Consider the following 115,343-nt stretch of genomic DNA (forward strand, 5'->3'; position numbering starts at 1 on the left):
ATTTCGATGTATTCCGTAATTTTATTGAATGCGGCTTGGTCAATAACCGTTGCCATGAAGTTGCTGAAATCTGTTGGGTCTCCAACTGTTAAAGCATTTGTTAACTCTTCTACACGGTTCACCACTTGGTCATATACATCTTCTACGATGACAGCACGAGAACATGCTGAACATTTTTGACCAGAGAAACCAAATGCTGATTTCACGATCGATTGTGCAGCTAATTCAAGATCTGCTTCTTTATCGACAACGATTGTATCTTTACCGCCCATTTCAGCGATTACGCGTTTGATCCAAATTTGACCATCATTTAGGACAGAGGCACGTTGGTTAATACGTAAGCCAACATCACGTGAACCTGTGAAGCTGATGAAACGAGTTTTTGGATGATCAACTAAATAATCGCCCACTTCAGCACCAGAACCTGGTACAAAGTTTACAGCTCCTGCTGGAAGACCTGCTTCTTCTAATACTTCGATAAATTTATATGCCACTACTGGTGTTGTAGAAGCTGGTTTTAGTAATACTGTATTACCTGTTACTAAAGCAGCTACTGTTGTACCAGCCATGATTGCAAATGGGAAGTTCCAAGGTGAGATGACGATACCAATTCCTAGTGGAATATAGTCATAACGGTTGTATTCACCTGGACGGCTTTCTACTGGTTGGCCATTTTTAATACGTAGCATTTGACGACCATAGTATTCTAAGAAGTCGATTGCTTCTGCTGTATCCGCATCAGCCTCAGCCCATGGTTTCCCTGCTTCTTTTGTTAATAATGCTGAGAATTCGTGTTTACGACGACGAATAATAGCGGCTGCTTTGAAAAGAACATCAGCACGAATAGCTGGATCAACTTTTTTCCAAGTTTTGAATGTTTCATCTGCTGCTTGCATCGCTTTTTCAGCTAAATCTTTGCTCGCTTTTGACACACGGCCAATAACTTCTGTTTTCTTTGCAGGGTTATACGAAACGATTTTATCTTCAGTTGTAATACGCTCACCACCGATAATAAGTGGGTAGTCTTGACCTAAATAACCTTCAACTTTTTTTATAGCTTCTACATAAGCATTGTAGTTTGCCTCTTGTGAAAAATCTGTGAATGGTTCGTGTTTGTATGGAATCATATCTGTTTCCTCCCCTGGATAAAGGGTGCCAAATGATTATGCACCTTTAAAGATTTTGTTAATTATATAATGCAATATAATTTGGCATTAATCAACTCAAATTTTAAAACTTTTTTAATTTTTGCATCTGTTTTTCGTATTGGTGTTAGAATAAGCTTAATGGAATACAGGAGGACAAGATGGATAATAATGTACTACTAAGTATTTATAAATACGTCATTGAAAAAGGTGATATGGGAATTTGCGTTGTCGATACTGAAGGCAAGTTGCTCATATACAATAAAAAAATGCGAGAACTGGAGGGCGTAAATGAGGACGAATATGAGGAGAGGCGAGCGATAGAAATCATTGATTTCGAAATCGAAAAGAGCGATATCTTTAAAGTCCTAAGTTCTGAAACGCCAGTTCTACACGTCAAAAAAACGTATTGGAATAAAAAAAATCAAGAAGTGACCTACATAAGCAATATTTATCCGTTGCACTATGAGGGTGTGTTAATAGGGGCTGTGGAATTCGCGCGAGATATTACGCAGCTTGAATATATGATGTATCAGCCATTAAGGAGATATGGTGCACCGCTAACATTTGATATTATTACGGCTGTTTCCGCAGTCATGAAGGATGTCATCGAAAAGGCAAAAATTGTTGCATTGAGCAGAATGCCTGTTGTGTTAATTGGGGAATCAGGCACCGGTATCGATATGGTTGCTGAGGGTATTCATCATGATCTAAAGGTGCAAAATGATATGTTTATCGCTCTAATTTGCCGCCGAGATGAGCAAACAGTGTTGAATCAATTTGAAAAATACATTGTTGAAAAAGAGAGAATTACTTTTTTTGCTGAACGCATCGAATATTTATCACTCGAAGCCCAAGAAAAGATTGTCGAGCTTTTCAACAATCATCCAAATCATCAGCATGTTTTAATTGCTAGTGTTGGCAAAGACCCTATAGATTTAATTCAAAAGCAGGAGCTGTCTAAAAAACTTTACCGCTTATTTTCTGGAATCACGATTTATGTACCACCTTTACGTGAAAGAAAAGAAGATATGATGCCATTTATTGATGATTACTTCAAAAGACATCGGGAGAGCTTTGGTTCAACAATCCAAGGTCTTTCGGAAGAAGTGCAAGAGACGTTTTTGAAATATGATTGGCCAGGAAATTTAAAGGAATTAGAAGTACTACTGGATGAGATCACCTCGCTAATTACCAACGAAACTATCGTTGAATCCCATATGCTACCAGTTCATTTTAAATGGAAAATCCAAAGCACCTGTGAGGAAGCTGAAAATGAAGTATCAACAAGTGATTTGTTTGTCATTAAAAATCAACAAGATATTCGACCATTAGATGTCTACATGAAAGAGGTGGAGGAATATTATATTTCGAAGGCTCTAGATTTTCACCAAGGTAATATTTCTAAAACCGCAGCTGCATTAGGAATACGTCGACAAAGTTTACAATATCGCGTAAAAAACTTTAGGCTCAATAAAAAAAGCGAAAACATTGATTAACAATGTTTTCGCTTTTTTGGATAGCTTGGGTAAAGTGACAGATACAATACCAAAACTGATGGAGAGCACTATCAAATTACTGGGTATTCACTAGCCTCAACTATTATTTTCCTTTTTTTGAAAGGCGACCAAGGGCGAATGCTGCTGCGCCTAAGCCAATTGCTAGGTTTGTTTTTTTGTTAAACACTTGCTTTGTCACAAGTGCTACATTTTGTGGGCGTTCTGCTAAACGGCGCATAAAGTAACCGTACCAGTCGTTACCAAATGGTAGATATGTGCAGAAATTATAGCCTTCACGTGCAAGATCTAACTGCATTTCTTTACGGAAACCATATAGCATTTGGAATTCAAATTTTTCGTTTGGAACGTTATGTTGTTTTACGAATTGCTTCACATGATTAATCACATTATGATCATGTGTAGCGATAGAAGTAAATTTACCATGTAGTAAATGATGTTCAATGAGCTTCAGATAGTTACGGTCGATATCACCTTTTGATTGGTAGGCTACACTTTCTGGTTCTTTGTAGGCACCTTTTACAATACGTAAACGGAAGTTTTTGTACTTTTCAATATTTTCTTCTGACTCGAAGAAGTAAGCTTGAATAACTGTCCCCACATTATCAAATTCTTTGTGTAATTCCTCTAGTAATTCAAAAGAGCTGTGTAAACGCTCGTAATTTTCCATATCGAAGTTCACGAAAATATTGTATTGATGGGCAAGCTCTACGATTTCTTTTAAGTTTTCATAGCAAAATGCGTAATCAATGTCTAAACCTAATTGGGAAGGTTTAAGTGAAATATGAGCATCTAGTTGCTCATCGTGAATAGCTTGAACAACAGCTAAAATATTATTTTTTGCAGCAGTCGCCTCTGATTTCTCATAAACGAACTCTCCCAGATTGTCGACTGTACAAGAAATATTAGCTTTGTTTAATTCTCTAATAGATTGCACAACTTCTGGTAAGCTAGTGCCTGCCACAACACTTTGAGCACCCATCTTTAGACCATATTTTTGTGCAGCGCTATTTAATATTTTGTTCTCTGATAAGTAAATGAAAAAATCACGTAGTACCATTTATATGCCTCCAAAATTGAAAATTTTAAATTCTTGGCGATTATAACACTTTTTTCGAAAAGGAAAATGGTACGATTTTTAGAAAAAAATTTTTTGCGCGGAAGACTGAGGGGGTAAACTATTGGCACGATTGACTTTTCAAATTTTGAAATAGTCATAAAAAATATTTTTTCAAAAAAAAGGACTTTTCAAAATAGTAGTTTTGTTTTATGTTAAAATTTTTGTCTTAAAACAGAAGTAGAAGGAGTTTTTTAATATAATTTTAGCAAGTTATTGGATGATGGAGTGTATGTTTAGAGCAATCCAAAAGAGAAAAGAAACAAGTGGAATGCCTCCTTTGAAAATATATTGAAATAACTTTATAGAGTGAGTATTTGTAGTTTTTTGGTAATTAGTTATAAAATATACACTTTTTTAGTGTGATCATAAATCTATCATTTATAGTAAATATTTAGAAGGTGTATTATAATACAATGGAGTATAATCATGAATAAAATATGTACTTGTTATGGAAATTTAGTTACTTTTGATTAAGAATAGTGTGTCTATTAATGATGCTAAGGGATTAGGGCGACTATAAACTAAGATAAGGTGGAAAGTATGGCAAGGGGTAGAAAATTTAATTCGAATGGGGAACGAAGCAAACAACTATTACTTGAAAAAGCGATAGAGCTATTTTCAGATAAAGGATATCACCATACAAAAATTAGTGATATTGTGAAGGCTGCTAATGTAACACAGCCTACATTTTATTTATACTTTAAAAGCAAGGATGCGCTTTATAATGATTTGAATATACAATTTCAGAATGGTTTTTTTGAAGTGATGAATAGTAAATCCTCTGATAGTGTGGTGAATGGATTAGAAGCATTTATTTCGATTTTAGAACAAAAACTGTCAAATTTATTTTTCTATATAATCGAAAATCCAAAGCTATCAAAAATTGGATTTATAGAATCTAAGCAGGCTTTTTTAGTAAAATCTCAGTTAACGCAACAATTGATCCATCTTATTTATCTTCATGATTGTGACAAGGACCTACAACGTTATCGTGTGGATATTAAAATTTTAATAGATTCTTTAGTTGGATCGATGGAGAGACTGATATTAACCAATCTACTAGAGCAAAAAAGATTGCCTGCCGAACTAGCGAACGATATTGTACAATTATATTTTTGGAAAACCGAAGAAATAAAACAAAAATCATCTCATCAATCGTAATGTAGATCGATGAGATGATTTTTCTTAATTTTCAAACTTAATATGCTGATAATAACCTTTTTGTACTTTGCTTTGCTTATTCGGATGAATGAGTAGCATATATTCCTGATTGAGCGATAAAGGACTTGTTGGGGTAACAATTAATGTTTGCCCTTCGATTTTAGTAGTTGCTACTACTTCGTCTGATCCTAAAGCAATAAGCTGAATATGCCCCTTATCAACTTGTGAAATAAGTGTTGATGGTAGTTTCACCGTTAATTTTTCTGTTTGAATGGCAGCTTGCCCATTTAAAAGCTTTTTATATTTAGGATATTGCTCCTTAATGGCATCAAAATGTGCCTGGAAAATAGGAGCTGATGTTGTTTGAATATTAGGCTTGACACCTACTTCATGAATAGTCTGCTGCGCAGGTCCTGTAAATTTGCCTACAGTTAATTTTAAGTAACTTCCATCATGGAGCATATAAAACCCTTGCATAGCACCTTTTCCGTAAGTTGTTTCACCGTATAAAATAGCGGACTTCTGATCTTTTAGTGATGCAGAAAGCATTTCAGAGGCACTAGCGCTATAACGATTGACTAAAATACGTGTATTAACTGGAAATTTAGTATTTTGCTTAACAGCTGGTATTGTATAAGAGGCATGTGCTTCCTCTAATAGATAAGCAATTTTTGCTGATGGAAATAGCCCCGTAAGTTCTTCCGCTGTTGTAACATAACCGCCACCATTATTTTGTAAATCTAAGATAAACGATTTGGCACCGCGCTTTTTTAAGTCAATCAGCGCTTTTTTGACAAGCTGAGCACCATCTTCTGAAAATGAAGCAAGTGAAATATAGCCAACATGTCCAAACAATAATTCAGATTGTACATTTGGTAATGTAAATTTTTTTCGTGTAATGGTTTTCGTAGTCGTCGTTTCATTCTTATGTTTAAGTGTCACTTTCACCTGACTACCTTCATGCCCCGTTAAGAGAGAAGAGGTTTCCTGTGTGGAACGGCCAATAATAGATTCATCATTTACAGCAATGATGATATCTCCAGCCTGTAAACCTGCATCAAATGCTCCACTGCCTTCAATTACTTGTAAAATATGAATACCATCCTCGTGTTCTTCAATAACAACACCTATGCCGATGGTCGATAGATTGATGCTATTCATATAATCCTCGAATTCTTGTTTTGTAAAATAGGTGGAGTAAGGATCTAGCATATCAATAATTTCTGCGATGGATGTGGCCTTCTCTAAGTTTCCATTGATCGTCCCTACATACGTATTCTGAATTATTTCCTTTATTTCTCTTACTAACGATTGATCCTGACTAGATGCCAGAGTAGACGTTAACGGTAGGAGAAAGAAGCCTAGTATAAATACGAATGACCATATTAATTTTTTCATTGGACACCTCTTTTCTAGCACTCAAAGTAGGAATGCATAGTCCTTCTAGATAGTGGATGGATACATTTTACAGTTGAGTATCTAGTTTTTATTATACATGAACGATAGAAATAGTGGATGAATTTAATAATAGAAAAAGAATCTGCTAGCCTTGTATAGCAAGCAGATTCTCGTTGAAGATGTCATGTCCATTAGGCTGAGGCTTGGTTATTCTTAAGCTTGTGAATAATAAAACCGATGAATGCGCCGACAATGGCAGGTACAAGCCAACCTAAGTTTTGGTCATACAATGGCAATGCTTGAAGAATATTTTCATAAGAAGTGATTTCAACTTTCATTTGTTTTAAGCCATCATATAGGCTGACAAGGAAAGTAGGGATTAACGCTAAAATGTAAACAATTTGTCCACCTTTAAAGAAATGATCCGCTAATGATAGTACCATCAATACCATTGCTATTGGATAGATGATTAACAGCACAGGCAGAGAGGCATTAATAATTGTTGAAAGTCCCACATTCGTAATAGCTGTACTAAAAATAGTAAATACGATTAAGAATGTTTTGTAGGATATTTTTGGGAATAACTTATGGAAAAATTGTGCGTTGGCAGTTAGTAAACCAACAGCTGTTGAAATACAAGCTAGTAGAATAGTCGCAGACAAAATAATACTTCCTAGACTTCCAAAAAGTACTTCAGCTGATTTTGCAATAATATCTCCACCATTAGCAGAAGTACCAATGGCAGTAATACTTGTATTACCGATATGACCAAGTGAGATATAGACAAAAGATAAACCAATGGCTGCAACAACACCAGCAAATATAGTTGTATTCACTTGCTTTTTTTTATCCTTCATTCCCATATCGCGTAATGCTTGTAAAATAACGATACCGAAAACAAGTGCGCTCAGAACATCCATTGTTAAGTAACCTTGAACAAATCCTTCAGCAAATGGGGAGCTAATATAGTTTCCTGCTGCTTCCCCTGGCTCTCCCATTGGAGAAATAAAGCTTTTGACTGCTAGCAATAAAATGACAAGAAGCAGGGCAGGGGTTAATATTTTTCCTACACGATCGACAAGCTTCGAAGGGTTAATGGATAAATAAAGAATTAAGGTGAAAAACAAAATAGATGTAATGAAAAGCGGTGCCCAATGGTCCTTCATAACTTCTGGAAGGAAAGGGGCAATGCCAATTTCATAGGACACTGATCCAGTTCGTGGTACGGCAAAGAATGGTCCAATTGCTAGATAGACAATAGAGGTAAAGAGTATACCAAAAGCGGGACTAACACGATTGGCGAGCAGTTGTAAATCGCCTCCTGCTTTGGCGACAGCTACGATAGCTAATAGTGGTAAACCGACACCTGTTATAAGGAAACCAATCATAGCTACTGTGATATTTTCACCTGCCTGCTGACCTAATAACGGTGGAAAAATAATATTCCCAGCACCCAAGAATAAGGCAAATAGTAGTAATCCTACTGCTAAATTTCCTTTGATGAAATGCATGATGTTTTTCATAAGTATAAAAACTCCTTTAAGATTGAAAAGCTAAAACTTTCTAAAAATTTTAAATACAGATGTGTATGTTATCATAGGAACCAAAATCTTGCAATGAATATATTATTGTAATATAGTCGGATTTCGTCGTTTTCTATAAGTTTGATAAAATGTTTGAAAAATAGTCAGTATTTCCGATTTTTCATACTATAATTATCTAGTATGATAGACACACAAGGAAATATTCTAGCACGAACGGAGGCACTTTGGTATGCAAAAAACAAAAAAATGGAGAATTCTTGTTTTAAGCACTTTAGCAACTTCATTTTTAACTCTACAAACTGCAGAGGCTGCAACATATACTGTACAAAAAGGCGATACATTATCTAAAATCGCCCAAAATCATCAAGTAACGATTGCAGATATTATGAAATGGAATAATCTATCGAAAGATACGATTTATGTAGCTCAACAGCTTGACATTCAAAAGCAATCAACGAGTGATAGTAAAAAGCCTTCAGTCCCATCAACATCCTCAAAGCCAACAACTACTTCTCATACGGTAGCGAAAGGTGACACATTATCGAAAATTGCTAAGCAATATAATGTGACAATTAAGGATATTATGAATTGGAATAAGCTTGAGAAAGACACAATTTACATTGGACAAGTGTTAAAAATGTCTCCAGGCGCAGTCATTCCCGAGGGCGATTCGATACATAATAATGTGACATCAGATGCGGGTACACCATCAAAGGTAACATCAAATGATCCTACAACTAATGGACAAGCTATTTATAAGAAAACAGTAGAAGTAGCCCATACACTGGTAGGTACACCATATTTATATGGAGGAAATACTCCGGTTGGCCTTGACTGCAGTGGCTTTATTTTCTATGCCTTTAATCAGGGCGGTTTAAAAATAGGCAGAGCAAGTAGTGAAGGGTATTTTAATGGCAATACAACATCTGTACAAAATCCAGTGCCTGGCGATTTAGTATTCTTCGAGAACACGTATAAAGAAGGCATTTCTCATATGGGAATTTATCTTGGTGATAATAAATTTGTCCATGCGGGTACTGATGGAGTAGAAATATCAGATGTTACGTATCCATACTGGTCTTCTAAACTAGTAGCCTATAAACGATTTGATAGTGTGAAATAAAAACAAGCGATTTCTGCTAAGGCGGAAATCGCTTGTTTAGTGAATAATTGAAAAGCCCCTCTTTTTAGAGAGAGGGGCTTTTTGTTATTGTGTTACACGTGCTGTCCAACGAGAAAGATCAGCATCTTCTGCGTCAACAAGATCTGCTGGGAAGATAAATGTCCACGGCTTTGTTGAGTTCGGTTGAACAGTTAAAATTGGATCCATTTTAAAAGAACCCTTTGCAATTTGCTTACCTGTTGAATCAATAATTTCTAAAGGTAATTGCTCTAGATTGATCGCTTTATTGTGACCATTGCGGATAAAGATGGATACGTTTAGATTACCGTTGTCAGCTAGTTTTGCCTGTAAGCCTGTAAAGTTTACCTCAGTCTCACCTAGCTCTGGTAATGTTTTAACGATTTTCTCAAGCTCTTCTTTTTGAGCTGCTGGTAATTGCTTTTCCCATGATGGGTCAAGCTCTAATTGGTGACCACGAAGAGATATAAGGTTAAAGGCAATTTTCCAGCCATCTTCAGGAACTTCGTCTACTTTAATGGTAGATTTTTCGAATTCAAATACCCATGGACGAGCACTTTCTGCTGGAATTGTTCCTAATGCTTTAAAATCGAATTTTTTAGATGCTATAAGCTCTTCATCTTTATCTAAAATGAAAAGTTCAATTTCACCTAGCTCAATTGCTTGTGGTAAGGAAGAGCGGAAAAATGCACGAACGAGCCATTTGCCAGCACGAGCCTCTTCAATACTAATAGAAGATAGTGATAATTGATTCGGTTTCAATGGTTCTAGCTCATTAGCAAGGAAGTTAAAGATATATTTTTGCTCCTGTGGCACATCCCATTCTGGATGAAAGGACAGTTTTGTTACAACATCACGGTTATCACCTTTCTTTGCTGTAGCATTTCCTAGCAGGTCTTTAGAGTCAATCGTATTTTCTTGACCTACCTTGTCCGATTTTTTAAAAAATGAAAATAAACCCATTATTGTTCCTCCTGTTGTGCCTCAACTGTTTTCATGAAGCCTGTAATTTCTATTATAATAGAACGACGTAGTTCTTGGAAATTTTTACCGAATAACTCAAGTCCTTCTCGTTGGTAAATTCGCATTGGGTCTTCTTGCTGATAATGACGTAAGCCGATCCCTTCTTTTAAATGGGTCATTGCCTCTAAATGTCTTACCCAGCCACTATCGATATAGCTAAGCATAATTTGTGGCAGAACCTCTATGACTCTTTCATTTTCCGCAAATTTCTCCATATGATCGAGTAGCTCTTGTTCAGAAGGCTGAATATCAGCTAAAATTTGTTTTACTTTACCTACCTCGCGATCGATTGTAACAGGTGTGATAAATAGGGAGTTAAGCGCATGCTCCATTCGATCATAATCCCATTCCATTGTGGATACATCCTCCGGTGCAGCGTCTAGCACAGCGAAATCAATTGTTTCATGGAGCATTTTTTTCAGCTCGCCCATTAAGTCTCCACCAGCTAAAATTTTGTCTCGTAGTCCGTAAAGTACAGTACGTTGATCATTAATAACATCGTCTAACTTTAGGTTATACTCACGCATGCCATATTGAGATCCTTCGACTATGCGCTGTGTACGGTCTATTAGCTCTTGAACCTCTTTATTTTGAATAATGCCTTGTTCATCAACGACCATTTTGGCAGAGAATTTTTCAACTTCTTCTTTTGCGTAGCGTCTGAACATATCATCTTCAATAGAGAGAATGAAGCAGCTTTCGCCTATGTCACCTTGACGACCAGAACGGCCACGAAGTTGATTATCTACACGGCGACTTTCATGCTTTTCGGTACCAATGACATATAAACCACCAAGTTCGTGAACATCGTCGCCTAGCACGATATCCGTACCTCGGCCAGCCATATTTGTCGCTACAGTAATACGACCTTTTTGACCTGCCTGTGAAATAAGCTCAACCTCTTGCTCAACGGTTTTGGCATTCAGTAATTGGAATGATAATTTTTCTTTTTTCAGGTAGTCTGCCACTGTTTCAGACTGTAAGATGGATGTTGTACCAATTAAAATAGGCTGACCTTTATCGTGGCGCTTTTTAGTTTCAGCTGCCACATACTTATATTTTGCCTCTTGTGTGCTAAAAATAATATCAGGCTGATCGACACGTTGACGTGGACGATTTGTTGGAATTTGTATAACTTCCATGCCATATACTTCTCGAATTTCTTTTTCCTGTGTTTTCGCTGTACCCGTCATCCCAGAAAGCTTCGGATACATACGGAAATAGTTCTGAATGGTAATCTGTGCTTGTGATTTATTTTCATCCGTAATCGTGACGCCTTCTTTGGCTTCAATTGCTTGATGTAAACCGTCAGAAAGTGAACGACCTTCTAAAATACGGCCAGTAAACATATCGACAAGCTCGATTTTATCATCTTTGACAATGTAATCTACATCACGTTTAAACATGACATGAGCTCGTACCGCTTGGATGACATAATGGAAAAGTGTTTGATGTTCTAAATCATACAGATTTTCAACATTGAAAGCAGCCTCAATCTTTTCAATACCTTTATCTGTTAGGGAAGTAGCTTTTGTTTCATCATCGAAATCATAATCTTCATCTTTTTTGAAACGTTTAGCTAACATAGCAGCGATGCGATGTAATTCATCATTTGAAGGCATTTTACCAGCGATAATTAGTGGTGTTTTAGCTTCATCGATTAATACACTATCCACTTCATCAATAATGGCGAAATGATAGGGACGCTGTACTTTATCTGCTAAGCTATAGGACATATTATCTCGTAAATAGTCGAAACCAAATTCAGTACCAACACCATATGTAATATCTGCATTATAGGCTTCTTTTTTCTCAGCAGCTTCCATCATCGGAATATTTAAACCAACAGTTAGGCCAAGGAAACGATGGATTTGACCAACAAGCTCAAAGTCACGTTTTGCAAGGTAATCATTGACAGTAATGACATGCACGCCTTTACCTTCTAATGCACGTACATAAGAGGGAAGAGATGCAACTAATGTTTTACCTTCACCTGTAGGCATTTCAGCAATATTACCTTCTGTTAACACTAGACCACCGATAAGCTGCACATCAAAATGACGCATTCCTAATACACGCTTTGAGGCTTCGCGTACAACAGCAAATGCGTCTGGGATGATCGATGTAATAGGCTCACCTTGTTCTAATTGATTTTTGAAAATAAAAGTCATTTCTCGTAATTCAGCATCTGACTTATCAACATACTTTTCTTCAAGATTATTAATTTGATCTACTATTTTGTAGTAGCGTTTTAATTGACGAGCACTCGTTTGCTCTTTGTTACTTTTGAAAATTGAGAACATGAAATATACGCTCCTTTAATGTTGTCTAAATGCTAGACACACCATTATTCTATCAAATTTTACTTATGGTGACTACAATTGACTATATAGGAATCTATTAATGCTAAAATGTACAAAATATTTGTGAAATCGTGGAAAATGTTTAGAAAAAGTATATTTCAATGCTTGTTCGTGCTATAATCAATTTGGATTTCAATGTAGATTATTTTTTTGAGGAGGAGAGACATGATTTACGTGTCTTTAATAGCAGCATTCGTTGCATCCATTTTGTTAACTCCATTAGTGAAACGTTTAGCGTTTAGAATAGGTGCAGTGGATGCACCAAACTATCGAAAAGTACATGCTCGAATTATGCCAAGACTTGGTGGTTTGGCTATTTTCCTTGCATTTATAATTGGTGTAACGATTTTATATTCGTATTTAATTCATACTAAAAATGGCAATAGCGATTATTTAATAGCGATTATTATTGGGGCTTGTATTATAGTTGCAACAGGCGTTGTTGATGATATGCGTGAGATTTCTGCTAAAGCAAAAATGGTCGGTCAGCTAGGAGCTGCACTCATTATTGTTTTTGTAGGTGGCATTCAAATCGATATGGTAAACTTACCGTTTTTAGGAACATTAGATTTTGGTTTACTAAGTATTCCATTAACAATCATTTGGATTGTCGGGATAACCAATGCAGTAAACTTAATTGATGGCTTAGATGGTCTAGCGGCGGGTGTTTCCACGATAGCGCTGATTACATTAGCAGTCATGGCATTTATTATGAGTAATATGTTTGTTTTAGCGATAGCAGCCATTTTAGCTGTAGCTTCACTTGGCTTTTTATTTTATAACTTCCACCCAGCCAAAATCTTTATGGGTGATACAGGAGCACTATTCCTTGGATTTATGATTTCTGTGCTAGCGCTACTTGGTTTTAAAAATGTAACGTTCGTTTCTTTAATCATCCCAATTATTATTCTTGGTGTACCGATTTCTGATACGTTCTTTGCAATTGTTCGTCGTGTCCGTATGAAGAAGAAATGGTCTGATCCAGATAAATCCCACTTACATCATCGATTACTGGATATGGGCTTCACACATCGTCAAACGGTACTTCTTATTTATGGAATTGCCGTGATGTTTGGGCTAGCGGCTATAATTTTCTCAATGGCAAAAGTATGGGGAGCAATTTTACTTGTCGCAGTCATCCTAACAGCCGTTGAAATATTTGTAGAAATTATCGGGCTTGCCGGTAAAAACTACAAACCATTGTTGAATTTTGTACGAAGCTTTAGTAAATAGAGCTTTGTTACATACTAAAGACTAAAGACACACTCAAAAAAGTTGAGTTTGTCTTTAGTCTTTTTTTGATTTTCACTACGGCGGATTTAGGTCGAACTGCACTCATTTCATTCAACCTAGAATTTCGACTTTGAGCATGGCAGGAAGCTATGAGACGATGGTTGAAGTTGATAGTTGATAAGGGAGTCATATAAATGAGACGAGGGAACTAAATCGTTGATTAGTAATGCATATGCTTATTATGGAGGTAAGCTGGTTGTTATCACTAACTGAGAGTTGTTTAAAGTAGCGCATTAAAGGGAAAAGAAGCTGCAACAATAAATCTGCTCGTATGGTCATTATGGTGTATGGAAAAGAGAAGAAGAGCTATACTAAAAATGGCCTTGGCTAGAAGTAAAAAAAGACCATAGACAAAATTTTGTCTATGATCTGAAAGGTCTTATTGTTATACGAACTGATTATTCGACAACTGAATTTTCATCGCTAGCAGCACTATCAGTTCCAGTATTGTTGCTACCACTAGATGTTAGGCTTGATGATTCTTCATTTCGGCCAAGATGGTTTTTAAATATTTCCTTTGTTTCTTCCACAGAATCCTGATTTAGCTGGTAATAATAAATACCAGTAGACATATCATCTGTACCTTCCAAATTTAAAGTGTCGATACGTGGAGCGCCTTTTGATAAGTATGACAAGAAGGACTTCATTTCAGTAAATGTCATATCTGTTTTCATATTATCACCAAGTGCTTTAATTACATCATCATACTTTGTGATGGAACCAACAGATGCTACTTTTTTAATAATAGCTGAAAGAATTTCCTGTTGACGTTTACCACGTTCGATATCGCTATCTTGTTTACGTGTTCTTGCAAGGGCCAGTGCCTCACTACCATTTAAATGCTGTAGTCCTGGCTGTAAGTTGATTGTAAACTTATCAAATTCGTCTAATTCGTGTAGGGCATACGGTACTTCTGCCTCAACACCACCTAAAGCATCGACAACATCAATGAAGGCATTGAAGTTCATACGTACATAGTAGTCGATTGGGATATCGAATAATTGTTCTACTGTTTCAATAGTAGTAAGGGTTCCACCCATCGCGTGAGCATGAGTGATTTTATCTTTATAACCGACCTTAGGAATATAAACGTAAGAATCACGAGGGATACTTAACATTTTAATGGTATGTGTTTTATTATTTAACGTTGCTAAAATAAGTGCATCCGAACGTGAATGATCAGAACCTTGTCCACGATTATCACTATCATCGACTCCGACAAATAAAATAGAAACATTATCATGTACCGGTTCTACTTTTTCCTCACGGAGCTTAGAAACTTCCCGACCTTCTAATACTTCATGGGCTGAGTTTGCCGCATGCTCTACCTGTTTTGTAAGGTAAACACCATAAGCAGTAACACAAATCACTAAGCTAGCAACTAGGAGTAGTGTAACTTTTATAATTAAGGAAGCTTTAGAAGATCTCTTTTTGAACTTATTAATAGATCTTTTTTTCATATTGGATATATTCTCCTCTTATTATTGGGAATAATAATGCGATAAAGCTAAATTTTATTCAATTACTAAAGAAGTAAACGTGTGGTCCATAAAAATAGCCTAACAAAAAAATTATACTATGCATATTTAGTTTCGACAATTAAAACTATTTATTTGACAATAAATTCTATAAATTGAGCATCTTCGAATGTGATGGATGCTTGTCCATTCGTAATTTCTGTCATCCAGCTTCGGAACTGTTCCTCTTCTTCTTTTAGCACAGAAACGATGATTTCGACACCCTCTAAATAACGGATGTCCTCCAACGAATAGGACGAACCTCTTACTTCGTTTTCTACTTTCCCAAGCCATGTGTAATCAATGGCAACCTTCATAAAATGATGGAGCTTGCGTTCAACTACTTGCGCGGCAATAAGACCTTCTGTTGTTGCTTTTCCGTATGCACGTATAAGACCGCCACCGCCGAGTTTAATGCCTCCAAAATAGCGAGTCACAACGACGACCGTATCTTTTAGGCCTTGTTTTTTTAAGACCTCTAACATAGGGACGCCAGCCGTACCGCTAGGTTCCCCGTCATCATTCGCTTTTTGAATGTTATCATGTTCGCCGATTATATAGGCTGAGCAATTATGTGTTGCGTTGTGATGCATTTTTTTTATACGATCTATAAAAGAAATTGCATCCTCTTCCGTTTCTGCACGTTCTATATAAGTGAGAAAGCGGGATTTAGAAATAACAATTTCGCTTTCACCATATCCTTTTACTGTTAAATAGTTTTCTCTCATCCGTATCAATCTCCTTTTAACTAGAGTTCTATTCTATAATTTTCGTAAAGAAAAAGCATTAAATTTTAGCATGGTAATGCTATAATAGGTGTAGACTATGGAATATAAGAATTTGGTCTATTAAAATAGTAAGTAATCATAAGACATTAGACTGGGGAGTATAGTATGTTTTCAAATGATACCTTCGATTTAAAGTCGCTTGATGACATTTTTAATCGAATGTTAGATACAATCATGAGCTCGAAGGATGATATCTTTATTATAAGCGAACAAAGCCGTAGAAGCTTTGAAGATATGCAAAAAGAGCTAGAAATTGTTCGAAAACAAATATCAATTGTAATTGATGAAGGCGATGCATTGGAAAAAAGTACGCAGCTTGCTAAACAAAGACTTGTCTTAGTAAGTAAAGCTTTTGATAATTATACCGAAGAACAAGTTAGAGAAGCATATGAAACTGCACATGATTTTCAAGTAAAGCTCTCCGTTATTAGAACGCAAGAAAAACAGCTACGCGATAAAAGAGATGATCTAGAGAGAAGATTAAGAGGATTACTCGATACGATTGAACGTGCTGATCATATTGTCAATCAGGTAAATGTCGTTTTGAATTACTTAACTTCAGATTTAAAAAATGTTGGTTTAGCGCTTGAACAAGCAAAAATGAAGCAAGATTTTGGGATACGTATTATTGCAGCTCAAGAAGAGGAGCGTAAGCGTTTGTCCAGAGAGATTCATGATGGACCTGCTCAAATGCTTGCAAATGTACTAATGCGCACTGATTTAATAGATAGAACGTATCGTGAAAAAGGCATAGAAAATGCATTAGCAGAAATTGCTGATTTAAAGAAAACGGTGCGAAACGCATTATCTGAGGTGCGACGTATTATTTATGATCTACGACCAATGGCACTTGATGATTTGGGAATTATTCCGACATTAAAGAAGTATTTATCAACAGTCACTGAATATAATCCAGGTGTCGACATTCATTTCCAATCGAGAAGTACAGAAAAACGTATACCTTCCAATTATGAAGTATCCATTTTTCGACTCGTGCAAGAGTGCGTAACAAATGCCATGAAGCATGGAAAATGTAAAGACATTTGGGTCAAGCTTGAATGGTTAAAAGATGCTGTTAATATCGTTGTTAAAGATGATGGTATAGGCTTTGACCAACAAGTAGTGAAAGACCATTCCTTTGGGATTTTAGGAATGAAAGAACGAATTGAAATTTTAAATGGTACAATTACTATTACTAGTGAAATCAACCGAGGTACAACGGTGTTATTTAAAATTCCGTTAGAAGTAAAGTAACTGTTGCAGAAATTTAGGGGGTAAAGACAAATGACAAAGATTATTATTGTAGACGATCACCAGCTATTCCGCGAAGGAGTAAAACGTATTTTAGATTTTGAAGATACGTTTGACGTAGTAGCAGAAGGTGATGATGGTACTGATGTGGTAACGTTATACGCTGAAAACGAACCAGATGTAGTACTGATGGATATTAACATGCCAGGAAAAAATGGCGTAGAAGCAACATCAGAGTTAATTAATGAATTTCCTGATGCGAAGGTCATTATGCTGTCCATCCATGATGATGAAACATATGTGACACATGCATTAAAATCAGGCGCTCTTGGCTATATGCTAAAAGAAATGGATGCAGATGAAATCGTGGAGGCTATTAAAGTTGTTGCAAACGGTGGATCTTACTTACATCCAAAAGTAACAAAAAATTTAGTGGCAGAGTTCAAGAGACTTTCAGAACACGAAAATAAAGGTAACTTCCACCAAACGGAAATTCGCCGTCCATTCCATTTACTAACAAAACGTGAATGTGAAGTATTACAGCTATTAACAGATGGTCAATCAAACCGTACAATTGGTGAGACACTGTTTATCTCTGAAAAAACAGTTAAAAACCATGTATCAAGCATCTTACAAAAAATGAATGTGAATGACCGTACACAAGCCGTTGTAACAGCCATTAAAAATGGTTGGGTTGAAGTACGATAATGATTAAAACTGTTTTTAAAAGCTACTTTGTATAGAAGTAGTTTTTAAAACAGTTTTTTATTGTTTTTTAGTAACTATTTGAATGGCCTATTAAAGATATTGGATCGCCTTTCACAAATTTGTAACATTGCTCTTTCGTCCTGTTAGTAGGTATTAAATATGGAAATTGTCAGATCATGCAACATTTTACTGCCGAATACGTCATAAGGAAGATGTAGCACCTAAATGTTGAAAAAGCACAACAAAATTCCTACGACAGCATTTATATGCTACAATATGCGCGGGAGGTTTTGTGATGTTAAAGAAAAGTTTTCTAGCAGTTTTAATTTTATTTGTATTCACTTTAACTGCATGTGGTAATAAAGAAGAGAAGATTAGTGATGACGATCGAGAAAAGGTAATAGAGGATGGTACCGTTGGCTTTGAGATGATGGGCGGTAATGTAGAAAAAGCAGAAAACGTACCAGCAGCAGATGAAAAAGCTATTTTAGCTTCTTTCGATGAATATATTGCAGCCCTAAATGCGGAGGAAATCGACCGCTATATGAAAACGATTTCGAAAAATCCAAAGGGTTTTAAATACGATGAAGAAAAAACATATGCAACAGAAGTGTTCGATCAATTTGATATAAAGCGTGATGTCGAAAATGTAACGATTGCCAAATACGAGTCAGAAGAAGCTCAAGTATTTGCCAACATGAAAATGCATTCTCTTCAACTCGAAACAAATGTCGAGCATGAAAGCGCAGGACGACAGGTAACGGTCTTTGTCAAAGAAGATGATGATTGGAAAGTAACAAGCGTCTTTTATATTGGCGATGACTCACAGTCAAGTACAGGCAATTAAGAGGAGCGATCTTCATTCAACATAGAATTGAGTGAAGATACGCCTACTATACATAGGAAATGAATGTGAAATGGAGGCTAGTTAGCTACTAGCTCATTGTCGAATGACCAAAACGTAAAATATACGTTCGTCCTTCATCACATTCATTTCTTTTTGTTTTCATTCTAAATCTGTGAGAAACCCAACAACAATTGCACCAAGATGAAATAGATTGTAAACTATGAAACATAGGAGAGTGGACATAGATGAGGACGGCAATCGTAACAGATAGTACTGCATATAATACAGCTGAGGAACGTGCACGCTTAAACATCCATATGATACCTTTAAGTGTTAATATTTCAGGCCAATTATTTGCAGAAGAAGTAGATATCACAGCATCTGAATTTTATGATAAGGTGCGTGGTGCCAAAGAATTCCCCAAAACAACACAGCCTCCAATCGGAGAATTTGTCGCTCTTTTCGATGAGCTAGCAAAGGATTACGATGAGGTTATTTCTATCCATTTATCGAGTGGAATTAGTGGAACATACCAAGGTGCAGTACAGGCAGGTGAAATGGTGGAAGGTATTGATGTGTATGCCTTTGACAGTGAAATATCCTGTGCTGTTCAAGGCTTTTACGTTTTAAGAGCAGCTGAAATGGCGAAAGAGGGCTATTCAGCCAAAGAAATACTTGCAGCATTGGCGGACATGCAGCAGTATATTCGTGCTTACTTCATTGTAGACGACTTAGCACATTTACAACGTGGTGGGCGTTTGTCTTCTGCGGCAGCCTTAATCGGTGGCCTTTTACAAGTGAAACCTGTCCTTCATTTTGTGGACAAGGTAATTGTTCCTTTCGAAAAAATCCGAACACGTAAAAAAGCTTTAAAGCGTGCGGAGGAACTGCTAGCAGAGGATGCTAAAAAATATGATGCCATGGATGCTGTGGTCATTCACGGCAATTGCCCAGCAGAAGCGCAAGAATGGCTAGAACAATTAGCCGCAACGTACACAAACGTCAACTTTAAATTAAGCTATTTTGGTCCTGTTATTGGTACTCATTTAGGAGAAGGATCAATGGGCTTAGGTTGGACCAAAAAATAAATGTAACCGATGAAAGTCTCTACGTAACAGTAGAGGCTTTTTTCTATGAAGGGAGAGATTATCTTGAGATATAAAGGTTGGCTGTTACCACCAGCGTTAAGAGATTTTCATGAGGGCCGTATTTGGTTAAAGCATCATTCTCCATTTTTAACTATAGATACAGATCGAGCAATTAAGCAAAATTACTTCCGTATAATAGAAGGAATTGAATTGACGCCCATCACCAAATGCAATCGTTGCCATAATATAGACCCACATTTATTCACGATATTCGATTGTTCAAAATGTCAGCAGCAATGTATATATTGTCGACATTGTATTCGAATGGGCAGGGTGAGTAGCTGTACGCAGTTGATGATATGGACAGGCCCTCGAGTAATTAAAATGAGAAAGCATATATTAAAGTGGGGAGGGCAGTTGACTAAGCTCCAACAACAGGCTGCAAGCGAGATGCTAGCAAGTGTACAAGCAAAACGCTCCCATCTTATTCATGCTGTATGAGTAGCATGTAATGAAGACGGAATAAAAATGTTAAATAATCCATTCAAAAATTATATCGTTAGGTTCTATCACAATTCGATCTAATACTTTTTCAACTAAAGCCCTCTTTTCAATAAAATCCATTGTTTCAAATTTAGTAAGGTATTTTTTGACGTCTTTTATTTCAATGTTAATCGCTTCATTTTGGGCTTCTGAATTTTTCTTGAGTAATATATCCTCTTTTTCTTTCTTACGTTTCTCAAGCCTTGTATTTAGGGTTTCCTTATCTAATTCTCCATCTTCATATAAATCGAGTAGGCGCACGATTTTCTCATCAATTTTTTTAAGTGCTAATTCATAATTAGTTTTTCTTTTACTACTAACTGTTTTAGTTTGCCGATTTTCTATTAAAATATCTAAATTCTTTAAGAAAAGATCTTCCAATGTATCGTTTTTAACTATTTGATTCATACACTTTTGTTCATACTCGCTAGGGTAACGCCTTGCTCTACACAAATACGATCTTACATAATATTTACCCTTTATTTTATTTTCCAATCTATAACTATAAGTTTTAAAATTCTCACCACAACATCCACAATAGATGAAGCCGCTAAACAAACTCTCTTTTGCTTTCCCAGCATTAGCGCCCTTAGGGTGACGTGCTAGTAAGGCTTGTACTCTATCAAATTGTTCACTTGAAATTATTGAATCATGTATTCCTTCGAAGTATTCATCTCTATATTTAACTTCTCCAAGGTATAAACGATTACTTAGAATTTGACGAATTGTTGTAAACCGTCTTCCAGAGTAACCCTCTTCTTTTAAAGCATGCTGAATTTTTGTTATAGAATGATATTGCTCATACAAATCAAAAATTCTACGTACTTTTTCAGATTGTATTTCATCTATAACAAGTATATTATTTCCGTTTCCGTCGCTACCCTTCTTATAACCAGTGGGCATGTGATTACCACTTACTAAACGATAGCCTGCCTCAATACGTTTTTTAATACCACTCTGCATACGTTCTGTAATGGTAGCTCGTTCGAGTTCTGCAAAAACAGCTAATATTCCTATCATAGCCATTCCAAAAGCTGTTGTTGTATCTAATGTTTCTGAAACACTCACAAAGGCTACATCGTTCAATAAAAAGTGGTCTTGAATTAATGTCATTGTATCTCTTTGTGATCTTGAAAGTCTGTCTAATCGATAAACCATTACCACATCAAATTCACTTAATCGAGATAATAAATTTTGTAGTTCGGGTCTTTCCATATTTGCTCCACTATATGCTGCATCACTGAAATATTCAGTGACTTCCCATCCTTTCGATTTACACATAGCCTCCATTCTTTCTAATTGAATTTCAATACTATAATTTCCATCTTGTGTGTGAGTACTATATCTACTGTATAATGCGACCCTTTTTTTCTTTTCCATAAATTCTCCCTCATTTTTATATTTAAAAAAGAGTAGCAAGTAAGCCACTCTTATGTCTATTTATAAAAAATTAAAGTGAAACTTTGAAACTAAATGCCTTTCCAATAATACGTGCCGGATTATTTTGGTTAACTATGTATGGCTCATGTTTTGGATTGTCTGGCATTAACAATATTGTATCTCCCTGTTTTTTAACACGTTTAAGAGTTGCTTCAGTATCTCCATTTACTAATACAGCTGCTATTTCTCCGTTCTCAACTTCACTTTGTTCTCTAATTAACACTAAAGCTCCATTTGGGATTGTAGGTTCCATTGAGTCACCTTTTGCTTTTAAAGCGAAAATTTCTCCAGCTGGTAATGAATCAATTGGTTCATAAACATAATCTTCAATATTTTGTTCAGCTAAAATAGGTTCTCCACATGCAATTTCTCCAAGTACAGGTACCTTAATGAATTGGGAACTGTAAGGCATGATATTAGTTGCACGTTTTTCAGTTAAATCAGATCTTTTTATTCCAAAATAATCTGCCATTAATTGAATTTTATCAGGACGAGGATATGTTTCAGCTTTCATCCAATTAGAAACTGTAGTCTCTGGAAAATTCAAATCTCTAGCCATATCAGTTTGGTTGATACCTTTTCTCTTTAAAAAATATTGTAAGTTATTAACTAGGGTCTTTTTCATATCGAGTAAATCATCTTTTACCATGTTTTATCTCCTCCGTTAAATATATTCTACCGAAAATCGGTAGTTAAGTAAATAGAAAAATACCTATAAAAAGTACTTTTTTTTATATTTATAATTGACAATACGGTTTAACGGTATTATATTGGAATCAAGCGAAGTGACAGGAGGTGACAAAATGATTCAGATTTCATTAGAAGCAGCTCGTGTTAACGCAGAGTTAAAACAGGAAGTTGCTGCGAAAAAGCTTGGTATTACTGCAAAAACCCTTAGTAATTACGAACGCGGTATTACAGCTATACCTGGTCATGTTTTGAAAAAAGCTTCTAAATTATACAAAGTTCCCGAAGATTTAATTAGACTTCCACAAGTAGATGACGGGGATTTTAATGACGAAGATTTTTTTTTAATCGCTAGTACCGTTTAACGGTATTGTGGATAAGTAACAATTTTTATGATTGGAGTGATAAATATATGTTGAAAATAGTCATTCCGTATTTGGAAATTGGCGGAGAAAGAATTCCAACACCTGTCGGCTTGTCAGAATTACTCGAGTCGACATGGTCTTTGGATGCTGACAGAGAAAGAGTCAACAAAACTGCTAGCCAATATGATTTTATTCATTACAAAAATGAAAAAGGTCGATGGGTTACAAGATGTAAAAAGAAAGTGGGTGAACAAATTGAAAACAACACCACAACAATGGCTAGCAATGTCGGATGAGGTTAAACAGGCTGAATTGAATAAGCGAGCGAGAGGAGTTAAATAACGTGTCTGTCTTAATAAATAAGGTACCAAAGCAAACATGCTTTGCGTGTGGATGGGGCATTGACCATAAACAAACATTTAAGATTGAATTCACATCCAGCGACACTTCACAATCTGTCTTTTTATGTGACAAGCATTTGATCATCTTAGGTAATGAAATTTCACGTCAAGGATTGGAAGGGGAATCAAATGAAAATCAAACCAGTTCCAGTCGCACTGATCGCAAAAGCAATGGCCAAGGCTGTTGCAATTCGTAATAAGTAGCTCTATCAAACTATTTGGAGGTTGGGAGAATGAAAGCAGTAATTAACATCAAAGGTACAAAATTATCAGTGGTTGGTCTTAACATCCATGAGGACCAAATTACAAGTGTACAAGTTGTGGATGGAGAAGGCAAAGTAGCAACTCATTATGATAGCAAACATGCATCTTATGTTCCGGAAGGGGCAAGTGTAGTGAATCTGAAAGAAGTCCTTGAATTTCCTGATGCTAATAAAGAGATTGTGGAGGACCTAAACCAACTGCTTATTGATTCTAGGGACCACTTAAAAGACTTAGGAAATCAAATCATTCAAGAAGTGTTGGTCCATGATGGACTACCTTTTGGTGACAGCGCACTTCCTAATCTAGTGAAAGAGTACAAGGAACATAGGGATTACATTGATGGTGTTGCATCAGCCCTAGAGGTTGTGAAACGTGACAACTATGAATAAACAGTTGAAACGCAAAGCAGTCATTGAACAGCTGCAGAAGTTCGGCATTAACGACATTGAAGGACAACCGTTAGAAGATGAATTGTATACAACGTTACTAAAAACATTGGCACTAAAACGTGCTAAAAACTAGGAGGTAATTTCAAATGAAATCAACAGGTATGGTTAGAAAAATTGATGAGTTAGGACGTGTGGTTATTCCAAAAGAGTTAAGACGAACTTTAGGAATTGATAATCAAGATCCATTAGAAATCTTCATTGATGGTGACAAGGTAATTTTAAAGAAGTACAAGCCTAATATGGCATGCGCTGTTACTGGTGAGGTATCTGACGATAATCTGGTTCTACTAGGTGGCAAATTGGTTCTGAGTCTAGAAGGTGCGAAAAAGCTAATAAATGAAATTGAGTTGAAGTAGGTGATTCTATGCGTATAGGCAACACACACGCTGATGTATACGATAGAGAATCTGATTACTGGCAAGACATCGAGGATGCACAGAATGCCCAAATTGAGGCACAAAAAAACTCGTCAAAGGGTGCAACCAATGGCGAGCTAAATAAATTATATGACACTGGTAGTGTACCACAGGAGGATGCGAAATGACAAAGTTTAATGTTGGGGATAAAGTTCAAATTTTAGATGCTAGCAAAATTTCATATGCAATTAAAGGTGGATTTAAAACTGGTGAAGTTTATCCAGTAACACAAATTAACAATTCGGGTCGTCCAGTAATTGAAAGTAAAACAGACCATCTTGGATTTTATGAACACGAATTAAAATACATCCAAAAAGTATCTGATAAACCAACTAAAAACCAACGTATCACAGCATTAGAAAATGAAGTAGCTGAATTAAAACTAATCGTCCATGAATTACGTGGCAAGAAATCAATTGAGCCATCCACAACTAATACTGTGGAGGACATCATCGAATTTGAAGGGCAACAATATCGCAAGGTTGATCGTCAGGCTCGTGAAGGCGATGTGGTTATGTTTACTGTTAGTAACATTCATTACCGAAGTAAGAAATCGTATAAAGTGATTGAGAATGTAAAATTCACAGATGAAAACGGACAGGTAATTCATGTTTATAACGAACATAAACGTACACCTGAAAATGTTGACGTCTACGAACTAATAGAAGGTGGATTGAATCCTCAAATTCCAATAGTAGATGAAACGATTGAACCACTAACACCAAATCAACAACGCGCTGCAATTATTGAGAAGGCGAAGAAGTTTATTGAAAATGTGAGTTCTCAGCAATCTTCTTGGACTGTTAATGAAATGGGCAACGAAACTTACAGACAAAGATGCACAGTTAATGAATTTATTATTAACAGTGAAAAACGAACAGTGGTTGTATTAGTAAAAGGTGAAGATTCGGGAAAGATTTTTGAAAAAGGTATCGCAAAATGCAATCCAATTGACGTATTCAACGAACACATTGGAAAAGCCATTGCACTAGGACGAGCGCTTGGTCTAGATGTGAGTGAGTTTGAACAGGCTGTGCAGCCAACGGAATTTGCGGTTGGACAGGTTGTTGAAGCAAACTATGAAGATCCTGTATGGGCGCCATTTACAATATCAGAACTTAACAATAAATATAACGAAGGCTTGAAGTTATGGGATTCAACTGATGGTTGTTTTATCTCAGCTGATAAAGCAAAAATCATCAACGACACTAAGACTAATTACGAGGAGGGTTAATTAATGGCTACCCTTTATGAATTACGTGGATCCTTTGCCCAAATCCAACAAATGATTGAGGATGGACAAGAAGGTTTAGAGGATACATTAGATTCTATTACCGATGCTGTGGAAGAAAAGCTTGAAGCTTATGCAATGGTTATTAAAAACATTGAGTCAGATGTGGAAGGCATTAAGTCAGAGGAAAAACGATTAGCTGAACGCAGAAAAATCATGGAGAACGGTATTACTCGAATGAAACAAGCGATTGCTGAAACATTACAAGGCAGTGGTCAAGACAAAGTGAAAACAGAAAAATTCACATTCAGTTTCCGTAAATCATCTAAGGTTGAAGTTTCAGATATTGATAGCCTTCCACAACAATATGTAAAGGTGGAACGTACTATCAGTCGTTCTGAATTAGCTAAAGCACTAAAAGCAGGAGAGCAAATCGAAGGTGCTCAATTAATTGAAAATCAATCGTTAAGTATTCGATAGGGGGATTAACTTGGAAACTTTAGATTCTTTATTATTCAAATTACACATTATGTTTTTGGCGGAATATGATCATGAAAACCTATTCGCTAAAACTAAGGAAGAGCATAAGACAGATGCTGAAAATTTATCAATCAGTGATAGAGTCGAACTTATTGAATCTGCTGGGAAAAAGGAACATGAAGAGTTCGAAGAAGGTGGTAGATGGTCGAATTACAAAACACAAATTTATCACTTCTATCATGATAAAAAAATAATATATGTACGAATAACACGTGAAGTGCCAGCAACTGAATCGCAGGATGGTGGAGATTTTGAACCACCTAGTATTGATATTGTCGAAAAGAAAAAAGTTGAAAAATTCATTTACGAATAAGGAGGAAAAACACTTGAAAAAATTACTCAATCAAAAAGAACAACATATCGCATTCACACGTGAAGGGGCAGAAGAAATCGTATTAGCAGCCAAAGAAAACGATGCGTTGATTATGAATAAAATCAGTGAAAAACATAATAAAAACGGTCAATATTTCTTGGTTGATTTAACGTACCAATACGATACACCAAAAGATGCTATGGAAGGCAAGCCGAAAGATGATGCACCAGATGGCCAAATGAACATCGATGAAGTTCATGAGGGTGTTCCATATACAGTCGATCAAGATGGCAGTGTAACAATGGGAAATGCTGACGATGACTTGCCAGAATTCGAAGATCCATTCGCAGATGTAGAGGCAAAAGAAGAAGTCGCTGATGAGAACGTGCCATTTTAATAGTAAAGGAGTGTAGAAGGCATGCAAGTAGCAAATGCAATACGTGAGAAACAAAAAGCCTTAATTGGACTTGTTGGTCCATCAGGTAGTGGTAAATCGTTGTCGGCCTTGCTTCTAGCTTATGGGATTGTAAAAGAGGCATATCCTGAATTACCTGATGAAGAGTTGTGGAATAAAATTGGTGCTGCTGATACGGAGCATAAACGCTTACTCAATTATGTTGGACAGACTCATGGCCACATCACAATTGGTTCTTTCAAATATATCAATTTTGAACCACCTTTTAATACGGATCGATACAACATGGCGATTAAATTGCTAATGCAACAAGGTGTAGAGGTAATTATTGTGGACAGCCTTTCGCATCAATGGCAGGGCGAAGGTGGAGTAGTTGAAACCCATGGAGGAATGCAAGGTAACTCGTTTCAAAACTGGGGTAAGCTTGCTCCTGAATCTAGTAAGTTAGTAAAAGGTTTAACAACTGCTGCAGTCCACATGATTACTACTTTACGAGTTAAAAGTGATTATGTAATTGAGTTAGTCGATGGTAAGAACGTACCTAAAAAGGTGGGTATGAAGCCAGTTCAAAAAGATGATATGGAATATGAGTTTGATACTGTATTTTCAATCGGAATGGATCACATGGCCAGAGTAAGTAAGGACATCACGAATTTGTTTGAAGGTGATGAGTTTACTATCACACCTGACATTGGTTCAAAACTTTATCGCTACCTTGAATTAGGTATTGATGTACAAGCAGAGGAACGTGCTAGACGAGAACAGGAAGAGGCTAATCGTTTGAGCAATATAGCTAAGATTCGCGAGTTGTCTTCCACAGATGAAGAAGCAGCAAAAATTGTTTCCGATGCTGAATTTAAGTCAAATATGCAATTAGAAAAAATGCCAAAGCGTTACGTGGAAACATTAATCGAAAAATTAGGAGGAAAATTAAATGTTCAAAATTAATCATGAAGAAGCAAAAGGTGGATTTGAATTAATCGCTAAAGGTGATTACGAAGTTACGGTCCATAATTATGAATTAAAGAAAGCTGAATCAACAGGCAATAACCGTATTGTTGTAGATTATGAAATTCGCAGTGATGTTAACCAGCCACATCAAGGCCAAAAAATCTTATTTGACAACTTCACAGTAACGGAAAAAGCTATGTGGCGTTTACAAGCAATCTCAAAAGCAGCACATTTCCCGGATGGTATGGATTTCAAATCGTACAAAGAGTGGGCAGACACATTAGTCGGCAAGCATTTAGTTGTAACAGTTGGACACCGTGAACATAATGGCAAGACATATCCAGAAGTAACTGGATTTAAAGAATCAACAGCAGGCGCGCCGCAAGGCAGTGGTCCAATTGAAATTTCTGATGATGAAGTACCATTCTGATATAAATAAAACTTAATAGAGAGGTCTGTTTTAGGCGGACTTCTCTTTTTTATACCCAAAAACAGCGAAAAAGGTGGTTTAAATGGCAAAAAGAGAGAAAAGAAAGGTCACTCAATCGGCTGCTAATGCAATGCAAGAATTAGAAAAATGGATGGGCGTTGATATAGAACGTTCTGAGAAAGTTTTAATAGTAGCAGAATTGTTAGCTAATGGTTATGAGGTCGTACCAACTCCTGAGGAACAATTAAAAGACTATTACAAAGGATTAGATGTGATTGGTACACAAGGTGATCATTTAATTGCAGAAGGTATTCAAGATGCATTACGTATTCTAGGCATCAAAATAAAAGGCATCAACGAATGAGGGTGGCACCATGAAAGTAATCCCATACAACTTTAACGAAATTCCTGCTGAACTTCGCAATATGCCGAACTGGATATTGTGGAAAGCAGAACAAAAGGATAACGGTAAAATTACTAAAATTCCATATCAAATTGACGGTAATGAAGCTCGTTCAAACGATGCGCGTACATGGTCAACATTTCCGACTGCAGTTAAGTTTTACACCCAAACAGATGTAGATGGTATTGGCTTCGTTTTTAGTCGCCGTGATAATTTCGTGGGGATTGATATAGATGGATGTGTAACTTATCGTTCTGATGATGAGAAACGGGAAAACCCAATCATCAATGAATTCGGTAAAGAAATTATCGACTTATTCGATAGCTATACAGAATTTAGTGTAAGCGGAACAGGTATTCACATCATTGTCAAAGGTAGTCTTTCACAATCAGTATGTGGAACAGGTCGTAAAAATAGCAAACTAGGATTAGAGGTTTATCAATACGGTCGCTTCTTTACAATGACTGGTAATCGTGAAAATTCAAATGACATATTTGATCGCACAGATGAATTAGACGAGCTCCTTGAAAAATACTTCGATGATAGCGATATTCAAGGTCGCATTCGTTTGCAAGATTATGAGAAAGACGAAATTAAATTATCGAACGAGGCTCTTTGGGAGAAGATGTTCCGTAGCAAGTCGGGTGATGAAATACGCTCTATGTTTAATGGCCATTTGATTAATGATGACCATTCCTCAACAGATTTAGCGTTATGTAATCATTTAGCTTTTTGGACAGGTCGAAGTGCCACACGAATGGATAATATGTTCCGAGAAACATCATTAATGCGTGATAAATGGGACAGAGTGCATCATACGGACACAGGCGAGACGTATGGTGAACGTACAATTTCAATGGCTATTTCTTCTACTACAACAACAATATTGGACCATAAGCATGAAGCAGAGTACGCCGAATTTTCTTTTGACTTTCACAGTAATGAAGCAGTTGAAGAGGATAAGCCGGAATTACCAAAGAAGAAGTTTCGATTAACTGAACTTGGTAACGCTGAACGCATTGCCTACGAATATGGCCACGCTATCCGGTATGTATCAGAAATCGGCTGGATGATTTGGGATGGTAAGCGTTGGCGTGTTGATACAAAACGAGAAATTGAACGCATTTGCAACAAGGTTTTACGTGGTATGTCTAAATCAGAAGACGAAGCAGAACAAAAGTGGTCACGTATGTGCGAACGCAGAAACATTCGAATGAACAGCATAAAAGATTTAATGCCATTAGTTCCAGGTGAACGTTTAGAATTTGACCGTCAAAAATATTTATTCAACGTATTGAATGGCACCATTGATTTGAAGACGGGAGCATTACTACAGCATGATCGCGAATTAAAATTAACCAAACTTGCAAACGTCGAATTTGTGGAAGGTGCTGAATGTCCAACGTGGTTATCATTCCTAGATCAAATCTTTCAAGGTGACAAAGAGCTTATCGAATATATGCAACGATTAATTGGCTACAGCTTAACAGGGGAAATCAGCGAACAAAGCATGGTGTTTTTAATTGGTGGCGGATCTAATGGTAAATCGACATTTATTAATACAATAAAGGATTTGATGGGCGAATATGGCAAACAGGCAAAGTCAGATACGTTTATCAAGAAAAAAGAAACAGGAGCAAATAACGACATCGCCCGATTAGTGGGAGCTCGTTTCGTTTCTGCTATCGAGTCTGAAGATGGTGAACAACTATCTGAAGCATTTGTAAAGCAAATTACGGGTGGAGAGCCAGTGTTGGCCCGATTCTTGCGTCAGGAATACTTTGAGTTTATTCCAGAGTTTAAAGTGTTTTTCACAACAAATCATAAGCCAGTAATCAAAGGTGTAGATGAAGGGATTTGGCGCCGCGTTAAATTAGTTCCGTTCAATCTTCAACTTCCAAAAGAAAAGCGTGATCTAAAACTTTCGGAAAAGCTTTCCCTTGAAATGTCAGGCATATTGAATTGGGCTATCGATGGGTGCTCGAAGTGGCAGAAGGATGGGCTGCAGGAGCCAGTGGTAGTGAAACGAGCAACAGGCGATTACAAAGATGACATGGATATCCTTGGTCCATTTTTGTATGAACGTTGCTTTGTTGGACCGAGCCAGCAAATCACCGCCAAAGAACTTTACGAAGTGTATTCAAATTGGTGTTATGCGAATGGTGAGTTCGCTTTAAAAAATCGTGCCTTTTATCGAGCGCTGGAAACAAAGGGCTTTAAAAAGGAACGTGGGAATGGAAATAAATTCTATATAAAAGGTGTTACTTTACAGGAGCGAAAAGTTAACGAAATTCAAGAAAAGTTACCGATTTCAGATGAAAATGAGGACAAAAATTCAAAAAGTAACAAATTCGTGATTCGTTAGAAATTCAGTCGTACCAAGGTGTTAAAGTACTTATATTTATATATTTATTATTTTTGTTATTTATTTTATATATAAACAAAAAAATAAAAAATATAAAAAGTATTCTATTAGGAGCGTTAATACTCGAAATAGGTAACACTTTGTAACACATTGAATGTAAAGCCTTGCGGCTGTAAGGCTCATAACGTGTTACTTTTTGAAAAACACCCCGAAAAAGGGGTGGAATTAAGTAATTTTCGCTAACAGATGACGATTTTTTAGTAACTCTTTTTTGAAGGGTTGTGTAAATAAATGGTTTTATATGTTTTATCTCAGATTTGGAAATTCGGTGGCATTATCGAACGTTTACCAGATGGACAACTTGAATTGAAGAATCACGAAAAGATACCCGGTGAAGTTTTAAAGGCTGCCGAACCAATTTTCAATGAAATCGACTCATACCTAAAATCTGTGGAAGGCATGAAAGGCGCAGATATAACTTTGTGGAAAATGATCGTTGCATTATGTGGTTGGCAAAAAAATGAATCGATTAGCAATTTCTTAAACAATGATGAAGTTGCATTAAATTTGTTTTGTGATTACCAGGCAAAGTTGGCGGTCAATGGTTGGAAGGAAATCTATGTTGATTGGCGCCAGTATGAAAATGATGAATCAAATGAGTTGAAACAAAAAATATATGAACGAGCTATTTTATACGCTAATCAAAATAAGTGATTTACAGCCCTTCTAAGACGTTTTAGAAGACGGATGATAAATATATCCAACTTTAAAACAGAACGTTTGTACGATTCTTTAAATAAGCAAAAACGAGGAGGTTAAGAGAATGATAATGATTACATTTGTTAATTCACAAAATAAAACTATCAAAAGAGTTTTCGAACGAACTTTCAATGAGGGTGATTCAACGGTTGGTGTAGTTGGTAAATGCGACTGTTATAAAAATTCTTGCGATTGTGTGACGCTGAGTAAGATTCCACAAGAATGGATTTGTAAAATCGAAGAAGTACATGTCATTGAAGGTGACCCCCAATGATTCACTATAAATACACAGATAAAGAGATTGATAGCATATTAAAAACATTAACAATCGTTATTGATACGCGAGAACAGGTCAATGACCATATTTTGCATTATTTACGAAAACACGAAATCCCATTTATTAACCGAGCAATTAAAACAGGTGATTATGCTGCAATGATTCCGGCGAATGAAGAACTTGGTATCAAGCGCGATATTTGGCTATCTAGTCGAATTGAACGCAAAGCACATATGGATGAAATCACTGGCAACTTGCAAAAAGATACGAAAACGGCTTTTGAAAATGAATTGATACGTGCGAAGGATATTCCTTTCACTCTTTTATGCGAAGATCCTGATGGCTACGGGAAAATGATACGTGGTGAATATCGAAGTCAGTACAAACCATTATCTTTACTAGGGATGCTTAATAGTTTCAAATATCGTTACAACTTTGAAATTGTATATTTGGATAAAAAATATAGTGGCAATTTTATTTATTACCACTTTTATTATCAAGCAAAGGACTTATTGAAAAATGGGGTGTTCTAATTAATCATGAACATGCGCAATGGGATTCCTATTGTTCATCGGTGAAGAAGTCAAAACAGCCACAGGGTAGATTGTGGAAGTCCATACCCAGTCCATTTACAAAATATATCGAGTTATTCATGACAGTGGATGGATGTGAAGTCAGTATTATCATGCCTTACGATTTCGAATGGATTCAACAGTACTTAAACGAAGGCTGGATTGAGAGAGGAGTGTGGGTTATATGAAGAAGTCCGAAATACAACAAAAGGGTAACGAAATATTGAAGAAAATTGATGCGCTGCAGTCGAAATGTAATTGTTTTTCAGCCGAAGAAACTTCTAACTGTTCGAATTGTAAGGAAATAGCTGAATATGGTCAGAAGTTGCTTAGTTTATCTAATAAACGATTAACTGTTTTCGGTACTGATGTAAAACCTAAAAATCGTAAACCAGATGTAACTCTTGTGATTACGAAAACCCAATACCATGAATATAAAAAGCAAAAGAAAAAAGATAAAGAAATAGCCGCCATTTTTAATGTTAGTGCTTCAACATTGAGTAAATGGAAACGGAAGAACCATATTGCAAGATAGAAACAATATGTGCAGCAAGGAGAAAAAACATGAAAACTATCGCATGGTTTAGTGGTGGTGTAAGTAGTTTCATTTCAATTTATTTAATGAAGGATGAAATTGACGAAATTTACTATTTAGATGTTAAAGAACAACATCCAGATACGTACAGATTTATGGCAGATTGCGAGAAAGCGATTGGACGTAAATTCACGATACTAAAAAACGAAAAAACACATAGCGCTGTGGAGATTATACGTAAACGTAGATATATCAATGGGCCATCTGGTGCACCATGTACGAGTGAATTAAAGCGCAAGGTAAGGCAGCGATGGGAGAAAACACAAGACGATTTATTACGCTATGTATGGGGATATGACAGTGAGGAAAAACATCGAGCTGAACGACTATTGCTTACTACACCAGAACATGAACATGTATTTCCTTTGATTGATGCCATGCTTACAAAAGATGAAGTACATGGTTTGCTAGAACGATTGGGAATTAAACGGCCTTTAATGTATGAGTTAGGATTCCGTAATAACAATTGTGTTGGCTGCGTCAAAGGTGGTATGGGTTATTGGAATATGATTCGCAAACACTTTCCAGCACGTTTTAAAGAAATGGCTGCACTAGAAAGAGAAATAGGTGCTACTTGTATTAAAGGCATTTATTTAGACGAATTAGAGCCAGATCGTGGACGCATTGAAGATGAAGTAATGGGTGAGTGTGGCATATTGTGCGAAATCGCTTATGCCAATGTAATCGAGTAATTACGAAGAAATAAACAAACAAGGTAGGTGCTGCACATGTATGAATGGTTGCGGGATTACCAACGAATTGAAGACGATATTGCCTATCTTGAATTTAATCTCGAACAATCACAGAGGGAATTGAAGCGCTGGGTAGAAGGGGATTTAGTAGGTGTTAAATTAACTGCTGAATCAGATGGAGCCAAGCTTGAAGAACGTATTGAGCGAATTAAAAGCGAATTACAGATTAAAGAAAAAGAACGAGAAAACTTCATTAAGCTCATAAGTAAATTTAAAGGATTGGACCATAAAATCCTAAGATTAAAGTATGTGGACGGCCTAACACTTGAAGACATCGCAGAGGAATTAAACTATAGTGCCAGCTACATATATAAGAAACATGCTGAAATAGCTAAAATGATTCGATTTGCACATGAGATAAAACTTTCACTTTACTGACACCAAGTTATCTGAATAGAATCTATTGAAAAACCGTTATATGATGGTAATGTCAAAAAGCGCACGGAAATGCGTTAACAAAATAACAACTACAAAATAAACACGTTCGCTTGTACGTGTATGTCGGAAACAAGTAATGTGGAAATTAAAATCTCTCTTACTTTTTATATGGAAAACTGTAAAATCTTGTAGTAATATAGTATATTGTGTTTAACAGTTTTTAAGTAAGGGGGATTTCGCATGAAAACAATTAAACTAGTAATATTTATACTAAGTTTATTTTTAATTAATTATGTAGGCGGAATGCCAACTGATTTAAAAAATTTATTTATAACACATACAATTTTCTTTACCCCTTATTTTTTAGAACTGCATCAATTATTGCGTATAAAATTTGATCGTTTAGTGTATTTTATTATCAGAGGTGTTTACGGATATGGGGTATTCACAATGGTGTGCAACATTTTGGGGATTTTCGGAATAATAAAAATGAATGTTGAAACAAAAAAACTTCATTTTAACGAGGAATATTGGTTGCCATTTCCCCTAGAAATTGGGTATGATAATTTCATACTCATCGCAACGATTGCTTATGTGTTTGCATTCGTTTCAACAATTATGTTCAGTCATATGGTCGGCCTTCAAAAGAATGCTGATAAAGTTAATGTTACCCCAAGTTCCAAAGAACAAGAGGCTGTATGAAAGGGTGAGGGATATGATTTTACTGGAAAATGTAATGATAGCAGTACTTGTGGCATTTTTACTTTTTTTACTTTTCAATTTTGTAAACGTTTATTCGTTTTGTAAAGATGTTATAACAGCTACCGTACTTTCTATAAATCTTCTCTATTTATTCCTAGTCATGCCATTCAAAGGTGTAAATGATATTCATAGGAATCGACATCGTGTAATGAAGACTATAAAAAAAGACCCAGAGATATCGGTACAAGACAGAGAAGTTATGAGAAAGATTTTAGACAGTAAGATAAAAATCTTTATTTTACTTTACAAAAACGGAGCATTTTCTTATAACGAACTGGTTTTAACTTTGGCTAGATGGTATCTAGATAAACCGTTCAAACTACGTGTTGCTCTTAAGATTAGATACAAAGTGAAAGACGCTTATGAGCAAGCTTATGTTACAAGCTTACAGCAAGAATTAAAAGAAGCTGTTTATGCTTAGGAAAATTATAAGTCATACCTTAAATAGGTATGGCTTTTTATAATTCCTTATATATTACTTATAATGACAATACGTTCCATTTATCCTATGATATAGGAAGATGGGAGGTGTCATGTTATATGAAAACTGTATTCCTTAGAAGATTCATGACTAGAAATTTTATATCTAGTGATAATCAAAGAAATTACGAGGTAGAGTTAAAATTAGATTTACAACAAGATGTAATCTTTAATAAAGAGGATAAAATAAAACATCATGCAATAGATGAAGAATATGTTGTAATTAATGAAATCAGATACAACTTAGATGAAAATATAAGGGAAGTATTGTTAAGTGCTAAAGGAGTAAAAGCGCGAACACAAGAGGAATTTTTATCCGAGGTACAACCTTATGAAGAAAAGGGTTGGTATAAGTAAATTACAGGTCACTCATTAAATTGAGTGGCTTTTTATTATGCCATTAAGTCCGATGGATGTATCAAATGGACTTTGCAAGTAGGACTAGGAATTGTGGAGGGCGAATAAATGACAATCTTTATATCACTATTATCTGCTTCATTAGGGTTATGCATTGGGATAATTGGCACCACTATATTTTACACAGTAGGATTACGCAAGGTTAGAAATGAATACAACTTTGTTAAGAAAGAGGGATGAACAATGGGAAGCGTTAGAGGAATCACAATTGAATTAGGATTCGATGACAAATCTAAATTAAAGCTACGAGCAATAGCCAAGCATGTTTGTGCATTTGCTAATAAGTTGGATGCGATTGTTGCAATGAATGATGATGAACCAACACAATTAGAAGGCAGCAACTAACTTCATGCAAGAATACAAATCACTCGAACAAAAGCGTAAGTTCTATGACAGCGGTGACTGGAAACATATTCGTTCTGAAGTAAAGAAACGCGACAACAATGAGTGTCAGGAATGCAAACGTAATGGTCTTGTTCGAATCGATGACGCTAACGAATTAAACAACGATGGCACACGAAAGAAGATACAACTCGTAGTCCATCACATTAAAGAACTAGAAGATCATCCTGACTTAGCACTCGACATAAACAATCTCGAAACACTTTGCGTTGATTGCCATAACCGCATACATGGTCGAGTATTCAGTAAACCAAACAAATGGCGAGATGATGAGAAATGGTAATCCCCCCCCGGGTAAAAGGTTTTGGGATTTTCTGAAACCTGGGCACCGGTGATGGGGTGTTCTGTCCAGATTTTTAAAGGTTATTATTTCCACGCGAGAGGGGGGAGGGGGTTAGGTTATGAATTTAGAAAATTTGAAGGTCCAGCTGATGAGTAGGATTGATACAAACGATTTACTCGAAGTGAAGAAAGTTGAGCGATATATCGAACTACTCAAACTTGATAAGCAATGTGATGAAGTACTCGAAAGAGATGGCTCAACTATTATTATAGAAAATGGTAAGCAACGTTTCATCAAGAGTCATCCAGCAATGACGGATAAAACGAAAATAAATACTCAATTAATTGCTTTGGAAAAATCATTTAACTTTGTAGATGAAGGGCTGCCCCCTGCTGCATCATCTGTGGAAGGCAAAAGCAAAGAAGAGTATTCGGAAGATGATTTAATTTGATTAGCAATAAGTATGTGGACGAATACATTCAACTTTATGAATCTGGACAAATCAAACTGAATAACGAACGGATCATGTTGATTGAATATTTGCGAGAGCATGTATTGAGTCGAGATGATTTATTTTTTGATGACGATATGATTGAAAAATGTATCCGATTCGGTGAAAAGTGGTATTTCCCCTTGCAGCCGTTTCAGAAGTTTTTAATCGCATTCGTCTTTTTATTTTTCAAAAAGAATGCCCGTGTATTTTACCGAAAGCATTTATGGATGCTTGGTCGTGGTGGTGGTAAGAATGGTTTGATTTCAGTTGTAACTCATTTCTTAATTGGACCGCATCACGGGATTAGAGAGTACAATGTTTCGATTGTTGCTAACAGCGAAGAACAAGCTAAGACTTCATTTGATGAAACCTACAATGTCATTGGTCGAAACAGCATATTAAAATCAATGTTCTATCGAACAAAAGAAAAGATTACGAGTAATAAAACGGACTCGATTTTAAAGTTTCGTACTTCCAATGGTGAAACAAAAGATGGTTTGCGTGATGGTGCCGTGGTATTCGATGAGATCCACCAATTTGAAAGTAATAAGGATGTTAGAGTCCACATTTCGGGGCTTGGTAAGAAGAAAAATCCACGTGAGTTTTACATCGGTACAGATGGTTATGTTCGTGATGGTTTCTTAGACAAGCAAAAAGAAAAAGCAATGAAGGTTTTAAGTGGTGAAGCTCGGCCAAATGCATTGTTCCCTTTCATTTGTAAGTTAGATGATGAAAAGGAAGTTGATGAAATTGAATGCTGGGAAAAGGCCAATCCAATGCTTTGTCACCCACGCAGTGATTACGCTCAAGGGTTATTCGATACGATTTTTGAAGAGTACGAGGACTTAGAAGACGATCCAACAAACCGTGAAGAGTTTATGACCAAGCGTATGAACTGCCCTGTGACCGATTTAGAGCGTTCTGTAGCTAAGTGGGAAGAAATACTAGCAACTAATCGAGAGATGCCGGATTTGCGTGGCAGAGAGGCTATAGGGGCAATCGATTTTGCTAGTATACGCGACTTCGCAGCATGCGGTTTGTTATTCCGTGAGAATGGTGATTACGTTTGGAAAACTCATTCTTATGCTCGTAAAGAATTTGTAGACAAATATTATAGTTATTCTAAAAAGCAAGATGCTGAAATGGCCGGAAAGCGTAAATTTGCACCTATTCGAGAATGGGAAGAGCAAGGCTTGCTATCAGTTGTGGAGGGCGAAACAATTGACCCGAAATTGGTTGTTGCATGGTTTGTTGAAATGCGAAATTACTACGAGATCAAAAAGGTAATAGGTGATAATTTCCGGATGGAAGTTTTAAAACCTTTGTTTGAAGCAGAAGGATTTGAAGTTGAGATTATTCGAAATCCAAGGGCCATCCACAGTTTACTGGCTCCACGAATAGAGCTTGCTTTTGCCAATCGTCAAATTATATTTGGGGACAATCCTCTAATGCGTTGGTATACAAACAATGTGCTAGTTGTCATCAAAAAAGATGGCAACAAAGAGTATCAGAAGAAGGAGCCTATAAGAAGAAAAACTGATGGCTTCCAAGCGTTTGTACATGCCATATATCGAGCTGATGAAGTGGCCGAAACGGATATAGGTAGCTCATTGGATGCACTTAACGCATTGAATTTCTAGAGAGGGGGTGAAAGCATGGGATGGTTACAGGATGTACTCAATAAAAATAAAGAAATTGGCATGATGTTTGATGAATTTGATTTCTTTGGTATTGAAACAAGCCAACGAGCTTATTTAAAAAAGATAGCTTTAGAAACCTGCATTAACTTTATTGGCAGGACTATTTCACAATCCGATTTTCGGTTTATGAAGGATGGTAAACGACAATTAGATGATTGGCATTATTTACTTAATATAAGGCCTAATACAGATCAAAGTGCTTCAGACTTCTGGCAAGATTTTGTTTATAAATTGCTTCATGAAAATGAAGTGTTGGTTATTCTAACTGACAATAATGATTTATTAATAGCAGATAGCTTTGATCGAATTGAGTATGCAATTTATCCAGACATTTTTAAAAGCGTGACAGTAAAGGATTACACATTCCAACGATCATTTAATATGGATGAAGTTATTCATATTACCTACAACAATGAAAAGCTAACAAAATTCATGAATGGCATGTTTGAAGATTATACAAACCTATTTAGCCGCATGATTGAAACCAATATGTTCGCAAATCAAATTCGTGCAACTGCTGAAATGGATTCCACTCAAAAACTTGATGATGAAAACAGAGGTAAGATGCAAGAATTCATAAATAAATTATTTGGTGCCTTTCGTAAAAATGCATTTGCAATTGTTCCAAAGTTAAAAGGATTCAACTACGAAGAGATTGCTGATGGTACCAATGGCGGTAAATCTGTAGAGGAACTAGCCAAGCTCAAACGTGATTTGATTGATGATGTGGCAAACATTTTAGGTATTCCTACATCATTGGTGCATGGTGATATGGCTGAGTTCGATACAGCAATCAAAGCATACATCAAGTTTTGCATAGCTCCATTAGTTAAGAAAATACAGGATGAACTTAATGCAAAATTAATTAATAAAAATGATTTTCTAAGTGGCTCCAAAATAGAGGTTAAGGGTGTTACAGAGACGAGTGTTATTGAAAACTCTGAAGCTGTAGATAAATTAGTTGCTTCTGGAGCATTTACAAGAAATGAGGTGCGCGAATTGTTTGGTGCTGAACGTTCTGATAATCCAGAGCTTAATGAGTTTGTTATTACAAAGAATTATCAATCTGCTGATTCCGTTGAAGGAGGTGAGAATAAAGAATGAGATTTTTACGTTTTAAAAATGAACAGTACAAAGATCAGTTAAAGAAAATTCCTCACAATTTTGCTGTGTCACACGATGAGGAAAAGGGAGAATCAACTTTAACTGTGTATGGCGTTATTGGTGATTCATGGTGGGATGATTCTACATCTGCAAATGATGTTGATAAAGCCATTGCACTAGCTGGCTCAAATGATTTAGTGATTCATTTAAATAGTCCAGGCGGGGATGCCTTTGATGGTATTGCAATTTACAATCGTTTAATGAATCATAAATCAAAACACGGAGCCAAGGTAACCATTCATGTTGATGGTTGGGCATGTTCAGCTGCATCTGTAATTGCGATGGCAGCAGATGAATTAATCATGGGTATTGGTGCTATGTTAATGATTCATGAAGCGAGTAACATCGTTTGGGGTACTAAATCGGAGATGCGAAAAGAAGCTGATCTATTAGAGAAGCTTGAAGATGGCATTATCGATGCATACATGACCAAAGCAAATGTTGAACGTGATGAAATTAGACGAATGGTTGATGAAGAAACTTGGTTTAGTGGAAGTGAAGCATTGGGAATAGGCTTTGCCACTTCTACTGCTTCATCTGTGGAAGACAAAGATGACGAAGTTACTCAATTAAAGGCTCAAATGAATGCAATGCAAAACGAATTAAATCAATACAAAAGTAAACAATCAGAACCGAAAGTACCTGTTAATAAAAAACACGGTGCTTTTTTTGATTTCAATAATAGGGGGAATAAATAATGACAATGAAACTTAAAGGTACATTAGAAAACTTTGAAGCAAAAAAACAAAACTATATGAATTTAGTGAAAGCAGAAGATACAACACCTGAACAATTATCAAATGCTTTCGATGAGATGTTTACAGCACTACAAGGTGATTTAACAGACAAAATCACAACAGATGCACGTAATGAAGCACACGATGCTCAAATTTTAGCTGCACGAGGTCAAAATGTTTTAACATCTGAAGAACGCAAATTCTTCAATGCCGTTGTACTAGAAGGCGGATTTAAAGAAGATACAATCTTACCAATTACAACACAAGAACGTGTATTTGAAGACTTAGTTACAGAACATCCATTGCTTACTGTAATTGGTTTGCAAGATTTAGGAGCAATTACACGTTTTATTTATTCTGATCCAACTAAAACATATGCATGGGGAGCTTTATTTGGAGAAATTAAAGGTCAAGTTAACACAGCGTTCCGCGAAGAACAGATTGGCCAATTAAAACTAACAGCTTTTGCAGCTATTCCAAAAGATATGTTAGAGCTTGGACCTGAATATGTTGAACGTTATGTACGAGAATTATTAGTAGAATCATATTCTGTAGGTTTAGAGTACGGTTTAGTTAATGGCCGTGGTCCAGCACAAAACGAACCAATTGGTTTAATGAAAAATGTTGATTCTTCCACAGGTGCAGTTACTGATAAAACTTCTTCAGGTACTTTAACATTTGCACCATCTGAATTCGGGCAGGTTGTAGCTGGGGAATTGCATGATGTAATCAAAGCGTTATCTAAAGATGCAAAAGACAAGTCACGTAAAGTGTTAAATAAAATTGTAATGTTAGTGAATCCAATCGATGCAATCTCTGTTCAAGCTCGAAATACAATTCAAACATCTAACGGCCAATGGGTAACAGCTTTACCATACAACATTCAAGTTGTTGAATCTGAAGAAATCCCAGAGAAGAAAGCACTATTCTTTGTAAAAGGTGCTTACTTAGCTGCAATTGCTGGTGGCTACAAATTAAACAAGTTTGATCAAACTTTAGCCATTGAAGATGCAATGCTTTATACAATTAAACAATTTGCAAATGGTAAGCCAAAAGACAACAAAACAGCTTTACTTTATGACTTAGATATTCAATTCAATACATCAGTGCCGACTCCTTAATTTTAGGGAGTCTGTACTTTTAGGAGGGATTAAATGACTCACAAAGTAGTTAGTCGATTCAAGGAAACTAGACATGATGGCCATATCTATGAGGTCGGTGATAATTATCCTGTGGAGGGCAAGAAAGCGACTAAAGCACGACTGGATGAATTATCGACTACAAAGAATAAATATCAAAAAATCTTCATTGAGGAAATCACAGAAACTCCTAAAGATAAGGAGTGATGAATGTGGATGTTATTACACAAGAAATCGTAGATGAATTCAAACTTCGAATGCGTTTAAGTGATGATGAAGACGACAATTTGAAGCGTATCTTAAAAGCGTCTCACGATGATCTACAACGCATTTGCGGTGATTATGATATAAACACTCATGAAGTCTTTAAAGAGCTTGTATTCGAGCGTTCTCGCTATGTTTATAACGATGCGCTTGAATATTTCCACACTAATTTTTTGACGCAGCTTAACAATTTGAATATTGCTAAGGCACTTGAAAGTAGTGAAGTTGATGAAACAGTTTAAGTACAACGAAAATAATCATTCTGGCTTGTACCGTCATCGTATTTCAATCTGTAAAAGAATTTTAACTAAAGATGCATTATTACAAGAAATCGAAACGTTTGAGGACTATGGACGCTATTGGGCCATGATCAAAACGCTAAAAGGTAGCGAAATAATGGGGGCCGGAAGAGAGCAAACGAAGGTAGAAAAACGTTTTGTAATTAAGTATGCAAAATCATTAGATGAATTTATTAATACTGAGAATACTTCTTTCGTAATAGTGCAAAACGAAATTGTTTACGATGTTAAGAGTGCTATCAACGATGATGATATGAATATTACTATCACAATCGTTGCAGAAGGGCGGTCATAGCATGGCTATCAATATAAACGATCTTGCTGCTGAAATACACCGTACTCTAGCAAACTATGCTCATGGTGTTGGGGAAGATATAGAGAAGGTTGCTGAGAAAGTAGCAAAAAAAGGTGCACAGCAACTAAAAGCTCGTTCTCCAGTTGGAGCGAGACATCGTTATGCAAAAGGTTGGCGAGCTAAAAAGATAGGCAAACAATGGGTCGTCCACAATACTGAATATCAACTTACTCATTTACTTGAAAAAGGGCATGCGAAGGTTGGTGGTGGCCGTGTGCCAGCAAAAGTGCATATTGCACCTGTCGAAGAGGAAATGATTACTGAATTTATACAAGGTGTTGAGGGGGCGATCAGAGGATGACGTTACCTGAACTAGGTCAACAGTTAAAAGCACTTGGCTATCCAGTCGCTTACTCACATTTTAAATCAGCACAGGAACCTCCCTTCATCTGTTACTTAGTTGTGGACGGTGATACATTTAGTGCTGACAATAAAGTATTATCAAAAATCACTTATGTTGATATTGAACTTTATGTAAACATTAAAGATTTAGCTGCAGAAAAGAAAATAGAAGATATGCTAAATGAAAACGAACTCCCTTGGTCTTACGATGAACTATTCATCAGAGACGAGGGAGTTTTCAAATGCACATATTCAATTATTTTAATTAATTAGGAGGTCATTTAGATGGCAGAAAACAAAGTGCGTTTTGGTTTAAAGAACGTTCATTATGCAGTTGCTACTGAAGCAGCTGATGGAAAATTAACTTTTGGTACACCGGAGAGATATCCTGGAGCAGTTTCATTAAGTTTAGAACCACGCGGGGAAACATCAGAATTCTACGCTGATGACCGTGTATATTATGCAACTACAGTAAATAACGGTTACGAAGGCACATATGAAGCTGCTGAACTACCATTGAAATTCCGTACAGATGTATTGGGTGATCAGTTAGACGAAACATCAGGGATTCTGACAGAAACAACTAACTCGAAGCCAAAAACAATTGCCTTGATGTTTGAGTTTGATGGAGATGTGAAAGCAACGCGCCATGTATTGTACAACGTCACTGTTAGTCGCCCTGGTACTTCAAGTGAGACGAAAACAGAGACTACGGAACCTACTACACAAGAATTATCGTTCATTGCTGCACCAACTATAGATGGAGTAGTTAAACGATCTACGACAGGTACAACAACGCCTGCAGTATATGATGCTTGGTATACAAATGTATTTGAACCAACAGAAGTACCAACACCTTAATAATTGAACTGTGGAGGGCAAATAGATGGAAATCACATTAACGATTGATGATCAATCAGTTAAATTTAAATCAAGTGGCGCTGTTCCTAAACGATACAAGATGCAATTTGGCCGAGATTTTTTTAAGGATCTTATTGGCATGGGTATTGTAAATAAAGATTACAGCGATTTACATGAAAACGATCAGTTAGAAGCTATCAAACAAATCGACTTTGATATGTTCTATGATATTGCTTGGACACTGGCTAAAACAGCAGATGAGAAAATTCCTGATCCAATGACTTGGTTAGATTCCTTTGAGACATTCCCAATTGTGGACATTGTAGCTGAACTACAAGATATTTTAGCAGCAACTATTTCTTCTAAAAAAAACTAGATATTGATAAAGGGGGTACGTCATCGGAGCCAATTTCAACCGAAACGTACCTTATTTTATGTCATGAATGTAAACTATCTCACGATGATTTAGAAACAATGACAATTGGCATGGTACTTGATTATATAGATGAATATCTTGAAACGAAAAATCCAAATAAAAAAGAAAAGAAAACTGTACGTAAAGCAGCACAAGCAGATTTCGATTCGTTTTAGCACTTGTCTTTTGGCAGGTGTTTTTTATTTGTTCAAAAGGTAGGTGAGGGTAATGGCGAATAATCGGATAAAAGGTATTACTATTGAATTAAATGGTGATACAACGGGGCTAACAGATGCTTTAAAAGACGTTAATAAAGAAAGTGGAAAAGTTACTAATGAATTAAAAGAAGTTGAACGTGCTTTAAAATTTGATCCAGGTAATGCGGAATTAATCTCGCAAAAACAGCAGCTTTTAGCAGAACAAATTCAAAACACTAGTCAAAAATTAGATGTGCTAAGAACTGCTCAATCTCAAGTTGAAGCACAGTTTAGAAATGGAGAAATAGGTGCTGAACAGTACAGGGCTTTTCAACGAGAGCTAGCAACTACTGAAGCCCAGATGCAACAATACAATGCTCAAATGGCTAATACTGCTAATGAACAAGATCGATTAGCACGCACTACAAGAGAATTGTCCTCATTCTTTGAAGCTACTGGCACAGATGTTAACCAATTCGCAGACTTGTTAGGCACACGTTTAACAAGTGCGATTAGAGATGGTTCGGCAACTACTGATCAGATGAATCGTGCTCTACGGTTAATGGGTCAGCATGCATTAGGTGCTGGTGCAGATATTGACCAAATGAGACAGGCACTTAGACGAGCTGCTGAAGGTGCTAATCTTGAGACCGTGAGACAAGATTTAGCAAGAATCACACAAGAAGCAAATCAAGCAGAGGAAGCTGTAAATGGTTTTGGCCAAGAATTATCAGGTGTCGTTGCAGGATTAGCAGCGGGTGGAGGAATTGCTGGAACCATTCAACAAGCTTTAGATGTTTCTAAACTAAACACTAATATAGATATTTCTATGAATCTAAACGAAGATGATCAAAAAATGGTACGTCAATCAATTATGGAAGTCACCTCAGCAATTGGTGACGAAGAAGCAGCCTATGAAGGTGTACGTAGACAAATCACACTTAATAAAGAAGCGTCTATGGAAACTAACCAAGAGATACTAAAAGGCGCAGCTATGATTTCAGGTGCTTATAAAGAAATCGACTTTAAAGAATTAATTCAAGAATCATTTGAAATAGGTAAAGAATTAAAAATATCACAAAAAGAAGCTTTAGCATTAACTAATCAATTGTTGTCAGTTGGATTTCCAACTGAACAGCTTGACATCATAGCAGAATATGGAGGGCAACTTCAAAGAGCAGGGTTTGATGCAAAGCAAGTTCAAGGAATCATGGCTGCAGGTGTAGAAACTGGAACTTGGAACATAGATAATCTCCTTGATGGATTAAAGGAAGGTCGTATTAAAGCTGCTGAAATGGGTGCTGGATTATCAACTTCAATGGTTGATGCTTTACAAATTATTGGCGCATCAGAAGAACAATTTAGACTTTGGGGCGTGGCAATTGCGCAAGGTGGCGAAAAAGGAAACAAAGCATTTCAGGATATGACTCAATACTTAATGAATGTGGAAGATGACGTTGCTCGAAACGTACTTGGCGTGGAACTATTCGGTACAATGTGGGAAGATCAGGGAGAGAATATTGCTGCGACTATCCTTAATATGAATAATCATATGCAATCAGCAGATGATATGCAAAAGAGATTAAATGATGATATTGCAAAAATCAATGCTGATCCTGCTTATACGTTATCAACAGCTATGGGTAATCTCAAAGAAGCGCTCGCTCCATTATTAACTGACATTGCACAATTAATTGCTAAAATTGCAGATTGGGTATCAAATAATGCTGGATTAGCCTCGGCAATTGTGGCTATTGTAACCGTAATAGGTATACTTGTAGGAGTATTTGCTGCATTAATGCCGGCTATTGGTGGTCTTGTCACCGCATGGCCTATTTTAGCAGCGATAATTGGAGCGATAGCATCTCCGATTACTTTAGTAGTGGCTGCAATAGTAGGTCTAGGTATTGCCCTTGTAGCAGCGTATCATAATTCAGAAACATTTAGAGAAAACGTAAATAAAGTATTCCAAGCAATAAGGGATGTTGCAGTCACTGTATTTGAAACAGTGGCTTCTTTTATTGGCGAAAAAATAGCTCAAATAAAGCAGTTTTGGGATGAGAACGGCACTCAAATTTTAAAGGCAGTAGAGAATGTATTTAATGGCATTAAGGCCGTTATCGAGTTTGTCATGCCTGCTGTAAAGTTTGTAATTGAAACAGTGTGGAATGCCATTAAACAGGTGATAGATGGTGCCTTAAATATCATCATGGGTGCTATTAAAGTATTTAGCGGTTTGTTTACAGGTGACTTCAGTAAGATGTGGGAAGGTGTTAAACAAATCTTTAAAGGAGCCATCGATTTAGTTGTTGGATGGATGACTTTATCATTCTTTGGTGGTATTAAAACGATCGTAATGAATCTCGCTAAAACAGGTGTAAATATCCTAAAAAGCATGTGGGATGACATCGCAAGATTCTTTACTTCTATGGGGTCAAAAGTGTCTTCCACAGTTTCTAATTTCTCTTCAGCCGTATTGAATTTCTTTAAGAATTTAGCCACTAACACAGGCAGCACCATTTCAAATATGGTTACATCAGTCATTAATTTTGTGAAGAATTTGGCAACCAATTTTGTGAATATCATTTCAAATATGAAAACCAATGTCATAAACAAAATGAATGAAATTAAGGATGGACTAATTAACAAAATTAAATCATTGCCTGAACAATTTACTGGAATAGGTAAGGATATAATTAACGGTCTTATTAAAGGTATATCAGCCATGACAGCAAATGCAATTGAATCAATTACAGGTGTTGTGGATGGCGTAGTTAGTACAGCTAAAAAGTTACTTGGTATTCATTCACCATCAAGGGTATTCAAACAAATAGGATTGTGGACAGGTGAAGGACTCGTAATTGGTTTAGATAGCTCTGCTCCAGAAGTTAATAAGGCGATGGAGAATATCGGTAATGGCATCCTTGCAGTCTCGCAGTCATATCAAAAGGAATACTTGAATTTGATTGATGAATTCAACAAGAAAAACGAGGATAAAAATGATAAAACGTTAGAGAAGATTTACAAAATACAGAGTAATGCAGCTAAGAAAAAACGAGCATTGACGCAAAAAGAAAAGCAAGATATTGCATTGTTAGAAGCTTCATACAGAGATAATAAAATGAAATCAGAAGTTGAATTTCAAAAGAAATATAAAGCTTTAGTTGAGAAATCGGAAAAAGAATATCTTGAGGTCATCAAAAAATTTATTGATGATAAAAAATCATTAGATGAAATGTCTGTGGTTCAAGAAGCCGCGATTTGGGAGCAATCAATAGAGTTATTTGCTGAAGGGTCGAAAGAACGTATTTCAGCTCAAAAGGAATATCAAAAGGCTGTAGAAACGGTAAACAAAGAAATATTAGCAATTAACCAAGACTATCAATCTCAAATGCAAAAAATAAATGATGATCTGATAAAACAAGAAAATGATTTAACAAAAGCTTATGAAGACGCGTTTACTAAGCGACAATCTTCTTTGATGTCATTCGCTGGATTGTTTGATGAGTTTAAAATAGAAATTAAAAATAGTGGTACTGAATTACTTGGTAATTTACAGTCTCAAGTTGATGGATTCAAGTTATGGCAGGAAGAATTCGCAAAGCTTTCATCACGTAATATAGATGCAGATTTATTAGCAGAATTAAGTGATCTAGGTGTTAAGGCATTACCAGAGCTAATGGCACTTAATCAACTTACAAACGAACAATTGACGCAATACAGTTCCCTTTATCAAGAAAAATCCGCATTAGCTAGACAGCAAACAGAAAAAGAGTTAGCAGGAATGAAGGAAGATACAGACAAACAAATCATTGCTTTACGTGAAGTTGCTTCAAAACAACTGGATAAGTTAAAAACGGAGTGGAGTTTAAAAATAAAGAGTATTACAAGTGCCACTTCCAGCGAATTATCATCGCTACAACAAATTGGAGTAGATGCCGGCCAAGGACTGCTCAATGGTTTAGCAAGCATGGAGGGGCCATTGGTTTCTAAGGCTCAACAAATTGCTAATGCTATTTCAGCCACTATTCAGCAAGCCCTAGATATCCATAGTCCAAGCCGCGTAATGAAAGGTTTCGGTATGAACATCGGACAAGGTTTAATTATAGGTATGGATGAAATGATTCATAAGGTTGCTCAATCTTCACAACGGTTATCAGATGCCGTGAGTAATGTACATGAATCACTTGCTAGTAATCGTGCCAAATCACAGGCAAATGCAAACACAATTTCATCTTCTACAACTACGATAGACAACCGAAAAACATTTGCGCCAGTGATTCATAATCATGGGGGAGCGAATGACAATAGTAGAGCATCAGAAAAAATGCTCAAACGATTAGCGTTCCAATTGAATTATTAGGAGGTGGCGACTTGATTGTAAAAACATTAAAGGCGACTAATCGTAATGGCGACTCGGTTATATTCGGTCGTCATTTTCGTTTAATTGAAGGTTTTGATCTAAGTAATTTAACAGCAGCCGTTAATTATTCGTCTTCCACAATGGATGGAGCCACTTACCAAAATTCTCGTTTGGAAGTACGTGATTTTGATTTAGCTTTTTTCATCTATAACGATTACCAAGATAAATGGTGGGTGGAAGAAAGGCGTAGGGAATTATTTAAGGTTTTTAATCCAAAGCAAAATCCTATTCGATTAGATTTTGAAACAAAAGGCGGAGAATCCTACTATGTAAATGCGAATGCAGAAGGTACACCTAGCCTTCCACAAGGATTTGAAAATGATAACAGGGCATGGCAAAAAGGGTTAATACAATTCACTTGTGATGATCCTTTTATCTACTCAACCTTAGAAACAGTTGAAGAAGTAGCGTCTTGGATACCTGCATTTGAGTTTCCTCTTGAGATTGTGGAGGGCGGTATTGAAATGGGTTATCGTAATCCATCTTTAATCAAAAATGTGCCTAATGATGGTGATAATGAAACAGGAATGATTATAGAATTTAAAGCCCTTGCTAGCCTATCAAAACCATCATTAATTAATGTAAATACCTATGAAACTTTCAAGCTCAACACGGATATGATTGGCGGAGATGTTATAAGAGTCAATACAATGACAGGTCAGAAATCTGTTATCTTGATTCGTAATAATGTTCAAACAAACATTTTTAATAAAGTGGATTTGCTTTCTAAGTTCCTGCAGTTAGCGCCTGGAGATAATCTTTTTCGGTATGATGCTGCATCCGGTATCGACAATTTAGAAGTACGTATGAAATTTAGAGATCGTTTTGTGGGAGTGTGATGTAATGCAAGATATTGAATTATATATATTTGATATTAATTTTAATAGGCTAGCAACAATCGATGTTTACGAAGAAGTAGAATTTCAGTCGAAGTATTATGCTCACTCCCTTTGTTTATTAACTGTGGAAGGCAATAGAAAAAACGCTGAATTACTACTTGTTAACGAAAATGAATTATCAAAAGAGCTACGGATCCTTGTACGTTCGGATGATCTAAACAGAGGGTATATCATTGAAACTGCTGAATTTGAGGATGAAGAAAAAACAATGATTAAAGTTATTGCCTATTCTCTAAGTATTTTTACAAGTTGGCGATGGATTATTACACAACAACGTTTTCAAGGAAACATAGAGGATGTACTTAAAGAATTTGTACGAATTAATTGTATCAATACAGCTAGTCCAACACGTATCATCCCAAATTTGGTTTTAGGTATAAATGAAGGAATAAATACTTCAGCAGATGAATCGTACACGCAAAAAGTATTAGATACTGCTCTTTGGGAAATGTGTGAAAAAAATGAAGTATCATTTGAAATTCTAATGAATCATGAAGCAAAAAAATATGTGTTTAGCACATTCAAAGGTGTAGATCGTAGTGCTGAACAGCAAAATAATCCGCATGTCATTTTTGCTAAAGAGTTTGAAAATATCATATCCCAATCCTATACGGATGATAAAAGTAATTATAAATCAACTGCGTATGTGGCTGGTGAAGGAGAAGAAAACGACAGAACAATTGTAGAGGTTGGAGAGACTTTCAGCGGATTTAATCGCAGGGAAGTCTTTTTTGATGCTCGAGATCTGCAAAGTGAATATAACAAAGACGGAGAAACAGTAATTATTCCACAAAATGAATATATAGACTTGCTAAAAGAAAGAGGAAACAATCGAAAGCAAGATTATCAACGTATTCGAACGTTTGAAAGTGAAGCAAATCTCCATTCGCAATATAAGTTTAATGTGGATTATTTTCTTGGTGATGTCATTACAAATCGAAATGATGAGTTAGGAATAGTCATGCATCAACGAATTGTAGGAGTGAAAGAAGTATTTAATCGCGAAGGATATACGCTGAATTTAGAGTATGGAACAGCGATTCCAACATTACTAGACAAAATAAAAAGGGAGGTAAAATAGTGGCTATTACAAGTGGATTTCATAATAGTATCAACGGCGACCGTAAATACGGCGCTGATTTTTTTGCACTTTTTTTCGGTACATTAATCGCCAATGGGGTATTTCCTAATCCAAGTACAGGATTACAGGTAACTGCAAATTCAAACATGACCACATCAGTAAAGGCAGGTAAAGGATGGATTAATGGTTACTTTATAGTCAATGATGGAGATTATGTATTGAAGCATGACAACGCAGATGGTTTATTAAAACGTATCGATCGTGTAGTCATGAAACTTAATCATGTTAAACGTGAAATTGAAGTTTTAATTAAGAAAGGTACATTTGCGAGTAGTCCAGTTGCACCAACACTACAACGAGATGCGGATGCTTATGAGTTGGCCTTAGCAGACGTACTAATCAACAATGGGGCTACTCAAATTACCCAGTCTAATATCACTGACCAACGATTAAATAGTACTCTTTGTGGTATCGTACATGGCACAGTCAATCAAGTGGATACTACAACTATATTTAATCAGTACCAATCTTGGTTTAATGATATAAAAGGGAGCGTTGCTGGTGAATTAGACATTTGGAAAGATGCTCAAGAACAAGAATTTTTAACGTGGTTTGAATCCATTAAGGATATTTTAGATGGTGATGTTGCTGGAAATCTAGCATCTAGAATAGCGAGTTTAGAGCAGGGGCTCGCTAATCATATAGCTGATGTTTCACATATAAAGTGGATTGAAACCGTAGGAGGTACAGCAAACGCATTAACTGCTACTGATACCGAAATTACAAGTTATAAAAATGGCTTGGCTGTTTCATTCCCTGCTACCTCCAACAGTACAGCAGCAATGACATTAAATATAAATGGATTAGGTGTTATTCCTATTAAGAAAGCTAATGGCGCAGCATTTAGTAACGCAAAGGTTAATGGTGTTTATACTGTTCGTTATCGTGCAGGGGCTTTTATCTTACAGGGTGAAGGGGGGTCTGGAAACGCACAACCTAGCGACGTGCGAAAAGACAAGACATTTACAAATGACAACGGGGAACAGGTCGGAACACTCGTTGCCTACGGTGTTAATGAGCAAATGCCAATAGATAAATTACAATGCGATCTTGTGAATACGACAATCACAATAGTACTTGGCGATTTGACAGATGTCAGCACGTTTTATCCCGAAAAATCTATACATTACGATTATAATAATTTGCAATATCACGCCATAGGCTTAGGAGGGCATAAAAAATTTAGTTGGGCGGGCGGGATAATGGGGTCACTACCACTTAGCGCAACGTCTTACGTGTTTGCGTTTGATGAAGAACATGGTTTTATATACCTTATGTATACTGGTACTACAGTAGCAAAAGTAAACGTGAAAACTCTAGCGGTAATATGGGAAACGCCACAGTATAGCGGACTAAACGCGGCGTCCGCGGCTCACATACCTAACAATCAAGGGGTTGCTATTGCCGTTAGTGCCACTAATACCTTCCAGTGTACAGGTTACAACAAAGATGGTCAGCAAAAATGGAGGCTAAACTATAACGCGTACTTAGGCGCTCACAGGGCTATGTGTGCAGATAGAGCGGGTGATATATACCTTGCGGCACAAAACACCGAGACTAATGTTACATCGCTATATAAAATAAGCGGAACGACGGGCGCGGTAATAGTAGGTCCTGTATCTATTTATACTGGTTATTACAGCGCACATAGAATGATGGTAGACGAAACTAGCGGTCGACTTGTTATATTGCTTACTGACGGTAACCTTAGGTCGTATAGAACGTCAGATTTAGCTATTGTATTCACTATGCCAAACGCACAATTAACGTCGGGTGGTGTGTCACTTGATATAGACAAAAAAGGCAATGTGTATATTGGTGTTAGGGGCGGTAGCGTTAATTTGTACGGCGTTATAACGCCCGGGGTAGCAAAGTTTAGCCCTACACTTTCTTATATGTGGCGAATGGGTAACACGGTCACGAATTACCCAAACGATATTTCCATAGCGGTAGACAAAGACCCAAGTAAAGAATATCCGGATTTCGTTATAGCGTTGCCGAAAGCTAGTACAATACGATACAAACAAACAATAACAGTGAAATCTTAGGAGGTAAACAATGCCAGTACTATTTTTAAACCCAATGAATCCAAACGAAACAATAGTTCAACGCATAGCCTATGACACGACAGGATGGACAGAGGAAGATTTACGAGGTGGTATCGTGGTCGATTCCATTCCCGAACCCGAAAACAACGGCAAAATAGCCACGTTACACATTAACAAGGACACGAAAGAAATGTGGTACGAGTATGAAGAAGTGCCGAAGTCTGAGATTGAGATTTTACGAGATGAAAACCGTGATTTGAAGATAGCATTAGCTGAGTCGGTGGAAGCGCAGCAACAAGATAAGATAGAAAATCAATTGGCTATAGCTGAACTAGTAGAAACGCTAACAACTAAGGGGGTTTTATAATGGCTAAACTATATTGGGATTTAATTAAAATGAACTTGCGAACAGTTGACCAGGTGCCGATGTTGTGGCGAGAAGCTGTACAAGCATTGCTCGATAATGAAAAACAAGTAGACGCAGCATTAAGCTAGCGTTATTTTTTATGTCAAAAAGTTATTAAGTAGTTACTTCTAAATCTGCCGATAATAGTTTGGAGAGAGGCAATATGATGTCAGGTATGAGGAGTTGATTACGGTGGAGCAGGAATTTAAAATAGGGAAACATTTACTAGGTAAATTGAATTCATTTGAAGTTGAGGTAGCAAAGGAATTTTATCGAAAACTTGATTTAGAGGAAAAGGATATAGATTTAAAAAATGTTTATCTACCAATAATCAATAAGGTGGTAGAAGAACTTATTGATCCAGCACGAAATAAAGACCTAATGAAACAAACAGTGCATTGTTTACAAGTTGAATATGAACAATATTATAATAATCCTTATTGGATAAGTGATATCAAGATTAATGTTCGTTTTATTTTTTTATAAATTACTTATCAAAAAAGCGGTGTTTTCAAAATCCCAAGCGATTGGGAATAAGCCTTCCACAGATGATTGTGGAGGGCTATTTTTATACAACAAGACCTAAGCAATGCACTGTGCCGAGCAGTGCTATTTTTATTTGTGAGGTGTTGACATGGAGCAACGAATGGAAAGATTAGAAACTGATATGACCGATGTGAAAACACGTCTTGCCGTAGCTGAATCAAATATCAAGGAAATTCGAGAGGATTTAGGTGGGATTAAAGACAATACAACATGGATATTGAGATTGTTAATTGGCGGTCTCGCAAGTGCAGTATTGGCTTTTATTATTAAAGGAGGACTGATGTAATATGAAAATCAACTGGAAAGTACGTTTACAACATAAACAATTTTGGGTGTCATTAATTGCATTATTACTAGTGCTCGCTAATCAAACAGCGGGCATTTTTAATGTAGATATTACAATTTACAATGCACAAATCACAGCCATTTCAGAGACTGTGTTAAGCATTTTAGGTTTACTTGGTATTATTATCGACCCTACTACAAAAGGTACCTCAGACAGCGAGCAAGCATTGAATTATGACAAGCCGAAGGGTGATGTGAAATGACAAGCATTACAACAACCTGTCGAGAGATTTCTGAACTATTACCAGCTGCACAATCAGCATGTAGATTGTTGTTCCAAGAGTGCTTTAAAGCAGGTATTAAGAACGTCTTTATTACTGAAACATATCGCTCACAGGAACGACAGAAGTACCTTTATGCACAGGGGAGAACTCGACCAGGGCAGATTGTTACTTGGACACTAGACAGTAACCATAAGTCACGCTTAGCGTGGGATATTGCTGTTGGTCCTCCACAGGCTTTATATGATATGGCAACCCTAAGTCGAGTAGGCGCTATTGCACGTAAGCTAGGCATCACATGGGGTGGAGATTGGCTAGGTAATATTGATCGTCCTCACTTTGAGGTTAAACCAAATTGGATTATGCCAAAAGGGTACAAAATCGAAGGGCAAGTAATTATTCCAACTAATAGTAAATACCAAGTGCAATTAACTGTGGAAGGCAATACAACTAAACCAATCGTAAAGGATGATGATAAAATGTTATTCACTAATGACACAACGAAGGCTGCTGTACGTGACTACATTAAACAATCAGTGGATAAAAAGAAAATTGATAAGTCGTGGCTTGATAAATTCGACCAAGGTACGATGACAAGTGGTGATTTTGAGGGATTAAAAATTATAATCTCCCAACGATAAAACAAATGCCTGTTACCTAAAATGGTAATGGGCTTTTTTTATTTCCACAAATTTATGCTTGTCAAAACGAAAACATTTGTTCTAAAATGATACAAACGAATGTTCTTATCGAGGGGAAGAAGTTGTATGCTGAAACCTGAACAAAGAAGACTATTTCATAAATTTTTGATTCTAGAAATGGCAGTTCAATCATTGCAACGTGACTTTCCTGTAATTGAAAATTTGAAAATGAGTAAAGTTTATTTACCCATCCTTGAAAGATTACTAAATGACATATCCCAAGATTACTACAATTCAAAAAGGATATTGGCAAAAGACAAAATAAGATTAGTAAAAGTAGAAAAGATAGACGAATATTTTAGTGATGTTCATATAGCTACAGCTGGTAATGATGTTGTATTACGCTACGCTAATATGGCTTTGAAAACACAAGTAGAAAAGTTACTAAATCAACAATTAAACCAACAAATTCAAACCTAATTACCACTCGTTCCTTGATTTACATGTATTTTTGTCTTAATTACCATGAGATAATGGTACATGAGGGGGAATAGGAAATGTTATTTACTCCAATTAAACCAATGTTACTTCATATGGGCAACAATAACGAAATAGTAGATGATATAAGTTGGCTTTATGAAATTAAATGGGATGGCTGGCGCATCCTTTTGCATAAAAAATACGATAGTGTAGAGGCATATACTCGTCATGGTAATAATGTTACTGCCAAATTCCCTGAACTACATTCAGTTGGAAAATCAATTAAGGAAGATATAGCAATCATTGACTGTGAAGGCGTTGTATTGAGAAATGGTTTATCAGTATTTGATGATTTCAATTATAGAGGGAGACTTTCAAATAAAGATAAAATCAATCAGGCTACTCTAACGCATCCTGCCACTTTTATTGCATTTGATGTATTGGCTACTGACAGCAATCAGACAAACAAACCTTTGATAGAACGGAAAGACATATTGAAATCAATAGTAGAGCCATCGGATAATTTATTAATTACACCTTCGGTTATAGGAAATGGTAGTAATGCCTTTGAGATAACAAAAGAAAAAGGTATGGAAGGTATTATAGGTAAGCGAAGTAATTCCGTATACAAAACTAACCATCGTTCAAAAGATTGGTTAAAATACAAACATTTTAAACTTATGGATGTTGTCATTTTAGGATATAAAGAGAATCCGTTCACAATGATAGTAGGAGTTAATTTATCGAATGGCAAGTATAGACCTGTTGCAAGCGTAGAGTTTGGCTTTAAACCAGAAGAAAAAACAGCATTCAGAGAAATTGCAAAACAGATTATAAGCAAAGTGGAACGTGACTTGATTTGGCTAGAACCATTACTACATTGCAAAGTTCAATATTTAGAAAGAACTGCTTCAGGATCTTTACGAATAGTATCATTTAAGGGTTTTGATTTTGACAATGTTCTTGAACCAACAAACAAATAACCAGGCGCTCATTTTGTATTGAGTACCTGGTCATTTTTTGTTTATTCATCATACGGTCTGTATTTAGCATTCAATTCTTTGGCTGCTTCTTTTCTAGCTTCCACATCTTCACGTAAAAACATTCGATCGCGTGGTAACTCTTTGATAGGATTTAGCTTTCCTCGTTTTACAAGTGAATTTAAGGACTGCCTAGAAATTTGCAGTTCCTCCAACACTTCTGATGATGTTAGGATCTCTGTTTGAACTAATTTTATAAATTCTTCTTTGCTATTGAAAGAGTAGTTTTTCGACATTGGATGATACCACCTAGTTTTATTATTTTTTCCTCATTGTAACAACTGTGGCGCCAATAATTAAGAGTGCTGCCACTGTGAGAATTAAAGTTAAAGTCGTCATGAAAATCACTTCTCCTTTTTCAATTTGATTGTATAACATCTGCAAATCATTTATATTTAGTGTGAAGGCTAAGGGTGCTAGCCTTAACCTTCGTTTTTAAATTTTGTTTTGGACGCTACTTCTTTGAAGTGGTGTCTTTTTCTTTTTCATCAAGCGCTTTCGCTTTCTGGTTGTTTAACTTTGCTGTTTGGAAGTTAATGATTGCGATTGCTAAGTTGACGAAGGCTGTGATTGCTACTACTCTTTCAAGTTCCATTGTTGTTACCTCCTTTCTATATTCTTATTATACTATACCTACATACTCAAGTAAATAGATATTGAAGATTTATTTTCTTATTTCGTTAAAAATTTTCATAAAAAAAGCCACTCTATTGAGTGACTTTAAACTATTTATTTACTACGCTATTCATTGCATCAATATATTTTTGAATATCAAGTTCTTTATTATTCATTCTTATAATAATTGTTCCAGCCTGTGCATCTCCAAATTTCTTAGCACTAACTTCTTGTGCTTTTTCAACACTTGGCCATTCATAAATACTAACATCTTCAGTAGTAATTAGTTTAGTACATTCAAGTTTAACGCAATTTTGACTATTGTCTCGTGGTTCAGTTGTACTTAAACCAACATTTTGAAATGCTTTTAGAATATCATCTGCTGTGTAATCAGCATTTGATTGAGGTAAATCTGCAGTAGTTGTTTCATGTGTTTCTCCAACATTATAGTTGAATTCAAATACACCTAGTTCGTCTAATCCAGTAGTTGCTTTACCTTTTTCATCAAGTGCAACTTTTGCTGTTGCAGCGTATGTATTTGCAACACTGCCTTCTGTTTTGATATTTACCCAAATTGAACTAACATCTTCATACTTTTCTGCTGCTAGGTTTTTCATCTCTTCAACTAATGCTTTTAATTCTTTTTCGTCAGTTGAAGGTGTAGATAAAACTACTTTCCACATTCCTTTACCAAAATTATCTTCTTCAATTTTGTATTCAGGAACACCACTAGTTACCTTTTCATCTTGTTGTTTTTCTTCTGCAACAGGTTTTTCCTCTTTAGGTTTTACCTCTTCCTCACCACAAGCAGCAAGTAAAAATGCTGACAATGCTCCAATGTAAAATAATTTCTTCATGTATAAAACCTCCCTTGATATTACCATTTTAGGAAATAACGCAAAGAAAGTATACAAAAAAACAGACAACCGTGTTTAGTTATCTGCTTTAAATCTTAGTGCCGTCTTCCATAACGAAATGAGCCTCGAATTTCATATCCAATAATTTTGCGATTTTCCGTAGTTCTTCCTCATGAAAATTATTCCGTTTCAACTTTTTAGATAGGTTAGGTTGCGATACTTCCAGTTTTTCAGCTAATTGAGTTAACGTCATATTTCTTTTAATAAGTGCAATTCGAATTTTTTCACTCATTTCGTTCATTTGTTTCCCTCCTATTAGTTATATTCATAACTGTATTATATATGAATCAGTTATTATTTGAAATAAATATATCCAAAAAGTTATGAAAAAGACTTGATATTATAACTTAATGGATATATATTTATTCATACAAGGAATGTAAATAACTTTTTGTATATAGAAAAGAGGTGAAAAACAAATGGCATTCGAATACCTAGCACAATACATAACATTCGATTCAGTAGCAGATATGGATAAGAGTGTGGAGGACCATATGGCGGTTCACTATTACGACTTAACGGAATCAGAACGAGCAATAGTATTTAAACTTGCATCACACAGCTTAGAACACGCAGGTGTATGCCACTTAAAAGCGAGTACCATTGCTGCGGCATTAGAGATAAGCACGAAGACGGTTTATCGATCAATGAAGAAATTAGCAGAGTTGGGCATCATCGAAAAAGTACCAAGTACTAAACTGAACGGGATAAAAGGGGCTAGTATTTATCGCATATTACCTTATGTCCCATCGAGCGTGTCCCAACGAGAGACAGTCGATGAAGCTAGTACTGACGCGGTTTGCCATCCACAATCTGAAAACCAAGCATCTAAATCTTTTAATCTTTTAAGTTCTAAACAAGCAAATAATATTATGAGTCTTGGCAATGAATTGGCTTTGAAAGCTGAAAAGAAAAAGGAATACATGAACGAGTATCAGGTTATGCTGTACGATTTCATGCACTCATTGCCATTAGCTGACAACTTAAAAGATGAGTTACACAAAGTTGTATTAGCTACTCAGGTTCAAAATGTACCTGACTTTATAAAAGCTAAGAACGTGCTATTTAAAATTGCTATGGACATTAAAGAAGGTACTTTAACTGTAGCAAGTACATTAAGAGCCGTGTTCATAGGTGCTTATAACAAGGCTGTAAGACGTTCGAAAATGAAGACTGACAAATCTTCATCTATAGAAGAAACATCTGTTAAAGAACGTCCAGTGCCTTTCTACAATTGGTTAAATGAACGTGACAGGTACCCACAATCTGTGGGTAGTAGAACTACATTGGATAACTGGTTGGAATGGTAATTTTTATGCCCATTTGTATACCCGATACTGTGCCTGATTAAATGCCACCCGAGTATTGAAGTGGGCATATATGAAATGCTGTTGTGTCAATGGTTTGTACTTCATTTTAAATTGCTCATTACATGCGATTCTTACTACGTAAGAGAACCGTGACGCTGATTAAAAAAGAAAGGGTGAAAGTGTGCTGTTTGAAATATTAACAACTGGATTAATGGGTGGAATTGCGTTAAAGGCATATCAAAAACACAGGGGACTATCCTCAAATGATTCAGGGAAGATCCAACGCATTATGTCATTGTCTGGTTTAAATGTTCGTGATGGCAAAGATACATTGACTACGCAGCTTGTTAAGAAAAAACAGTTTGAATGGGGATGGGAATACAAATTCAGGATCCCCCTTGGACGTTCATTCGCTGATTATGAATCAAAGCTAAAGGTCTTTGAAGATGGTCTGAATAACCGTAGAAAGAAAATTTCATTCAATGATTTACGACAAATGGATTTAAACAAAGACCTTCTCCTGCAACTTCAACAATTGTGGAAGGCAAAGCTGACGGAGCAAAAGGAAATTGAATTGTCTTATGATGGCTTATTAATCGCGCGAGTGTACGACAAGCCATTAACTAAAGAAATCCCATTCACTTCAGGCAAAGGTTGGCGTGTGCCAGTAGGCGTTACTAGGGTTTTGAATGAGTTAAAGTATCATGACTTTGAAATGGTGCCACATGTAGTGTTAGGTGGTGCCACTCGATACGGCAAAAGTAACTTCATCAATTCAATGATTACATCGCTAGTTCGCAGTGAACCATCGTCTGTTAACTTTTATTTAATCGACTTAAAAGGTGGAGTGGAACTATGTGACTATGAAAATATTAGACAGACGATTTCAATTGCATACGAACCACATGAGGCCCTCCACACTTTACAGATGGCTTATGACAAGATGCGTGACATACAACGTGATTTAAAGGGATTAGGGAAGAAGAACGTGCAGCAGGCTGGCATAAAAGAGCGTTACTTTGTAGTCATTGATGAGGTAGGAGAATTGAATGCATCAGAAGCAGTGACGAAAGAAGAAAAACGATTAAAACTAGAATGCCAAACGATCATGAGTCAAATAGCGCGGCTAGGTGCCGGACTTGGTTTCAGGCTAGTTGTAGCCACGCAGTATCCTGTAGGTGACGTTATACCAAGGCAGGTTAAGCAAAATGCAGATGCCAAGCTATGTTTTAGAGTGCAGTCGGCTGTTGCTTCAAGGGTTGTACTGGATGCAGAGGGAGCAGAGGCATTACCAATGGTCAAAGGCCGCGCAATTTACCAAACGGCTGATAAAAGAGAAATACTTCAAACACCACTAATCACACCACAAATTATCCACGATACTATCCAACCTCATATTGTTGCGAAAGGGGAGTACGTTGAAGAAACAGCTATCCAACCGAGACGAACAGATACTGTTACTTTTGAAGAAATTTGATTTTATGACGCGTGATCAGCTTAGTCGATATTTTAACCTGGGAAAGAAGCGTAATACAAATAGGGTCCTCCACAATTTATCTAGTTATCTATCATCCATTCGAGACGGCTATGAAACAGTTTACTATCTAAATAATCTTGGTCGGCTTTATGTTGACTGTGAAAGGGTTCGTAAAAAGGGTGGCCATGTTCAACATACAATCATGCGAAACGAATTCTGGCTATTTTATAAGTGTCCGCATGACTGGAAGAATGAAGTCAAAATATCGGATAGCACTACTAGTATCGTTGTGGATAGCATGTTTTCCCGTAATGGATTTCAACATTTTTTAGAGGTTGATAATATTCAAACAATGAAGGAAAATCGCGAGAAGATTAAGTGCTATAAATTGCTTATGGATAGCCTAGTAAAACAGATGGGCTATTACCCAACACTTGTATGGCTAACAACAACAGAATTGCGTAGGCAGCAGCTAGAAGCATCCTGTGGAGGGCTAAAGTGCAAGGTGTACACAATAAATGAAATAAGAGGGGGAATATAGATGTTTAAAAAGCGTTTTAGAACAGAGGTTGTGCCTGCTAATGAATATACAGATTATAGTGATCGATTCGAAGGTGATGAAAAGTATGCAACATTAAGACATGTAGCACTGGCTGCATCAGTTCCTACATTAACAGCCGTTGGCACAGGATTATTCATGTTCAACAAATTCAATAACACTTACTCCTCCACAGCCATACCTGTAAGTGCACCAGTACAACAAGTAATGGAACCAGTCGTAGCACAAATACCATCCACACTATCCACAATCCCTGTTAATACAATACCTCAACATACTGGAATCATTGCTGATAAGTCTTTAGAAATATTAGCAACTGCTTTAGATCCTGTTGTTCAAATATTAGTAGCGATTAGTTTTCCTATTGCATCAGTGATTATGGTTGGAGCATGCTTCTTCTTCATGCTTGGTAATTCTGAAAAAACGTGGTCAATGATTATGAATGCTGGGTTGGGTTATGTATTGATAAACCTTAGTCCACTATTCTTGCAGATATTAAAACAAATAGGTGAAGCTATTTAAATAGGAAAAGACCGCCTTATTGTTTAGGGCGGTCTTATTGTATTCAGTCTTCATAACTTGTCATTTGTGGGGCAGGTAAAACAGAGTTGCTTTTTCCAACTGTTCAAGATGCATTAAAGCGGGGTTTACGTGTTTGTATTGCTACACCACGCACGGATGTAGTATTAGAGCTATATCCACGCTTTCAACAAGTATTCCCTGAGACAATCATTCATGCATTATATGGTGGTGTAACAAAACAAAATGGTTATGCCCAGCTTATTATTGCCACAGCCCATCAGCTCTACCGATTTGAGAGCACCTTTGATGTCATGATCGTAGATGAGGCTGATGCTTTTCCTTATACTATAGATGAAACTCTACAAAGAGCAGTGACAAAGGCCAAAAAGGAAGAGGCACCTATCGTATTTGTTACAGCAACGCCATCACAGAAATTACTCAATGCCTTCCAACATAAAAGCTATTCCTTCATCCCAAAACGTTTTCACAATCATCCATTACCAGTTCCTCAGTTTTGTGCTTTATGGGGTTACAACAAAAGCTTCAAACAAGGAAAAATCCCTAAAAAGTTAATAAAATGGACGGAAGACCGACTTGAACGAAAGGAACCTTTCTTACTGTTTTTCCATACAATCGCCCTCATGCATAAAGCAGTGCCTCTATTTCAGCTAGTAAATGAAAATATCCTCGCTGTGCATGCAGAAGATCCGGATCGGAAAGAGAAAGTAGAGATGCTCCGAAATAATGAAGTACCCGGACTTTTAACGACCACCATATTAGAGAGAGGCATCACCATTAGTAATGTACAGGTGGCGGTTATTGGGGCAGAATCCTCCATATTTACCGCAAGTGCACTGATTCAAATTGCTGGACGAGTCGGACGAAATAATCAATATCCAAATGGGGACATCGTATTCTTTCATCATGGCATCACGACAGAGATGGATGAGGCATGTGCGAAAATCCTCTTTTATAATAAGAAAGGATTTCCCGTATGAATAAAACAGAATCGCACTGCTTAATATGCTCACAGCTATTAAAAGCCTCAGTTACTTGGAAATCGTTATTAATAAAGCAATTTACTCCAACTATATGTACAAGATGCACTGCTCGCTTTGAGCAATCACAGTCTGTTACAGCACTCTATCAATATAATGAGGCCATGAAAGGCTATTTACACCAATTTAAATTTCTACAAGATGTAGCTTTGGCAAAAGTATTCCGGCAGGAGCTGTATGCCCGTTTCAATAAAGAAAAGGCGATGATTCTACCGATTCCTATGCATCCCATCAAACAACAGGAGCGTACCTTCTCACATACTAATGAATTATTAAAGGCAGCAGATATACCTTATATTCAGTTGCTCGAAAAGACCACAACAGAAACACAAGGTTCCAAAAATAGAGAACAGCGCTTACGTGCAGCTCCGCTATTTCGATTAAAGGAGGGCGCAAATGTAGAGCATAAAGATTACCTTCTATTTGACGATATAAAAACTACAGGAACTACATTACAGCATGCTGCAGATGTTTTAATGCAAGCAGGTGCAAAAAATGTCCAATACTTCACATTAATTGAAGGATGAATTTTCCAATGTATTATGTATAATAGATGAAGAGTTTAGTATGCGTAGATAAGATATTTTGCTAGAGGAGGAAAAGTAGATGGCAGAGGTTCGAAATTGTCCAAAATGTAATGAGTTTTTTAATTATACAGGGGTACGGGAAGTTTGTCATAAATGTGCACAATCAGAAGAAGAACTGTATCAAATCGTATATCGCTTCCTACGTAAACGTGAGAACCGTGCTGCAACAGTGGAGCGTATTGTAGAAGCGACGGGAGCAGAGGAAGAGCTATTATATAAATGGGTGCGTAAAGGTCGCTTGCAACCAGCAATGTTTCCTAACTTAGGCTACCCATGTGATAACTGTGGTCATCTGACGACGACAGGCAAGCTTTGCACAAAATGTCAGGATGAATTAAAAGCTGATTTACGTACTTTTGAAGCGGCTAAGGAATTCCGTGATAGTGTAGAGCAACGCGATCGTGTCACATATCACGCAGACCGAAAACGTTAATAATTGAAGGTGTGTTAATTTTAAACAAAATTAGCACACTTTTTTATATGTGAAAACTTAACATTATGTGAGACAATCCGAAATAATAGTAAGATAAGATTTTTAGACGGGGGGTTACAAGATGAAAATTACATCTTATGGAATTAACGCAGTGAACGCATATAAAAACCAGGTGCGCAATGTTAAATCCGATACAAACAAAACATCTTTTGCAGATAAAATCGAAATTTCAAAAGCTGCTCAAGACATGAAAAGCGTTTCAACCTACAATACGGAGCGAGCTGACCGTGTTCAACAGCTAAAAAAAGACATTGATTCTGGAGAATACAAAGTAGATGCTCGTAAAGTAGCTGAGGATATGCTGAAATATTATCGTTTCTAGGGTATAGCAGAAAGGGTGTATAGCGAAATGTCTGTAGAAGCGATTAATTCTACATTAATGATGCTAGAGAGAATGCATAAAAGCTTACTTGAACTAGCCTTCAAAAAAACAGAGATCATTAAAGCTGGCGATATCGAAGCGCTAGACCAATTGCTCAAGGATGAGCAGGCACACGTAGCGGCCATCGATAAGCTCGAACAACAGCGTCAGAAACAGGTAACGGACTACCTTGAAGCAAAGGGACTTGCTTCAACTGACAAAACAACTGTTGCGGACGTCATCGAGGCTGCTGAACAACAAGCGGACAAAGCAACATTATCAGTAGTTCGCGATCGCTTATTGCAAATTATCAATGACCTACGCACACAAAATGACTTAAATCAAAAGCTCGTGTTCCAGTCACTACAGATCGTCAACCTAACATTAGATGCCGTCAGACCTCGTACAGAGCAAATGAACTACTCTAGCAACGAGGTTCTCGGCACAAATAATATAGCAAAAAAATCATATTTTGATTCACAAGCCTAACAAAGGAGGAAGAAACATGCGCTCAACATTTATGGGCCTAGAAACAAGTAAACGCGGCCTCTTCACTCAACAAACAGCTTTATATACAACAGGACATAATATTTCCAATGCAAACACTTTGGGTTACTCACGCCAACGAGTAAACTTGCAGGCAACACCTGGTTTTCCAACAGCCGGTTTAAACCAACCAACTTATCCAGGACATCTTGGTACTGGGGTGGAAGCGGGATCTATCCAACGTATTCGCGATCAATTTATTGATCGACAATATCGTCAAGAGACGAATAAGTTGGGGTATTGGGATTCAGCAGCAAAATCGATTGCACAGATGGAAGATATTATGGCAGAGCCATCAGAATTTGGTATTAATCAATCCTTCACTGATTTTTGGAAGGCGATGGAGGATGTTATTGACAATCCTAAAGACTCTGCGGCAAGACAAGTGTTAATTGCAAAAGGAAAATCAATAGCAGACTCCTTTAATTATATGGATAGACAAATAAAACAGATCCAAGGCAATATTGGGAATGAAATAAGTGTATCAACAGATAAAGTAAATTCAATTCTTAAACAAATTGCAGCCATTAATAAACAAATCCAAGAGGTAGAGCCTAGTGGCTATGTACCAAATGATTTATATGATGCTCGCGATTTATTAGTAGATGAGTTGAATGAATATATTCCTGTATCAATATCTTTTGAAAAATCAGGTGGGTTAGCAAAAGACGTAGCTGAAGGATCTATGACGATTACATATGTACCAGCAGATGGCAGTACACCTATTAAATTAGTAGAAGGTAGGGAATATGCTGCACTCGCAACGATGGATACAAATAATCAACGCGTCGATGGTGAGGTGGATGACCAAGCCACTGGAGGATATTCTAACTTTAGTGAAATTAAAATCTCGGCTATTGGCGCACCACCAGGTGATCCAACGACTGGTCCTTATACGATTGATTACAGTCAAATGGATCAAGGGAAAGGTTCATTGCGTGCTTTAATAGATGCGTATGGACACAGTGGTGGACAAGGTACTTATCCAGAAATGATAGCTAACCTAGATAAACTAGCAAATGAATTTATTACAAAATTTAATGATGTCCATAAAGCAGGTTTTGGTCTAGACAATAGTACAGGTCTAGACTTCTTCTCTGGAACAACTGCTCGTGATTTCAAAGTAGTGATTACTGATCCCAAGCAAGTAGCCGTATCAGATACAACAGGTGAAGAAGGAAATAACCAAAACATGCGTAAGTTAGCAGAGCTACAAACACAGGCACAAGCAAACTTAAAGCAAGGAACATTCCAAAGCTACTATAAATCATTAGTGGGGGATTTAGCAGTAAAGGGACAAGAAGCAATACGTAGTGCATATAACTCTGAAACATTGCACTTGCAAATTTCTAGTAACCGTGATTCTATGAGTTCGGTTTCCTTAGATGAAGAAATGACTAATATGATTACATTCCAGCAAGCATACAATGCCAATGCACGTATGATTACAGTAGTGGATGAAACATTAGATAAAATTATCAATGGGATGGGAAGAGTAGGGCTATAAAAATAGCCACTTGACTGAGAGGAGATAAATTATGCGTGTCACACAATCAATGCTATCAAGTAATATGCTACGCAATTTAAATACAAGCTACAGCAAAATGTCTAAATATCAAAATATGCTAGACTCGGGTAGTAAAATTTCAAGACCATCGGATGATCCAGTTGTAGCAGTAAAAGGGATGGGCTATCGTATAGATCTTGATAAAAATCAACAATATCAAAGAAATATTCGTGAAGCCAATACATGGCTAGATTCAACAGATGAATCGCTCGATCAAGTAGGCGCTGCATTAAAACGTGTAAAAGAACTTATTATCCAAGCAGCAACTGATACAACTACTACCGATGATCGTCAAAAAATAAATGCGGAAATGCAACAAATTAAAGAACAATTACGTGATATCGCCAATACAAAAGTCGGAGAGAACTATATTTTTTCTGGTACACATACAAACCTACCGCTTTATACTGATAGTACAGGGCCACAAAACCCAGCCATTACTCCAGCTGGAGGGCAAAAAACAATTGATATTAACGTCTTTGATGGCATCTCAATGAATATAAACACGCCAGGTGCTGATTTATTTAACGATATTGATGGGTTTATGACAAATGTAAACACACTTTTGCAAAATGGTGCAACAGCTACTGAAATCGGAAATACACTTGGTTTACAAACAACAAGTGGTGGTACTACAATTCCTGGTTTAGATGGCGTTTATGAAAGCACATTGACTGTTAGAGCTGATGTCGGCGCCCGACAAAATCGTGTAGAGCTGATGGAAAATAGACTAGGTATCCAGGAAGTCAATGTAACGAAACAATTGTCTGTTAATGAAGATACAGACTATGCTAAAACGATTACGGATATGATAACACAGGATTCGATTCACCAAGCTGCTCTATCTGTTGGAGCAAAAATTATTCAGCAGACATTAGTAGATTTTATAAGATAAAATCTACTAATGTCATGCTCCGAAAGTGAAAAGGCAGGGGCAAACGCGCAGCACAGAGTTTTGCGCAAAAGAAGAAGCGGACAGTGCAAACTTTATACTGAACAACAGAGCGTTTGGACAATTTGTTCAGACGCTTTTATTGAAAGGAGAGATATACATGAGGCTCCCTCAAATTCAAATTCATACAACAGATGCAAAAATAGACTTAGATATATCAAAGCCAAAGCAATATATTAAACAACCTAAAGCAACTCAGCATATTGAACAGCCAGCAGCTATTTTAGAAATACGTACAACTAGAGGGGTTTTAAAAATAGACTCTTCCCAGGCAAGACGGGATATAGGAATGATTGGTCCATTGGAATCAAGTGCCAACTACGCAGAAAAAGGAAAACAAGAGGCACTTAAGGGAATGGCACGTAGAGCGAGAGAGGGACGTCAAATGATGGATAACGCTGGTAAAGGTCAAGGGCGAGCAACTATTCAAAATATTGCCAAACAAAACCATGGTCCGCACCATGTACAATTTAACGTTAAATTTGTGCCCTCTGTAGGGTCAGTGAAAATCAACTATACACCAGGTACAACGGATGTTAATATTCAGCGTAAAGAACCAGTAATTGACACTAAAGTGAACAAACCAATCCATGAATACACTCCAGGAAAAGTAACTGGTACAATGATACAAAGACCGGATGTTGACATCAATGTCATCATATAAAGGAGCGCGAGGAATAGATGAAAATTGAAACAAAATTTCTAGGTGAAGTCGAAATTGAGGAAAAAGACATACTTTTCTTTGAACATGGACTACTTGGATTAGAGGAACATAAAAAATTTGTATTACTACCTATCTCCGAAGAACATCCACTAGTATTGCTACAATCTGTTGAGAAAGGTGAAATAGGCTTTGTAGTGGCTTATCCATTTGCGTTTAAAAAAGACTATATCTTTGATTTAAGTGAAGAGGATTTAGAACAACTCCAAATTGAAAATGAAGAAGATGTTCTCACATACGCTGTTGTCACAATGAAGGAAACACTACAGGACTCTACTATTAATTTACTTGCACCATTAGTTATTAATATGGATAAAAAATGTGGAAAACAAATTGTTCTTCAAGATAGTAAATCCTATCCATTACGCTATCCTATGCGGATTTTAGAAGGAAGTGTTGAATAATGTTAGTTTTATCGCGTAAAAAAGATGAATCTATAATGATTGGCGACCATATTGAAATTAAAATTTTAGCAGTTGAAGGTGAACAAATTAAGATTGGCATAGTTGCACCTAAAACAGTCAAAGTACATCGTTCCGAGGTTTTTGAAGCTATTCAGGCCCAGAATAGAGAAGCTTTATCAACATCATTTAGTTTCCTGGAACAACTAAAGAAAAATTAAAATATCCTATCTGTTTTATCAAAAATCTAAACTTTGAATCTACTACATAAAAAATAAAAAAAATTTTAAAAAACTATTAAACATTTCCAACTAATTACGATATATAGATTGTAAGGAGCAGGAAGTACATAACTACCTATTCCGAAATTCCACACGGATGTGGAATTAACAAAACAAACATTCAAGGAGGAATTCCAAATGAGAATTCAACACAACATTTCAGCTTTAAACACACACCGTAACCTAACTTTCAACAACTCTCAATCAGCTAAAAACCTTGAGAAATTATCTTCAGGTTACAAAATCAACCGTGCTGGCGATGACGCTGCTGGTTTAGCAATCTCTGAAAAAATGCGCGCTCAAATCAAAGGTCTTGATATGGCGACTAAAAACTCTCAAGATGGTATCTCTTTAATCCAAACTGCTGAGGGTGCACTTAATGAAACTCACGCAATTTTACAACGTATGCGTGAATTAGCGGTGCAATCTGGAAATGATACAAACCAAGATGCAGACCGTTCATTCTTACAAGATGAAATCGATCAATTAAATGCAGAAATCGATCGTATTGCAAATACTACAGAATTCAACGAAAAGAAACTTTTAAATGGTTCTTTTGCAACTAATGGCTTAGTATTCCAAATTGGTGCTAACGAAGGTCAAACTATGTCGCTGAAAATTGGCGATATGCGTGGAGCAAATTTATCTGGTGTTGATGCCATTTCAATTTCTAGTCGTACTGGTGCTAGTGGAGCAATTGTGACAATTGACAATGCTATTAAAGCGGTTTCGACTCAACGTTCTACATTAGGTGCCGTTCAAAACCGTCTAGAACACACAATTAACAACTTAGGTGCTGCTTCTGAAAACTTAACAGCTGCTGAATCTCGTATCCGTGATACAGATATGGCTGCTGAAATGATGGCATTCACTAAGAATAACATCCTTACTCAGGCTGCTCAATCTATGCTAGCTCAAGCTAACCAACAACCACAAGGTGTTCTTCAATTACTACAATAATTAGTTAAATGACACTTTAAAATAAAAACTCGCATTTCTCTAAGGAGAATGCGAGTTTTTATTTACGTTTTTTTTTTTTAGACCGATATAATATAAAGTGAGGTGTACATATGACAGAATTTGAATTTGAAATTGAACGAATTGTGGGTAGAACAGGTTTAGAAACTATAAAAATAAATGGATACTTTTTACATAGTAAATATGATCCAATTAGAGAAGCTAGGGAGTTTGCAAAAAAACACTATACTGCAGGAAATACCCATATTTTATTTGGATATGGGAATGGCTATATTGCAGAGGCTTTAAAGAATGAATTTACATCTAATGAAAAACTTATATGTATAGAACCTATATTAAAAAGTACAGTGGTAGAAAAGAGAGATGTAATAGCCATTGAGGAAAATAAAATAGAGGAAATGGAAAAGCTTTTAACGCAGTATATTTCAATATTTAATAACGTTAATATTATTTGTTCTCCAAATTATGATAAAATTTGTCCAACTTTATTTAAAGAAACTTTAGCACTACTTAAGAATAAATTATCAATAAATAGGGTGAATGAAAATACAATTAATGCAATGGCACATGAATGGCAAAGAAATTATTTATACAATATAAAAAGTGCAGTACGAGATCAATCTATTGAAGTATTATATAAATTTAGTAATGCCCCAGTGGTTATTGCATCAGGTGGACCCTCTTTAACAAAACAATTACCACTTGTAAAAAAAATAAGAGACTATATTATTTTAATTGCTTCTGGATCGACTGTTAACACATTGTTAAAGGCTGACATAGAGCCCGATTATGTTGTCTCTATCGATAGTCAAGAAGCGAACTATAATCACTTTAAGGATGCTAATTTAACCAATGCAAGATTTATATATAGTATGTATAGTCATTATAAAATTCGAGAAAAATTTACTAATGAAGCTTATTATTTTTTAAGTAAAGGTGACGCTAATCTATTAGAGCATTTTAAATCTGTTGTTCATGATAATGTAATTGTATTAGATGGTGGGGGATCAGTAGCAAATTTTGCATTTTCAATAGCAAATTATATAACTAGCGGTCCAATAGCATTAATTGGACAGGATTTAGCGTATACAAATAGGCAATCACATGCTTTAAATAATAAACACTTTAAGATCATATCGGATGAGGAAATTAATCAGAAATCAATGTTTATGACCACTGGTTATTATAATGATGAAGTTTTAACTGATTATGCCTTGTTTAGTATGAAAAAATCGTTTGAGCAATTATTAGATAAATTTCAAATAAACCAAAAAATTTTTAATTGTACAGAAGGGGGGATAAAATTAGACAATTTTATACAAATACCTTTTAGTCAATTTATTGAAGAATTTGTAACGGTAAATAGTGTTGAACTTGTTAGAAGTAAAAATATCAAACATTTAAGTTATAGATTAATTATCAATAAATTTTTAACGGAGCTTAAAAATTATGAAAAGATTATAGTTCTTGTTAATGAAAATTTGCGATTACTAGCTTCTAATAAATCAAAAATTCAGTTTTCTTCTAGTATTTTGAAAAAACTAGATAGAAATGATGAGTTAATAGAAAAATATAGAAATGATACTGCATTGCAAATAATTATGGATCCGATAAATATTAAAATATTTAAAGATTTTAAACCTAAAAATATAGAAACAGCTACAGAAAAATATAAAAGAGTTTTTGAGCAAAGTAAAATGTTGTATATGGGTTATTTAGAAGCAATCGAATTAACCAAGCAATATACGGTAGAATTATGCGATTTATTAGAATTAGAAAAGGGGAAATACGAATAATGGAAAAGCAACATAGAGAGATTATGGAAAGTTTTAATGAATATTTAAAAGTTATACCTGCAGGTTGTGAAAGTATTGTTGCGTTTTTAAGAGATGGCAATAATGAGGAAGCGTTAAAATTAATTTTACATTTTTCCGAAGGCGTTAGCTGGTTGGGGGAAGTTAATAGATTATTAGTATGTAATGGGATTAATAATTCCCTACCAATAGGTAAAATTCATGGTTTTTTAGAAGAAATTAATGAGGGGCTTGGAATCCAGGACTATCTACTTGTTGCAGATATTTTTGAATATGAAATTAAACAATTTTTTGAGAATGTAATACCGTATGAAATGCCTGCCAATTAAATTATAATGAAATGTAGATAAGCTAGTAGAAAAGGTGATAATTGTGTTGAAAAGTCAAGTAGAAAATAAAACAGTACTTGTTACGGGAGGTACAGGGTCATTTGGCAAGAAATTCATAAAAAAAGCTTTAACATTAGGTGTGAAGAAAGTAATTGTCTTTAGTCGTGATGAGTTAAAACAATATGAAATGGCTCAAGAGTTCACTGATCCACGTGTTCGATTTTTTATTGGTGATGTACGTGATAAAGATCGTTTATACCGTGCGTTTGACGGTGTAGATATTGTAATCCATGCCGCTGCATTAAAGCATGTTGGAGCGTGTGAATACAATCCGTTTGAGGCTGTTAAGACGAACATTAATGGCGCACAAAATATTATTGAAGCTGCTATTGATCGAGGTGTTGAAAAAGTCATCGCACTTTCAACAGATAAAGCTTGTAGTCCTGTGAATTTATATGGTGCAACAAAGCTAGCCTCAGATAAATTATTCGTGGCTGGTAACTCATATGTAGGAGAAAAGCACACGAAGTTTTCTGTTGTGCGTTACGGTAATGTAGTAGGTAGCCGTGGTAGTGTTGTGCCATTCTTTAAAAAAATGCGTGATACAGGTACCTTACCAATTACAGATGAGCGTATGACACGTTTTTGGATTACGTTAGAGCAAGGTGTACAATTTGTTTTTGATAATCTAGAACGTATGCATGGCGGCGAAATTTTTATCCCGAAAATCCCTAGTATGAAGGTAGTGGATTTAGCGAAGGCAATTGGTCCAGAATGCAAAACGGAAATCGTCGGTATTCGCCCTGGTGAGAAGTTACACGAGGCAATGATTACAGAGGATGATGCACGTCATACTTTAGAGTACGATAATTATTATGTGATTCAGCCTGAATTTTCATGGTGGTCAAAGGAAAATGCGACTGGCGGAAAGCTACTTGATGAAAAATTTTCATACATAAGTAATGTCAATAATCAGTGGTTAACTGTTGATGAGTTACGAGATTTAATTGAGTTACTTTAGTTTTTTATCGAATGGGTGAGAAACAAATGAAAGTATTGTTAATAGGCTCAAGCGGAATGTTAGGACAAGCAATTCATTTAATATTTAAAAAAAATGGAATTGATATTGTTACTGTAGCAAGAACAAGTAGTGAATATAAAATTGATTTACTCAATGACACTGATGCATTATTAGAAATAGTTCGTATCGAAAAACCTGAAATTGTAATTAATTCAGCTGCTATTGTTAGTTTAGAAGATTGTGAGGAAAATCCAGAGAAATCTTATATGTTGAATGGACGAATTCCAGGACTGCTTGCTAGTGTATGTTCAGAAATAGAAAGTTACTTTGTGCAAATTTCTACAGACCATTATTATAAGGATGATTGTCGTGTACTTCATGATGAAACGAGCCCGATATTATTATTGAACGAATATGCACGTACAAAATATATAGGTGAAAAAATGGCGTTAATTAACAAAAATACATTGGTTGTCCGAACAAATATTGTCGGATTTAGAAATAAAACAGGTTCACCAACTTTTGTAGAATGGATATTTCAAATGTTAGAGAGAAATGAATCCATAAATGGATTTGATGATTTTTATACATCTAGTATTGACGTATACCACTTTGCGAATATTCTTTTAGAGCTAATCGAAAAGAGGGTAACGGGTATAATAAATATTGCTTCAAAGGATGTATTATCAAAATATGAGTTTATAAAAAAAATAGCCTGTGAAATTTCGAAAGAGCAGTTGGTAAATAGGAGTTCATTAACAAAAAATGGAAATGTAAAAAGAGCAAATTCACTAGGGTTAGATACAACTAGACTAGAGTCGATAATAACTAAAAATTATGTTCCAAATTCTGATGAAGTGATTAATTTACTAATTAAGAAATATAGAGAAGGTGCAATGTATGCGTTATAAAAGTGAAATTTCAATTGGGAAACGTAATATTTCCATTCATGAGCCAACTTACTTTATTGCAGATATTGCTTCTAACCATGATGGTGATTTAGATAGAGCAAAACAATTAATATGGTTATGTAAAGAAGCTGGAGCAGATGCTGTTAAATTTCAACATTTTAAAGCTGAAAAGATAGTCAGTGATTTAGGCTTTAAAAATTTAGATGGTAAAAGTAGTCATCAGGCTAAGTGGAAAGAAAGTGTTTTCGATGTATTTAAACAATATGAATTAAACAGAGATTGGAATAAGGAACTACAGCAGGAAGCAAAAAAAGCGAACATTGATTTTTTTACAACACCGTATGATTTTGATGCTGTTGAAGAAATTGATAGTATAGTAGAAGCTTATAAGATTGGTTCAGGTGATATTACGTGGACTGAATTTATTGAGCATGTCGCTAAGAAAAATAAACCGACATTATTAGCAACTGGGGCATCCAATTTTGATGATGTGCAAAGAGCTGTAAAATCCATTTTGAAGCATAATGATTCTATTGTATTAATGCAGTGTAATACAAATTATACTGGAAGCTTAGAAAATTTTAAGTATATTAATTTAAACGTACTTAAAACATATGCCACAATGTATCCGAATATGGTTCTTGGTCTGTCTGATCATACACCGGGTCACGCTACAGTTCTTGGCTCAATTGCATTAGGTGCTCGAATTATTGAGAAGCATTTTACAGATGATAACGACCGTATTGGACCCGATCATCCCTTTTCAATGAATCCCCAAACATGGGCTGAAATGGTTCAAAAATCAAGAGAACTTGAAAAGGCTCTGGGTAATGGTATCAAAGTGATAGAAGAAAATGAAATAGACACAGTGGTTGTGCAGAGACGTGGTATTTATATGAGAAGACCGTTAAAAATAGGGCAACAAATTAATCAAGAAGATATAGAGTTTTTAAGACCAGCTCCTAACGGGATTTATGAGCCATTTGATATTAATAATGTAATCGGTTCAATAGCAACCTGTAATAAAGAAAAAGGTGAGCCATTACTTAAAGGAGATGTAGAATGCTAAGAGGAGTATATATTGGTTTAAGAGCTATTGAAAAATCAGATCTTCCTCAGCTTTTAGCATGGAGAAATAAGCCGGAATTCCGGCTTTTTTTTCGAGAATATAGAGAGTTAAATGCTGAGAATCAAAATCGCTGGTTTGAAAAATATGTAATGAGTGATCCAAATACACAGATGTTTGCAATTGTTGACTTAAATACAGGTGAATTGTTTGGAGCATGTGGATTATGTTATATCGATTGGGTAAATCGAAATGCAGACTTTAGTATTTATATTGGCAAAGATAGTCTTTACATAGACGAAAAATACGCAATTGATGCAGGAAATATTATGGAGAAGTATGGATTTGAAGAGCTGAATCTACATCGACTATGGGCAGAGATTTATTCAATTGATGAAAAGAAAAAGTCGTTTTTCAGTAAACTAGGCTTCCGACAAGAAGGGGTGTTTAAAGAAACGCACTGGACGCACGGGAAATGGATAGATTCAATTTATTTTGCAAAAATAAATAAAAAAGAGTGAATTTAAAATGGATATAGTACTAGGGACAGCGCAATTTGGTATGAAGTATGGAGTAACAAATAAAGTAGGACAGACACCTAAAGATGAAATTACTAAAATACTTTCTTATATAAAATCAAAAGGGTTTAATCAAATTGATACTGCACCAGCATATGGAGATGCTGAATCTATTCTAGGTGAATGTGATTTAAATGGGTTAGAAATCATTTCAAAAACGCTTCAGTGTCCCAATGAGATAATTACTGAAAAAGATATAGAGGACATACAAGAAAGTGTTGATATTTCCCTGGAGAATTTGGGGAAAGAAAAGCTTCATGGTATACTGATTCATAACATTGCGGATTGTTATAAAACAGGAGCTAATAAAATTTTTGAAGTGTTGTATAAGTTGAAAGGAGAAAATAAGGTTGAAAAAATAGGTGTATCTGTTTATGAGTTACAAGATATCGAAATGCTCTTAGAAAACAACTATTATGTCGATATAATTCAATTACCGTTAAATATTTTAGATCAAAGGATTTATAAGAGTGGAATATTAAAAAGGCTTAAAGAGAAAAATATAGAAATTTATGTGAGATCTATTTTCCTACAAGGAATATTACTAGCAGACGAAAATAGTATTGAAAACCCTGAAATAACTAAAAGGGTTCAACCTTATTTTCGAGAATTAGAAAAGAACAATTTAACAAAGTTAGAGGGCGCAATCTATTTTATTAGTAGAATTCCAGAGATTGATCATTTAGTTCTAGGAGTTAATAACTTAAAGCAACTGATTGAAATCTATCAAGTATTCAATAAAGTGGAAAAGTTGCCTTGTAACTTAATGGATTTTTCTGAATTTGCTGTGAATGAAGAACAACTTATAGACCCTAGGAGATGGTAACTATGAATAACCTATTTTCATTAGACAATAAAGTGGCTATTGTAACTGGTGGAGCGGGATATTTAGGATCTGCAATGACAGAAGCATTGTTAGAACAAGGAGCAATTGTTTATATTGCAAGCAGAAATAAAGAAAAAAACAGTGTTCTTGCTAAAAAATTGGATGATAAATATAAAAATCGTGTACATGTGGTTGAAATGGATGTAACTAACACTGAATCTGTAATAAATGCAATAAAATATGTTTATACAAGTGAACGAAAAATAGATATAATTGTGAATAATTCTTATTCTGGTAAAACAGGTGACTTGCTAAGTGGAATAGAGCTAGATTGGATAGATTCCTTTGATACATCCATTCATGCAACATATAGAGTAACTAAAGCGGTATTGCCCTATATGTTGAAACAAAATTCAGGGTCAATTATTAATATTGCATCTATGTATGGTCTAGTTTCCCCAGATCCGTCTATTTACGGAGATTCGTTACAAAATAGTCCACCACACTATGGAGCTGGAAAAGCAGGCATTGTTCAGCTTACAAAGTATTTAGCAGGTCATTTCGGTTCACTAGGAATTCGAGCAAATTGTATTGCTCCGGGACCTTTTCCCCATCCTTCTACTCAGGAAAATAAAGAATTTATTAAACAGTTAGCCAATAAAAATCCAATGAAACGAATTGGACAGCCAGAGGAATTAAAAGGTATTACAGTACTATTAGCGTCCGATGCCTCAAGCTATATTAATGGGCAAACAATTAGTGTGGATGGAGGATGGACAATATGGTGAAAGTTGTATGTGTGATTCAAGCTCGTCTTTCTTCTAGTCGTCTTCCTGGTAAAGTAATGCTAAATATTGAAGGTAAAACATTATTAGAGCGAGTTATTGACAGAGTGAAAATAACAAATTCCGTTGATGAAATTTATGTAGCAACATCAATAAATAGAGAAGATGATTTAGTAGAAGAAATTGCATTACAAAGTGGTGTAAAATGTTTTCGTGGTAGTTTAGAGAATGTTTTAAGTCGTTTTACAAGTATTGCTTCTTTAAGTAATGCGGATATACTCGTACGAGTAACGGCTGATAATCCATTAACAGAGCCTAAATTAATAGATATAGGTGTTCGAACATTATTAGATAGTAATTTGGATTATGTTGGTTTCAAAAATACTCCAATTGGTGCAGCCTCTGAAGTTTTCACAGCTTCAACATTATTAGAAATTAACGATAGAACTGATTTAACAGAGCACAACTTAGAACATGTTACTTCGTTTTACTATCAGCATATGGATGAATTCCAAATTAAATATATTGAAAGCTACTATGACATAGATGTTTCTAATCTATCTATAACAGTAGATACATTAGGGGATTATGTTAAAATGGTATTTTTGTATAAAATATTAAAAACAAACAGTGTGGAAGATTTGAAATATATGGATTATTTAATTGTTAATGGATCAATATCTACATATTGAAGAATAGTCTACAATTGCTAAAAATTCGTCGAAACCGTGTGGATTTGAACAAGTGCTGGTGTTATTTCTTACTTTAGTTAAAGTTCATTCCGGTATGTTACCACGTTTTCCTAAAACTACTAAAGCAGTCCAAATGGTGCCCGCTGAAAAATATGTGGGCACTATTTGGACTGCTTTTTAGAAGATATTGATAGAAACAAAAGTGTTGAAAAATTATTGAAAATAGATTAAAGCGCATCAATTACTCTAAAGTTAAATTTCACAAAATTATCAATTTAATAATAATCATGTGCTTAAGTTTAATTTTTCATTTACACAAAATAATTTATAACCTCTTATGAATTACGCACTCTATATAAATATTTTAGTTTATAGATATTACATCTTATAAAGATATATATTTTCTATTTTTGAAGAATTGCTCGCTTTCTTAAAATCCAATTTGTACAGTAGTCTACTATTTCTTCTAAATCAGTATCTGTTAAATTATCATTTAACTTAATGAGATCTGTCTTAAAGTGTTCTAAATCGATTCTTCCATAATTATCAACACTTTCTTCTGTCTCTAAATAAAATTGGAAATCATCGGTATAAATTACAGCTTTATAAGTCTGATTTGGATGGTACGATTCTGTCATTACTTCTTTACGTCGTTGGCCACCGAAATCTTCTAATGTTTTGCCATGCAATTTATCTTTATCATATTCGATATTTAGTAAATCTAAAATAGTAGGATAGATATCAAGATTGCTCATTAATTTATCACTTGTTCCTTGCATTCCTCCACCTAATAACATTAATGGCACTTTAGTTCTCCCTTCGTTTAGGAAATGCCTTGGCTCTTTTTCGAAATAACCTTGACCATGATCAGAATGAATAATAAGAAGAACATCATCTTCGTCATAGTTATGTTTTATATAATTGAAAAGAACAGATAAATGTAGGTCAATTCTTTTTAACTCTTCTCCATAACGAATAATTTTATTTTTATCATAGTCTGTTAGAACAGAAGTTTCTCCCTTCTTAGAAACTAATCGATTTAATGCATTAGTATTTACTTGACTATTAATCGATAAAAAGATTTCGTCTGCAACATCATGCAAATCAGGCAATACTAACCAAATGTAGTTATTTTTTTCTTTAAATGTTTCTAAATGATCGATAACCTCTTCCATAATTTCTCCTGCACCAAAACCACCCATAGAGTTTTTAAATACAATTCGATCAAAACTTTTTCCGTATCCATGGGGCGGAGTGCCACGCCAATCACCAGTAAATGAAGCAGTAAAATATCCTGATTTACGAATACGCTCAATCAAAGACTCTTGCTTCTTGGAAAAGTCGTGTCCAAATGTTGAGTGATATTGACCGTGTGCAATAGTATCCATTGCAGTAACAAGGCCAGCGTTACTTGGAAAAGTCCAATCAGCAGAAGCATAACAATTTGTATTTTCATATTTACTTTCAAATGTATTTAAAATATTTGGTATCAATATCTCTTTGTTATTTTCCTCTAAGTATTTCGCAGATAATCCATCGATAAAAATATGAGCTACTAATTTATATTTTTTCGGATCATCTTTTAGCGATATTGGATTACCAATAAAAATAGGGAGATTTGCAGTTACTTCAATTTCTCCTGGGTCAAAAGTCAAGTAGTTAAATTGATTATACTTTAATAGCGAATTGGTAAAATCATATGTAGTATTGTCTACTTTAATTGTTAATTCTGTATTTTTCTCTATAAAAGAAATAGGTAAAGTCGTTTTCTTATCGAAAACAAACTGATAATGTCTTGCTTCATGACCTTGAAAGTACTCTGTTTTTGTGAAATACCTATGTGTATCATCAATATTTTCCAGAAATAATGATTTATACAAATTTGTCATACTTTCATATTCGGTCCCACGATCTTGTACTTTACGAACTAGGCTTTCCTCAAATTTATTTAAAGGATAGATTCGTTCATCCACTTCTTTAGAAAGTTGATTTATCTCATTTAGGTACTTTTGTATTTTTTTTGATGAATAGAAATGTTGTTTTTTTAACGTATATACCATTTCATTGAGATTTCCTTTTATAGCTTCAATCTCTTCTTTATTTTCTGCCAATCTCAAACATCTTCCAAAATGATAAAAGCACTTATCAAATTTTTGTAAAGTATAATAAATTAAAGCAGCATTAAAATGTAAAGAATAAGAATAAGAAAATTGCTGTAATCCTTTAATGGCTTCTGAATTAGCTTCTTCTATATCCCCAGATTCGAATAATAATGTTGTATTTACCACATAATAAGTTTCTGTTTTAGCAATAGCAGATAGCTCATTTAAAGCTTTTTTTGCTTCCTCTCTACCTTTTGTATTCATACCATCTGCTATACGGTTGTGCAAATCTTTTATTATTAGAATTATATTTTTATTAGACAATTCTTTTTCCTCCTGCTATTAACTCATGTATTTTTAAGCCTTTCTTTAGTATAATCTTAATAAATACATAAGAATATTTTATCAGGGATTACTATAGAATGAAAGGTTAGGAATAAATGTTAAATAATATAGATACTGCTATCATTTTAGCTTACAGATGTTCAGATACTTTGCCAATACCACCTTATTTGTTACAAGTTAATCATCAAACTTTAATAAAGAGAACAATAGGAATTTTAAAAAATAATAATATTAACAATATTTTTGTTGTTGTTGGTTATAAAAAGAATTTAATTATGGAAGAACTGAAAAATGAAAATGTAAATTATATATTAAATCCTGAATATACATATACTGGAACAATGAAGCCGCTTAGTCTATTGAAAAATTTAATAGATAAAGATTTCCTTTTAATAGAAGGTAATTTGCTTTTTGAAGAAAAATTAATTGATATTTTACTAGATTCGCCTAATCCAAACTGTATCTCATGCTCCAATTTGTGTGAGTCAGGTGAGGAAACTTTTGTTGAATACACAGAAAAGAACCGTTTAATCAATATCTCTAAGAATATTAGACAACTGAACGCTTTATCAAGTAAAATTATGGGTATTTCAAGAATTTCTATTGGTTTATTCCGGGGAATGCTAGAGAAGTGTAATACTATTGGTGATTATTTGTTGAACTATGAATATCTCATGTTAAAGTGTAGTGAATTGTATCCAATATACTGCGTTAATATAGATAGTACTCCATCGTTTAATATATGTTCTTATGAACAATACATGGAAGCAATCGAGATTATTCAACCTACTAAATATTGCGAAATAAACAGTCAGACAGTACAATTTATTTCGGATTATTTATATAGAACACTTGAGACTCCTCTAGAGATGATTAAGCTAGTTGAATTATCAGGGGGGATGACTAATAATAATTATAAAATCACTTTAAAAGATGGTAATGAATTACAGATGAGAATACCTGGAGCAGGAACAAATAATCTAGTAAATCGAAATAATGAAATTATCAACTCTAAAGCAATAGAAGCTCTGAAAATTAATGTACCTATTTTTTACTTTAATATTCATGATGGTGTTAAAATTTCGAAATATATAAAATACGCAGAAACTTTATCGAAAAGAACTGCAGGTCATATGGAAAATATGGAAAGTATATCATCTATTTTAAATAAATTACATACATCGAAAGTTAAGATGAATAATAATTTTTCTTTTATAAATCTAATTCGAAATTATGAATCCGTTATTATCTCTAAGACAGACCAACATTACTTAGATAACAAATATCCTAATTTCGCTAAACAAAAAGAAAAAATAGAATATTTAAATCATAAGATTCAGCAACTAGAATCCTTTTATCTATGTCCTTGTCATAACGATCTAGTTCCAGAAAATTTTATCAAATCAAGAGATGGCGAAATTTTTCTTATTGACTGGGAGTATTCTGGATATAACAACCCTCTATGGGATTTAGCTGCTTTTATTTTAGAAAGTGAATTGATGGATTTTGAAGAACAATTGTTTTTAAAATTATACTTTCAGCGCCCTATTTTAGATGAAGAGTATTTTCAGATAAATTTTTATAAGGCAGCACAAGATATTCTTTGGAGTCTTTGGACAATTGTAAAAGAGTTACATGGTGATTCTTTTGGAAATTATGGTTACAACAGATATATAAGAGGATGCAATTTATTAAATGGGGGAATTGCTGTTGAAAGTTACACAATATGAGGTAAGAGGATTATGGATGGGGCTTTTCGGGGGTATCCTATGGGGTGTCAACACTGTGATCATCGGAATTATATTATCTCGCTCAATTTTTGCTAATTATATTTTTATAGCTCCTTTAATTTCAACTTTTTTACATGATGCTTTTTCATGTATGTGGATGATGTTTCATACCTTTCTTTTTAAACGAACATTTCAGCTCAAACAATCATTGAAAAGTAAGAGCGGGAAAGTAGTTATGATAGCTGCTATTTTAGGGGGGCCAATAGGAATGACAGGATTCATGTTGGCAATTTATTATATTGGTCCTTCCTATACTGCCATTATTTCTTCAATGTATCCTGCTGTAGGTTCTCTATTAAGTTTCTTATTTTTAAAAGAAAAAGTTACTTATAAAAGTATTATTGGACTTTCTATTGCCATAATAGCAACTGTTTTTTTAGGGATAACTTCACAAGAAGAACCGCAAAATTTAATTTATGGCTTATCTTTTGCTTTGTTATGTGTTTTAGGTTGGGGATCTGAATCTGTGGTCTCCGCTTATGGTATGAAAAATGACGTGTTACCTTCTATTGCTTTACAAATAAGACAAACTGTTTCTGCCCTAGTTTATGGTTTGTTGATAATTCCAATAATTGGAGGTGTCCCGTTAGTGAAATTAGTATTACAAGACTTTACAATTATATTATTTGCAATTACTGCATTAGCTGGTACTGCTTCTTATTTATTTTACTATACATCAATTAATCGCGTTGGCCCTATTAAAGCTATGGGGTTAAATATCAGTTACTCTGCTTGGGCTGTATTATTTAGTCTATTATTAGGCTTCGAAGCAGGGGGAAAAGAATTTTTATTGGCCTTGCTTATTATTACAGGATCTATCTTGACAACAAATAATCCAAAAGAATTCTTTTCTATGATTACTTTTAAAAGAGGAGTACAACTATGAATGCCATTATTCTTGCTGCAGGACTTGGATCACGTTTTAAAGAATGGACTAAAACAAAACACAAAGCTCTTTTGCCAATTAATGAAGTGCCAAACTTAGAAAGGACAATACAATTTTTAAATGAAGCAAAAATCTATGATATTTATATTATCACTGGTCATTTAGCTAATCAATTTGAATATCTGATAGAAAAATTTCCAGGTGTAAAACTGATTTATAATGAAATGTACAAAGAATATAATAGTATTTATAGTTTTAATTTATCGCTACCATATTTCGGTGATTCGTTTGTGATCGATGCAGATACAGTTTTACTGGAAAATATTTTTTTGAAACTTAAACCTAATCAAAGTACATATTTTACAATTAATCGGACTCGCCAAGAAAAGGAATGGTGTCCAATAATAGATGCTCATCAAAAAGTAATAGATATAATGATTACTGATGAAGAAAGGCCATCTTTATCTGGAATTTCATATTGGGAACAGAAAGACAGCGAAGTGATTAAGCAATTTTTTCCTAAATATTTAAAATTAGAAAAAATAAAAAATACCTCCTTATATTGGGATAATATACCTTTGTACTTAATTAAAATTTTAAATGTTACTGTTTCTCGATTGGAACAAAGTACTGTATATGAAATGGATAATCAAGATGACTATTTAAGAATTGTTAAGTCGATTTCATAATAAGTACTCATAATGAATTAAATTATTTCATAAGTAGTTCTAGGGCATTAATGTAAATGTAGAATTACAACTTTTTAGTTAAAGATTATGACCTGAAGTAATAAAATTTATTACTTCTAAAATTTTAAATATATACGTTGAATTAAAGATTCGAATGAGTAAGCAATACTGTGGGAATTCGCATAGCACGCCGCTAAACGTCAGGAATGAGACCACATTTTGTGGGCTCATGCGGAACGTACCACCAGAACGAATGTATAGGCAACAATATGCTGGATTCTTAGTTTCAACTTATATATAAATTTTCATATGGTTATAACTACCAACTAAATATTAAAGGTATATTTTTACTGCGAATTTTCGTTTTAACATAAACGTAAATTCGCTTTTTATATTTTATAGCATCTAAAAGTGGGAAATCTTCTCAAATAAAATGATTCGTTTTTCTTTAAAAGTGAAATATTTAAAATTACAACCGATATTATACACAAGTTAACTAAGTACATAAGGAGTGGGAATGATGCGTATTGGGGCGCAAGGACTTGTAGTAGATGCACCAACTGTTTCAGGTAGTACAAAAATGACAAGCTCAGAAGTGACAGCAAAGACTTCTGTAACTACTAAAGAAGTTTCACAACCTATAGTAGAAGAGCAAAATTTTTTAAAAGAAGATCAAGAAATAACAAAAGAAAAACTACAACAAGCTGTAGAGACAGTAAACGAATTTTTACAAATCAATCATAGTTCTTCAAAATTTGTTCTTCATGATGGCTTAGAACGTTATTTTGTGCAAGTCGTAGATGCAAAAACAGAAGAAGTAGTGAAAGAAATACCTCCTAAAAAGCTATTAGATGCATTTTATGAAATGCAAAAGCTTTTAGGGATGATTGTAGATGAAAAAATATAAACTTTTTTAGGAGGGCTTTATTATGGTAAATCGTATTGGTGGATTAGCATCTGGAATGGATATAGATGCATTGGTAGCAAAGTTGATGGCTGCAGAGAGAACGCCACTCACTAAATTACAACAAAAGAAACAAACTTCCGAATGGACACGAGATGCTTATCGAAGCATTAATGCAAAGCTAAAAACATTTGATACGTATATTGCAGACAATCTTTTAATTAAAGGCTTTAATACGAAAACGGCTACTTCATCTAACTCAAAATATGTTACGGCAACCGCAACATCAAGTGCTTCAGGAAATTTAACGATTGAAGGCGTATCACAGCTTGCTACTGCAGGAAAAACAGTTGGTAGTAAACAAGTCAATTCAAATGCTGGGGTTGCTACTGGCAGTACAAAAATTAGTGATATTGAAGGATCCACTTTCACTGGCACGGGAGAATATTCAATTTTATTAAAAGCTATCAAATCAGACGGTACATTGGCTAGTGAAGCTACTGAAGTTAAATTTAAAGCAACAGACACTATTGATGATGTGATGAAAAAAATTAATAGCAGCAATGCAGGTGTAACTGCTTTCTTTGAAAATGGTAAATTATCTGTTGCGGCAAAAAATACAGGTGAATTAGCAGGGAATGCTGCTGAAGTGCAATTAGTAACTGAACAAACAAAGAATGGTGTAAAAGTAGAGGGCACTGGTAATGCATTGTTCTCAGTATTAGGGGTAGGTAGTCCAGGTTCAACCGACTTAGTAGATGGTGGATCTAATGCTATTTTCCGTGTAAATGGTATTGATACAGAGCGTTCTACCAATACATTCACTATGGGCGGTTATAATATAACGTTAAATGAAACATTTAACTCAAAAGCAACAATAGAAACTCGTATTAAAACATTGGAAGAATTGCTTGCCGCTACCAAATTAGCTATTCCTGATTTAGAAACAAAAATAAGTACTCTGACAGGTGAAGCAGCCACTGCAAAGGACCTTTATGATAATGCACTGAAAATTTTTAATGGTGCGAATACAAGTTCGGCATTATCTGCTGCTGGAAAAAAAGTACTTGCAACTATGAATAAAGAACAGCTCGCTACGCTTGACAATCTTGATTTGACGGATAATGCAGCTATTGAAGCATCGGATTTAACTGATGCGCAAAAAAAGGCATTAAAGGCTTTAAAAACGGAAGAAAAGGAGGCTTTAAATTCCTCTTTAACCAATGAATTAAATGATTTGCAAAGATTTAGCGCATACGAAAATTTAAGTACGACTAGTAAAAATATTTTTATGAACATGGATCCAGCGGATATTGAAAAATTAGCCAATATTTCTGATTTAACATCGAATGATGAAATTGATAGCAGTGATTTAACAGATGATCAAAAAAAAGCATTAAAAAGCCTTTCATCGGAACAACGTCAAATATTAGGTAATATTTCTTCTGAAGACTTAAAAGGTATGCAAGAGGTTATTAATACTAAGAATGCGTATGATATTAAAAATACAGAGTTAACAACGAAAATCCAACAATTAGAAACAGCTAAGAGTAACGAAATAAAATACACTAAAGATTTAGCAGATGCTAAAAATGCACTTGCAAATACCCCAGCTGATGGAACTACAGTGCCAAATGTGACATTATCATCTACAACTGATGTAGATGACATGATGAAAAAAATCAAAGAGTTCGTTACAATGTATAACGGACTTGTTAAGGAAATGAACGACCAAACGAAGGAAAAGAAATACCGTGATTATTCCCCATTAACAGACGAACAGAGAAAAGAAATGTCAGAAAATGAAATTAAGCTATGGGAGGAAAAAGCTAAAAGCGGTTTATTGCGTAGCGACTCGATTTTAAGAAGTGGACTAGCGGGTATGCGTGGATTAATTTATGAATCGAACCCTGCTGTGTCCAATCCTAAATATAATACGTTATTTAATATTGGGATTACGTCTTCAAAATCATATAATGATGGTGGTACTTTAGAAATTGACGAAGAAAAATTACGTAAGGCATTAGAAGATGATCCTGATGCAGTAACAGCCTTATTTACAAACAAAGGTGATAAACAAGATACAATCTCTGTCGATGGTGTTGAAAAAATTGTTGATACTCGCGGATTTTTACTAAAGCTTAGAGGGTCTATGGATAAATTCAAGCTAGACATCGAGAAAAAAGCGGGTAATGCTTCAAGTGTGGATAATTCTTATTCGATTGGTAAAAGTCTAGTTGATATGGATAAACGTATTGATACATGGAAAGACAAGCTTGAAAAAATAGAAGCCCGCTATTGGAAACAATTCAGTGCCATGGAAAAAGCTATTAACAAAGCAAACTCACAGTCAGGTATATTTGCGCAATTTGGTGGACAGGGATAAAAGTTTTAGTATAATTTAGTTAAAAGGTAATAAAAAGGAGTTGTCTTTGATTGACAGCACAAACATCTGCTCATAATGCATATAAACAAAATAGTGTTACAACTGCTTCTCCAGGAGATTTAACACTAATGTTGTATAATGGATGCTTAAAATTTCTGCATAAGGCGAAATTAGCAATTCAAGATAAAAAGATTCAAGAAAAAAATACTAACCTTCAAAGAGCACAGGCAATCATAAGTGAGCTCATGGCGACACTGAATATGGATATTGAAGTATCAAAAAATATGATGGCACTTTATGAATATATGAATACTCGATTAGTAGAAGCAAATATTCGAAATGACGTTTCTATAATTGAAGAGGTTGAAGGACTTGTTTCGGAATTCCGTGATACTTGGAAGGAAGTTATTCGTATTAATCGTCAGCAACAATTTGGGAATGGGGACAGAATATGATGGGACCAGTTGAACGTTTGCTCTCTATTTCAGCTAGACTTAATGAGCATTTGTCAACCATTCCTAGCGGAGATGACCGAGAAGAGTTTATAGAAAAGATAGATGTATTACTCGACGAGCGTGGAACCATAATCAAAGAGTTCCAACAATCTGGTAAATCTTTGGATGGTCATCAATTAAATAAGCATTTACAGGAGCTTGATCGTAGCATACAAGAAAAGTTACAAAAGGTTATGACTGCAATTAAAACGGACATGAAAACTCTTCAACAATCTAAAAAAAATGAGCAACAATATTTAAATCCATACAGCTCTGTTCGAGTAATGGATGGTATGTATTACGACGGAAAAAAATAAGTTAAATATTTAGTGATACTTATAAATGATTACATCAAAACCAGGACTTATTTAAAAATGAGCTTCTGGTTTTGTGTTTTACTCTACATAGTTTGATATATTTCGAGAATTTAAGTAATCCTATCATTTTTCGACATTTTTTTAGTCATCATCTACAAATGTGTGAATACATTTCTAATCTTTCTTAAAAAGGTTTAAGTAAAATAGTCATAAATTAGGCTGTTCAACGGTAAAATATGTTACTTATTCCCCTAGCTGTAAGATGGGCGTCGTGTCATAATCAAAGCAATATAAATGTTTAACAATATACTGGGGTGGGAATATGATTTTTAAGCGTCAAGAAGGTTTCCGATTTAAATTTGAGGAGCCTGTTCAAATAACATTTGCTGTTTATGAAAATGGGCGAGTTAATCATGGGCAGACGGCTATGGCTGAATTGCTAGATATTAGTCCGCGTGGGTTAAAGATGTATACGGAAGTGGATTTAGGTGTGAATCCTCCACCATTGGATATCCATTTTGTGCTTGATACGCAAGAGGTGCGGGCTTATGGTGAAGTGATTTGGAGTCGTCCATTTGGTAGTGGTAAGCAATACGGCGTTTATTTTAATGATCAAGGGCGCGTTGAAGAGTTGATTGTAGATGAATTAAAGCTACGACGTAAAAAAGAAGCGGCAGAAGCGAAAAAGCAAAGCCAATATTAATTTTATAAAAGTTTTTTGTAAAATAAAGAATTATTTTAGAGGAATTTCACACACTTGTGTAGAAATAGATAGTATAGCAGTTATAAAGGAGGAGTTTACATGTTAAACTTTAACATTCGTGGTGAAAATATTGAGGTAACTCCAGCTATTCGAGAGTATGTTGAGAATAAAATCGAAAAAGTTGAACGTTATTTTAACGAAGATGTTAACGCCAATGCTAACGTAAATTTAAAGGTTTATAATGACAAGCAAACAAAAGTGGAAGTTACAATCCCAATGAAGAACTTAACTCTTCGTGCTGAAGAGCGTCATAATGATATGTATGCTGCGGTTGATCTCATTGTTGATAAATTAGAGCGTCAAATTCGTAAGCATAAAACGAAAGTAAACCGTAAATTCCGTGAGCGTGAAGGGGCAGGCCTTTATTTTGCTACTACTCAAGCAGTCGTTGATACGACTTTGGATGAAGAAGAATACTCCATTGTACGTACGAAGCAATTTGATTTAAAACCGATGGATCAAGAAGAGGCTGTATTACAAATGAATATGTTAGGGCATGATTTCTATGTCTTTACAGATGCTGAATCAAACGGCACAAATATTGTGTATAAACGTAAAGACGGAAAATATGGCTTAATCGAAACAACTTAAACTTCATGATGACAAAGGCTCTCGCGATGGCGAGAGTCTTTTTTATATGACTTTCTTATGCAAATAGGGTGACTGTTTGCATGAAACTGTTACACAATGGTAAAATGAAAGTTGAATCTATATAGGAAGTGAAAAACATTCATGGCAAACCTATTAAATAAATTATTTGATTTCAATAAACGTGAGTTAAAAAAATTAGAAAAAATCGCTGACCAGGTTGAGGGATTCGCTTCTCAAATGGAACAGCTTTCAGATGATCAATTACAAGCGAAAACAGAAGAGTTTAAAAAGCGTTATACGGATGGGGAGCAGTTAGAGTCGATTCGTGCAGAGGCTTTTGCTGTTTGTCGCGAAGCGTCGAAACGTGTGTTAGAGATGTATCCGTTCCGTGTTCAAGTTATGGGGGCGGCTTCCCTTGATGAAGGTAATATTTCAGAGATGAAGACCGGTGAAGGTAAAACGTTAACAGCGACAATGGCGGTTTATTTAAACGCAATTACTGGTAAAGGCGTGCATGTTGTCACAGTCAATGAATATTTGGCTAGCCGTGATGCTGCTGAGATGGGACAGTTGTACAATTTCTTAGGTCTTACAGTAGGTTTAAATTTAAATAGCCTGTCTAAAGAAGAGAAGCGTGCGGCTTATGAAGCGGATATTACTTATAGTACAAACAATGAATTAGGATTTGACTATTTACGTGATAATATGGTGCTTTATAAAGAAGAGCGTGTTCAACGTCCGCTTCACTATGCTGTCATCGATGAGGTTGACTCGATTTTAATTGATGAGGCACGTACGCCATTAATTATTTCGGGTCAGGCTGGGAAATCAGCACAGTTGTACAAACAGTCTAATGCGTTTGTACGTATGTTAAGTGCAGAAACAGATTACACATATGAAGAGTCAACTAAAGGTGTTACATTAACGGATGCCGGTGTTGAAAAGGCTGAAAAGGCATTTGGCATTGACAATTTATTTGATTTAACACATGTCCGCTTAAATCACGCCATTAACCAATCGTTAAAGGCACATGTGAGTATGCATAATGATGTTGATTATGTTGTCCAAGAGGGCGAGATTGTGATTGTTGACGGCTTTACTGGTCGTTTAATGAAAGGTCGCCGATATTCGGATGGCCTTCACCAAGCTATTGAAGCTAAAGAAGGCGTTGAGATTCAAAATGAATCGATGACAATGGCGACTATTACATTCCAAAACTATTTCCGTATGTACCAAAAGCTTGCGGGTATGACAGGTACAGCGAAAACAGAGGAAGAAGAATTCCGTAATATTTACAATATGAGTGTTATTGCGATTCCTACGAATAAGCCAATTGCTCGTGATGATCGTCCAGATTTAATTTTTGCTTCTATGGAAGGAAAATATAAAGCGGTGGCGGCTGATATTGCAGAGCGCCATAAGGCAGGACAACCTGTGCTTGTTGGTACGGTTGCAATTGAAACATCTGAAATTATTTCGCAATTGCTGGATAAACATAAAATCCCTCATAATGTACTGAATGCAAAAAATCATGAACGCGAAGCAGAAATTATTGCTAATGCTGGTTCAAAGGGTGCTGTAACGATTGCTACAAACATGGCGGGTCGTGGTACCGACATTAAACCTGGTGAAGGTGTATTAGAAATTGGCGGGTTAGCGGTTATTGGTACTGAGCGACATGAATCCCGTCGTATTGATAACCAGCTACGTGGACGTTCTGGTCGTCAAGGGAATCCAGGGGTAACACAATTTTATCTATCACTAGAAGATGATTTAATGCGTCGTTTCGGTTCAGATAATATGAAGGCGATGATGATGCGTTTAGGTATGGATGATACACAGCCATTGCAATCAAAAGTTGTGTCGAGAGCTGTAGAATCAGCGCAGAAACGTGTCGAAGGTAATAACTTTGATGCTCGTAAGCGTTTATTACAATATGATGATGTTCTCCGTCAGCAACGTGAGATTATTTATAAGGAGCGTTATGATGTTCTAGAAACAGAAAATATGCGCGTGCTTGTGGAGTCGATGATTCAAGAGACGATTGACAATGTTGTCGGACTCTATACACAAGGTGAGCAAAAAGATTGGAATCTCAAGGCTATTGATGACTTTGTGGCTGCTAATTTGCTAGAGGAAGGTCAACTAAAAGTAGCTGATTTCCAAGGTAAATCGGCAGAAGACATTAACCAATTGATTTCAGAAGCTGTGCACGCTCGATATGATGAAAAAGAGGAAGAGCTTACAGCAGAGCGTATGCGTGAGTTTGAAAAAGTTATTTTATTACGTTCTATTGATACAAAATGGATCGATCATATTGATGCTATGGATCAACTTCGTCAAGGTATCCATCTGCGAGCATATGGTCAAAATGATCCGCTACGTGAATATCAACAAGAAGGTTTTGCGATGTTCGAAGATATGGTCGCTTCCATTCGCGAGGATGTTGCGAAGTATGCAATGAAGGCTGAAATTCGCAGTAATCTTGAGCGTGAAGAGGTGGCGAAAGGTCAGGCTGTTAATCCGAAAGAAGAAGGCGGCCCTGCTCCGAAAAAGCAACCTGTTCGTAAGGCTGAAAATGTTGGACGCAATGATTTATGTCCTTGTGGAAGCGGTAAGAAGTTTAAAAACTGTCATGGTGCAGCTCAATAATAGAAATGGAAAAGATCATTTTAACGTATGTTGAAATGATCTTTTTTTGTATAAAAAAATAAATTATTGTCATAAAAGTCATAATTTATAGACAATAGTAAAATATGGGTATACAATAGCTGTAATAATAGGAATTTAGTTTTAGAAAATTCTTCTATTATTATTCTGAATTATTAGGTGTAGGTGTGATGGAGTACTAAGGATTTAGTGATGAAAGATTTTGAGAAGCTGAGGTGGGAGAAATGTGGGGAGAAATAAAGTTTTCCAAGCAATTTCGACTTGTAGAAAAAAGCAGGAATGTACGGACCTTGGTATATTCTTTTTTTATTTAAGCTGAAAACATAAGTGCATAAAGGGGGAATAAGGATGCATAAGAAGGATATTATGAGTAGTGAAACTATGCTGTATATGCCTGTGTATGATTCCTTTGGAAATTTATGTACTCGGGTGATGGAAAAAAGTAATGACTATATTTCTAAATTAACACCGACGAAGTTAATGGACTATAATCTTCGTTATTATGGTTCAAGCTTAAGAGGGGCTTTCGATGGATCAAAAATGATTTTAGGTAAACTTAATAAAAACCCAATCGTTGTGGATGAGCGTGGGAATATTTTATGGTTTCCAAGCAAGTCACCTCTACATCCGGAATGTATATGGTTTGCTGTCCATCATATTGAAGAGTATTTCTCTGTGGATAAAAAGAGCACAAAGGTAATCTTTACGAATGGTCAGGATATTATTGTAGATGTTAGTGTCAAAACGATAGAGTATCGTATTCAGCGGGCATTTTTATTAAAATATAGATTAGAGCGAAGAACGAAGCATTTACTTGTTCAATATGATCGTGTGAAAGTATTTCAACGTTTTGCGCTTGATATGTTAGAGGACGAGACGTAGAGTAGTGTTTTTATGTATGTTTTCCTCGGTAAAAACGTTATAATAGTAAGATCGGAGCTTTCACACTAGTCTCCATTACTAACGTTCGGAGGATTTTACAATGATTGAATTAGCAGATGTACGCAATGTGTTAGACACTACAGCCAAAAAATTGGTGGACTTCAGGGGGTCTCTTTGACTTAGAAAACAAAGAGGCACGTATACAGGAGCTAGATGAAATGATGCTAGAGCCAGGATTCTGGGATGATCAGCAAGGTGCACAGGTGATCATTAATGAGGGCAACGGCTTAAAAGCAATCGTCAATGAATATAAAGAGTTAGAAGAAATACATGAGAATTTAGATATGACATTGGAGCTTTTACGTGAAGAGCCAGACGAAGAATTGCAGGAAGAGTTAGGAAAAGAACTGGTAGAATTCCAACAAAAAATGGCTGATTTTGAGCTACAATTATTATTGAGCGGTCCATATGATCAAAACAATGCTATTTTAGAGTTGCATCCAGGAGCAGGTGGAACAGAGTCACAAGACTGGGGTTCTATGCTACTACGTATGTATACACGATGGGCTGAGAAGCGTGGCTTTAAGGTGGAAACAATGGATTATCTTCCTGGTGATGAAGCAGGCATTAAATCTGTAACTATTTCAATTAAAGGTCATAATGCTTTCGGCTATTTACAAGCTGAAAAAGGTGTTCATCGCCTAGTGCGTATTTCACCATTTGATTCATCAGGCCGTCGACATACTTCTTTCGTTTCTTGCGATGTCATGCCAGAATTTGACGATAATATTGAAATTGATATTCGTACAGAGGATTTGAAAATTGATACGTATCGTGCGACAGGTGCGGGTGGTCAGCATATTAATACAACAGATTCAGCTGTTCGTATTACACACATCCCGACTGGTACGGTTGTACAATGCCAAGCAGAACGTTCACAAATTAAAAACCGTGAGAAAGCGATGGCTATGTTAAAAGGGAAATTATATCAATTAGAGTTAGAGAAGCAACAGGCACAGCTTGATGAGATCCGTGGTGAACAAAAGGACATTGGCTGGGGCTCACAAATTCGCTCGTATGTATTCCATCCATACTCAATGGTAAAAGATCACCGTACGAATGAAGAAACAGGGAATGTCGGAGCGGTAATGGACGGCGATGTAGATCCATTTATTAATGCTTACTTACGTTCAAAAATTAACTAATAGCCATCCCCCAAGAGTTGTTTCTTGGGGGATTTTTTAGTTAAAAGAATGGATGATAGGGTGAATCTTGACTAAGTTGTTTTCGTTCGTTCATGTAATGTTTGTAGAGCATAGAAGCATTTACAAACTGTTTACTAATAGAAGCATATTGAATAGGTAGCTCAATCTTTTGATCGTTTTTTAATGTGACCACACATCCCGTTTCGCTTGGCGTAATATTGATAATCGCATGGAGCCCTATCCATATATTGTGAATGGAATTAGGTGAATAGGTTGGTAGAAAGATGCAAGGAAAACCATAATCAAAGGCCACGACGATTGGTAGCTTATGTTGATTACCAAAAAAGCGTTTAGCAGATTGCTTTGCTGCTTCATAGGTGGAGCCTAATGAAATACAAGATTTTCGCAGTACATGCATCGGCTTCCGAGTAACAATTAGCTCATTATGTTTGTCTATAACATGAGTAAAAACTTTAGTGTCATGCTGAACTGGTTGGAGCAAGTAAGTGTTAAAGGAAATTAAATAGCCATTTACAAATTTACTAGTCATATTGGAAGTGCCTCCCTTTTCTATTGATAACCGTAGTGTAGTACATAAAATGAATTTCAAAAAATATACAAAGTATTGAAACAAGGTTGATAAATGAATGAAATGCTTAGAGAATTTGCTTTAAATTTCACGAGTTTACTAGCTAATCCAAGTTATTTTCAAATCGTAAGCATTGCTTTTTAATTTCAATTTTCATATAATTTAGAAAAGGATCGGGGTGAGATCGTTGGATAAATATTATTCGTACACAGATTTTCTAAAAGCCGTTGGTCAGTCAAAAAAAGTTGATGAGGCAGAGAAATTATTAAACGAGATTTATTTAGATTTATTTTTAAATCGTATCCAGCGTATGCATCGACAAGAGCAGCTCATCGTTTTAATAGATAGAGCGCTCGATGAAAAAGATGAAAACGCATTTTATCAATACGCAACCGAACTCAATTCCTTGCAGCAATCAGAAGATGAATCATACTAATAATTCCGCTCTCCGCGACTATGGAGAGCGGGATTTTTTTTGGAGATGATAGAGTGGCTGTGCCATTCACCTAATTTTTAAAAAGTATTGCTCTAAAAATGAGAAAAGAGAAGGAATGACTACCATTCTACAATGGACATCTCGTTACTAGATAAGGCTTGAAAACCTGACGAAACGGCTATTATGAGAGTAGAAGGTTGATTATCCATCTTCCATTTTAGGGATAGAAAAAAATTTTACAAACATTCGTTCGTTAAATGTTCGAAATTTTAATATTGCTATGCTAAAATATATGTACAAATTGGAAAGAAAGGACGGGGACAGGTGTGCAAACTTTTGATTTACAAGCGCCATATCAGCCTAATGGAGATCAGCCACAGGCAATTGCGGAATTAGTGGAGGGTGTGAAGGCAGGCAAGCGTCATCAAACATTACTTGGTGCAACAGGAACTGGGAAAACATTTACGATTTCAAATGTAATCCAGCAGGTTAAAAAACCGACACTTATTATGGCACACAATAAAACGTTGGCGGGCCAATTATATAGTGAGTTCAAAGAGTTCTTTCCAAATAACGCTGTAGAATACTTTGTTAGTTACTATGATTATTACCAGCCAGAAGCCTATGTACCGCAGACAGATACTTATATAGAAAAGGATTCTAGCATTAACGATGAAATTGATAAGCTGCGCCACTCTGCAACTTCTGCATTATTTGAGCGTGATGATGTCATTATTATTGCATCTGTATCCTGTATTTACGGTCTTGGTTCTCCTGAAGAATATCGTGAAATGGTTGTATCGATCCGCACAGGTATGGAAATTGAACGTAATCAGCTACTGCGCAAACTTGTAGATGTTCAATATGAGCGCAATGATGTTAGTTTTACACGCGGGACGTTTCGGGTACGAGGAGATGTAGTAGAGATTTTCCCAGCCTCACGTGATGAGCATTGTATTCGTGTCGAGTTTTTTGGGGACGAAATTGATCGCATTCGTGAGGTAGATGCTTTAACTGGAGAAATACTATCAGATCGAGAGCATGTCGCTATTTTCCCAGCATCCCACTTCGTTACACGAGAAGAAAAAATGCGAAAAGCGATAGAAAACATTGAAAAAGAATTAGAGGATCGTCTAGCTTTACTGCGTGCCGAGGATAAATTATTAGAGGCTCAGCGTCTAGAGCAACGGACACGTTATGATTTAGAAATGATGCGGGAAATGGGCTTTTGTTCAGGGATTGAGAACTATTCGCGTCACTTAACTTTACGTGAAGCAGGTGCGACTCCATATACGTTGCTTGATTATTTCCCTGAGGACTTTTTGCTTGTCGTAGATGAAAGTCACGTAACTCTTCCGCAGGTACGAGGGATGTACAACGGTGACCAAGCACGTAAAGGGGTACTTGTTGAGCATGGTTTCCGCCTGCCATCTGCGCTAGATAACCGTCCATTACGTTTTGAAGAATACGAAAATCGAGTACATCAAGCTATTTATGTATCTGCAACACCTGGACCCTATGAGTTGGAGCATACTCCTGAAATGATCCAGCAAATTATTCGACCTACTGGTTTACTGGATCCATTAATTGATGTCCGCCCAATTGAAGGGCAAATAGATAACTTGATCGATGAAATTCAAGATCGTATTGCACGTGATGAAAGAGTGTTAGTAACAACACTAACAAAGAAAATGTCAGAGGACTTAACGGCTTATTTGAAGGAAATGGGCTTAAAGGTTGAGTATTTGCATTCTGAGATTAAAACATTAGAGCGTATTGAGATTATCCGTGAGCTACGGAAGGGCACTTATGATGTACTAATTGGAATTAACTTATTGCGAGAAGGACTTGATATTCCTGAAGTATCACTTGTAGCCATATTAGACGCTGATAAAGAAGGATTTTTACGTTCAGAACGTTCACTCATTCAAACGATTGGCCGAGCTGCGCGTAATGCGAACGGTCATGTCATTATGTATGCAGATCATGTAACCGACTCGATGAAAAAGGCGCTCGATGAAACAAAACGTCGTCGTGAATTGCAAATGGCATATAACGAAGAGCATGGTATTACGCCTCAAACTATTAGTAAAAAAATACCAGAAGTAATTCGTGCTACACAAGTGGCAGAAGAAGAAGAATCCTATGTAACAAAGGCGACGAAGGGCAAAAAGCTGACAAAGGCAGAAAGAGACCAGCTCTTAGCTTCTCTAGAAATAGAAATGAAGGAAGCAGCAAAAGCGCTTGATTTCGAACGTGCAGCTGAGCTTCGAGATACAATATTTGAATTGAAGGTAGAAGGGTGAATGACTTGTGAAAAATACTGAAATTGTCGTGCAAGGTGCACGTGCTCATAATTTAAAAAATATTAATGTCACAATTCCACGTGATCAATTAGTCGTTTTAACAGGATTATCAGGATCAGGTAAATCTTCATTAGCGTTTGATACGATTTATGCGGAGGGACAACGACGTTATGTCGAGTCTCTTTCCGCCTATGCGCGTCAGTTTCTTGGGCAGATGGATAAACCAGATGTTGATGCAATCGAAGGATTATCGCCTGCTATTTCAATAGACCAAAAAACAACGAGTCGTAACCCGCGCTCTACAGTAGGGACGGTTACAGAAATCTATGATTACTTACGTTTACTATATGCACGTATTGGTAAACCGATTTGTCCGAATCATGGGATAGAAATTACTTCTCAAACGATTGAACAAATGGTGGACCGTTTATTAACTTATCCAGAAAGAACCAAAATGCAACTCCTTGCGCCAATGGTTTCTGGCCGTAAAGGAACCCATGTAAAACTGCTAGAAGATTTAAAAAAGCAAGGCTTCGTTCGTGTGCGTATTGATGGAGATTTACGAGATTTAGATGATGCGATTGATCTTGATAAAAATAAAAAACACTCTATTGAGGTAGTGATCGACCGTGTTGTAATGAAGGAAGGGGTCGCTGCACGTTTAAGTGATTCTTTAGAGACAGCTCTTCGTTTGGCAGATGGTCGTGTGCTTGTAGACGTCATGGAGCATGAGGAACTACTATTTAGTGAGCATCATGCCTGTCCTATTTGTGGTTTTTCTATTGGCGAGCTAGAGCCACGCATGTTTTCATTTAATAGTCCATTTGGTGCTTGTCCAAGCTGTGACGGCTTAGGCTCGACACAAGAGGTGGATTTAGATTTAGTGGTGCCGGATTGGGATCGTTCTTTATTAGAGCATGCTATTGCACCTTGGGAGCCAACAAGTTCACAGTACTATCCTCAATTATTAAAAGCAGTTTGTGATCACTATAATATTCCAATGGATGTGCCAGTGAAAGATTTACCAAAAGACAAGATGGACAAAGTGTTATTTGGCTCAGGTAAAGAGAAGATTCACTTCCATTATGAAAATGAGTTTGGCAATGTACGAGACCAAATGATTGAATTTGAAGGTGTTGTCCGAAATGTAGAGCGTCGTTTTAAAGAGACAACTTCAGATTATGTTCGTGAGCAAATGGAAAAATATATGGCACAACAGGCCTGTCCTTCTTGTAAAGGCTATCGTTTAAAGCCAGAAACATTAGCTGTAAAAGTTGCCGACAAACATATTGGTGAGGTGACACAATATTCAATTCAGGAAGCCGACACATTTTTCAAAGAGCTAGATCTCACTGAAAAGGATATGAAAATTGCTCGTCTAGTTTTACGGGAAATTGAAGAACGACTGGGCTTCCTTGTTAATGTAGGTTTAGACTATTTAACTTTAAGTCGTGCAGCAGGTACATTATCTGGTGGGGAAGCACAACGTATTCGCCTTGCTACTCAAATCGGTTCACGATTAACAGGCGTTCTATATATTTTAGATGAACCATCGATTGGCTTACATCAACGTGATAATGATCGCTTGATTAGCACGTTACAAAACATGCGAGATATTGGTAATACACTGATTGTGGTGGAGCATGATGAGGATACGATGCTAGCAGCTGATTATCTGATTGACGTTGGACCAGGTGCAGGTGTACATGGTGGCCAAATTGTTGCAGCTGGTACACCACAGGAAGTCATGGAAAATAATAAATCTTTAACAGGACAATATTTAAGCGGGAAAAAATTTATCCCATTGCCAGTGGAAAGACGTCAACCAAATGGTCGTAAGCTTTCGATTAAGGGTGCCAAGGAAAATAATTTACGCAATGTTAAAGTCGACGTTCCACTTGGCTTATTTGTCGCAGTGACAGGTGTATCTGGTTCAGGGAAATCCACGCTGATTAATGAAATTTTATATAAATCATTGGCACAGAAGCTGAATCGTTCCAAGGTTAAACCGGGAGAACATAAAGAGGTAACAGGGATGGATGAGCTTGAAAAAGTCATCGATATTGACCAATCTCCAATTGGTCGTACCCCGCGCTCGAATCCAGCTACTTACACGGGAGTCTTTGATGATATACGCGATGTTTTTGCTACCACGAATGAAGCAAAGGTACGAGGCTATAAAAAAGGTCGTTTTAGCTTTAATGTCAAGGGGGGGCGCTGTGAAGCATGTCGTGGAGATGGAATTATTAAAATAGAAATGCATTTCCTTCCGGATGTGTATGTTCCTTGTGAAGTATGTCACGGCAAACGCTATAATCGAGAAACACTTGAAGTGAAATATAAAGATAAAAGTATTGCAGATATTTTAGATATGACGATTGAAAATGCTGTAGTATTCTTCGAAAATATTCCAAAGATTCAACGTAAGCTTCAAACTATTGTTGATGTTGGCTTAGGTTATATGAAATTAGGACAACCTGCCACAACATTGTCTGGAGGAGAGGCGCAGCGTGTAAAATTAGCATCTGAATTACATCGACGTTCAACAGGAAAATCATTCTATATTCTAGATGAACCAACGACAGGCTTACATGCAGACGATATCGCACGTTTACTTGTAGTGCTACAACGTCTTGTTGAAAATGGTGACTCCGTATTAGTTATTGAACATAATCTAGATGTTATCAAGACGGCTGATTATCTTATCGATTTAGGTCCGGAGGGTGGAGACAAAGGGGGTACGATTATTGCAACAGGTACACCTGAAGAAGTGGCAGAAGTGCCAGGTTCTTACACAGGGAAATATTTGAAACCAATTTTAGAACGTGACCGTATGAGAATGGAAGCAGTATTAGCAGAAGCTTCTAAATCTTAATCCCAGCCTTCAATCGGAATGCGAAAAGCAACTCAATCGATAGAATTAAAGAAGAATGGGAGCACATCTTTCAAGCTGACAAGAAGGAAAGCCTTCGTTGTAATAAAAAATCCATTTTATTTCAATTTTGCAGTGAAACTTTTCAAAAAAAGAATCGTATAAATAGTATAACGAACTGAGGGAGGCTATTTAGTTATGCAAAATGAACGTCAACGAATTTTAGAACTTGTAGAAAAAGGTACGATTTCGGCACAAGAGGCGATTACATTATTAGAAGCATTAGAGCAATCCGGCAAATCTACTCAAAATGTTATGGATGATGTGTCTAAAGAGTCACAGTCATTTTCATCTGACAAAGAGTCATTATTTGAAGAAAAGACTAAAGATGGCGACAAGAAAAAAGAAGATTTTATGAAACATTTCCAAGATGAGATGCAAGATTTCCGTAAAGATTTAACACAGATTGGTTCCCTCTTTATGGATATGATGAATACAGCTGTCAAAAAGGTGAAGGAATTTGATGTAGCTTCTCCGTTTGGCGATAAATTTGAGTTTACGCATACAGAAGAAGTGGCTGCTGCCAATGTAGAAAGCATTATTGCTGAATTACCGAATGGTAACTTTTCATTGGAATCCAGTGAAGGAGATACGATTCAAGTTATTTGCAAGGTGAAGGCACCACTTATGAATGATAGTGAAGAAGAAACACGCAATCACTTTTTAGAGCAATTCGTTGTGAAAGAAGATGAGCATTCACTACGAATTTTGAGCCAATTAAAGCTTGTTCAAGTCAATGCAAAGGTGCTAGTTCCAAAGGATAAACTTGAAAAATTATCTGTCCGACTGATGAATGGTAGTGTTTCATTACAGGATACAGATGTTGAAGAATTAAAGGTGAAAACATTAAACGGTGCTATTAAAGGCACTAAGTTCAGTTTTGGGAAAGCGGAAGTAGATTCCTCAAATGGCTCCATTGAATTAACAAAGGTTCGCGGGAAAGATTTAGAAGCTGAAACTTTAAATGGACGTGTTTATTTAGATGGTGCGTTGGACGAAGTAGAAGCTAAGTCTGTTAATGGACATGTTGTGGTGACGACGTGTTCAACAAATTCATCCAAAATAAAAGCTCAAACGGTCGCAGGAGCGGTTGAATTATACGTGCCTCGAACTATTTCATTAAGTGGTAAAGTGGTGACGAATTTTGGGAAAGTAGACGTCGGTATACATGATGTTTCCAAAATGGAGTCGCAGGATCAATTCCTCTCTAAAGTTGTTCGTTTTGATAAAGAAGTTGAACATGCAAATCGCTTATTTATCGAAGGAGAATCAAAAACAGGTGCTGTTTTAATTCGCTACACAACAACAGACGAGCAGCAAGTTTAATACAAAGCATTCAGGCTGATTGCCTGGATGCTTTTTTCTTGTGAAGCAGCAATCGACACTGTATGTCGTCGATTGCTGTTTTTATTTTATGTCATATTTTTAAGGATTATGGCAAGGAAAGAACGAAATAGAAGGAACTGCCACGGATTGAAATGAAACTGTAATAAAAAAACAGAAATAGAGTGCTATAATAGTAAATGAAATACCTCTTACATAGTGAGAGTTTTAGGTGGTTTAATCATGATAGAAATGAAAAATGTGACAAAGAAGTACCCCAATGGCGTTGTTGCGACAAATGGTATTTCTGTAAATATAAAGCAGGGTGAATTTGTGTATGTAGTAGGCCCAAGTGGTGCAGGTAAATCTACATTTATCAAATTGATGTACCGTGAAGAAAAAGCAACGTCAGGGCAGATTATTGTGAATGGTATCGATTTAGCAACGTTAAAGAATAAGAAAGTCCCATATTTGCGTCGTCAACTTGGAGTTGTTTTCCAAGATTTTAAATTATTACCTCGTTTGAATGTCTATGAGAACGTAGCGTTTGCGCTAGAAGTAATCGAGGAACAACCTGATGAGATTAGACGTCGCGTTATGGAAGTTTTAGAGCTTGTAGGATTAAAGCATAAAGCTAGAATGTTTCCAAATGAGCTCTCAGGGGGAGAGCAACAACGTGTGTCTATTGCACGCTCTATCGTCAATGTACCAAAAGTTGTGATTGCGGATGAACCTACGGGGAACCTTGATCCTGAAACTTCATGGGAGATTATGAATTTATTTGAAGAAATTAATGCACGGGGGACAACCATTGTAATGGCGACTCATAACCGTGAGATTGTGAATACGATTCGACGTCGAGTGATCGCTATTGAAGGCGGTTTAATTGTCCGTGATGAACACGGAGGTGAATACGGCTATGAAATTTAGTACTGTAAAGCGTCACTTTCGTGAAAGTATTAAGTCTCTTGGACGAAATAGCTGGATGACCATTGCGTCTGTCAGTGCAGTCACAGTTACACTTATCCTAGTTGGCGTTTTTGCGCTTATTATGATGAATTTAAATAAAGTGGCATCGGATTTAGAAAACGACGTTGAGATTAAAGTATTAATTGATGAAACAGCAGATGAGGCGGCAGAAAAAGCACTCATTGAGAAAATTAAAAAATTGCCTGGTATCTCAGAAATGAATTATTCAACAAAGGAAGATGAGTTAACCAAATTAGTCAAAGATTTTGGTGACGATTTTAAACTATTTGAGCAAAGTAACCCATTACGTAATGTAATTTATGTAAAAGCAACTGAGCCTCAGCAAACGGCAAAAGTGGCGAAGGCGATTGATAAATATGAGTATACATATGACGTTATGTATGGTGAAGGCAAAGTAGAAAAACTATTTAACTTCTTAAATATGAGTCGTAATGTAGGAATCGTACTTATTTTAGGGTTATTATTCACAGCGATTTTCTTAATTTCAAATACTATTCGAATTACGATTATTGCGCGACGAGATGAAATTGAAATTATGAAACTAGTAGGTGCCACGAACTCATTCGTGCGTATCCCGTTCCTATTGGAAGGTATGTGGCTCGGAATTTTAGGTTCTATTATTCCGATTGCGGTTGTCACAACCCTTTACCACAATATATATAAGATTATTGCACCTCGTTTACAAGGTGAGCTCATTCAAGTATTAGATTTTTCTCCACTTGTGTATCAGGTGAGCGGTCTTCTGTTACTTATTGGTGTGTTGATCGGTATTTGGGGAAGCTTTATGTCAGTACGTAAGTTTTTAAAAATTTAGTTTAGCACTTACAGCGGATATTTGTGAGTGGGACAATGAATAGTCGAAGGGGAGTTCAATCGGTGAAAAGTAAGGCGAAAAACACATTGAAAACACTTGCAGTAGCATCTGCTCTAATTCTTTTTATCCAAACTCCATCAGCGTTTGCAACAAGTTTATCGGATTTAAAAGAAGAGAAAAAGCAAATTGAAACAAAGAAAAATGAATTAAATTCATCCATTTCAAACAAATCAAATGCCATTACAGCGAATCAAGAAAAACAACAAAAAATCATAGATCAAATTCAAGCATTAAACGCTGAAATCGACAAAACAAATAGTGATATAAAAAAAGTACAAGCCGAAATTCAAGCAACGAATGAAGAAATAAAAAAACTTGAAGAGTCTATTAAAGAACTATTGCATAAAATTGAAGAGCGCGATGTTTTATTACAAGAGCGGGCTCGAGCAATTCAAGCAGGAGGCTCTGTTAGCTATTTAGACGTATTATTAGGTTCTAATAGTTTTGTAGACTTTATTGATCGATTCTCTGCGGTCAATGCTTTAATGGAAGCGGATCGTCAAATTATTCAAGATCAAAAAGATGATAAGCAAAAATTAGAAGAACAAAAGCAAATTGTAGAAGAAAAACGTAAAAAGTTGGAAGGTCAACGAGCGGAGCTTGAACGATTAAAGGCTTCCTTAAATAGCCAAAAGACTGAGAAAAATAAATTAGTTGACCAATTAGAAAAAGAGCAAGAAAAGCTAAAATCAGAAAAAGTATTACTTGAAAAAGAATATTCAGAGGCTTTGGAAGTAAGCCAAGAATTACAGGATCAAATTATTTCTGAACAAAAACGTTTAGCTGAAATTGCTCGTCAGCAAGAAGCTAAACGTAAAGCAGCCGCAGCTGCAGCGGCTGCAGCAGCTGCCAACAATGGCGGTGGAGGCTCATCAAGTGGTACAGTTAATGCCCCACAATCGAACGGCACATGGATAAAACCAACGAATGGTCGTTTAACATCACCTTATGGATGGCGGAACCTTGGAGCAGGCCCTGAATTCCATTATGGTGTGGATCTCGCCAATTCAACAGGGACACCAATTTGGGCAGCAGCGGATGGAGTAGTTGCTTACGCTGCACCACTAAGTTCATATGGAAATGTTGTCATTCTGACGCATTCGGTGGATGGGCAAATTTATACAACTGTATATGCACATTTAAATTCATTTAATGTGAGTGTAGGACAAGAAGTAACGCAAGGTCAGCAAATTGCTGCAATGGGTAGCACTGGTCGTTCTACTGGTCCACACTTACACTTCGAAGTGCATATTGGACCTTGGAGAGGACAAGCAGTTGGTAGTGTAAACCCGCTAAAATATATTCCATTGTAAACTATTAGCTATACATTAGAGCAATCTAGTGTGTAGCTTTTTTTGTCGTTCAGCATTATGAAGGTCTTACTAGCTAACAGTAACTATTTGGATACACAGCAATATTGTTAGGACTGATGAACTAGCTAAGCTCCTCCCTTTTCCTATGATCAGATTCTATTTAATGTTATGATGAATATATACGTAGTGGGGTATATTTTTTAAGATTTTCTGAACACAGTGTGAAATTGGCTTTTGTTGTAAAGTTCTATGCTATGCTGTATATATCTTTCGGAGGTGGATTAGAGAGTGATCAATACAAATTGGTACTCCATCCGAGCACTAACTTTACCAGCAACTGCAATTGCTCTACTTATTACATTTTTCATAGTTTGGCTTATTCTTCGCTTACAATTTTCAAAAAAATGGTCTGAGGCATATAGTGATGCAGCCTTTACATTTATTCTTGTGTGGAAATTTAGCTTGCTTGTCACTGACTTTAAATCAGTGGTGGCGCAGCCTATCTCCTTACTTTATTTCAATGGAGGTACAGTTGGTGTTTTTCTTGGCGCCATCGCTGCATCTTTGCAAGTATGGCGCAAGCGACATCAGCTCTCGTTACAAGGCCATCATATAATGGCGTATAGCTGGGCGATCATCTTAACTCAATCCATTTATCAATGGCTTGTAGTGCTGTTCAACGACAACTCTACAACGAGTGAAGTTACTACACTAATGGTACTAAGTGTATTGACCATCTTCATACTATGGAAAATGCAGGGAGTAAAACGAGGCTTAATACTGTATACAGCCGGTGTAATCATTGTTGCCTTCTTCCAGCCACTTGGTATAGAGCAAACAGCTGTAGGTATGAGTTTATTATTGCTTTGTCTTGGTATTGTTTTAGAACAAGGAGACCGAATCAAAGTGGGAGGGTAAGAATGAAAAAAAATATTGGACTACTGATTGTCGTGCTTCTAGTAGTTGCGATGATTGGTACATATGTAAAACAGCAAATTAATGAAGACCGAGCCATAGAAAAATCTGCTCTTGGCAAGGATATAGGGGAGCGAGAAATTGGTTTAGGTAATGGAGATACACCGCCTGATTTTACATTAACAAGCTTAGATGGGGAAGATATTACATTAAGTGATCTTCGTGGAAAGAAGGTTGTATTGAATTTTTGGGCGACATGGTGTCCACCATGTAAGGCAGAAATGCCCCATATGCAAAGCTTCTATGATGAGTATGGCAAAGAGAAAAATGTTGAAATCGTAGCTGTCAATTTAACAACAGCAGAGCGTGATGTGACAGCGGATGCGAAAGTGGATACGGTGATGACTTTTAGAGATAGCTTTGAACTAACATTCCCAATATTATTGGATTCAGACCCTGATAATTCAGTAGGTGCAGACTACCAAATTATTACCATTCCGACAACTTATTTTATTGATTCTAACGGCTATATTCAACGTGCCATTAAAGGACCAATGGACGTGGATATGTTAAAAGAATATGTAGATGCATTAGATTAATTCATAAAAAATCTGTTCAGTTTCTATCATAGAAACGAGCAGATTTTTTATTTTACGGTGACACTGTGATGGGGAATCTCATCGTGCAGAGAAGTTTTCCACATTTCCACAGAGTAATGCCGATTGCTCGCAAAGTGAGAGAAAGTATCTCCTCAAATCATAATTTTGAAAACTAATCTTGTATGTTTGAAAAAATAGTGTCATACAGTAAAAGAGACGGAGGAGGGAAGATTTGCGCAAATTAACGGCCGGTGTCGGTGTCCTACTTAGTAGTTTAGTGGTAGGCAGTGGAATTTACTTTGATTGGTTTAATATTGGTGATAAAAAGGAGCCTGTTACGGAGGTTGACACAATTGGTGAGGCCATAACCCTCATTGAAGAAAAATCAGTGTACAGTACAAAAAAAGATGCTTTGGTGGAAGGAGCCCTTCGTGGTATGGCAGATGCCATTAAGGACCCTTACAGCACTTATTATTCCAAGGAAGAGGCTGAGCAACATCGACAAATGCTAGCTGAAGAAAGAGTAGGTATAGGGATTGAACTCTCAGAAAATAAAGGGAAATTTATCGTAGTTTCCCCTGTTCGTTCATCACCAGCAGAGAAGGCTGGAATGCGTTCACTCGATGAAATTGTACAAGTTGACGGCGTTCGTGTAGATGGTAAAACGATGAGCGAATTAATGCATTTAATTCAAGGGGAGAAGGGGACGAAGGTTACCATTGTTGTTTACCGTCCAAGTGAGGATAAGCATATTAAGATGACAATGGAACGGGCTGCGATCTCTAACAAGACTGTCTCAAGTGAAGTTGTAAAAGTAGAGGATACAGCAATTGGCTATGTTTCGATTTCTCTGTTTGGTGAGAAGACGGCAAATGAATGGGTTGCTGAAACAAGTAAATTACTTCGGAAAGATGTTGAAGGAATTGTTATTGATGTTCGCGATAATCCAGGGGGGTATTTACATAGCGTCGCAGCGCTACTAAGCACAGTATTAGATAGTGGCAAGGTATTTGCATATATGCAAAATGCTGAAGGTGCTATGGAACCATTAAAAACACAAACAAAAGGTATCGATGAAAAATATTTAGAAAAAATGAACAAAATTCCGATTGTTGTTTTACAAAATCAAGGTAGTGCTTCTGCAAGTGAAGTATTGAGCGGAGCCTTAAAAAGCTGGGGGCGTGCTTCTCTTGTTGGGGTGAAGAGCTTTGGGAAAGGAACTGTACAGGAATCCTGGGAGCTTTCGAATGGCGGAGAGCTTAAATTATCCACGAATAAATGGTTAACACCAAAACGTGAATGGATTCATGGGCAAGGCATCGAGGCAAGCTTAGTAATCGAGCAAAATGAATTATTCGCTTTCCAATTACATCCACTGACAGGAAAGTTTAAAGTGGGCGATATGAGCGAGGAAATTTCTTATTCTCAAAACGCCTTACAGAAACTTGGCTATCAGATTGATCGCTTAGATGGTTATATGGATGATACAACGGCTGAAGCGGTTAACCTTTATCGAAAACAGAAAAAATTAAAACTAGCAGAAGATGAATTTTATATGGATACGACCTTCTTTAATAGCTTGAATGAAACATTAAAAAATTATAAAGTAGACCGTCAAAACGACCAACAATTCCAAATGGCAACTAGTTTTTTACTACATGCAATTGAACAATAAACTCGCTAGTAGAACAAAAATACCATAATACAGAGCTTTCTATGAGTTTGTACTACGCAAGAGTGTAGTCGTTTGATACAATAAATTCATAGTATTCAAGATAGAAACGGCGGGTGTTCGTATGGTTAGTGATATATTATTAGAAATTGTAACAGCGATTGGCCGCTTTTTACTCAACCCATTACTGTATGTAGCCATCATATTTGCTATTTTATTAGGTTATCGTCGCGTAAAGCAGGAGCGTAAATATTTTAATAGACGGATTATTTGGGGCTGGACAGAGTTAGTCGGACAATGGAAAGATGGATGGCTTTATGCATTGCTTATTTCGCTAATAAGTGTGGCGGCAGGGCTTACCGTTCCAAAAGCTTTTTTAATCATTGTAATAGCGGTCTCGGTAGTAGGGCTCGTATTGTATTTCCTGAATGCTATGTCACCTATTTTAACAATGGGTATAGCAACGCTAGCAATATGGGCTATGTCTTACTACAACTGGTCCTTTACTTGGTGGAACATTTCCTTAGCAGGTGTCGATTTAGAGAATGGGGCTATCGTTACCATTTCTATTCTTGTAGGTCTTTGTGTTATTGCTGAAGGTCTTTTAATTCGACGTGCAGCAATGAAGGTCACAACACCTTGCGTGGAAAAAACAAAACGAGGTATGCAGGCGATTGTCTACCGTTCAAGAAATGTTTGGGTACTGCCTATTTTCTTTGTTATGCCTGGTGATGCGATTTCTGCTGTACTCCCGTACTGGCCACAGTTTACGATAGGGGATACTAGCTTTGCACTGGTCCTTTTCCCACTCGTAATTGGCTTTTCGAAGCTGATCAGAAGGGATTTACCTGCCCTAGTATTTCCTAAAATTGGGCGTTCTGTAGTTATACTTGGACAGCTTATTTTAATAGGGGGGCTGGCTGCATATCTTGAACCAATGATCGGTTATATGACGCTTGGGTCGGGAGCTATTATCCGTATCATCATCTCCATCTATTATGCTCAGCAGGATAAAACAGATCATTATGCGGTAGCACCTAGCACAAAGGGTGCAATTATTGCAGCAGTGTTTCCTGATTCGCCAGCTGAGAAAATGGGCTTACTTGCAGGGGAATGTATTCGGAAAGTAAATGGTGTTTCTATTTTTACAGAAAATGAATTATACGAGGCATTACAATTGAATGCCGCTCATTGTCGTCTTGAAGTGCTAGATCGAAACAATGAAATTCGTTTAACGCAGCATGTCATTTATAGTAATGATCATTACCGAATTGGATTACTACTTGCTGAGCCGAGGGATATATAATGGACGTTTTTGGGAAAATGATGTTGGCGCTCTTCATACCTGCTTTATTGGTGCTATTGTTCACAAGAATTACGTATAATCGCTATGTTGCTCTATTATTGGCAATTGCGCTTATTGCTGCATCAGTATATGCAGGATATACATCCCCACCAATTATTTTCGTTATAGATGCATTTTCATTAACAGTGGGCTTTTGGTTAGCAAGTAAAATGAAGAAATAAACAAGGTCAGTCCTCGTGGGGACTGACCTTTTTACATGAAAAATCGCACAGCTGCCATTATGATAACTCCTGCAACGACAGTAATAGATAAACTTTTTGTAATAAGCGCAATAACTAGCGTTGGCACAAATGTAATAAAGACTGGCCAATCAAGAGTCACAACTTTGCCGCTTTCGGTATCGATTAAATTTTCGATGACAAGAGCACTTAAAATACAAACAGGAATAAAACTAAGCCACTTTAGGACCACATCTGGGAGTGTGACACTGCGTACAAAAATAAATGGAATGACACGTGGTAGCCATGTGACAAGCGCACAGCCTATAATCAGCCATACCATATAAGCAGTTGTTGTCATTTGTCAGTCACCACCCCAATAGTTGCTACGATCACCGTTGCTAGCAAAACAGCCACATGTGAAGGTACTATATAAGAAAGACCATACATAATAACAGCCATATAGCCGATTAACTTAATATAATGCATGATTTTACTTTTGCCGACACTACTCAATTGTAAAACTAAAAGAGCGACAAACATAGCGACTAAGGCGAAATCTAGTCCCCATTGTTCAGGATTTGCCACCCATTGCCCTAAGAAGGCACCCGTGACACAAGATAAAATCCAAAAAATATACGCTGTTAAGTTAAGCCCATCCATCCATTTACCGTATAATTTACCGGTTTGCATTTGCTTGGTCACAGCCACGCCAAAGGTTTCATCTGTCAATAAAGTACCGAAGCCTACATTTCTAAGCATGGAATAACGCGTAAAGTGAGGTGCTAATGTTAAACTCATTAATAAATGGCGTAAATTGACGACAAAAATGGTTACAATGATAGCAGAAGCAGGACTACTTGTTAAAAGTAGTGCACAAAAAATAAATTGTGCAGAGCCTGCGTAAATCAATATGGTTAAAAGGGCGATTTCCAGTACTGATAGTCCTGAAGCGGAACCTACAACACCGAATGCAAGTCCTATACTAATATAACCGAGTAAAGTAGGTACACAATCCTTCACGCCCTGTATAAAGCTATCGTTGGGAGAGTTTGTTGCCGGTTCATGATGAAGCTCTGTTGTACTTGTCATAAATAGGTCATCCTTTCTTAAAAATTTCCATGTATACTGTTGATGGAATAGTTTGATAGTTCTTGATGTTTATTAAAGTATACATATGTCTGATAAAATAAACAATAGAAAATTGGTGATTAAAAATGGAACAAATGAGCAGAAATTTAGCCTTTCAATTAAAGAAAATTAGACAACAACGTCATTTAAGCTTAGATGATGTTGCCAAAGCGACGGGCGTTAGTAAAGCGCAACTCGCTCAAATAGAAAAGGGAGAAGCGAATCCTACTGTATCAACCATTTGGAAAATAGCTGCAGGAATGCGTATTTCATTTTCTTCTTTATTACAGCCGCCAACAGCTCATTTCATGCGTTACAGCGGTAAGGATGTCCCACATGTAGATGAGGATGAGGGACGCTATCGTGTCTATTCCATTATTCCGTATAATCCTGAACGAGGTTGGGAATTCTACAAGGTTGAGATGGAGCCTGGAGCCATTAGTAGGAGTGAAGCCCACACAGAAGGGGTAGAGGAAACTGTCATGATTATCAAAGGACAAGCTGCTATTTCTGCTGGAGATATGCATGAATTACTGGATGAAGGGGATACACTAGTATTCTCGGGGCATCAACCCCATGAATATCGAAATACATCTGAAGGGTTAACAATTTTTCATTTAATTTTACAGTATAAATAGAGGTGTCGATAGTGAAAGAATGGTTTACAGTAGAAAATATTGAACTTGTTGCGGCGCAGTATCGAACACTCGGCCCCGTCATTGGTTTACTGCTCCCTTTTCTAGAAGCGTTTTTACCATTCCTACCATTAGTGGTGTTCGTTGTAGCTAATGCAAGTGCATTTGGTTTATGGCTTGGATTTTTATTATCTTGGTTGGGTTCTGCGGCTGGATCATACGTGGTATTTTTGCTTGTTCGACATTTTGGAAAACATCCAAGGCTGCGATTTATAACTGGCAGTAAAAAAGTACAGAAACTTATTAAGTGGGTGGATATGAATGGCATAAGCCCTCTTTTTGTCCTCCTATGTTTCCCTTTTACACCTTCTGTCATCGTGAATATTGTGGCGGGATTATCCCATATTCATAAAAAGTTTTACTTGGTCGTTTTACTAGCGGGAAAATTTGTGATGATTTTAGGTATGAGTGTATTGGGATATGATTTAAAATCGTTACTAACAAGCCCTGTGAAATTAATAATTGCGGCTGTTGCAATTGTTATTTTATGGTTTATTGGTAAGCTAATTGAGAAGCGTTTGAATGCTCGTGTAGAAAGAGATTTAAAACACGCGCGAAATTTGACGAAAAATCAGGATCACCATGCAAGATAAAATAGTTGTAGCCTCTTTGATTTGTTGAAGAGGCTGTTTTTTTGTGAAATGAATCATTGGTTTTTATTGTCTATCGAAGGTTGATAGATAGTATTTGCTAGTTATTTTCGATAGAATTTAAGATAGATGATCATTGATGTTTATAGCGTAATCACTCTGACAATGGAATCAGGTTATAGTGATAGAAACGATAAAAAATAATCTATATATATATATTAGTGAATGGATGCTAACGCTCAATCAAAATAGTTAGACAGTAATTTATAGAGGAGGGGAAACGATATGACATTGCGAATTGTTTCGGGACGCTCGGGAACAGGGAAATCCGTATTTATTCATCAAGAAATTGTTGAACAGCTAAAGACTGATCCACTCGGTCAACCTATTTTTGTCATTGTTCCTGACCAGATGTCTTATTCTACGGAATATGAGCTAACGAATAAGCATGGTTTGCAGGGCTTGATTCGTGCGCAAGTGATGACGTTTAAGCGTTTAGCATGGCTCGTTTTACAGGAGACAGGTGGTATTGCTCGTAAAGAAGTGAATGGCTATGGTTATCGAATGCTGATTCGTAAGCTTTTGGAGGAACAAAAAAGTGAGTTCTCCTTATTTAGACAAGCTGCCGGAAAACGTGGTTTTACGGAGGAAATTGAAACACTTTTAAAGGAATTTAGTCGATATAGTGTCAATAGCTCTGTTTTAGCTGAGGTAACAGAATCCTTAAAGGCGATTGACGCGCCAAATACATTACAAGCCAAAACGAATGATTTACATGTCGTTTTGCAGGCATTAGAAGAACGACTTGGTACGACATATGTCGATAGTGAGGGCTATTATCCGATATTAACGGAGCAATTGAAGTATGCTGAAACAATGAAGCAAGCAACCATTTATATTGATGGATTCACAGCCTTCACAGTGCGAGAGTTAGAGCTGGTACGAGAATTGCTTAAGGTAACTAAACAGGTAACCGTCGTTCTTCCGTTTGATCATATAGACGAAGCTTTTGATGAACAGGCTCTTTTTCATGAAGCAGCGTTAACGAATCAGCGACTACATGATATTGCAAATGAAGAGGGCATAGACGTCGAGGCACCTTTACATTTTTATTATACTCAAAGATTCCAATCTGAAGATTTAAAACATGTGGAAGCAAATTTTGCTAATATGGTGCCGCAAACGAAAAAAACTTCTGGAGATGTAATGGTGTTTGAAGCATCGAATCGTCGAGCGGAGGTTCACGCGATTGCCCGGGAAATAACAAAGTTAACAAGAGAAGATGGCTATCGTTATCAAGACATTGTCCTTTTATATCGACAAGCAGAACTTTATGACCCATTGATTACAAGTATTTTTCAACAATATGAAATTCCTATTTTTACAAATACTAAAAAAACAATGCTCCATCATCCTCTGATTGAGCTTAGTCGCTCGGCATTAGAAATCATGACGTCTAATTGGAAGTATGAACCTGTATTTCGAAGTGTAAAAACAGATTTGTTTTTCCCCTTACAAGCAGAGCTAACTATTTGGCGTGAGCGAGCTGATCGATTGGAAAACTATTGCTTAGCACAAGGAATCTATGGCGAACGTTGGTTTGAAGAGGCTCGTTGGTTTTATAAAAAGTATCGTGGGCTTGAGTTCCATTCCCGTGTACAAACAGATGAAGAGCGTGCGATGCAAGCAGAAATTGAGGCAATACGTGACGAAATTCGTCAGCCTTTAAAGGAGTTTCAAGACAAACTGAGTATGGCTCCGACGGGTAAGGCTGTTGCCACTGCTTTATTTGAGCTAGTAGAGTCATTACAAGGATATGAGAAGCTTCAAGCTATGAAGGATCGTGAGCTTGAGCGGGGGGATGCACTAGCAGCGAGTGAACATGAGCAAGCGTGGAATGAATGGATCAATGTATTGGATCAATTTGTCTATATGTTTGGCGAGCAGGAGATGTCAGTGGAGGAAGCGGCTAAAATTCTTGATGAAGGCTTTGATACACTAGAATTTTCTCGCATTCCACCAACATTAGATGAGGTTATGGTAGCGACGGTTGATTTAGCTCGTTTATCCAATATTAAAGCGGCCTTCGTTTTAGGAATGAATGATGGTGTATATCCAACTCGAATGGAATATGAAGGTTTATTGTCAGATACAGAGCGTGAATGGTTTGGTCAAATTGGTTATGAGCTTGCACCAACCTCCTCTAACCGTTTATTACAGGAGAATTTCTTATTTTATCGTGCTGCCACAACACCGTCAGATAAGCTTTATTTGACGTATCCTACAGCAGATGAAGAAGGAAAGGCACTGTTATCGTCTCTTTATATAAAAAAATTCATCGGAAATGATCAAACAGCTGGTCTGTTAAGTGGGATTCAAGCGGAGCGGGTTGTAATGGATCCAATAGAATTATTAGATGGAAATGCTTTACCGTATTTACGCCATCCACGAACAGCATTAGCCCATTTGATGGTGCAACTACGTCAGGCAGAGCATAGCCGTGAACTGGCACCTGAATGGCTGGCGCTACAAAAGTTTTATCAGCAGGACCCTTACTGGGCACTTATCTTTGATCGAGTACATTATCCGATTACTCATAAAAATGAAGCACAGCCATTGGAAACCTATATAACTCAAGAGCTATACGGGAAAAAACTCACATCTAGTGTATCTCGAATAGAGAAATATTTTAGATGTCCATTTTCTCATTTCACAACGTATGGTCTACGTTTAGAGGAACGTGCGGAGTACCGATTAGAAACCTTTGCAATGGGTGATCTATTCCATGAGGCATTAAAGTGGATAACAGAGGAAACTCACCGACTGCAGCTATCTTGGATTCGTTTAACAAAACAGCAAATTAAACAGTTGGCACGTCAAGCAGTAGAGCAAATTGTTCCTGTCTTCTCCCATCAAATTTTATTATCTAGTGCGCGTTATCGCTATATTCAGCGGAAGCTTATTCGAATTGTGGAGCGCACGATGATGGCATTGACACAGCATGCGAATGTGTCTCACTTTAAGCCAATTGCGATAGAGGCATCATTTGGCCCAGGACAACATGAACAGCTTCCACCTCTTGAGATTGATTTGACTAGTGGTAAAAAAATGTT

The 115,343-nt window shown here is 36.2% G+C and carries 126 protein-coding genes and 1 pseudogene (1 of these 127 running past the window's edge); 109 read left to right on the forward strand and 18 right to left on the reverse strand.

Going from position 1 to position 115,343, the window contains the following annotated elements; translation table 11 throughout:
• Positions 1-1,127, reverse strand: a 1,127-nt coding sequence (locus KVT27_RS00005; RefSeq protein ID WP_217580358.1) for an aldehyde dehydrogenase family protein, incomplete at its 3' end; no start/stop codon positions are given.
• A 179-nt stretch (positions 1,128-1,306) separates the two neighbouring features.
• Here KVT27_RS00005 and KVT27_RS00010 point away from each other — a divergent pair.
• Positions 1,307-2,644, forward strand: coding sequence for an AAA-type ATPase lid domain-containing protein (locus tag KVT27_RS00010; RefSeq protein WP_217580359.1), 1,338 nt, complete (start codon positions 1,307-1,309; stop codon positions 2,642-2,644).
• 103 nt (positions 2,645-2,747) lie between these two features.
• On the opposite strand, the gene KVT27_RS00015 is transcribed toward KVT27_RS00010, so the two are convergent.
• Complete coding sequence (locus KVT27_RS00015; protein ID WP_036123135.1) at positions 2,748-3,722, reverse strand: proline dehydrogenase family protein; 975 nt, start codon at positions 3,720-3,722, stop codon at positions 2,748-2,750.
• Between the two features lie 600 nt (positions 3,723-4,322).
• Here KVT27_RS00015 and KVT27_RS00020 point away from each other — a divergent pair.
• Positions 4,323-4,943, forward strand: a complete 621-nt coding sequence (locus KVT27_RS00020) for a TetR/AcrR family transcriptional regulator (protein WP_036123138.1) — start codon at positions 4,323-4,325, stop codon at positions 4,941-4,943.
• Positions 4,944-4,967: 24 nt separating this feature from the next.
• Here the strand turns inward: KVT27_RS00020 and KVT27_RS00025 are convergent, their stop codons facing one another.
• Both KVT27_RS00025 and brnQ read right to left on the reverse strand, forming a co-directional pair.
• A complete protein-coding gene (locus tag KVT27_RS00025; RefSeq protein ID WP_217580360.1) occupies positions 4,968-6,341 on the reverse strand; it encodes a S41 family peptidase in 1,374 nt (457 codons plus the stop codon).
• Positions 6,342-6,532: 191 nt separating this feature from the next.
• Entirely contained in the window at positions 6,533-7,864 is a 1,332-nt protein-coding gene (gene brnQ, locus KVT27_RS00030; RefSeq protein ID WP_036123143.1) for a branched-chain amino acid transport system II carrier protein, read from the reverse strand.
• Between the two features lie 250 nt (positions 7,865-8,114).
• On the opposite strand from brnQ, the gene KVT27_RS00035 reads away from it, so the two are divergent.
• Positions 8,115-9,008 (forward strand): C40 family peptidase, encoded by an 894-nt coding sequence (locus KVT27_RS00035; RefSeq protein WP_036147110.1) that lies wholly within the window; start codon positions 8,115-8,117, stop codon positions 9,006-9,008.
• 84 nt (positions 9,009-9,092) lie between these two features.
• On the opposite strand, the gene KVT27_RS00040 is transcribed toward KVT27_RS00035, so the two are convergent.
• Together KVT27_RS00040 and secA2 are read right to left on the reverse strand one after the other, a co-directional pair.
• Positions 9,093-9,989, reverse strand: coding sequence for an accessory Sec system S-layer assembly protein (locus tag KVT27_RS00040; RefSeq protein ID WP_217580361.1), 897 nt, complete (start codon positions 9,987-9,989; stop codon positions 9,093-9,095).
• Positions 9,989-12,352: an accessory Sec system translocase SecA2 gene (secA2, locus tag KVT27_RS00045; RefSeq protein WP_036123150.1), complete on the reverse strand. Its 2,364-nt coding sequence runs from the start codon at positions 12,350-12,352 to the stop codon at positions 9,989-9,991. Before secA2 ends, KVT27_RS00040 begins: the two co-directional genes overlap by 1 nt.
• Before the next feature lie 225 nt (positions 12,353-12,577).
• Here secA2 and KVT27_RS00050 point away from each other — a divergent pair, with 225 nt between their 5' ends.
• Complete coding sequence (locus tag KVT27_RS00050) at positions 12,578-13,645, forward strand: glycosyltransferase family 4 protein (RefSeq protein WP_217580362.1); 1,068 nt, start codon at positions 12,578-12,580, stop codon at positions 13,643-13,645.
• A 458-nt stretch (positions 13,646-14,103) separates the two neighbouring features.
• Here the strand turns inward: KVT27_RS00050 and KVT27_RS00055 are convergent, their stop codons facing one another.
• Positions 14,104-15,165 (reverse strand): LCP family protein, encoded by a 1,062-nt coding sequence (locus tag KVT27_RS00055; RefSeq protein ID WP_036123159.1) that lies wholly within the window; start codon positions 15,163-15,165, stop codon positions 14,104-14,106.
• Positions 15,166-15,314: 149 nt separating this feature from the next.
• Positions 15,315-15,950, reverse strand: a complete 636-nt coding sequence (locus KVT27_RS00060; protein ID WP_069480059.1) for a YigZ family protein — start codon at positions 15,948-15,950, stop codon at positions 15,315-15,317.
• Positions 15,951-16,115: 165 nt separating this feature from the next.
• Here KVT27_RS00060 and KVT27_RS00065 point away from each other — a divergent pair, with 165 nt between their 5' ends.
• From KVT27_RS00065 to KVT27_RS00085, 5 genes are all read left to right on the forward strand, one after another.
• Positions 16,116-17,264, forward strand: coding sequence for a sensor histidine kinase (locus KVT27_RS00065; RefSeq protein ID WP_025116710.1), 1,149 nt, complete (start codon positions 16,116-16,118; stop codon positions 17,262-17,264).
• A 30-nt stretch (positions 17,265-17,294) separates the two neighbouring features.
• The gene (locus KVT27_RS00070) at positions 17,295-17,969 is read left to right on the forward strand and encodes a response regulator transcription factor (RefSeq protein WP_008178876.1); all 675 of its coding nucleotides are present in this window, start codon (positions 17,295-17,297) and stop codon (positions 17,967-17,969) included.
• 295 nt (positions 17,970-18,264) lie between these two features.
• Positions 18,265-18,816 carry a DUF3225 domain-containing protein gene (locus KVT27_RS00075; RefSeq protein ID WP_025116712.1) on the forward strand — a complete coding sequence of 184 codons (552 nt, stop codon included), beginning with the start codon at positions 18,265-18,267 and terminating at the stop codon, positions 18,814-18,816.
• Between the two features lie 245 nt (positions 18,817-19,061).
• Positions 19,062-19,904, forward strand: a complete 843-nt coding sequence (locus KVT27_RS00080; protein WP_217580364.1) for a DegV family protein — start codon at positions 19,062-19,064, stop codon at positions 19,902-19,904.
• A 63-nt stretch (positions 19,905-19,967) separates the two neighbouring features.
• Positions 19,968-20,405, forward strand: coding sequence for a hypothetical protein (locus KVT27_RS00085; RefSeq protein ID WP_254636017.1), 438 nt, complete (start codon positions 19,968-19,970; stop codon positions 20,403-20,405).
• A gap of 30 nt (positions 20,406-20,435) precedes the next feature.
• Here the strand turns inward: KVT27_RS00085 and KVT27_RS00090 are convergent, their stop codons facing one another.
• Together KVT27_RS00090 and KVT27_RS00095 are read right to left on the reverse strand one after the other, a co-directional pair.
• Positions 20,436-21,827, reverse strand: a complete 1,392-nt coding sequence (locus KVT27_RS00090) for a recombinase family protein (RefSeq protein WP_217580366.1) — start codon at positions 21,825-21,827, stop codon at positions 20,436-20,438.
• 70 nt (positions 21,828-21,897) lie between these two features.
• Complete coding sequence (locus KVT27_RS00095; protein ID WP_217580368.1) at positions 21,898-22,536, reverse strand: LexA family protein; 639 nt, start codon at positions 22,534-22,536, stop codon at positions 21,898-21,900.
• A 154-nt stretch (positions 22,537-22,690) separates the two neighbouring features.
• Here KVT27_RS00095 and KVT27_RS00100 point away from each other — a divergent pair, with 154 nt between their 5' ends.
• From KVT27_RS00100 to KVT27_RS00335, 49 genes are all read left to right on the forward strand, one after another.
• Complete coding sequence (locus tag KVT27_RS00100; protein WP_036123171.1) at positions 22,691-22,939, forward strand: helix-turn-helix domain-containing protein; 249 nt, start codon at positions 22,691-22,693, stop codon at positions 22,937-22,939.
• A 144-nt stretch (positions 22,940-23,083) separates the two neighbouring features.
• Positions 23,084-23,281, forward strand: coding sequence for a hypothetical protein (locus KVT27_RS00105; RefSeq protein ID WP_217580370.1), 198 nt, complete (start codon positions 23,084-23,086; stop codon positions 23,279-23,281).
• A 292-nt stretch (positions 23,282-23,573) separates the two neighbouring features.
• Positions 23,574-23,993 (forward strand): hypothetical protein, encoded by a 420-nt coding sequence (locus tag KVT27_RS00110; protein ID WP_217580372.1) that lies wholly within the window; start codon positions 23,574-23,576, stop codon positions 23,991-23,993.
• Entirely contained in the window at positions 23,986-24,126 is a 141-nt protein-coding gene (locus tag KVT27_RS00115) for a hypothetical protein (RefSeq protein WP_217580374.1), read from the forward strand. The genes KVT27_RS00110 and KVT27_RS00115 overlap by 8 nt, the downstream gene beginning before the upstream one ends.
• A gap of 13 nt (positions 24,127-24,139) precedes the next feature.
• Positions 24,140-24,409, forward strand: a complete 270-nt coding sequence (locus KVT27_RS00120) for a transition state genes transcriptional regulator AbrB (protein ID WP_217580376.1) — start codon at positions 24,140-24,142, stop codon at positions 24,407-24,409.
• Positions 24,410-24,417: 8 nt separating this feature from the next.
• Positions 24,418-24,597 (forward strand): hypothetical protein, encoded by a 180-nt coding sequence (locus KVT27_RS00125; RefSeq protein WP_217580378.1) that lies wholly within the window; start codon positions 24,418-24,420, stop codon positions 24,595-24,597.
• Positions 24,594-25,703: a hypothetical protein gene (locus KVT27_RS00130; protein ID WP_217580380.1), complete on the forward strand. Its 1,110-nt coding sequence runs from the start codon at positions 24,594-24,596 to the stop codon at positions 25,701-25,703. Before KVT27_RS00125 ends, KVT27_RS00130 begins: the two co-directional genes overlap by 4 nt.
• A 3-nt stretch (positions 25,704-25,706) precedes the next feature.
• Positions 25,707-26,180, forward strand: a complete 474-nt coding sequence (locus tag KVT27_RS00135; RefSeq protein WP_217580382.1) for a siphovirus Gp157 family protein — start codon at positions 25,707-25,709, stop codon at positions 26,178-26,180.
• Between the two features lie 10 nt (positions 26,181-26,190).
• On the forward strand, positions 26,191-26,553 hold the full coding sequence (locus tag KVT27_RS00140; protein WP_217580384.1) for a hypothetical protein: 363 nt from the start codon (positions 26,191-26,193) through the stop codon (positions 26,551-26,553).
• A 13-nt stretch (positions 26,554-26,566) separates the two neighbouring features.
• Complete coding sequence (locus KVT27_RS00145; RefSeq protein WP_217580386.1) at positions 26,567-26,950, forward strand: organic solvent tolerance protein OstA; 384 nt, start codon at positions 26,567-26,569, stop codon at positions 26,948-26,950.
• Between the two features lie 21 nt (positions 26,951-26,971).
• Entirely contained in the window at positions 26,972-27,916 is a 945-nt protein-coding gene (locus KVT27_RS00150; RefSeq protein ID WP_217580388.1) for an AAA family ATPase, read from the forward strand.
• The gene (locus KVT27_RS00155; protein ID WP_217580390.1) at positions 27,903-28,349 is read left to right on the forward strand and encodes a DUF669 domain-containing protein; all 447 of its coding nucleotides are present in this window, start codon (positions 27,903-27,905) and stop codon (positions 28,347-28,349) included. Before KVT27_RS00150 ends, KVT27_RS00155 begins: the two co-directional genes overlap by 14 nt.
• Before the next feature lie 82 nt (positions 28,350-28,431).
• The gene (locus tag KVT27_RS00160; RefSeq protein ID WP_217580391.1) at positions 28,432-28,713 is read left to right on the forward strand and encodes a hypothetical protein; all 282 of its coding nucleotides are present in this window, start codon (positions 28,432-28,434) and stop codon (positions 28,711-28,713) included.
• Between the two features lie 10 nt (positions 28,714-28,723).
• On the forward strand, positions 28,724-31,117 hold the full coding sequence (locus KVT27_RS00165) for a phage/plasmid primase, P4 family (protein WP_217580392.1): 2,394 nt from the start codon (positions 28,724-28,726) through the stop codon (positions 31,115-31,117).
• A 291-nt stretch (positions 31,118-31,408) separates the two neighbouring features.
• The gene (locus KVT27_RS00170; RefSeq protein WP_217580393.1) at positions 31,409-31,831 is read left to right on the forward strand and encodes a hypothetical protein; all 423 of its coding nucleotides are present in this window, start codon (positions 31,409-31,411) and stop codon (positions 31,829-31,831) included.
• A 109-nt stretch (positions 31,832-31,940) separates the two neighbouring features.
• Positions 31,941-32,150 (forward strand): hypothetical protein, encoded by a 210-nt coding sequence (locus KVT27_RS00175; RefSeq protein ID WP_217580394.1) that lies wholly within the window; start codon positions 31,941-31,943, stop codon positions 32,148-32,150.
• Positions 32,147-32,686: an ERCC4 domain-containing protein gene (locus KVT27_RS00180; RefSeq protein ID WP_217580395.1), complete on the forward strand. Its 540-nt coding sequence runs from the start codon at positions 32,147-32,149 to the stop codon at positions 32,684-32,686. The genes KVT27_RS00175 and KVT27_RS00180 overlap by 4 nt, the downstream gene beginning before the upstream one ends.
• A 223-nt stretch (positions 32,687-32,909) precedes the next feature.
• Complete coding sequence (locus tag KVT27_RS00185) at positions 32,910-33,260, forward strand: hypothetical protein (protein ID WP_217580396.1); 351 nt, start codon at positions 32,910-32,912, stop codon at positions 33,258-33,260.
• A 29-nt stretch (positions 33,261-33,289) separates the two neighbouring features.
• Complete coding sequence (locus KVT27_RS00190) at positions 33,290-34,012, forward strand: phosphoadenosine phosphosulfate reductase domain-containing protein (protein WP_217580397.1); 723 nt, start codon at positions 33,290-33,292, stop codon at positions 34,010-34,012.
• A gap of 36 nt (positions 34,013-34,048) precedes the next feature.
• The gene (locus KVT27_RS00195; protein ID WP_217580399.1) at positions 34,049-34,450 is read left to right on the forward strand and encodes a DUF1492 domain-containing protein; all 402 of its coding nucleotides are present in this window, start codon (positions 34,049-34,051) and stop codon (positions 34,448-34,450) included.
• A 240-nt stretch (positions 34,451-34,690) separates the two neighbouring features.
• Positions 34,691-35,152 carry a hypothetical protein gene (locus KVT27_RS00200; protein ID WP_217580401.1) on the forward strand — a complete coding sequence of 154 codons (462 nt, stop codon included), beginning with the start codon at positions 34,691-34,693 and terminating at the stop codon, positions 35,150-35,152.
• A gap of 13 nt (positions 35,153-35,165) precedes the next feature.
• Positions 35,166-35,633: a hypothetical protein gene (locus KVT27_RS00205; protein ID WP_217580403.1), complete on the forward strand. Its 468-nt coding sequence runs from the start codon at positions 35,166-35,168 to the stop codon at positions 35,631-35,633.
• Positions 35,634-35,752: 119 nt separating this feature from the next.
• Positions 35,753-36,049, forward strand: a complete 297-nt coding sequence (locus KVT27_RS00210) for a hypothetical protein (RefSeq protein WP_217580405.1) — start codon at positions 35,753-35,755, stop codon at positions 36,047-36,049.
• A 243-nt stretch (positions 36,050-36,292) separates the two neighbouring features.
• Positions 36,293-36,454, forward strand: a complete 162-nt coding sequence (locus KVT27_RS00215; RefSeq protein ID WP_217580407.1) for a hypothetical protein — start codon at positions 36,293-36,295, stop codon at positions 36,452-36,454.
• A 4-nt stretch (positions 36,455-36,458) separates the two neighbouring features.
• Positions 36,459-36,794, forward strand: a complete 336-nt coding sequence (locus KVT27_RS00220; RefSeq protein WP_217580408.1) for an HNH endonuclease — start codon at positions 36,459-36,461, stop codon at positions 36,792-36,794.
• Between the two features lie 118 nt (positions 36,795-36,912).
• The gene (locus tag KVT27_RS00225; protein ID WP_217580410.1) at positions 36,913-37,245 is read left to right on the forward strand and encodes a P27 family phage terminase small subunit; all 333 of its coding nucleotides are present in this window, start codon (positions 36,913-36,915) and stop codon (positions 37,243-37,245) included.
• Positions 37,242-38,927: a terminase TerL endonuclease subunit gene (locus KVT27_RS00230; RefSeq protein WP_217580412.1), complete on the forward strand. Its 1,686-nt coding sequence runs from the start codon at positions 37,242-37,244 to the stop codon at positions 38,925-38,927. Before KVT27_RS00225 ends, KVT27_RS00230 begins: the two co-directional genes overlap by 4 nt.
• A 15-nt stretch (positions 38,928-38,942) precedes the next feature.
• Complete coding sequence (locus KVT27_RS00235; RefSeq protein WP_217580414.1) at positions 38,943-40,091, forward strand: phage portal protein; 1,149 nt, start codon at positions 38,943-38,945, stop codon at positions 40,089-40,091.
• Positions 40,088-40,849: a head maturation protease, ClpP-related gene (locus tag KVT27_RS00240; RefSeq protein ID WP_217580417.1), complete on the forward strand. Its 762-nt coding sequence runs from the start codon at positions 40,088-40,090 to the stop codon at positions 40,847-40,849. Before KVT27_RS00235 ends, KVT27_RS00240 begins: the two co-directional genes overlap by 4 nt.
• The gene (locus tag KVT27_RS00245) at positions 40,849-42,009 is read left to right on the forward strand and encodes a phage major capsid protein (protein WP_217580418.1); all 1,161 of its coding nucleotides are present in this window, start codon (positions 40,849-40,851) and stop codon (positions 42,007-42,009) included. The genes KVT27_RS00240 and KVT27_RS00245 overlap by 1 nt, the downstream gene beginning before the upstream one ends.
• Positions 42,010-42,042: 33 nt before the next feature.
• Positions 42,043-42,234, forward strand: a complete 192-nt coding sequence (locus KVT27_RS00250) for a termination factor Rho (protein ID WP_217580419.1) — start codon at positions 42,043-42,045, stop codon at positions 42,232-42,234.
• A complete protein-coding gene (locus KVT27_RS00255; RefSeq protein WP_217580420.1) occupies positions 42,234-42,533 on the forward strand; it encodes a hypothetical protein in 300 nt (99 codons plus the stop codon). Before KVT27_RS00250 ends, KVT27_RS00255 begins: the two co-directional genes overlap by 1 nt.
• A complete protein-coding gene (locus tag KVT27_RS00260; protein WP_217580422.1) occupies positions 42,520-42,885 on the forward strand; it encodes a phage head closure protein in 366 nt (121 codons plus the stop codon). Before KVT27_RS00255 ends, KVT27_RS00260 begins: the two co-directional genes overlap by 14 nt.
• Before the next feature lies 1 nt (position 42,886).
• Positions 42,887-43,246 (forward strand): HK97 gp10 family phage protein, encoded by a 360-nt coding sequence (locus KVT27_RS00265; RefSeq protein WP_254636018.1) that lies wholly within the window; start codon positions 42,887-42,889, stop codon positions 43,244-43,246.
• Complete coding sequence (locus KVT27_RS00270; RefSeq protein WP_217580424.1) at positions 43,243-43,560, forward strand: hypothetical protein; 318 nt, start codon at positions 43,243-43,245, stop codon at positions 43,558-43,560. Before KVT27_RS00265 ends, KVT27_RS00270 begins: the two co-directional genes overlap by 4 nt.
• A 12-nt stretch (positions 43,561-43,572) precedes the next feature.
• The gene (locus KVT27_RS00275; RefSeq protein ID WP_217580426.1) at positions 43,573-44,148 is read left to right on the forward strand and encodes a major tail protein; all 576 of its coding nucleotides are present in this window, start codon (positions 43,573-43,575) and stop codon (positions 44,146-44,148) included.
• Positions 44,149-44,173: 25 nt separating this feature from the next.
• A complete protein-coding gene (locus KVT27_RS00280; protein ID WP_089987102.1) occupies positions 44,174-44,524 on the forward strand; it encodes a hypothetical protein in 351 nt (116 codons plus the stop codon).
• 267 nt (positions 44,525-44,791) lie between these two features.
• A complete protein-coding gene (locus KVT27_RS00285; protein WP_217580428.1) occupies positions 44,792-49,123 on the forward strand; it encodes a hypothetical protein in 4,332 nt (1,443 codons plus the stop codon).
• A gap of 11 nt (positions 49,124-49,134) precedes the next feature.
• Complete coding sequence (locus tag KVT27_RS00290) at positions 49,135-50,022, forward strand: phage tail family protein (RefSeq protein WP_217580430.1); 888 nt, start codon at positions 49,135-49,137, stop codon at positions 50,020-50,022.
• Between the two features lie 4 nt (positions 50,023-50,026).
• Positions 50,027-51,163 carry a siphovirus ReqiPepy6 Gp37-like family protein gene (locus tag KVT27_RS00295; protein ID WP_217580431.1) on the forward strand — a complete coding sequence of 379 codons (1,137 nt, stop codon included), beginning with the start codon at positions 50,027-50,029 and terminating at the stop codon, positions 51,161-51,163.
• Between the two features lie 146 nt (positions 51,164-51,309).
• Positions 51,310-53,271, forward strand: a complete 1,962-nt coding sequence (locus KVT27_RS00300) for a hypothetical protein (RefSeq protein ID WP_217580433.1) — start codon at positions 51,310-51,312, stop codon at positions 53,269-53,271.
• A gap of 10 nt (positions 53,272-53,281) precedes the next feature.
• Complete coding sequence (locus KVT27_RS00305; protein ID WP_217580435.1) at positions 53,282-53,638, forward strand: hypothetical protein; 357 nt, start codon at positions 53,282-53,284, stop codon at positions 53,636-53,638.
• On the forward strand, positions 53,638-53,766 hold the full coding sequence (locus KVT27_RS26560; RefSeq protein WP_254636019.1) for a CD1375 family protein: 129 nt from the start codon (positions 53,638-53,640) through the stop codon (positions 53,764-53,766). Before KVT27_RS00305 ends, KVT27_RS26560 begins: the two co-directional genes overlap by 1 nt.
• A 103-nt stretch (positions 53,767-53,869) precedes the next feature.
• Positions 53,870-54,163 (forward strand): hypothetical protein, encoded by a 294-nt coding sequence (locus tag KVT27_RS00310; protein WP_217580436.1) that lies wholly within the window; start codon positions 53,870-53,872, stop codon positions 54,161-54,163.
• A 148-nt stretch (positions 54,164-54,311) separates the two neighbouring features.
• Positions 54,312-54,509, forward strand: a complete 198-nt coding sequence (locus KVT27_RS00315) for a hemolysin XhlA family protein (RefSeq protein WP_089987109.1) — start codon at positions 54,312-54,314, stop codon at positions 54,507-54,509.
• A gap of 1 nt (position 54,510) precedes the next feature.
• A complete protein-coding gene (locus KVT27_RS00320) occupies positions 54,511-54,771 on the forward strand; it encodes a phage holin (RefSeq protein WP_089987110.1) in 261 nt (86 codons plus the stop codon).
• The gene (locus KVT27_RS00325) at positions 54,768-55,430 is read left to right on the forward strand and encodes a M15 family metallopeptidase (protein ID WP_254636020.1); all 663 of its coding nucleotides are present in this window, start codon (positions 54,768-54,770) and stop codon (positions 55,428-55,430) included. Before KVT27_RS00320 ends, KVT27_RS00325 begins: the two co-directional genes overlap by 4 nt.
• 126 nt (positions 55,431-55,556) lie before the next feature.
• Entirely contained in the window at positions 55,557-55,910 is a 354-nt protein-coding gene (locus KVT27_RS00330; protein ID WP_217580437.1) for a YhjD family protein, read from the forward strand.
• Between the two features lie 77 nt (positions 55,911-55,987).
• Positions 55,988-56,893, forward strand: coding sequence for an ATP-dependent DNA ligase (locus KVT27_RS00335; protein ID WP_254636021.1), 906 nt, complete (start codon positions 55,988-55,990; stop codon positions 56,891-56,893).
• 41 nt (positions 56,894-56,934) lie between these two features.
• Here KVT27_RS00335 and KVT27_RS00340 read toward each other — a convergent pair whose 3' ends face one another.
• The 4 genes from KVT27_RS00340 to KVT27_RS00355 form a co-directional block, all read right to left on the reverse strand.
• Positions 56,935-57,186: a helix-turn-helix transcriptional regulator gene (locus tag KVT27_RS00340; RefSeq protein WP_217580438.1), complete on the reverse strand. Its 252-nt coding sequence runs from the start codon at positions 57,184-57,186 to the stop codon at positions 56,935-56,937.
• Between the two features lie 218 nt (positions 57,187-57,404).
• Positions 57,405-57,545: a hypothetical protein gene (locus tag KVT27_RS00345; protein WP_158499497.1), complete on the reverse strand. Its 141-nt coding sequence runs from the start codon at positions 57,543-57,545 to the stop codon at positions 57,405-57,407.
• Between the two features lie 130 nt (positions 57,546-57,675).
• Positions 57,676-58,422: a hypothetical protein gene (locus tag KVT27_RS00350; RefSeq protein WP_217580440.1), complete on the reverse strand. Its 747-nt coding sequence runs from the start codon at positions 58,420-58,422 to the stop codon at positions 57,676-57,678.
• A gap of 88 nt (positions 58,423-58,510) precedes the next feature.
• Complete coding sequence (locus KVT27_RS00355; protein ID WP_089987116.1) at positions 58,511-58,723, reverse strand: helix-turn-helix transcriptional regulator; 213 nt, start codon at positions 58,721-58,723, stop codon at positions 58,511-58,513.
• Between the two features lie 178 nt (positions 58,724-58,901).
• On the opposite strand from KVT27_RS00355, the gene KVT27_RS00360 reads away from it, so the two are divergent.
• The 24 genes and pseudogenes from KVT27_RS00360 to KVT27_RS00475 all read left to right on the forward strand — a co-directional run bounded on the left by KVT27_RS00360 (position 58,902) and on the right by KVT27_RS00475 (position 78,317).
• Entirely contained in the window at positions 58,902-59,792 is an 891-nt protein-coding gene (locus tag KVT27_RS00360; RefSeq protein ID WP_217580441.1) for a helix-turn-helix domain-containing protein, read from the forward strand.
• A 181-nt stretch (positions 59,793-59,973) separates the two neighbouring features.
• On the forward strand, positions 59,974-61,269 hold the full coding sequence (locus KVT27_RS00365; RefSeq protein ID WP_309140213.1) for an FtsK/SpoIIIE domain-containing protein: 1,296 nt from the start codon (positions 59,974-59,976) through the stop codon (positions 61,267-61,269).
• A gap of 4 nt (positions 61,270-61,273) precedes the next feature.
• Positions 61,274-61,810, forward strand: coding sequence for a replication-relaxation family protein (locus KVT27_RS00370; protein WP_254636022.1), 537 nt, complete (start codon positions 61,274-61,276; stop codon positions 61,808-61,810).
• The gene (locus KVT27_RS00375; RefSeq protein WP_217580443.1) at positions 61,811-62,350 is read left to right on the forward strand and encodes a hypothetical protein; all 540 of its coding nucleotides are present in this window, start codon (positions 61,811-61,813) and stop codon (positions 62,348-62,350) included.
• Positions 62,351-62,412: 62 nt separating this feature from the next.
• A pseudogene (locus KVT27_RS00380) lies at positions 62,413-63,348 on the forward strand (helicase-related protein); the annotation flags it as partial.
• Positions 63,345-63,935, forward strand: coding sequence for a ComF family protein (locus KVT27_RS00385; RefSeq protein WP_217580444.1), 591 nt, complete (start codon positions 63,345-63,347; stop codon positions 63,933-63,935). The pseudogene KVT27_RS00380 and the gene KVT27_RS00385, both read left to right, overlap by 4 nt.
• Before the next feature lie 79 nt (positions 63,936-64,014).
• Positions 64,015-64,428 carry a TIGR03826 family flagellar region protein gene (locus KVT27_RS00390; protein ID WP_008178864.1) on the forward strand — a complete coding sequence of 138 codons (414 nt, stop codon included), beginning with the start codon at positions 64,015-64,017 and terminating at the stop codon, positions 64,426-64,428.
• A 121-nt stretch (positions 64,429-64,549) separates the two neighbouring features.
• Positions 64,550-64,810 carry a flagellar biosynthesis anti-sigma factor FlgM gene (gene flgM, locus KVT27_RS00395; RefSeq protein WP_036123292.1) on the forward strand — a complete coding sequence of 87 codons (261 nt, stop codon included), beginning with the start codon at positions 64,550-64,552 and terminating at the stop codon, positions 64,808-64,810.
• Positions 64,811-64,837: 27 nt separating this feature from the next.
• Positions 64,838-65,338 (forward strand): flagellar protein FlgN, encoded by a 501-nt coding sequence (locus KVT27_RS00400; RefSeq protein WP_150908162.1) that lies wholly within the window; start codon positions 64,838-64,840, stop codon positions 65,336-65,338.
• A gap of 16 nt (positions 65,339-65,354) precedes the next feature.
• A complete protein-coding gene (gene flgK / locus KVT27_RS00405) occupies positions 65,355-66,902 on the forward strand; it encodes a flagellar hook-associated protein FlgK (protein ID WP_217580445.1) in 1,548 nt (515 codons plus the stop codon).
• Positions 66,903-66,933: 31 nt separating this feature from the next.
• Positions 66,934-67,857, forward strand: a complete 924-nt coding sequence (gene flgL, locus KVT27_RS00410; protein WP_217580446.1) for a flagellar hook-associated protein FlgL — start codon at positions 66,934-66,936, stop codon at positions 67,855-67,857.
• Positions 67,858-68,014: 157 nt separating this feature from the next.
• On the forward strand, positions 68,015-68,578 hold the full coding sequence (locus KVT27_RS00415) for a DUF6470 family protein (protein ID WP_217580447.1): 564 nt from the start codon (positions 68,015-68,017) through the stop codon (positions 68,576-68,578).
• A gap of 17 nt (positions 68,579-68,595) precedes the next feature.
• Complete coding sequence (gene fliW / locus KVT27_RS00420) at positions 68,596-69,039, forward strand: flagellar assembly protein FliW (protein ID WP_217580448.1); 444 nt, start codon at positions 68,596-68,598, stop codon at positions 69,037-69,039.
• Complete coding sequence (gene csrA / locus KVT27_RS00425) at positions 69,039-69,257, forward strand: carbon storage regulator CsrA (RefSeq protein ID WP_217580449.1); 219 nt, start codon at positions 69,039-69,041, stop codon at positions 69,255-69,257. Before fliW ends, csrA begins: the two co-directional genes overlap by 1 nt.
• Positions 69,258-69,455: 198 nt before the next feature.
• Positions 69,456-70,277, forward strand: coding sequence for a flagellin N-terminal helical domain-containing protein (locus KVT27_RS00430; RefSeq protein ID WP_217580450.1), 822 nt, complete (start codon positions 69,456-69,458; stop codon positions 70,275-70,277).
• A 110-nt stretch (positions 70,278-70,387) separates the two neighbouring features.
• On the forward strand, positions 70,388-72,091 hold the full coding sequence (locus tag KVT27_RS00435; protein ID WP_217580451.1) for a motility associated factor glycosyltransferase family protein: 1,704 nt from the start codon (positions 70,388-70,390) through the stop codon (positions 72,089-72,091).
• The gene (locus tag KVT27_RS00440) at positions 72,091-72,438 is read left to right on the forward strand and encodes a hypothetical protein (RefSeq protein ID WP_217580452.1); all 348 of its coding nucleotides are present in this window, start codon (positions 72,091-72,093) and stop codon (positions 72,436-72,438) included. The genes KVT27_RS00435 and KVT27_RS00440 overlap by 1 nt, the downstream gene beginning before the upstream one ends.
• A gap of 46 nt (positions 72,439-72,484) precedes the next feature.
• The gene (gene pseB / locus KVT27_RS00445) at positions 72,485-73,459 is read left to right on the forward strand and encodes a UDP-N-acetylglucosamine 4,6-dehydratase (inverting) (protein WP_217580453.1); all 975 of its coding nucleotides are present in this window, start codon (positions 72,485-72,487) and stop codon (positions 73,457-73,459) included.
• Between the two features lie 11 nt (positions 73,460-73,470).
• Positions 73,471-74,370: an SDR family oxidoreductase gene (locus tag KVT27_RS00450; RefSeq protein WP_217580455.1), complete on the forward strand. Its 900-nt coding sequence runs from the start codon at positions 73,471-73,473 to the stop codon at positions 74,368-74,370.
• Positions 74,360-75,439 carry an N-acetylneuraminate synthase family protein gene (locus tag KVT27_RS00455; protein ID WP_217580457.1) on the forward strand — a complete coding sequence of 360 codons (1,080 nt, stop codon included), beginning with the start codon at positions 74,360-74,362 and terminating at the stop codon, positions 75,437-75,439. The genes KVT27_RS00450 and KVT27_RS00455 overlap by 11 nt, the downstream gene beginning before the upstream one ends.
• The gene (locus KVT27_RS00460; RefSeq protein ID WP_217580459.1) at positions 75,433-75,957 is read left to right on the forward strand and encodes a GNAT family N-acetyltransferase; all 525 of its coding nucleotides are present in this window, start codon (positions 75,433-75,435) and stop codon (positions 75,955-75,957) included. The genes KVT27_RS00455 and KVT27_RS00460 overlap by 7 nt, the downstream gene beginning before the upstream one ends.
• Before the next feature lie 7 nt (positions 75,958-75,964).
• Positions 75,965-76,840, forward strand: a complete 876-nt coding sequence (locus KVT27_RS00465) for an aldo/keto reductase (protein WP_217580461.1) — start codon at positions 75,965-75,967, stop codon at positions 76,838-76,840.
• 2 nt (positions 76,841-76,842) lie between these two features.
• Positions 76,843-77,628, forward strand: a complete 786-nt coding sequence (locus KVT27_RS00470; RefSeq protein WP_254636023.1) for an SDR family NAD(P)-dependent oxidoreductase — start codon at positions 76,843-76,845, stop codon at positions 77,626-77,628.
• Complete coding sequence (locus tag KVT27_RS00475) at positions 77,622-78,317, forward strand: cytidylyltransferase domain-containing protein (protein WP_217580465.1); 696 nt, start codon at positions 77,622-77,624, stop codon at positions 78,315-78,317. Before KVT27_RS00470 ends, KVT27_RS00475 begins: the two co-directional genes overlap by 7 nt.
• Before the next feature lie 404 nt (positions 78,318-78,721).
• Here the strand turns inward: KVT27_RS00475 and KVT27_RS00480 are convergent, their stop codons facing one another.
• Positions 78,722-80,743, reverse strand: a complete 2,022-nt coding sequence (locus KVT27_RS00480; protein WP_217580467.1) for a sulfatase-like hydrolase/transferase — start codon at positions 80,741-80,743, stop codon at positions 78,722-78,724.
• 116 nt (positions 80,744-80,859) lie between these two features.
• On the opposite strand from KVT27_RS00480, the gene KVT27_RS00485 reads away from it, so the two are divergent.
• From KVT27_RS00485 to prfB, 12 genes are all read left to right on the forward strand, one after another.
• The gene (locus KVT27_RS00485; protein WP_217580469.1) at positions 80,860-82,494 is read left to right on the forward strand and encodes a phosphotransferase; all 1,635 of its coding nucleotides are present in this window, start codon (positions 80,860-80,862) and stop codon (positions 82,492-82,494) included.
• The gene (locus KVT27_RS00490; RefSeq protein ID WP_217580471.1) at positions 82,475-83,440 is read left to right on the forward strand and encodes a DMT family transporter; all 966 of its coding nucleotides are present in this window, start codon (positions 82,475-82,477) and stop codon (positions 83,438-83,440) included. The genes KVT27_RS00485 and KVT27_RS00490 overlap by 20 nt, the downstream gene beginning before the upstream one ends.
• Positions 83,437-84,129, forward strand: coding sequence for an NTP transferase domain-containing protein (locus KVT27_RS00495; protein ID WP_217580473.1), 693 nt, complete (start codon positions 83,437-83,439; stop codon positions 84,127-84,129). The genes KVT27_RS00490 and KVT27_RS00495 overlap by 4 nt, the downstream gene beginning before the upstream one ends.
• Positions 84,130-84,649: 520 nt before the next feature.
• Positions 84,650-85,036, forward strand: a complete 387-nt coding sequence (locus KVT27_RS00500) for a flagellar protein FlaG (protein WP_217580475.1) — start codon at positions 84,650-84,652, stop codon at positions 85,034-85,036.
• A gap of 22 nt (positions 85,037-85,058) precedes the next feature.
• Complete coding sequence (gene fliD / locus KVT27_RS00505; RefSeq protein ID WP_217580477.1) at positions 85,059-87,419, forward strand: flagellar filament capping protein FliD; 2,361 nt, start codon at positions 85,059-85,061, stop codon at positions 87,417-87,419.
• Between the two features lie 50 nt (positions 87,420-87,469).
• Complete coding sequence (fliS, locus tag KVT27_RS00510) at positions 87,470-87,874, forward strand: flagellar export chaperone FliS (protein ID WP_217580479.1); 405 nt, start codon at positions 87,470-87,472, stop codon at positions 87,872-87,874.
• On the forward strand, positions 87,871-88,230 hold the full coding sequence (gene fliT / locus KVT27_RS00515) for a flagellar protein FliT (protein ID WP_254636024.1): 360 nt from the start codon (positions 87,871-87,873) through the stop codon (positions 88,228-88,230). Before fliS ends, fliT begins: the two co-directional genes overlap by 4 nt.
• Positions 88,231-88,552: 322 nt before the next feature.
• Complete coding sequence (locus KVT27_RS00520; RefSeq protein ID WP_008178814.1) at positions 88,553-88,933, forward strand: PilZ domain-containing protein; 381 nt, start codon at positions 88,553-88,555, stop codon at positions 88,931-88,933.
• A 99-nt stretch (positions 88,934-89,032) separates the two neighbouring features.
• Complete coding sequence (hpf, locus tag KVT27_RS00525; RefSeq protein WP_008178812.1) at positions 89,033-89,584, forward strand: ribosome hibernation-promoting factor, HPF/YfiA family; 552 nt, start codon at positions 89,033-89,035, stop codon at positions 89,582-89,584.
• Between the two features lie 141 nt (positions 89,585-89,725).
• Positions 89,726-92,236: a preprotein translocase subunit SecA gene (gene secA, locus KVT27_RS00530; RefSeq protein ID WP_036123357.1), complete on the forward strand. Its 2,511-nt coding sequence runs from the start codon at positions 89,726-89,728 to the stop codon at positions 92,234-92,236.
• 366 nt (positions 92,237-92,602) lie between these two features.
• Positions 92,603-93,136 (forward strand): competence protein ComK, encoded by a 534-nt coding sequence (locus tag KVT27_RS00535; RefSeq protein WP_036123361.1) that lies wholly within the window; start codon positions 92,603-92,605, stop codon positions 93,134-93,136.
• Positions 93,137-93,236: 100 nt separating this feature from the next.
• Positions 93,237-94,341 (forward strand): peptide chain release factor 2 gene (prfB, locus tag KVT27_RS00540; protein WP_245405919.1). Its coding sequence is split into 2 segments (ribosomal slippage): positions 93,237-93,311 and positions 93,313-94,341, totalling 1,104 coding nucleotides; the frame shifts between segments, so codons are not numbered across the junction.
• A gap of 40 nt (positions 94,342-94,381) precedes the next feature.
• Here the strand turns inward: prfB and KVT27_RS00545 are convergent.
• Positions 94,382-94,891 carry a competence protein ComK gene (locus KVT27_RS00545; protein ID WP_036123364.1) on the reverse strand — a complete coding sequence of 170 codons (510 nt, stop codon included), beginning with the start codon at positions 94,889-94,891 and terminating at the stop codon, positions 94,382-94,384.
• Positions 94,892-95,117: 226 nt separating this feature from the next.
• Here KVT27_RS00545 and KVT27_RS00550 point away from each other — a divergent pair, with 226 nt between their 5' ends.
• From KVT27_RS00550 to KVT27_RS00605, 12 genes are all read left to right on the forward strand, one after another.
• A complete protein-coding gene (locus tag KVT27_RS00550) occupies positions 95,118-95,366 on the forward strand; it encodes an IDEAL domain-containing protein (RefSeq protein ID WP_036123367.1) in 249 nt (82 codons plus the stop codon).
• A 326-nt stretch (positions 95,367-95,692) separates the two neighbouring features.
• The gene (uvrB, locus tag KVT27_RS00555) at positions 95,693-97,672 is read left to right on the forward strand and encodes an excinuclease ABC subunit UvrB (protein ID WP_036123371.1); all 1,980 of its coding nucleotides are present in this window, start codon (positions 95,693-95,695) and stop codon (positions 97,670-97,672) included.
• Positions 97,673-97,679: 7 nt separating this feature from the next.
• Complete coding sequence (gene uvrA / locus KVT27_RS00560) at positions 97,680-100,547, forward strand: excinuclease ABC subunit UvrA (RefSeq protein WP_036225929.1); 2,868 nt, start codon at positions 97,680-97,682, stop codon at positions 100,545-100,547.
• Between the two features lie 195 nt (positions 100,548-100,742).
• A complete protein-coding gene (locus KVT27_RS00565) occupies positions 100,743-101,930 on the forward strand; it encodes a DUF4097 family beta strand repeat-containing protein (protein ID WP_036225930.1) in 1,188 nt (395 codons plus the stop codon).
• Between the two features lie 240 nt (positions 101,931-102,170).
• Complete coding sequence (ftsE, locus tag KVT27_RS00570; protein ID WP_008178797.1) at positions 102,171-102,857, forward strand: cell division ATP-binding protein FtsE; 687 nt, start codon at positions 102,171-102,173, stop codon at positions 102,855-102,857.
• A complete protein-coding gene (gene ftsX, locus KVT27_RS00575) occupies positions 102,847-103,731 on the forward strand; it encodes a permease-like cell division protein FtsX (protein ID WP_036123380.1) in 885 nt (294 codons plus the stop codon). The genes ftsE and ftsX overlap by 11 nt, the downstream gene beginning before the upstream one ends.
• Before the next feature lie 62 nt (positions 103,732-103,793).
• Complete coding sequence (locus tag KVT27_RS00580) at positions 103,794-105,104, forward strand: murein hydrolase activator EnvC family protein (protein ID WP_036123383.1); 1,311 nt, start codon at positions 103,794-103,796, stop codon at positions 105,102-105,104.
• A gap of 288 nt (positions 105,105-105,392) precedes the next feature.
• On the forward strand, positions 105,393-106,022 hold the full coding sequence (locus KVT27_RS00585; RefSeq protein ID WP_208704709.1) for a hypothetical protein: 630 nt from the start codon (positions 105,393-105,395) through the stop codon (positions 106,020-106,022).
• A gap of 2 nt (positions 106,023-106,024) precedes the next feature.
• Positions 106,025-106,618, forward strand: coding sequence for a redoxin domain-containing protein (locus KVT27_RS00590; protein ID WP_036123387.1), 594 nt, complete (start codon positions 106,025-106,027; stop codon positions 106,616-106,618).
• 232 nt (positions 106,619-106,850) lie between these two features.
• Positions 106,851-108,293, forward strand: coding sequence for a S41 family peptidase (locus tag KVT27_RS00595; RefSeq protein WP_036123391.1), 1,443 nt, complete (start codon positions 106,851-106,853; stop codon positions 108,291-108,293).
• A gap of 121 nt (positions 108,294-108,414) precedes the next feature.
• The gene (locus KVT27_RS00600; RefSeq protein ID WP_217580481.1) at positions 108,415-109,596 is read left to right on the forward strand and encodes a PDZ domain-containing protein; all 1,182 of its coding nucleotides are present in this window, start codon (positions 108,415-108,417) and stop codon (positions 109,594-109,596) included.
• Positions 109,596-109,817, forward strand: coding sequence for a DUF2198 family protein (locus KVT27_RS00605; protein ID WP_008178785.1), 222 nt, complete (start codon positions 109,596-109,598; stop codon positions 109,815-109,817). The genes KVT27_RS00600 and KVT27_RS00605 overlap by 1 nt, the downstream gene beginning before the upstream one ends.
• Positions 109,818-109,848: 31 nt before the next feature.
• On the opposite strand, the gene KVT27_RS00610 is transcribed toward KVT27_RS00605, so the two are convergent.
• Together KVT27_RS00610 and KVT27_RS00615 are read right to left on the reverse strand one after the other, a co-directional pair.
• Positions 109,849-110,175, reverse strand: a complete 327-nt coding sequence (locus KVT27_RS00610) for an AzlD domain-containing protein (RefSeq protein WP_036123398.1) — start codon at positions 110,173-110,175, stop codon at positions 109,849-109,851.
• On the reverse strand, positions 110,172-110,906 hold the full coding sequence (locus tag KVT27_RS00615; protein ID WP_036123399.1) for an AzlC family ABC transporter permease: 735 nt from the start codon (positions 110,904-110,906) through the stop codon (positions 110,172-110,174). The genes KVT27_RS00610 and KVT27_RS00615 overlap by 4 nt, the downstream gene beginning before the upstream one ends.
• Before the next feature lie 125 nt (positions 110,907-111,031).
• Here KVT27_RS00615 and KVT27_RS00620 point away from each other — a divergent pair, with 125 nt between their 5' ends.
• From KVT27_RS00620 to addB, 3 genes are all read left to right on the forward strand, one after another.
• Entirely contained in the window at positions 111,032-111,583 is a 552-nt protein-coding gene (locus KVT27_RS00620) for a helix-turn-helix domain-containing protein (RefSeq protein ID WP_008178780.1), read from the forward strand.
• An 11-nt stretch (positions 111,584-111,594) separates the two neighbouring features.
• Positions 111,595-112,233, forward strand: coding sequence for a TVP38/TMEM64 family protein (locus KVT27_RS00625; protein WP_081937056.1), 639 nt, complete (start codon positions 111,595-111,597; stop codon positions 112,231-112,233).
• A gap of 282 nt (positions 112,234-112,515) precedes the next feature.
• A protein-coding gene (gene addB, locus KVT27_RS00630) for a helicase-exonuclease AddAB subunit AddB (RefSeq protein WP_217580483.1) crosses the window boundary here: on the forward strand, positions 112,516-115,343 show its 5' portion. It continues 682 nt past the right edge of the window; only the first 2,828 of its 3,510 coding nucleotides appear in the window; it begins with the start codon at positions 112,516-112,518; the stop codon falls past the right edge of the window.

This window comes from Lysinibacillus sp. GbtcB16, from assembly GCF_019091145.1.
Classification (GTDB): Bacteria; Bacillota; Bacilli; order Bacillales_A; family Planococcaceae; genus Lysinibacillus; species Lysinibacillus fusiformis.

Bases quoted from the DNA above. Each gene is read 5' to 3' on its own strand.
- ftsX (WP_036123380.1), top strand. From the start codon at position 102,847: ATGAAATTTAGTACTGTAAAGCGTCACTTTCGTGAAAGTATTAAGTCT.
- KVT27_RS00225 (WP_217580410.1), top strand. From the start codon at position 36,913: ATGAATTTAGAAAATTTGAAGGTCCAGCTGATGAGTAGGATTGATACA.
- KVT27_RS00400 (WP_150908162.1), top strand. From the start codon at position 64,838: ATGTCTGTAGAAGCGATTAATTCTACATTAATGATGCTAGAGAGAATG.
- KVT27_RS00220 (WP_217580408.1), top strand. From the start codon at position 36,459: ATGCAAGAATACAAATCACTCGAACAAAAGCGTAAGTTCTATGACAGC.
- KVT27_RS00590 (WP_036123387.1), top strand. From the start codon at position 106,025: ATGAAAAAAAATATTGGACTACTGATTGTCGTGCTTCTAGTAGTTGCG.
- KVT27_RS00305 (WP_217580435.1), top strand. From the start codon at position 53,282: ATGCCAGTACTATTTTTAAACCCAATGAATCCAAACGAAACAATAGTT.
- flgK (WP_217580445.1), top strand. From the start codon at position 65,355: ATGCGCTCAACATTTATGGGCCTAGAAACAAGTAAACGCGGCCTCTTC.
- KVT27_RS00070 (WP_008178876.1), top strand. From the start codon at position 17,295: ATGACAAAGATTATTATTGTAGACGATCACCAGCTATTCCGCGAAGGA.
- KVT27_RS00460 (WP_217580459.1), top strand. From the start codon at position 75,433: ATGCTAAGAGGAGTATATATTGGTTTAAGAGCTATTGAAAAATCAGAT.
- KVT27_RS00390 (WP_008178864.1), top strand. From the start codon at position 64,015: ATGGCAGAGGTTCGAAATTGTCCAAAATGTAATGAGTTTTTTAATTAT.
- KVT27_RS00080 (WP_217580364.1), top strand. From the start codon at position 19,062: ATGAGGACGGCAATCGTAACAGATAGTACTGCATATAATACAGCTGAG.
- KVT27_RS00010 (WP_217580359.1), top strand. From the start codon at position 1,307: ATGGATAATAATGTACTACTAAGTATTTATAAATACGTCATTGAAAAA.
- KVT27_RS00285 (WP_217580428.1), top strand. From the start codon at position 44,792: ATGGCGAATAATCGGATAAAAGGTATTACTATTGAATTAAATGGTGAT.
- KVT27_RS00100 (WP_036123171.1), top strand. From the start codon at position 22,691: ATGATTCAGATTTCATTAGAAGCAGCTCGTGTTAACGCAGAGTTAAAA.
- KVT27_RS00330 (WP_217580437.1), top strand. From the start codon at position 55,557: ATGCTGAAACCTGAACAAAGAAGACTATTTCATAAATTTTTGATTCTA.
- KVT27_RS00370 (WP_254636022.1), top strand. From the start codon at position 61,274: ATGACGCGTGATCAGCTTAGTCGATATTTTAACCTGGGAAAGAAGCGT.
- KVT27_RS00340 (WP_217580438.1), bottom strand. From the start codon at position 57,186: ATGTCGAAAAACTACTCTTTCAATAGCAAAGAAGAATTTATAAAATTA.
- KVT27_RS00040 (WP_217580361.1), bottom strand. From the start codon at position 9,989: ATGGGTTTATTTTCATTTTTTAAAAAATCGGACAAGGTAGGTCAAGAA.
- KVT27_RS00470 (WP_254636023.1), top strand. From the start codon at position 76,843: ATGAATAACCTATTTTCATTAGACAATAAAGTGGCTATTGTAACTGGT.
- KVT27_RS00605 (WP_008178785.1), top strand. From the start codon at position 109,596: ATGGACGTTTTTGGGAAAATGATGTTGGCGCTCTTCATACCTGCTTTA.
- KVT27_RS00205 (WP_217580403.1), top strand. From the start codon at position 35,166: ATGATTTTACTGGAAAATGTAATGATAGCAGTACTTGTGGCATTTTTA.
- fliD (WP_217580477.1), top strand. From the start codon at position 85,059: ATGGTAAATCGTATTGGTGGATTAGCATCTGGAATGGATATAGATGCA.
- KVT27_RS00295 (WP_217580431.1), top strand. From the start codon at position 50,027: ATGCAAGATATTGAATTATATATATTTGATATTAATTTTAATAGGCTA.
- KVT27_RS00055 (WP_036123159.1), bottom strand. From the start codon at position 15,165: ATGAAAAAAAGATCTATTAATAAGTTCAAAAAGAGATCTTCTAAAGCT.
- KVT27_RS00015 (WP_036123135.1), bottom strand. From the start codon at position 3,722: ATGGTACTACGTGATTTTTTCATTTACTTATCAGAGAACAAAATATTA.
- secA (WP_036123357.1), top strand. From the start codon at position 89,726: ATGGCAAACCTATTAAATAAATTATTTGATTTCAATAAACGTGAGTTA.
- KVT27_RS00325 (WP_254636020.1), top strand. From the start codon at position 54,768: ATGACAAGCATTACAACAACCTGTCGAGAGATTTCTGAACTATTACCA.
- KVT27_RS00615 (WP_036123399.1), bottom strand. From the start codon at position 110,906: ATGACAAGTACAACAGAGCTTCATCATGAACCGGCAACAAACTCTCCC.
- KVT27_RS00535 (WP_036123361.1), top strand. From the start codon at position 92,603: ATGCATAAGAAGGATATTATGAGTAGTGAAACTATGCTGTATATGCCT.
- KVT27_RS00165 (WP_217580392.1), top strand. From the start codon at position 28,724: ATGAAAGTAATCCCATACAACTTTAACGAAATTCCTGCTGAACTTCGC.
- KVT27_RS00270 (WP_217580424.1), top strand. From the start codon at position 43,243: ATGACGTTACCTGAACTAGGTCAACAGTTAAAAGCACTTGGCTATCCA.
- KVT27_RS00170 (WP_217580393.1), top strand. From the start codon at position 31,409: ATGGTTTTATATGTTTTATCTCAGATTTGGAAATTCGGTGGCATTATC.
- KVT27_RS00110 (WP_217580372.1), top strand. From the start codon at position 23,574: ATGAAAGCAGTAATTAACATCAAAGGTACAAAATTATCAGTGGTTGGT.
- KVT27_RS00095 (WP_217580368.1), bottom strand. From the start codon at position 22,536: ATGGTAAAAGATGATTTACTCGATATGAAAAAGACCCTAGTTAATAAC.
- fliW (WP_217580448.1), top strand. From the start codon at position 68,596: ATGAAAATTGAAACAAAATTTCTAGGTGAAGTCGAAATTGAGGAAAAA.
- KVT27_RS00545 (WP_036123364.1), bottom strand. From the start codon at position 94,891: ATGACTAGTAAATTTGTAAATGGCTATTTAATTTCCTTTAACACTTAC.
- KVT27_RS00275 (WP_217580426.1), top strand. From the start codon at position 43,573: ATGGCAGAAAACAAAGTGCGTTTTGGTTTAAAGAACGTTCATTATGCA.
- ftsE (WP_008178797.1), top strand. From the start codon at position 102,171: ATGATAGAAATGAAAAATGTGACAAAGAAGTACCCCAATGGCGTTGTT.
- KVT27_RS00020 (WP_036123138.1), top strand. From the start codon at position 4,323: ATGGCAAGGGGTAGAAAATTTAATTCGAATGGGGAACGAAGCAAACAA.
- KVT27_RS00260 (WP_217580422.1), top strand. From the start codon at position 42,520: ATGAAACAGTTTAAGTACAACGAAAATAATCATTCTGGCTTGTACCGT.
- KVT27_RS00345 (WP_158499497.1), bottom strand. From the start codon at position 57,545: ATGGAACTTGAAAGAGTAGTAGCAATCACAGCCTTCGTCAACTTAGCA.
- KVT27_RS00415 (WP_217580447.1), top strand. From the start codon at position 68,015: ATGAGGCTCCCTCAAATTCAAATTCATACAACAGATGCAAAAATAGAC.
- KVT27_RS00050 (WP_217580362.1), top strand. From the start codon at position 12,578: ATGATTTACGTGTCTTTAATAGCAGCATTCGTTGCATCCATTTTGTTA.
- secA2 (WP_036123150.1), bottom strand. From the start codon at position 12,352: ATGTTCTCAATTTTCAAAAGTAACAAAGAGCAAACGAGTGCTCGTCAA.
- KVT27_RS00210 (WP_217580405.1), top strand. From the start codon at position 35,753: ATGAAAACTGTATTCCTTAGAAGATTCATGACTAGAAATTTTATATCT.
- brnQ (WP_036123143.1), bottom strand. From the start codon at position 7,864: ATGAAAAACATCATGCATTTCATCAAAGGAAATTTAGCAGTAGGATTA.
- KVT27_RS00250 (WP_217580419.1), top strand. From the start codon at position 42,043: ATGACTCACAAAGTAGTTAGTCGATTCAAGGAAACTAGACATGATGGC.
- KVT27_RS00375 (WP_217580443.1), top strand. From the start codon at position 61,811: ATGTTTAAAAAGCGTTTTAGAACAGAGGTTGTGCCTGCTAATGAATAT.
- KVT27_RS00455 (WP_217580457.1), top strand. From the start codon at position 74,360: ATGCGTTATAAAAGTGAAATTTCAATTGGGAAACGTAATATTTCCATT.
- KVT27_RS00035 (WP_036147110.1), top strand. From the start codon at position 8,115: ATGCAAAAAACAAAAAAATGGAGAATTCTTGTTTTAAGCACTTTAGCA.
- KVT27_RS00320 (WP_089987110.1), top strand. From the start codon at position 54,511: ATGAAAATCAACTGGAAAGTACGTTTACAACATAAACAATTTTGGGTG.
- csrA (WP_217580449.1), top strand. From the start codon at position 69,039: ATGTTAGTTTTATCGCGTAAAAAAGATGAATCTATAATGATTGGCGAC.
- KVT27_RS00120 (WP_217580376.1), top strand. From the start codon at position 24,140: ATGAAATCAACAGGTATGGTTAGAAAAATTGATGAGTTAGGACGTGTG.
- KVT27_RS00190 (WP_217580397.1), top strand. From the start codon at position 33,290: ATGAAAACTATCGCATGGTTTAGTGGTGGTGTAAGTAGTTTCATTTCA.
- KVT27_RS00155 (WP_217580390.1), top strand. From the start codon at position 27,903: ATGTTCAAAATTAATCATGAAGAAGCAAAAGGTGGATTTGAATTAATC.
- KVT27_RS00485 (WP_217580469.1), top strand. From the start codon at position 80,860: ATGTTAAATAATATAGATACTGCTATCATTTTAGCTTACAGATGTTCA.
- KVT27_RS00385 (WP_217580444.1), top strand. From the start codon at position 63,345: ATGAATAAAACAGAATCGCACTGCTTAATATGCTCACAGCTATTAAAA.
- KVT27_RS00335 (WP_254636021.1), top strand. From the start codon at position 55,988: ATGTTATTTACTCCAATTAAACCAATGTTACTTCATATGGGCAACAAT.
- KVT27_RS00105 (WP_217580370.1), top strand. From the start codon at position 23,084: ATGCTGACAGAGAAAGAGTCAACAAAACTGCTAGCCAATATGATTTTA.
- KVT27_RS00565 (WP_036225930.1), top strand. From the start codon at position 100,743: ATGCAAAATGAACGTCAACGAATTTTAGAACTTGTAGAAAAAGGTACG.
- KVT27_RS00350 (WP_217580440.1), bottom strand. From the start codon at position 58,422: ATGAAGAAATTATTTTACATTGGAGCATTGTCAGCATTTTTACTTGCT.
- KVT27_RS00240 (WP_217580417.1), top strand. From the start codon at position 40,088: ATGAGATTTTTACGTTTTAAAAATGAACAGTACAAAGATCAGTTAAAG.
- KVT27_RS00620 (WP_008178780.1), top strand. From the start codon at position 111,032: ATGGAACAAATGAGCAGAAATTTAGCCTTTCAATTAAAGAAAATTAGA.
- KVT27_RS00160 (WP_217580391.1), top strand. From the start codon at position 28,432: ATGGCAAAAAGAGAGAAAAGAAAGGTCACTCAATCGGCTGCTAATGCA.
- KVT27_RS00265 (WP_254636018.1), top strand. From the start codon at position 42,887: ATGGCTATCAATATAAACGATCTTGCTGCTGAAATACACCGTACTCTA.
- KVT27_RS00135 (WP_217580382.1), top strand. From the start codon at position 25,707: ATGGCTACCCTTTATGAATTACGTGGATCCTTTGCCCAAATCCAACAA.
- KVT27_RS00235 (WP_217580414.1), top strand. From the start codon at position 38,943: ATGGGATGGTTACAGGATGTACTCAATAAAAATAAAGAAATTGGCATG.
- KVT27_RS00610 (WP_036123398.1), bottom strand. From the start codon at position 110,175: ATGACAACAACTGCTTATATGGTATGGCTGATTATAGGCTGTGCGCTT.
- KVT27_RS00475 (WP_217580465.1), top strand. From the start codon at position 77,622: ATGGTGAAAGTTGTATGTGTGATTCAAGCTCGTCTTTCTTCTAGTCGT.
- KVT27_RS00150 (WP_217580388.1), top strand. From the start codon at position 26,972: ATGCAAGTAGCAAATGCAATACGTGAGAAACAAAAAGCCTTAATTGGA.
- KVT27_RS00600 (WP_217580481.1), top strand. From the start codon at position 108,415: ATGGTTAGTGATATATTATTAGAAATTGTAACAGCGATTGGCCGCTTT.
- KVT27_RS00180 (WP_217580395.1), top strand. From the start codon at position 32,147: ATGATTCACTATAAATACACAGATAAAGAGATTGATAGCATATTAAAA.
- fliT (WP_254636024.1), top strand. From the start codon at position 87,871: ATGATGGGACCAGTTGAACGTTTGCTCTCTATTTCAGCTAGACTTAAT.
- KVT27_RS00430 (WP_217580450.1), top strand. From the start codon at position 69,456: ATGAGAATTCAACACAACATTTCAGCTTTAAACACACACCGTAACCTA.
- KVT27_RS26560 (WP_254636019.1), top strand. From the start codon at position 53,638: ATGGCTAAACTATATTGGGATTTAATTAAAATGAACTTGCGAACAGTT.
- KVT27_RS00300 (WP_217580433.1), top strand. From the start codon at position 51,310: ATGACCACATCAGTAAAGGCAGGTAAAGGATGGATTAATGGTTACTTT.
- KVT27_RS00440 (WP_217580452.1), top strand. From the start codon at position 72,091: ATGGAAAAGCAACATAGAGAGATTATGGAAAGTTTTAATGAATATTTA.
- KVT27_RS00255 (WP_217580420.1), top strand. From the start codon at position 42,234: ATGAATGTGGATGTTATTACACAAGAAATCGTAGATGAATTCAAACTT.
- KVT27_RS00025 (WP_217580360.1), bottom strand. From the start codon at position 6,341: ATGAAAAAATTAATATGGTCATTCGTATTTATACTAGGCTTCTTTCTC.
- KVT27_RS00125 (WP_217580378.1), top strand. From the start codon at position 24,418: ATGCGTATAGGCAACACACACGCTGATGTATACGATAGAGAATCTGAT.
- KVT27_RS00500 (WP_217580475.1), top strand. From the start codon at position 84,650: ATGCGTATTGGGGCGCAAGGACTTGTAGTAGATGCACCAACTGTTTCA.
- KVT27_RS00355 (WP_089987116.1), bottom strand. From the start codon at position 58,723: ATGAACGAAATGAGTGAAAAAATTCGAATTGCACTTATTAAAAGAAAT.
- KVT27_RS00060 (WP_069480059.1), bottom strand. From the start codon at position 15,950: ATGAGAGAAAACTATTTAACAGTAAAAGGATATGGTGAAAGCGAAATT.
- KVT27_RS00175 (WP_217580394.1), top strand. From the start codon at position 31,941: ATGATAATGATTACATTTGTTAATTCACAAAATAAAACTATCAAAAGA.
- KVT27_RS00200 (WP_217580401.1), top strand. From the start codon at position 34,691: ATGAAAACAATTAAACTAGTAATATTTATACTAAGTTTATTTTTAATT.
- KVT27_RS00090 (WP_217580366.1), bottom strand. From the start codon at position 21,827: ATGGAAAAGAAAAAAAGGGTCGCATTATACAGTAGATATAGTACTCAC.
- hpf (WP_008178812.1), top strand. From the start codon at position 89,033: ATGTTAAACTTTAACATTCGTGGTGAAAATATTGAGGTAACTCCAGCT.
- KVT27_RS00115 (WP_217580374.1), top strand. From the start codon at position 23,986: ATGAATAAACAGTTGAAACGCAAAGCAGTCATTGAACAGCTGCAGAAG.
- flgM (WP_036123292.1), top strand. From the start codon at position 64,550: ATGAAAATTACATCTTATGGAATTAACGCAGTGAACGCATATAAAAAC.
- KVT27_RS00280 (WP_089987102.1), top strand. From the start codon at position 44,174: ATGGAAATCACATTAACGATTGATGATCAATCAGTTAAATTTAAATCA.
- KVT27_RS00520 (WP_008178814.1), top strand. From the start codon at position 88,553: ATGATTTTTAAGCGTCAAGAAGGTTTCCGATTTAAATTTGAGGAGCCT.
- KVT27_RS00065 (WP_025116710.1), top strand. From the start codon at position 16,116: ATGTTTTCAAATGATACCTTCGATTTAAAGTCGCTTGATGACATTTTT.
- flgL (WP_217580446.1), top strand. From the start codon at position 66,934: ATGCGTGTCACACAATCAATGCTATCAAGTAATATGCTACGCAATTTA.
- KVT27_RS00465 (WP_217580461.1), top strand. From the start codon at position 75,965: ATGGATATAGTACTAGGGACAGCGCAATTTGGTATGAAGTATGGAGTA.
- KVT27_RS00435 (WP_217580451.1), top strand. From the start codon at position 70,388: ATGACAGAATTTGAATTTGAAATTGAACGAATTGTGGGTAGAACAGGT.
- KVT27_RS00450 (WP_217580455.1), top strand. From the start codon at position 73,471: ATGGGTGAGAAACAAATGAAAGTATTGTTAATAGGCTCAAGCGGAATG.
- KVT27_RS00075 (WP_025116712.1), top strand. From the start codon at position 18,265: ATGTTAAAGAAAAGTTTTCTAGCAGTTTTAATTTTATTTGTATTCACT.
- KVT27_RS00130 (WP_217580380.1), top strand. From the start codon at position 24,594: ATGACAAAGTTTAATGTTGGGGATAAAGTTCAAATTTTAGATGCTAGC.
- KVT27_RS00215 (WP_217580407.1), top strand. From the start codon at position 36,293: ATGGGAAGCGTTAGAGGAATCACAATTGAATTAGGATTCGATGACAAA.
- KVT27_RS00245 (WP_217580418.1), top strand. From the start codon at position 40,849: ATGACAATGAAACTTAAAGGTACATTAGAAAACTTTGAAGCAAAAAAA.
- KVT27_RS00495 (WP_217580473.1), top strand. From the start codon at position 83,437: ATGAATGCCATTATTCTTGCTGCAGGACTTGGATCACGTTTTAAAGAA.
- KVT27_RS00185 (WP_217580396.1), top strand. From the start codon at position 32,910: ATGAAGAAGTCCGAAATACAACAAAAGGGTAACGAAATATTGAAGAAA.
- KVT27_RS00360 (WP_217580441.1), top strand. From the start codon at position 58,902: ATGGCATTCGAATACCTAGCACAATACATAACATTCGATTCAGTAGCA.
- KVT27_RS00195 (WP_217580399.1), top strand. From the start codon at position 34,049: ATGTATGAATGGTTGCGGGATTACCAACGAATTGAAGACGATATTGCC.
- KVT27_RS00315 (WP_089987109.1), top strand. From the start codon at position 54,312: ATGGAGCAACGAATGGAAAGATTAGAAACTGATATGACCGATGTGAAA.